Source organism: Peptoniphilus genitalis (assembly GCF_023614525.1).
In the GTDB taxonomy this organism is placed as follows: Bacteria; Bacillota; Clostridia; order Tissierellales; family Peptoniphilaceae; genus Peptoniphilus_A; species Peptoniphilus_A genitalis.
Genome location: NZ_CP097885.1, coordinates 893,302 through 1,008,644, shown reverse-complemented (window position 1 = coordinate 1,008,644; position 115,343 = coordinate 893,302). Strand labels below are relative to the sequence as shown.

Below are 115,343 nucleotides of genomic sequence, written 5' to 3'. Positions count from 1 at the left end.
CGGGAACTTCCTTAGTTTCACCATTTGGATAAGTTATTTTAATAGTTGTTTCCTTATCTTTTCCTGGTGTTTTAGTGTCAGGTTCTTTTCCTTTAACAAATTCAATTTTAGTTCCTGATGGCAAGTTATCTTTGTTATTAGGATCATCATCGTTATATGGATTTTCGATAAAATCTTTTGGTAATGGATTTGATCCTTGTGGTATCCATTGATTGTTCTTGCCTTTTGCTTCTACATTTTTACCAAATTCATAAGTTGCAATTATTTTAGATTCCTTGGCAGTGAACGTATCTTTAATTTCTTTGCCATAAGTTTTTTCCGGAGTTCCTTCTAATTGCCATTTAACAAAGTTGTTTTTCTTAGTTACTCCATCAATTATTTCTGTTTTTCCAGTAGGAGCAAGTATGTCTGGTATTGTAACTTCTACACCTGGTTTAACCCAGAATACTTTTGTAAACTTAGTATTGTCTGTTGCCTTATCTGTTGTGTCAACTGTTACCTTAACATAAGATTCAGGTACAAGTGGCTTGTCATTTCCTACTTGTGGAACTACATTGTCAACAACAGTAATTGGAACTTCAACAACAACAGTCTTACCATTAGGATATTTAACTTCAACTTTTGCAGTAGCCTTTCCAGGATTATTTACATCAGGTGTACCGTCATCAGTGTATTTGAAAGTTGTTCCTTCTGGTAATGGATCATTTTCACTTCCAGGAACGTTCTTAATCAAATCTTCTGGTTTTGGTGTATCGCCTTTTGCTATTACTAGGTCTCTCTTTGGCACTGGTGCAGGTATCAAGTCTCCCAAACCAACTTTTTTAAGATACTTAGCTGTAATTTCTGTATCTTGAGTAAATTTACCATTGATATTTTCATTAGCCCAAGAAGCTACTGTACCTTTTGTAACTGTCCAACCATTGAAAACGTAAGTGTATTCAATACCACCAACTGTTTCATTCTTACCTTCTGGTTTGTTTGTTATTGTAACATTTTTTGCCTTAGGATTTACAAAGTAAACTTTTTCTGTTGGATCTGTTGCCTTATCTGTTGGAATAAGTTTTACAGTTACATAGCCTTCTGGTTTTTTAGTGTTTTCGTCAATTTTTTCTACTATATCTTCTGTCTTTGTAAAGTTAAAAGTAAATTCAGTTTCTTTAGCAGTGAATGTTGCTTTTAATTTTTTAGTTTCGCTTGTGTCCCAATCTCCGCTAATATATCCAACATCTGGTTTCTTTGTAATATTACCAGCTGATTCTGTCATATCAACTTCAACTTCTGGTGATACATAGTAAACTAGGTCGCCTGATAAGCTTCCGCCTTCGCCTGCCTTAAAGATTATTTTTACATAATTATCAAGTGCTTTTTCAGGCTTTTCTCCATTTGGTCCAGCTGGAATGATATTTTCGTGTACTTCAACTGGTATTACAACTGGATCGTCATTTGTTCCTTGTGTAGTACCGTCTTTGTATTTAACGATAACTTTTGCTGGTGTATCGCCAACTGTATTGCCATCTGGTTTAGAAATAACTTCTATTGATGCAATTTCTTTACCTTCTTGTGGTGTGATTTGTTTAATTAAATCGTCATTAGTAATTTCTTTGCCTTGTGGTGTATCTAGTTTAGTAGTCTTTAATGGATTTTCAATTTTTCCTGGTTGAATTGATTTTTTATAAGCAGCTTCGATTACTGTTACTTTGTCCGTATATTTATGGCTAGCTAATTCAATTTTTTCTACTGGATTAACTTTAGTTAAACTATCGTCTGCTTCACCAGTTTGAACTTTTTGCCATTCTTTAAAGATATAGTTAACAGTTTTTTCTCCAAGGCCATCAATTGTAACTTTTTGATTTTCCTTACCTGTTGGTTCTGTAACTGGTATTGTTACTTCCTTAGTTGGGTTAACCCAGAATGTTTGTGTTGATTCACTTGTAGCCTTGTCTGTTGTCTTAACAATAACTTTTACGAAGTTGTCTGGAACTTTTGGTTTGTCTTCGCCTTGTTTTTGTTCTACTACGTCCTTGGCAAATTTTGGTGAAATTACTGTGTCTTCTGTAAACTTGTGACGTTTAGCGAAGTCATAAACTCCATTTTCATTTTGAGCATCTTTATCTGCTGTCCACTTTAAGAAGTCAGTCTTATCCTTGTCATCTTGTGACCACTCAATTTCAGGAATATTAACCCAAGCTTTTGGATTAACATAGTAAACCTTAACATCTTTATTTGTATTCTTTTCAGTAGGTTGAACTGTAACTTTTACATAGTTACCAGTTACGTCTTTCAATCCGCCGTCTTTAGCGTCTTTTCCTTCAGCTTCTGTTAAGAATAGTGGCTTGTCGCCTTCCTTGTTAAGGGCTTCGTAGACATTTTTGTAAACTGTAATCGGTATAGTTAGCTCTTGTGGCTCTTTGCCGTCTTTGAAAGTAACTTTAGCCTTGACATTCACTGTGCGAACAAGTTCATCCTTGTCGGCAGCTTTCTTTTCAGTTACTAAGTCATATACTTGATCATTGGTTGTTATTTCTTTTTCAATTCCATCTTCACCAGTGTAGAATAGTTTTATTTCAGTTCCTGCTGGAAGATCTTTGACTTGGTCTTTTTCTTTCCATACTAATTGTGCTTTTAATTGATCAATTGTTGGAGCAAAATTATTTGTCCAAGTACCCTTTGGATCTTTAAAGGCTTCTGTTCTTACTAGGCCTGTTGCGCTTAGGCCTGACCATTCAAAGTATGCAGTGAAAGTGTGGTTTTCGTTGATAATTGTGTTTTTATTTAATAGTGGATCCTTGTCCCACTTAGTAAATTTCTTGCCAGTATCTGGTGTGATATAGTACTTGTCAGCAGCTTTTTCTTCACCATCCTTAAGTTCTTGTGGAACTGGAAGTAGATCAGATTTAAGTCCTTCTATTACATCGTAGTGTAATTCTTTTACAGGTTTTCCGGCCTTGTCAGTGAACGATCCACCGTTTTCGGCTTTGAATGTCACTCTTACATAACCTTCTGGTGGTTCTTTATCTCCTGGAACTTCGATTACTCTTACGTCCTTATAATAGAAGGTAATTTCATCTGACTTTGTGCCGTTGATTCCTAAGAATTCATTTGTATCTTCATCTACATCAAAGAATAGTTGTTGTTGTGGAGCACTTACAAGTTTCCAGCCTGGTATTTGTCTATAGTTTCTTGCGTCAAAGTGACGGTTACCATTTTCAACTAATTCTTGGTCTATAATCTTTCCATTTGCTGGATCGTCTTTAAATCTTTCATCTATATAGTTAACCTTATACTCACGAGTTCTAAATGGCTTGTAGAAGAATTTAAAGACATTGTCTTTTACTTTAGGATTATCTTCTAGCTTATTAGTTTCTGTATTTAGAATCTGTGCAGGTTCAACACGGAATTGTTGGAAGAAGGTGTTATCAGCCTTTACTCGGTCGTTATAACCTTTGTAAATACTATAAACGTCTGAAGTATCCTTGTGAGCTTCAAGCTCTTCATTAGTTGCCAAGATATATTTGTCATCTTGCTTGTCACCTGTTGTAGCAACTAAATAGTTAGCACGTTTGTCTTCTAGTATATCTGGGTCTGGATTTTGGCTTATATTTGTATCTAGCTTAAAGTCCTTGTCCAAGAAATAATGTTCAACTTTAACGTCTACTCTATTGTTGGGAACCCAAATTGCCTTTAGATAGACTGGCGCAACTACATCGTTACCAAAGGAGTAAAGCTCTGGAACTTTATAAGTGTCTCTATAGCTTGTGTCTTGCTCGTTAGTATAGTCGCCTGTTGTGGCATCTTTCTTGTAACGAATGACTTCCCAACCCATAAAGTCGTAGCCCTTCCTTGTAGGCTTGTTCTTCGGCTCTACAAGTTTTTGTCTTTGAATAACTGTAAAGATTTGCTTATCGCCATCGTTTTTTTCTTTTTGCGCAAAAGTTTTAGTCTTTTCTTGACCAATGTCGCCTTCTTGTATTGTTTTGCGCTCTGTAGTTAAATTTTCTTCTTTAATATTTCTTAAGTTTCCACCGTTCGGATCGAAAGTTACCTTCCATTGATAATCAGGTTCGCCCCACTTAGCATATAGGTTTACTGGATGAGAAGGCATCTTCTCGCCTCCGTTATCCCTGATAAGCTTAGTGCCAGCAGGGTCTAATGCCCAGCCCTTGAAGACCATTTGATCTGAAAGGTTTTCCGGACGCTTAACTTTTAACTTGCCATCTTTAGGATCTGTAAAAACAAGGTCAGTAAGGTTTAATTCTTGTAACTTTTCCGGATTATCCAATATGTTTTTCGGATTTCCTGTTTTGTAGCTTTCTTCCGTATCCGCATCAGGGCTTAGAGCCTTTAGAGGAAACTCGTAGAAGGTATCTATTGAGTTAGTTGTTCCAAACTCACTATCGCCCTTAATCTTTGATGGGTCGTAGTTAAACCTTAGTGGATACTTATTACGAGTGTATTCAAATTTAAGGTAGCCATTTGTGCCAAATCCGTCCCATCCGTCAGGGTCGCCCCAGTCATCGGCATTATTAAAGAAGGCCTTAATAAATTTCATCTCACCTACAGGGCGTGCTCCATACATATCTGTATAGGTCTTATCAGGGAATGGTGTTACATCTGCACGCTCATCGTTTTTAGCATCTATGCCATCCGAATCAAGATATTCCGGTGTTTCATTTCCTCTCTTGCCAGTAAAGCCTTGAACCTTAGGGTAACTAGGCGAATAAGTTTTGGCATTTGTATCTGCCTTATACCTGTATAGGTCGTAGCGAATAATTGTTTCTCCGTCCTTAAAGCCGTCCATCCAAAAGTCCATGTGGTGAGGCATGGAGTCTTTAGCTTGTTTTATACCAAAGGATAGAATTTTATAATCGTACCACTTTAAATCTATGCTTGTTCCATCACCCTTATCTATCTTTTTCGTATAGCCTCCCAAGTTATCGTAGTTTGCCATGTCCAGGAATTCATCGGCATTTAATCTATAAGGAGGTGTGTCTAAGTGAGTAGGCCAACTTGGATTACTGTAGTTTGGTCCCCAGCCAAAGGATTGCATGCCTTCGCTAAAGCCTTTAGTTTGCATTGCGTCGTTTGGCCAGCCTAGCATTAGCTGGTTGAATCTTGCCTTGTAATGGTATGGATTGCCAGGGCCGCCTAATTTCACTTGCTCCTCTTTAGCTTTATCATATCCCCAAATTTCAGGATAAAAGGTGTTTTCAGCAGGTAGAGCATTCGACTTGGTGAAGTAGAGGTCGTATTCTTGTCTATCGTAGTAAATATTGTAGACAGTCTTACCTGTTGCATCCACAGACTTAACTAAGTTTACATTTGAAGGGTCCGTATTTTGTTCATGAGTTAAGGCTTGGTTGTATACATAGAATTTATTTAGATAAAGATCTTTGCCACGATTAAATGTTGCGTTAGCCCATATCTTGGCTAGACGAGCTTTGTCTAAATCCGGAAAGACTATGTCTTTTACAGACACGTTATCTAAGTTCGGTCTAAAGCCTGTTGGCTCGTCATTATAGACACGAGTGCCTATATAGTCGTACTTATCTAAAAGAGATGCATCATCAGCATGGTCTGCCTTTTCTGCCCAGAATTGTACTGCATAGTCAGCCTTTTCCTTGTCCTTCCACACAGCTGTGAAAGTAACTTTGCTTGCTGGCATAACCAAATTAGCATCAAGATTTTTGATAGGAGAGCCAGTGCCAACTGAAATTATTTCATTTGCCTTAAATGTTCTTTCAACACCATTTAAAGTGCCCTTTAAATCAACAGATGGTTTCCAGCCTTGGAACTCTCCGCCGACTTTTGTAGGAAAAGATTCATCGGCAATTTTAGGAATCACTTGTCCGTAGTAAAGGGTACGAGCCGGAAGTTCTGATCCGCCTGCAGTGTCGAAAACTACATCGTAGTGTGCACGGTTGTAACGGTATTCCAAGATAAAGTTCGTAGCGTTTTCTGGAACTTTCATTGTGATAGAGTCAGCTTCTGGAACAAAGCCTTTTCTTTGAGGATCATTTTCATTCAAGGGACTGACTTCCATGGTAGATCCAGTGTTGCCGTTTTGAGATGTGAAAAGTGCAGTTTTATCCCCAACGCTTCCATCTGGATTTGTGTATTTACTAAAGTCTTCTAGGTTTTGGAAGACGTGTTTGATTTTTATTTTGTTGGACTTGGCCTTGTATTTAAAGTCTTTGTTAGCTTGGTATCTTATGCCATTAGTATCATTACCTGTTTTATTATTACCATTTGCAGCGTTTTTTACTGTATCGTAGTCGATTTTATAATCGTCATCTGGCTTTTCGTAGCCTGTAAGATCTGGAAGTTTAACTGTTTGCTTGACCTTATCTTTTTCTGCTTGCGTAGCTCCTGCACCTACACTTGCAATGTATGGTTGGTAGTTAACCTCATACTTCTCACCTCTTTGGACCTTGTAGTCTGTCCTTAGGGTGTAGATAGCTGGCTGGTCGGGATTTTTTATTAAATCCGATGCCGTCTTACCTTTATCAGGCTTTGCAACCTTAAGCGGTGGGTCATCTTTGTTAATAATTTCTGGCTTATCCTTTGTTAAGTCATCAAAATTAACTTGGGCAAAGGCTTGTAGTGGGACTGACACTAGCATTAATATTGCTAAGAAAAATGTCGTTGTCCTCTTTAAATAATTTTTCATTTTTTTCTCCTTCCTATATTTTCTCAATGAAAAATTTTTTGTTTCTAATTTATTATAAAAACGTTTTATACCTGTATTATACAACAGAACTATACTTTTTGATATATATATAAGAATAAATTTAATTATATTTGCCAAAAGTATTGTTTTGTTATAAAAATAATCTTAATAAGCATAAAAAAAGAAGAAGCCTGTGCTTCTTCAAAATATTTTTTAAACGCCTAATAAAATTGTTGCCACTTCGAAATAGACGAATAGTACCAAGGTATCTACTATTGTTGTGATAAGTGGTCCCGCCATTATTGTTGGGTCTACGTGAGTTTTTTCCGCGATAAGAGGAAGGATTCCTCCAATAATTTTTGATAGGACTATTGTTGTAAGAAGGGTAACTGAAACTGTTAGTGTCACTCCTAGGCTAACGCTGTCGAGGATGGACATCCTAATAATATTTACTATTACAAGTATAAGACCAACTATTATTCCAATTCGAAGTTCCTTAAACATTACTTGGACAAATTCTTTGAATTCAATTTCGCCAGTATAAATTCCACGTATAACAGTTGTTGATGACTGTGTACCTGCGTTTCCGCCTGAGTCCATTAGCATAGGGATATAGGCTGCAAGGGCAACTGATGATGCCAAGAGGGTCTCATATCTTTTTATAATAAAGCTTGTGAAGGTTGCTGTTACAAGACAAATAATTAGCCACATTGTCCTGTCCTTTGCAAGTCTAAATACAGACTTATCCCAGTAGTGTTCTGGTGACGACTCGCTAATACCGTGGATGTTACCCAAGTCTTCTTCGTATTCTTCGTGCATAACGTCGATTGCCCATTCTGCTGGGACAATACCCACAAGTCTGCCTTCAGAATCTGTTACAGGGATTTCTGATAAGTCGTACTTAAAGGCCAGCTTAGCAACAACTTCTTGGTCATCTGTTGCATAAACGCTGGCGTTAATTGGGTGCATAAATTCTTCGATGTTCTTGTTTTTATTACGAAGAAGGTCGGCTAGATTTACATAGCCTATTAGGACTAGGGACTGGTTTGTAACCCAAACTTGTTCTAGTCTATCTGCATCTAGGTCTGAGTGAATAATTTTTTCCAAGGCTTGTGTTGGTGTAGCTGTTGATTTAACAAAGATGAATCCAACGGACATGATGGAACCAACAGAATCCTTAGGGAAGCCTAGTAGTTCGTTGATGATTGGTCTTCTGTCCTCTTCGATGTATTGGTTCATAAACTTTCTAACCATGTTGGCAGGAAGTTCTTGCAAGGTATCTACAACCTCGTCTTCTTCAAGTTCTTTCATAAGGCTCATAATCCTATCTTCGGATAATGAGCCTATCATTTCTATTTTCTTATCCCTTGGCAAGAGTGAAAAAGCGTCTGCCAAGAGGTCTTTTTTTAGAAGTTTTATCCAAATGGCTGTGTCTTCTTTGGATAGGTCTTCTAGTCTTTCTGCAATGTCAACAGGGTCCATCCTGTTGATCTTGCCTTGCAAGATTTTTAATCTTTCTCTATCTAAGTTGTTCATGTAACCTCCTAATTTCAGCAAATATCATAAATTTTTGCATAAAAATTCGCTGCCTAGCGGTAAAGATACATGCACTTAAGACTCTAAGTATAGATCACAAGACTTTCTTTATCGCATAGGCACATACATATTTTCCAGGGTCGACTGGTATCCATGTAAACACCTCCATATAAAATGATTTTAACATATATTGACTTATTAAACTATTTTTAATTTTCCTAAAGAAAAATCCACCTCCTGGGGTGGACTTATTTTTTATTTTTTATTATGTGATAGAAGACTATTAGGGGAGAGAAAAGGTAGACTAGGGGAAAGGCTACTTTGGAGAACAAGTTGTAATCAAAGTCATCTAATTTGTCGCTTATATCTTTGTAGGCTTGGGGGAAGGCTATTAGGGCCACTATCACGTAGATTGTAAAGACAAGGTAGGGCATTTCTTTTGGGTCCTTGCCCAGATAACTTTCTACAAAGAGGAAGTAGTAGACTGAGAAAAAGAATATTCCTAGACCACAAAGGCAGGCATAGATGAAGATGTCCCAGAGGCCCTCTCCAAGAACTTTTTTCTTGCTTCTTTTATCGTCACTTATTTCTTCAACTTTGTCTCTTGTTACTTCTTTCTTTTCTTCCACAGCTTGACCGATAAAGTATGCCATATCAAGACCAAAGACTTCAGAGAGTTCTCTCAAGTTAGTCATTGTTGGTGTGGCCTTATCATTTTCCCATTTTGAAATTGCCTGCCTTGTTACAAAAAGTTTGTCGGCTAGATCTTCTTGGGAGAGATTTAATTCTCGTCTCTTTGCTTTTATTTTTTCTCCGTACATAATTTTCACTCGCTTTTATTCTCTTAAAATTTCATTTTATGTAAGAAATGATAACAAAAATATACTTGTCTAACAAGCGAATGGGCAGCAACTTTTGGTTGCGGAGGCTTTTTCCCTAGTTTTTATAAAAAATTTATTTTGAAGAACCTTTTTCTTAAAATTTTTAATCTTTTTCTTGTTAAAGTGATAATATGTGATTGAAGATAGGAGGGTTGTTATGAGCATTTCTTATAAGGTTATAGCAGGTCTAGTAAGGGCACTTAGAATTAAAAAAATTTTTCTCTTGCCAAAGGATAAGATTTTAAATTATGCCAGAAGGCAAAATCAAAAGCCAAGCTTCAAGCTAAAAGATGAAGCTGATATTTATTATGAGGATAGGACTTTTTTGTCCCAAAGATTAATTTTAATACATTCAAAAAATAAAAATCCCGGGGCAATTTTGTACCTCTTTGGCGGCGGCTACATAACAAATCCAGACAAGAGGGACTTAAGTCTTGCTAAGAAAATTTGTCGCGAGACTGGAAAAGACGTCTGGTTTTATTTTTACCCCCTTTGCATCGACAAGACCATAGTGGAAACTTATGCTGCCACTGCAGGAGTCTATGAAGAAATGACAAAAACCTATGGGGAAGAGCCCCTTTCTATTTTGGGCTTTTCATCTGGAGCATCACTTGCCCTGGGTCTCGGCCTTTATATAAATGCAAATAAGTTGAGCTTGAATATGCCGAGAGAAATCATCGCATCATCTGCCGGCGGCTGTCTATCTCAGGACCTCGACATGGATAGGCTCAAGGAATTGAACAAGAAGGACATAATGGTTGACTACAAGTATTTTGACACTGCGCGAGAAATTATGACTAAGGGAGAAAGCATCCCTGACTACATGCTTTATCCCTACAGGGGAGACTTTAGCAACTTCCCTATGACCTACCTCTATTATGGGTCTTACGAAGTTATCTATGCCTTTGCACCACTTTTTGAAGAAGCCCTAAAAAAATATAATGTGGATTACAAGATAATAGTGGGAGAAGGACTTTGCCACTGCTATCCACTCTTGTCAATCTTCCCAGAAGGCAAAAAGGCCCAAGAGGAAATTATAAATATTTTAAAATAAAAGATGCCAGAGACTTAACCCTCTCTGGCATTTTCTATTTTTTTAACCGCAATAAAAAACCACAAAAAATGGACCTAAGCTTGGCTTAGGTCACTAATAAATTATTTTATTTTACAATTATTCTTATATTATTTATTTCCAGTAGTCTAATTTTGAAGTGTCGATGCCAATTGTTTCTGCTTTGAATACTGGGTTCTTGCCTTCTTCTCTTTGTTTCTTGTAGTCGTCAAGTGCCTTAAGTGCTGTTCCACCAAGGATAATGATTGTTGGGATGTTGATTAAGCACATAACTCCCATTAAGAAGTCTGCGATGTCCCATGCAAGTGACATTTCCATACCAGCGCCTACAAAGATTAGGATTGTTGCTATAATTCTGTAGCAAAGCATGAATGTCTTTGAAGGTGTTTTCTTGTTAAGGTATGTTAAGCAAGAGTCTACATAGTATAGGTTACCAAGTAGGGTTGTAAAGGCAAATAGTGCAAGGGAAACTGTGATAAATAGGTTTCCATATCTTCCAAATACTGTTGCTAGTGATGCTTGAACAAATGGTGCTCCTGCTAATTCTTCTGTTGGAGCAATGCCTGATGCAAGTGACATAAAAGCTGTTGCTGAACAGATAACAAGTGTATCTAGGAATACAGATATCATTTGTACTAGACCTTGTTTAACAGGGTGAGATACTGATGCTGATGCTGCTGCGTTTGGAGCAGAACCCATACCAGCTTCGTTAGAGTAAAGTCCTCTCTTAATACCTTGTACTAAAGCTGAACCTGCAACTCCACCAAAGATTGCCTTGAAGTTAAAGGCATCTTCAAAGATCATACCAAACATTGCTGGAATATTTTTTGCATTTATAAGGATCATTATAAGGGCCATAATTACGAAGATAACGCCCATTACTGGTACTAGTAAAGATGTGTATTTTATAATTCTCTTTCCACCACCAAGGATACAATATCCTGCTAATACTGCAAGAACTGCACCTATCATCCAAGAAGTTTTTCCTGGAACGTAGAAGTCATATACTCTAAAGGAGTCTTGAAGGTTGAAGGATGCAAGCATGTTAAATCCTACTGCGTATGTTGCAATAAGTGCTACTGCAAATAGAACGCCAATACCTCTTGAGCCAAGTGCGTTTTCAATGTAGTAAGATGGTCCACCGTAGGATACTCCATCGGAACCACGTTTTTTATAAATTTGTGCTAGTGTTGATTCTATAAAGGCTGATGCACCACCGATTAGGGCGATGATCCACATCCAGAATACTGCACCAGGTCCACCAAGGCAGATTGCGTTGGCAACACCAACGATATTACCTGTACCAACTCTTGATGCTGTTGATACCATTAGTGCTTGGAAGGAAGATACGTCGTCTTTTCCTTCTGGCTTTTCTGTTATAACTTTAAAGGCTTCTCCTAAAAGTCCAAATTGTATAAATTTTGTTCTAATTGTGAAATAAAATCCACAAGCAAGTAATACTATGATTAATATTGGATAATATAAAACGCCATTAACGGCAGATAATAATTCTCTCATATTTTACCTCTCTAATAAATTGATAAGTCTAATTCTTGTGATAAGTATTCTAACATCCTAACTCCAGAGTAGGAGTTGCCGTGAGTGTCAAGCCTTGGTGCATATACTGCAAGGCCAGTTTTGTTGTTGGATGCAGTTACAATGCCGCCACCAACTCCTGACTTGGCAGGAAGCCCAACTCTTATGGCAAAGTCGCCTGAGTAGTCATAGGTTCCACAAGTTGCCATCAAGGATCTTAGAACTCTAGCTTCGTTTGGACTTATTACTTTTTTACCTTCTATATCAAGTCCATTATTAGAAATAACATAGGACATGTGTGCTAGGTTTTCTGTGTTTACAAGGATTGAACAAGCCTTAAAATATGTATCTAATACTTCTTCTACCTTTGTATCACTTGGCAGGATTCCCTTAGCTAACATCAAGTAGATTAGGGTCCTGTTTGTAAAGGAAGATTCCTTTTCTGACTGGGCAATTTCTCTGCTGTAATCTACGTCTTCACCTAAAAATTGGCTGGCCTTTTCTAGTATTACATCAAAGGTTTTTTCTCTATAAACGTTATATAAAATAGCTACTATAATAATTGCGCCAGCATTGATAAAAGGGTTGACTGGTATTTTCTTTTCTGAAAGTTCCAACTCAATTACAGAGTTAAAAGGTTTAGCCGACGGTCTAACTCCAACGTATTTCTTTAGTTCTGAAACCTTGTAGTTCTCCATGGCAAGAGCATATAGAATTACCTTTACAATTGACTGAATAGAATATCTAACCTTAGAATCCCCAACACTATAAATGTTTCCATCTTCTATTGTAGAAATTGCAAGCTTATTTGCATCTACCTTTGCAAGTTCAGGAATATAATCTGCAACAGCTCCTTCGTGTATATATTTTCTACCTAAATTAAGAGCCTTCCCCAAAACTTCTTCTGAGTAAATCATCAATATCACCTCCTCTTTTTATTTTTGGAATTGTTTTCCCGTGTATTTAGATTATCACAATAAACCGTCTTTTTCAATTACTAATTTAACATTGTAGTGTGTCTTCCATTTAAACTGGCTTACGGGAAATCATTTTTACTTCTTTCATTTTTCAAATTTTTTATTTGTCTTTACTTTAGCCCTTATTTAATTTTTTAATTATTTTTTTCTTTTTGCAAAATAAAAGAACCTAATATTAAATTAGGTCCAAAAAATTTTTATTTAACAAATATCTTGTAGTCAGTATAACCTTTTTCATCCATGTCCTCATAGGGGATGAAGTCAAGAGCTGCGCCGTTGATGCAGTACCTAAGTCCACCCATGTCTATTGGTCCATCAGGAAAGACGTGGCCAAGGTGGGAGTCTGATGACTTAGACCTTACCTCTGTCCTAACCATTCCATAGGATGTGTCAACTTCTTCATCAAGATAGGTTGAGATGATTGGTCTTGAGAAGGATGGCCAGCCGCAACCTGCATCAAACTTATCTGATGAGACAAAGAGGGGCTTTCTTGAAAGCTTGTCTACATAGATTCCCTTCCTATATTCATGGTTTAAGTCACTTGTGAAGGGCCTTTCCGTTCCAGAATTTGCCATGACTTCATAGGAGATGTCATCAAGTACTTCTCTCTTGTTCTTGTTTAAAAATTCTCTCTTGTCATCAATTATTGGATCATCAGCTAAGCTCAAATTGACGTGACAATAGCCCAAGGGGTTCTTGTCGAGATAGTCTTGGTGGTAGTCCTCTGCCTTAACAAAGTTTTTAATAGGAGAGATTTCCACTGCCAGCTTGCCAAGCCTTTCTTCTTCATAGGCCATGAAGTCTCTGACAAGATTTTCTGACTCCTCGTCTCCCTCTTCCCAATAAATTCCTGTCCTGTATTGTCTTCCTACATCATTACCTTGTCTGTTAATAGACTTGGGATCAATAATTCTGAAGTAGTGGAATAGGATCTCTGTAAGGGAGATGCGGGATAAGTCGTAATAAATCTTTACTGTCTCTGCATGGTCTGTCCTTGCTACAGATTCATAATTTGTTTCGTCGCTAATTCCATTGGCATAACCAACCATGGTCTTCTTTATTCCCTTTATTCTTTTGAAGTAGCCTTCAGTCCCCCAGAAGCATCCACCTGCAAGATAAATAATTTTTATGTTTTTCATTTTATCACCTAAGCTACCTTTACCCAAAACTAATAAATAAATATAAGGTCTTCTTGGACTCCTTTTAGGGGAGAGCTTTGTCATTAATAATATTTCTATGCTTGGACTCATGCTTATTTCTTAATTTTTGTGAGTTGATTAAATATTTAGATCAAAATAATTTTTATAAACAATAATCTTTAGTGTTTATTAAATAAAACTGGATAAGTTCTTTAAAACAAAATTTTTCTACTTGTTATACTAGTTTTATAAAAATGATAACACTTATCATTTGCAAGTTATTAATGTTTTGTAAATCCTTCATATAAAAGAAATTTTTCCCTACAATTTCTTTAATTCTTCGCAAAATATTAGATAACTTATATTAAGGAGGAATTATGAATAAAAAATTTAGACTGTCACTAGGCCTATTGGCCCTATCTGCAACACTTCTTGTTGCTTGCAATAAGGAAGAAACTAAGAATGAGCCTAAAGAGAACAACACTAAGGTTGAACAAAATGTAGAGGCTAAGGCTGAAGATAAGGCTACTGATGAAGTTGCTCTTTCTGACTGGGACGGAGAATGGAATAATATTGCCAACTATCTTGATGATCCTGGACTAAAGGGAGCTTACGAGGAAGTTGCTAAGAGAGACAAGATCACAGAAGATCAAGCTAAAAAGAATTTTGCTGATCACGTTGCAGTTGATTTTGGAGCCCTAAAGGTTGATGGAGATAGCATAACTTTCTTAACTGGACCTGAAGGAGACGAAATTGACAAGGCTGACTACAAGCTTGTAGACAAACACCCAATGGAACACGGTGGAAAAACTCTTTATTGGTACGAGTTTACTTCTAATGGAAAATATCCAACAATTTTATTAATGCCAGTTCACGGCGAAGACCACATGCCACACTTCCACTTAAGAGTTGGAGGAAGTGCTGAAGAAATGTTAGCTAAGGATGACTGGTACCCAACATTTGTTAGTCCAACAGTAACTATCGATCAAGTTTACGAAGAAGTTGCTGAATAATATTTCTATTTTTTTCTATCCTCGATGTTTCATCTCTTGATGTTCATCGGGGATAAATTTTTTTAAGAGAAAGGAGACTTTATGTCAAAAATAATAAAAATTATGACTGTATTTCTCTTGGCTTTTTCTCTAGTTGCCTGTAAGGCAGAAAAGGATGACAAGGCAAAACCTGTCGTCTACACTTCCTTTTATCCAGTCTACAGCTTAACTAAAAGCGTAGTTGGTGACACTGTGGACCTAAGGATCCTCATGCCAAAAAACCAGGATCCCCACCTCTGGGAGCCAACTCCAAGAAGGATAAAGGATCTGTCAAAGTCTGACCTTTTGATTATAAATGGAGCAAATATGGAACACTGGGCAGACTCAATTGCAAATACCCTTCCAAATTTGGATATCCTAAATCTTGCCAGCGGGGTAAATTTAATTTCCTACAAGGGGGCTGCTGCCATTGGAGACTTCCAATACATGCTGGCTGGCGACTTTGACAAGGAAACCTACTCCTTTGACTTTGGTCACACTCACGAAGACAACATGAGGATTGCCTTCCTCTATTGCGACAAGGACTACTCTGAAAAGGACCTTGTTAAGATGGGACGAAAGATCATGGAGGACCCCGGAGAAGATATTCCACAAAAATCTTTAATTAAGGTTGAGGACAGAAAGACTTACAAGCTTGAGATGGGCCACGAGCATGGAGAAATTTATTACAAGCTTCCTAAGAAGGGAAGGTGGATTATGTTTAGCGACAGAATTTCCACAGACCTTCTTTCTTATAAGATGCTTGATGCCCATGGAGATCCTATGAAACTTGATGTCCTTCGTGATACTTCAACTACTAACGAGGACAAGATAACCTACGATCCTCACTCTTGGATGAGTATTAGAAATGCCAAGAGATATGTAAATGATATTGAATACAAGATGTCCAAGCTCTATCCAGAGAATAAAAGCCTCTACAGGAAGAATGCTTCAAAGACTTTGAGAAAGCTTACAGAGCTTGACTACAAGTACAGGGACCTCTTTAAGAAAACTAAGAGGAAGGAATTTATTGTGAGTCACTTTGCCTTTGCCTACCTTGCAAAGGACTTTGACCTCATCCAATATCCTCTCCAAGGTCTAACAAGTACAGATTCTCCAAGTATAAAGAAGATCACCAGCGCCATAGATGACGCAAGGGATAGAAAGATCAATACAATCTTTTACGAATATGGGATGCCAAAAAATGGGGCAGACATAATCGCAGAAGAAATTGGTGCTGACCTAAAAGGCCTAATATCCATGGAATATATTAACAGGGATATCGAAAGGGACGTTGGAGACGACTTTATAGACATGATGGAATACAATTTGAAAAATATATATGAATCATTGAGGTGATATATGAAGGCTATTGAAATAAAAAATGCCAACTTTGCCTACGATAGGGACCCAGTTCTCAGGGACTTAAACCTAACCCTGATGAACAAGGAGAAGATCACTATAATCGGTGGCAACGGAGTTGGCAAGACAACTTTAATAAAAATAATTATTGGGGAGCTCAAGCTAAGGTCTGGAGAAATAAAAATTTTTGAAGAAGACCTAAATATAGATTCACTGAAAAAAATCGGCTACGTTCCTCAATCACAAAAGGAAAACTTATATACTTTCCCAATTTCTGTCAAGGAGCTTGTAACCCTACAACTCTATGAGAGCATGGGGATGATAAAAATTCCAAGAAAGATTCACTACGACAAAACTATGGAGCTTTTAAAGAAGATGAATCTTGAGAAGTACGCAGACTATCCTATAAGGGACCTGTCTGGTGGTTTGAGACAAAGGGTTGTAATCACAAGGGCCCTTATGAACAATCCTGAAATTTTAATTTTTGACGAGCCAACATCTGGTGTCGACGAAAATTCAAAGAGGCAGTTTGCCAAAACCCTTGAAGACCTAAACAAAAATTTTGACGTTTCCATAATTTTAATAACCCACGAACTAGACTGGGTGAAAAATAATTTGCAAATGGATAAGTTTTATGAACTAAAGAAGGGAGGTCTTGAACTTGTTGCAGTATAGCTTTATGATTAGGACCATCTTAGTTTCCCTCATGATTTCCATAATAATTCCCCTAATTGGGATTGTAATAGTAAATCGTGGAACTTCTATGATGGGAGATGCCCTATCTCACGTTTCACTAGCTGGGGTTGCCTTGGGACTAATCCTTTCAATCAACCCCCTAATTGGTGCCATCTTTGCCTGTGTCATTGGAGCCTTTTCCATTGAAAAAATCAGGAAGAAGTTCCCACAGTTTGGTGACATGGCAACAGCCATAATAACCTCTATGGGGCTGGGACTTGCTGCCCTCTTGTCAGATTTTTCGCCAGGAGGAAGCAGCTTTGACGCCTATCTCTTTGGAAGTATTGCATCAGTATCAAAGGCTGACGTTATAATCGTCCTCATAACCTTTATACTTGTTGTTGCAATTTCTTTAATTTATTATTTTGGTCTCCTCTCCATTGCAGTTGATCCACAACTTGCCAAGATGAGTGGGGTAAATGTGGCGAGAATAAATTCAATCTTCACACTTTTATCTGCCCTTACCATTGCCCTTTCAGCCAAAATAATTGGTGCCCTCATGGTGACATCACTCATAGTTTTGCCAGTGGCATCATCACTATTAATAAGTAAATCCTACAAGGCAACCTTCCTAAACACCCTGGTCCTTGGACTTATTTACACCCTAAGTGGTGTCATTCTGTCCTACTACTTTGACCTAAAACCAGGTGGAGCAATAGTAGTTATTGCCTCCCTAGGAATGCTAGTTTGCCTCTTGATTTCAAAACTAAAAAACAAGAAATAAGTTAAGTCTGCAAGATAACTTGCAGACTTTTCTTTTGTGGTTTTAAGTGATATATCGACAAAATTTTGTACAAAATTAAAACATTGACTTATTATATTCTCAGGTGTTAATTTATATTTATAAAAACGCTCCCATCATCTTTATTTAGATAAAGAAAACATTTTTATAAAAGGGAGCAAGGAGGTATTTATGAAAAATAGCAAGAAGAGATTATTGATAGCAGGTCTTGCATCTAGCATGGTCTTATCCATGGCAGTTCCAACTTTTGCCTGCACAGGTATTATCGTTGGTAAAGACCTAACTACTGATGGTTCTTTTATCTTTGGAAGAACTGAAGACTACCAAAGAAATAGGACTATGAGACTTGTAACTCACCCACGTGGAGAAATCAAGAAAGGCGATAAGTTGGTTGATGTCAACAACGGATTTACATACATACACAAGGAAGACTCTTTGAAGTTTTTCTCAACTCCAGACTCTTCTAAGAAGCCAAAAGACATGGAACAAGGTGTCTACGATGCAGCTGGCTACAATGAAGCAGGTGTAGGTATCTTCTGTACAGTTTCTGCTGACCCATCAGACGAAGTCTTAAAGGCTGATCCTTTTGTAAAAGATGGTGTCAATGAAGCAAGTATGACAACTTTCTTACTTGCACACGCAAAATCAGCTAGGGGCGCAATAGAACTTTTGGCAAAAACTATTGATGAGCAAGGTGCGTCAATGGGTGACATTGTTGCCTTTGGCGACCAAGATGAAGTTTGGTACATGGAAATTTACACTGGCCACCAATATGTTGCCATTAAGTATCCTGCCGACAAATTTAGTATCTTCCCTAACGATTTTTGGTTAGGTGGCGTTGACCTTAAGGACAAGGAAAATGTAATTGCATCAAAAGACATAGTCGAAGTTGCAAAGAAGGCAAAGACTTATAAGGAAACTGCTGATGGTCTAATGGATATGGCTGGATCCTATGGCCCTAAGGAAATTAGAGATACATCTCGTTCAAGAGTTTGGTCTGGTATCCACGACCTTGACCCTAACTCAAAAGTTCCTTACGATGCAAAGAGATTTGACTTGTTAAATGACCTATCAGAAGGCAGTGAAAAAATAGATATAACTCATGCCCTAAATGTATTTAGAAATAGACTTGATGGAACTGAATTTACTCCATCAGACAACAAGGCTGAGAGAAAGGCAAACCCTAAGACTCACAAGAGACCAATTGGATCTATTAACACAATGCAAGCCCACATCTTCCAAATTAAGAAGGGTTATCCAAAGGAAGCTCCAGGTCTTATGTGGATGACTCTAGGAAGTCCACTTAACATTCCTTGGATTCCAATTTTCCCTGACATCAACGACTCTACTCCTGAAGCAAAAAATGATTCACCAGTTTATGATGCAAACTCTTACTACTGGGTTGGCTCATCTGTTAATGATTTAGTTTCTGGCAACAGAGAAGCACTTGGCGAATCAACAAGAAAAACTGTAACAGACTTTGAAGCTAAAATCATGAAGGACCTTCCTCAAGTTGAAAAGGAATGGATTGAACTTTATTCTAAGGACAAGGCAAAGGCTGCAGAATTCTCTACTGCTAAGACAATGGAATGGGAAAAAGAAGTTTTTGACCTAGAAAAGGGACTACAAAAAGAACTTTCACAAGTTTCTAAGGCCGACTTAATTGATCACTGGGCAAGAAAGCCTATTATCGATGCCATCAACAAGAAGTTAATGGTTGGTACAAGTGACCTTAAGTTCTCTCCAAATGAAAAAATCACTCGCGGAGAATTTATAACAATACTTGGAAGACTTGGCAAGCTTGACACAAAGAAATACGCTGAAGTTAAGGACAAGAACATCGAAGCTGGCAAGTTCTACACTGAATACATGAACTGGGCTGTTGAAAATAAACTTCTTCCAAAGACTTCTAAGCCAATGGCTAATGAAGACATCACTCGTGAAGAAATGGCTTACACTTTGGCAGCTTATCTAAAATTAATGGGCGACGACACTTCAACTCTTAAGATGGTAGTCTTTGATGACCAAAAGGAAATCTCTGACTGGGCTCTTGGCGAAATTGAATTCCTAGTTAACAAGGGAATCCTAAGTGGAACTACTAACAACAAGTTCTCACCTAAGGCAAACTTAACAAGGGCAGAAGTAGCACAAATAATTTCAAAACTTGATAAGTAAGTTTATAAAACTTGGTAAATTTAAAAATCCTAGGCCTGAAAACCTAGGATTTTTTTGTTTATTAAATTTTAAATTTTCAAGAGTTTTAGATTTCACATCTCTATTTAAAGTGAGAAGTCTATCTCTGGACCTATTGGAACTATTTTATTTGGATTTATTAGGTCGTGGGACATGTAGTAGTGGGTCTTGATGTGGTCTAAGTCTACTGTCTCTGGCACTCCCTCCATGTTGTAAATAACTCTTGTGTATCTCCAAATATTTTCATAAGAAGTGAGGGGTCTTAGGTTGCACTTGAAGTGACCAAAGTAAACTGAGTCAAATCGAACTAGAGTGGTAAAGAGTCTTATGTCTGCTTCAGTAAACCTATCGCCAACTAAAAACTTATTCTTTGATAAGATTTCTTCTATCTTATCTAGTGCATCAAATACATTTTTTGCCCCCTCTTGGTAAACTTCTTGTTTTGTTGCAAAGCCCGCCTTGTAAACTCCATTGTTAATCCTGTCATAGACAAAGTCGTTTATCTCATCTATCTCATCTCTAAGGTCTTCTGGATAGAAGTCTCCCTCTTTTGCTCCCAAGTCGTCAAAGGCGTGGTTGAAGATCCTAATTATTTCTGATGACTCATTATTTACGATTTTTTCTTCTTTTGTGTCGTAGAGAACTGGCACAGTTACCCTGCCAGTGTAGTCTGGCTTCACATGGGTGTAAAGCTCATGAAGGTACTTAAAGCCATGAACCTTATCCTCTGTTGCACCTGGATAGTCTCCAAAGGTCCAACCCTTGTCATACATTAGTGGACTTACAATTGAAAGACCAACTATGTCTTCAAGTCCTTTTAGCTTCCTAACCATTAGGGCCCTTGCTGCCCAAGGACAAGCTAGTGAAACATAAAGGTGGTATCTTCCCTTTTCTGCTGGGTAGGCCTTCCTGTCCTCATCATCAATCTTTCCGTCCTTTGTTATCCAGTCCCTAAAGGAGGAGTCCTTCCTAACAAACTTTCCTCCAGTTGATTCTGTGTCATACCACTCATCAACCCATTTACCTTCTACTAATAATCCCATGTTCATCTCCTTTTCTCTCTCTAAATTTTTCTAACTATATTTATACTTTACCCTTGCAAGATTTTTGCAATCAAAAAAGGCGGCCCAAGCCACCTTCTTCATAATTCTTATTCTTCTTCATCAAAGTTCTTGTACTTTGATAAAATTTCCATAAATTGTTTGCCAGTTATTGTTTCTTCTTCTAACAAGAATTCAGAGAGTTCCTTCATGGCATCCCTATTGTCTGCAATTAATTTTCTTGCATTGTCTTGGGCTGATTTCACAATCTTAACCATGAGGTCGTCAATTTCTTTTCTTGTTTCTTCAGAGCAGTTCATGTTTCCATTGTCGCCCATGTATCTTGAACCAGAGTCTTGGAACTTAACCATGCCAAATTCGTCAGCCATACCATATTGGGTGATCATGGACCTTGCAGTTTCTGTAGCTTTCTCTATATCGTTGGCAGCCCCAGTAGAAACTTCATTAAAGATAACTTCTTCTGCTGCACGTCCACCACAAAGTGTTGTGATGTGGTTAATTAAATCTTCTCTTGTGTAGAGATTTTTTTCGTCCTTAGGAACCTGCATAGTGTAACCTAGGGCTCCTGAAGTCCTTGGGATAATTGTAATTTTTTCCACAGGTTCAGACCCAGTTTGAAGAGCTGCAACAAGGGCATGACCAATTTCATGGTAGGCAACCCTCTTCTTTTCTTCTGGAGAAAGGATATCTTGCTTTCTTTGGGCACCTGCAATTACAACTTCAATGGACTCTTGGATGTCCTCTTGACGAACCTTATCGTGGCCCATCCTAACTGCACGAAGGGCTCCTTCATTTAAGATGTTTGCAAGTTGGGCACCTGATGCACCGGCAGTTGACCTTGCAATAAGTGAATAGTCAATGTCATATTCCATCTTGTAGGACCTAGCGTGAACCTTTAGGATTTCAATCCTGTCCTTTAAAGTTGGGAGCTCAACCCTAATTTGTCTGTCAAACCTTCCCGGTCTAAGTAGGGCTGGGTCAAGGATCTCGGGCCTATTAGTTGCAGCAAGCATTACAATTCCAATGTTGCCGTCAAATCCGTCCATTTCAGTCAAAAGTTGGTTAAGAGTTTGCTCTCTTTCATCATTGCCAGAAATTCCTGCTGAATCTCTCTTCTTACCAATAGTATCAATTTCGTCAATAAAAATAATACATGGGGCATTCTTTTTCGCTTCGTCAAAGAGTTCCCTAACCTTAGCTGCACCACGTCCAACAAACATTTCCACAAATTCAGATCCTGCAATGGAGAAGAAGGGAACGTGGCTTTCTCCAGCTACTGCCCTGGCAAGTAGGGTCTTACCAGTTCCTGGAGGGCCAACAAGTAGGGCGCCCTTAGGGCACTTGGCACCAATGGCTGTGTATTTTCTTGGATTTTTTAAGTAGTCCACGATTTCCACTAGGGACTCCTCTGCCTCTTCTTGACCTGCAACGTCATCAAAGTTTACAGTCTCGCCACTTGGTTCGTACTTTTCAATTTTCTTTCCGCCACCAAAGATGCCACCGCTACCAAGATTTTCCATTCTCTTAGTCATTGCCCTTTGTAGCAAGAAGAATAGTAGGATTGGGAAACCCCAAGTCATTACAAAGTTCATAAATAAACTTGGCTTTTCTGGAATTTCAGAAGAGTAGTCAACATTTTTCTCTTCAAGGTCCTTAACTATGTCTGGGTCTTCCATCCTTCCAGTCTTGTATATTTTTTTGTCGTCCTTAAGCTTGTAGAGGATTTGGTCTTGTTTAAAACTTACCTCTTCAATTTTATTCTGGCTCAAGTTCTTCCTAAAGTCTGAATAAGAAGAACCCTCTATACTGTTTTGTGTCACCATTGGCAATATTAACCAGTTTAGGGCAAAGACTGCCAAGATTGAAATCAAGTAATATCTAAGTAAATTATATCTGGGCCTCTTGTTGTTGTCCTTATCTTCCATCTTATAAACCTCCTTAAGGGATGAAATTTTTTAAAAATAAAAACCCGGATAAAAATCCGGCTTAAATCTCTTTCTTATTAAAGGTCATCTTCAATTACAGAAGATTTGGAATATGCAGATGGTCTTGCTTCAAAGAAGTCTGTCTTAATTTGATTTGGATCAGAATATTCGCTAACCCACTTCATTGATTCTGGCTCATCGATATTTTCATCAAAGAGGTTACCAAAACCAAGATTTCTGGAACGCAAGTTGCCAAGGTACATGATGTAATCTTCAATCATTTTTTCATTGAGACCCTTAATTTCATCGCCTATGACATACTTACCCCAAGCAATCTCTTCCTCAACACCCTTTTTAAGCATTTCTTTATATTTCTCTATATTTTCATCTGTAAATATTTCTGGCTCTTCCTTTTTCATCTCAAGGATTATGCTTCTGAATAACCAAAGGTGAGTGTTCTCGTCCCTGTTGATGTATCTGATTTCAGAAACTGTGCCAGGCATCTTGCCCATTCTTCCGAGATTGTAGAAGAAGGAGAAGCCTGAGTAGAAGTAAATCCCTTCAAGGATGTAGTTGGCAATTAGGGCCTTCATAAAGTTGTCCAAGTTTTCATTTTCGTAGAAGTCTTGGTATTGGTCCCCAATAAATTTGTTTCTCTTTAAGAGGACTTCGTCATCCTTGTATTGGTAGAGGATTTCTTCCCTCTCTTCTGGAGAACAAATTGTGTCCAAGATGTAGGAATAAGATTGAGAGTGAATGGACTCTTGGTAACCCTGGATTGAAAGGCAAAGGTTGATTTCATTTGCCGTTACATAGGATTGTAGCTTTGGTATTTGAGCAGTTTGCAGTGAATCAAGATAAATCAAAAAGGATAAAATCTTGTCGTAGGCAGTTTTTTCAGCCTTGTCGAGTTCCCTGTAGTCCTTCACGTCTTGGGAAAGATTAATTTCCTCTGGTATCCAAAAGTTGTTCATAGCTTGGCGGTACCAATCACTTGTCCAGCTGTACTTCAAGTTGTTGAAGTCATTTAGGTTAGTTGTGTTGCCATTGATGACCCTTCTCTTGGAAGTTTCAATGTCTCCTTTTTCATTAAAGAGACCTCTTTTTGAAAGTTGCATATTTCCTCCTTAATAATAATTTTTAACGCTTTTCTAAATATTTATGAACTTATAGGTATCTATGACCCTATAAAGTTTTATAACTTAATAAAAATTTACGACTCTGTAAGAATTTGTGACTTCATAAAAATCTACGACTCTGTAGATATTTACGACTTTATAACAAATTGTGACTTCATAAAAGTTTACAAGCCTATAGAAGTTTGTAATTTTGTAAAAAATTGTAGCTTTACAACAATTTATGAGGCGCAATAATCGCAGTCTTCAACCTCTAAAGACTTACTTCTCACATAATAAACGGACTTTAACTTTTCCTTGGCTGCCTTGATATAAAGGTTTAGGATCTTTCTCATTGTGAAGTCAGTTGTTATATAGAAGTTAATGGACTGAGCCTGGTCAATGTGTCTTTGCCTAATAGCTGCAGCCTCGATTACAAAGTTTTGGTCAAGCTCGTGGGCATTTTCATAGAGCCAGAAGCTTTGTGGTGTCAAGTCTGGTGCCACTCTTGGAAGGATTGATCCCTTCTTTTCTTCCAGGAAGTACCTATTCATAATTGGGTCAACACCTGCACTTGTCGCAGCTATAATTGAAGTAGAACCAGTTGGGGCAATTGCCATGATATAACCATTTCTAAGTCCGTTAGCCTTCACTTCTTCTCTTAATTTATTCCACTTTGCATCCTTGTAGTCACGAAGGTCGAAGTAGTTTCCATTTTCCCAATCAGAACCCTCAAAGAAGTCATAGGATCCCTTTTCCTTGGCAATTTCCATAGAAGCAGTAACTGCGTAGAAGTTTATCCTTTCATAAAGGTCGTCTGCCCACTTTAAGTGGTCTTCAATATCAGAAAAGGCCATGCCAGCCTTTACAAGGGCGTGGTGGTAACCAGAAGTTCCAAGACCTATGGACCTGTACTTCCTATTTGTCACCTTGGCGTAAGGGATTGGGTAGTAGTTAAGGTCAATAACATTGTCAAGAGCCCTTACAGTTGTGGCAACAATGTCCTTTAATTCCTTGTCATCTTCAAGGTCTATATTTCCAAGAACAAGAGAAGCAAGGTTACAAACTACAAAATCACCTGGTTTAGTCTTTGTCACAATGACTTCGTCCCCATCTTCAGTTTCTATTGTAGTATCTAGGGTCTCAATGGCAGACATGTTTTGCATGATTTCTGTACATAGGTTTGATGAGTAAATCATACCAACGTGCTTGTTTGGATTCATTTCGTTTACATTGTCCCTGTAGAAGGCAAAAGGTGTTCCTGTTTCAGTAAGTGACTTGATAATAAGTCTAACAAGGTCTTTTACTGACATTTCACGACGGGAGATAGATTCATCTTCAATACATTCTCTGTACTTTTCTTCCCATTCCTTGCCGTAAAAGTCCTCAAGAGAATAGCCCTTCTTTGCAAGAACTTCGTGGGGATCAAACATATACCAGGTCGCGTTGATGTCCTTCTCTGCTAATTCAAAGAATAAATTTGGGTAGGAAATAGCAGGGAAGATGTCGTGGGCCTTCATCCTGTCGTCCCCATTATTTGTACGAAGTTGTAAGAACTCTGGAATGTCCTTGTGCCATGCATCAAGATAGCAGGCAACAGAACCTTGACGAACTCCCAGTTGGTCAACAGCAACAGCAGTGTCATTGGCAAGTTTTATCCATCTTATAACACCACCTGCAACCCCCTTGAAGCCCCTGATGTCAGATCCAGTTGCACGAATCTTACCAAAGTAAAGTCCCATGCCGCCACCATGCTTAGAAATTTGGGCGAAGTTGTCAATAGAACGATAAATCCCCTTTAAAGTGTCTGGCACAGTGTCAATAAAGCAGGAAGAAAGTTGGTGGTAGGGCTTTCTCGCATTAGACATAGTTGGTGTGGCAACAGTAACCTTTAGGCTAGAGTAAATGTCATAGAACTTCTTAGCCCAGTAAATCCTGTTTTTCTCAGGGATAGCAAGATGCATAGCAATTCCCATAAACATCTCTTGGATAGATTCCACAAACCTGCCGTCGTGGCTCCTTATAACATACCTCTTAATTAAGAGGTCAAGGCCAGAATAGTTTAAAAGTCTGTTTCTTGAATTATCAATATAATCTTCCAGCTCAAGAATATCTTCCTTAGAATAATTTTCTAGGATGTATTCTCCATATAGTCCCTTTTCAGTTAAGAAGGCAATCTTTTCGTAGAAATTGTTAATCTTAAACTCTTCTAGGTTTGCCTTGATTTTCTTTTCAAGGTCATAATTTAAGAAAAGGGCTGCGATAAATTCCCACCTAGGGGCATCCTTGTCTGTAAGTTCACTTGCCGCCTTTATAATTTCAGAAAGATAGGCATCTTGACTTTGGTCCTTCTTCACAAAGGATTCAAACTTCTTAAACAAGTTTTCAAGCTCGTACTTCTTTGGGTCGTAAGTCTTTCTCACAAACTTCAAAATCTTTAGGACCTTGTCATCAGTGATGTAGTTGGCGAACTTATCAAAAATTTGCCTTTCTTCAGAATGTCTATTCCTGTAAAGGATGTAGGCCTTTACAACTTCGATTTCCTTCTCATCAATTAGCTTTAACTCAACTAAGTCCTGAATTTCTTCCACAGTAGGTGGCTTCTTTGGGTCATAGTTTTTTAATAGGCTATTTTTGATGTCAAGGGCATAGGCATTGATGACAGAATCAACATAGGGCTTTCCAACAGAGTCAAAGGCCTTTTCGATGGCATTCTTTATCTTTAAGTGATCGAAATCAACCTCTCTCTTATCTCTTTTTAATATCTTCATAAATCCTCCATATAGTAGAATTTTTATTTATACCTTTTTAAATACTACTATATACTACCATAAACAAAATTTTATAAATAGCTTAAAAGTAGATAAAAAACAATCTTAGTAATTTGTTTTTTATTATAAAGCTGTGACTTTTTTTATTTTACAACCTATCTTATATAAAAATTCACTTGAATCTAGACTCATAAAAAAAGAAGCCTGGCTTGGCTTCCTATTAAAATTAATATGCGTTTTGAATACAAAAAATCCCAAGAGGCTTGCTCTTGGGATAATTTTTTATCTTATTTTACAACTGAGAAAAGAACTTTTGCTGCTTTTTCAGCAGACTTTTCTGTCTTTTCAGCTACTTTTTCTTCTTTAACTTCTTTAGTTTCTTTCTTGTCAGCTTTTTCTTCCTTAACTTCTTCCTTGTCTTCTTTTAAGAATGCTTCCATTTCTTTTTTGTTTTCTTCTTTGTATTTCTTTAGAAGTTCAGGGTTTTTATCAAGGTCAGCCTTTGCTGCAAGTAGTTTTTCTAATTCTTCGCCTTCATAAAGTTCCTTTAAAGTTTTAACAACTTCTTCGTCTTTAAGGTCTGTTTTCATTGAAGCTATCATCTTGTAGTTATCTTCTTTTTCAATTTCTGCAAGCTTTGCTTCTAATTCTTTTTCAGTCATGTTGAAGATGTCAACTATTGGCATTCCATCGTTCTTGTCGTATTTAACCTTGTAACCAAAAGCTTCAGATACGAATCTTACTGGGATGTAAGTTTTATCTTTTACAATAACTGCTGGTGAGTCAAGTGCAACTTCTTTTCCATTTACAAGGGCCTTGTTAGAATCAATTTTAAGAACAATTTTATCCTTGTCCTTTGTAACTGTTACAGTCCTGTCTTTTCCATTCCAATCAACTTTTGCGCCGATTTTTTCATAGAAAGCACGAGCTGCTAGCATAGTTCTGTCATTCATGATCTTTGGAAGAGCTTCTGGGTCTTCAAAAGTGATGTCTTCACCATTTACTCTTACTGTTACAAGTGTTACATTTGGCATGATTAACTTCATGTACTCTTCTGTAGTTAATTTTTTAACTGAAGTTGGGAAGTTGATTTTTACATTTTCGTCTTTTACTGTGTTAACTTTTCCCTTAACAGAAACTTTTACAAATTCTGCAAAGTTAAATTGCATTGCTAGATCTTGAATAACTTTGTTTTCTTCAAAAGTTGTCTTTTGAGAAATATTTGAACCCTTAATCATTTCTTTTACGCCCTTAGCAGCTTCTTTTAAGTCTTCTGCCTTGTATTCTTTGTTAAGTTCTTTGAAGTCTTTTCTTTCTTCATCAGTCATTGGAAGTCCAGCCTTGTCAACAATTGCTAAAGCAGATGTTGAAACTGCATCCCAATTTTTCATAACGCCGTCAGCTGACTTGATGAACTGGTCAATTATAGCGTCACTATTTGCATTTAATGTGTATGTGTTGCCTTCAACCTTGAAGTCAATTTCTTGTTTAAGGTCCTTAGTTGCAAGGTCCATTAACTTGATTAGGTCTGTTTTAAATTCTTCAGAGTTAAAGTATTGTGCAGCCTTTGGTGAAAGACCATTTTCTTCATCTGCAATTGAGATATAGTCTTCCTTGATGTCCTTGAAGGATCCACTTCCAAGTGCAAAGATGTCTTTTGACATGATAACTTCATTGCCCTTTACATAAAGGTCCATCTTGATCTTATCTGGCACGTCCTTGTTAAGTCCTGCAATTTCTTCTTGGCTCTTAGAAACTTTTGCAATTTCCTTTTTCAAGTTTGTGAAGTCCAGGTTCATTAAAACATGTGCCTTGTCTTTTCCAACTTGTTCGCCAGTAAGGCTTACAGGGAATTTCATTTTTACAATTTCTTGAGTTTCAGGATTTTTTACTTCAACATTGTATTCAAGTTGTCCTGTAACCTTTGAGCCCTTCCAGTTTGCAACCTTTTGGGATGCATCTAGGTAAGCTGTTGTGTTTGCACTACAAGCGCCAAGAGTTATGGCTGCAATAAGTACAAGAAAAATAGTTAAAATTTTCTTTTTCATAGTATACCTCCTATTTGCTTTGATTTTATCAAACCCAGAGAAGCCTTTCAAATTAAAACAATATTACATAAAAAATTAAAACTTAACTTATTAATAAGAAATTTTTATAAATTTTCATAATATTTTATTAGCCTTGCTTGGATTTGATTTTGTTTTGGCTTACTTTTGCTTAGACCAGCCCTGCATAATCTATCCAGGACTTTTTTAGCTTACACATAAAATACTTGTACTTTTGTATCAACTCCTTAATACAATAATCATTATATCTGCTGTCTTTTTAATTTGCAAGATAAAATTAATGTTATAAAAATTTTAAACTGTATATACTTTATATTTACACTATAAGCCCAGCGATTTCTTTTGTCAAGAATTTTTATAAATTTTTTGATTTATCTTATTAAGCTATGAAAATTTCTTAACTTCTTTAATTCAATTTTTAAAATTTTATTTTTTATCCACAATTTTCTATTCTTATCTACATTTGTTAACTCTTAGGCTTGTATTAACTTTCAAAATTTTATTCTCTTCTAATAAATTAAAATCTAATAAAATCTTATCTTAATAAAACTTTTAATTTTTAATAATTATTAAGTAAATTCAAATTTCTAAAATCAATATAGCTAAATAAAAACTTCACAACAAGAAAATATGGCGCAACTTTTGGTTGCATCCTGCTTTTTTTGCAAAATTATTCGCAAAATATCTTGTCTATAAAATAAATGATCTTTTAAAATCACAAATACAAAAAAGAGACCCCTTGGATCTCTTGATTTTAATTGTCAACTTATTTTTTCTAAGAAGGTTAAGAAATTGTCATAAAAATTCAATACAGATTTTATATTGGCCCTTTCATCAGGTGAGTGTAATCCAGTATGAGCAGCTCCTACACATATTATATCTAACCCAGGTCTCTTTTCAATTAAATATCCACTTTCTAGTCCTCCTGGCGAAATCTCAACTTTGTATTCATGTCCAGTTAGGTCTTCGAAAATCGACTTAAATTGATCTCTTAATTTAGAATTTTCATCAAATTCCCATCCTAAATACCCAGCAAATCTTTCAACCTCTCCACCAACAAGCCTTGAAAGTGATTCTATCTTTGAATAAGTAGAATTTACCTGAGATACTCTCATTGCTCTTATTTCGGAAATGAAGGTAACTTCATCGTCTTTTGTGTGAATTTCTCCTAGGTTACATGATGACTCCACGATTAAGCTTTTTGCATTAACCTCAATAACACCATTTGGAGATAATTTTATAGTATCTAAAATTCTCACCATATCCTCTTGAGTAAATTTTTCTTCGGCGAAAGTTTCTTTTACTTCAATTTTAATACTTTCTTTAAATTTAGAATATTCATTGTGTATAGTTTTTAAAAATTCATTTGTTATTTCCTTCAATTTTTGGTCCATATCTTTATGAATTGAAATAACTATTTCTGAATTCCTTGGAAGTGCTAATCTAAAGGTTCCTCCAGATATTTCTACTAAAGAAATGTCAAAGTTTTTCTTATACTCTTCAAGAAGTCTTGCTATTATAAGATTTGAATTTCCTATACCTTTATTTATATCAGCACCAGAATGACCGCCAATTAAACCAGAAAATTTAATTTCAAATACTTTTTCATCTTCTTTAATTTTTTCACGTTTTACTTTTAGTGTTATCTTAGCACCAGAACCACCATTAGAACCCGCAATAATCACATAATCTTCTGAGTTATCTAGGTTAACTGCTCTATCAGCTCTTATCCAATTTTTGTTAAGGTTTAAAGCACCACTAAAATCATCTTCTTCTGCTGTTGTAAAAATAGCATTAATTGGTGGATGACTCATTTCTTTTGAATCAAGAATAGCCATTATTAGTCCGACACCTAGACCATTATCAGCTCCTAGAGTTGTTTCGCCACCAGTGGTGAGGTAATCATCTTCTATAATCCATGGTATTGGATCTTTTAAAAAGTCATGATCTGATCCCTCTCTTTTTTGACAAACCATATCTAAATGAGCTTGTAGTATTAATGGTTCTTTATTTTCTCCACCATTTTGACCATCTTTATTTATTACAATATTGCTATAATCATCTTGTTTTACTTCTAAATTTCTTTCTTTAGCCCAATTTAAAATCCAATCACTTAGTTCTTTTTCATTAAAACTACCATGAGGTATTTGACTTATTTTATAAAAATTATCAAATAGTGGATTTTCTCTTAAAGAATTTATTGTATTTTTAGTCATACTTCTCTCCTTTTTTAGAATGGTCCATAGTTAATAGTTATTGCAAATACACACGCTAAGCATCCTAGTATCATTAGATAGATAAAGAATTTCATAAAGAACTTCATCCAAGTAGTCCATGGTATATTTGCCATAGCTAATGCAGCCATTAGAGGAGCTCCCGCTGGTGTTACAAGATTAGTTATCGCATCTCCCATATGATATGCAAGTGCTACTGTTTGTCTTGTTATTCCTAAAACATCTGCCATTGGAACCATTATAGGCATCATTATAACTGCTTTTCCAGAGCCTGAAGGTATAAATAAATTTATAACAGAAACTACAATGAATGTCATTGGAGCACTTACTAATGCAGGTAGTCCATTAAGAACACTTGTAGCTCCATGAACTATTACGTCAAGTATATTACCTTCTGTCATTATAATTGTAAGTCCACGTGCAAATCCAACGCATATACAAGCATATAATAGATTCCCAGCTCCTTTTACAAAAGATGCTACGATATCATCAGGAGACATTTTTGCAACAATTCCCATTAGAATAACCATTACAACAAAAACAGCTGCCATTTCAGTTAAATAAAATCCATGATTAACTACGCCATAAATTATCCAAATTACAGATAATACAAATACTAAAAGAATAGCTTTGTGTCTTCCAGTTAACTCTATTTCCTCAATTTCTTCATGAATATCACGATTTTTTAAGTCTATTTCATAAGTTAGTGATGCTTGAGGATTTTTATGAATTTTATTTGCATAAGAATATAAAAATGCTATTCCGCCCAATAGTGCCAATAACCAAACTCCAATTCTTAGCCCCATACCAGAATAAATTGGTAAACCTGCTATATCTTGTGCAAGTCCTAAGGTAAATGGATTCATAATGCCACCCATATACCCTATACCTACACCCCATAGTCCAAGGGCAACACCTGTAATAGAATCAAATCCTAAGGCATAGCACAAGGCTATTTGCATTGGTATAAAGGCAAGACATTCCTCAAAGTTACCTAAAAAAGCACCTCCAAGAGCCCAAAATGTCAAGAAAAATACTATTACTAGTTTTTCTTTTCCTTTTAATTTAACCGATGTCCTATGTATTAGTGCGTCTAATGCTCCAGTGTCTGTTAATACTCCAAAAGCACCACCAATAATAAATAGAAAGTTAATAATTGGAGCAGATTCATTCATACCCTCATGAATTGCTTTTAGAACTTTCCAAGGACTAACCGGTGTGTTTTGTACTCTATGATATGATGCTGGATCAACCATCTCTCTCTGTGTCGCTGGGTCAGTAAATCTTTCATATGTACCAGCAGGTAAAATATAAGTTAGTACTGCACATAAAACCATTAAAATACAGATTAAAACTAAGGCATCAGGTGCTTTGAACTTAAATTTTCTCTTTTTTTCGTCCATAAACTTCCTCCATTTCAAAAAATTTATTATGTTTGCAATAATTATTATAAAACAATTTCCTATATATTATTATTCACAAACCATAATATAGCATATATTTTAATACATTTTTTTATTTTAGGCAAGCGTTAAACCTTTATTTTTTATATATGAACTATACTTATAAATATACAAATATAAAAAAGAGACCCACTTGGATCTCTTGATTTTAAAATTTTCAATTGTTATGTAACTATAGCTCTATACCTCGTAAATTAAGCATTCAACCTTTAGCAATAAGCTACTTTCAAATGAGGTACTTTGCTACCTTTCCCTTGCGGGATAAATTAAAACTTGTCATTGGAATCACCTTTTCTTAGTTACCAATTTGTTTTCTCTAGCTAGCTTACTTATAGTATAGAGCATTAAAGTTGTTTTGTCAATGTTTTCCTAAAAATTTTTTATCTTTTTTAAATTTATTTTTTTCTCGTCGATTTTTCCATTGTTAAGGGCCTTGTTAATCTCAATAATTGCTTGATTTGCTGAGTTTAGTGACCCAATATTTACTATATAGTTTTTAGAACCTTCCTTACCCTTTATAACAATTTCATTGTCCTTTGACTTGGAAATAGATTTCATATCTTCATATGGAAAGTGATTATTTCCAATTACAAGTCCCTTGCCATAAGATCCCACAACAGTACCAAGCTTGTCCCTACCATCTCTAAAGGATGATTTTAGGGGAATATTGTAGATTACTGTGTCCTTGTCCTCTCTAATTGGAAATTTTCCATTTTGTAGGTTGTATAAAAATAGGAGAAATAGTCCTATTAAAAATAAGGGATTTGCAAGAAGTTTAATGATCTTGTTATCTCTCATATACATTTGTTGGAAAAAGTAAATATTTACAAAGATCAAAAAGCCTATGTAGACAAAGATGTTTAAGTTGTAGGTTCTCTTTCTTATGTCTAAGTCTTCAAGTTTTAGGATTTCCTTGTACTTTGATATGAAGTCCACTGCTGTCATCATAAATAGGTAGTTTACAATAGCCCACATAATTGAGTAAATTATTGCCCCATTGCCAAGCTCTGATTTTATTCCAGAGAATTGAAGGCCAAAGGGAATTATTACTGATATCAGGAGGACTATGTTAGATGTTTTTTTGTTCATTTTTTCCTCTTTCTTATTTTTTCTTCTTTTTCTTTTTATTGGTTTTTATTTTTTGTATATTCTTCTTAGCTTCTTCTTTTTCTTTTTCTATTTCTTCTGCAACCTTGTCATTTTTAGTTAGCATGAGCATAGTTCCAAAGAAAGCAAACATGTAGATTCCAAAATTTATAAGCATCTTCTTAAGATCAGTTTCTATAACTAATAAATCGTGTTGGCTAAGTCCTGTCAGACTTTTGTACCTAAAATAGGATATACCAGAAAATAAAATTATTAGAATTATCATGTAAATAAAAACTGATTTTGTGTCCTTGTATCTTTTTTCATCTACAAAGAAGAAAACCGCCAGGGTTGACAGGGAAATTATTCCCAATAATATTGCCAAAGTCTTGTAATTAAAAACTTGGGCGAAGTTATTTGTATCTAGCTTATTGTACTTAAACACAAGAAAAGCTATGGAAAGAATAATAATTATTAGGCTGGTTTTCAGCCATTCTTTCTTATCTTTTGTCAATTTTACACCTCGTCGTACTTTTCTAAGCCATATTTTTCTATGACTGATATTATTTTTTCTGCGTAGGCAGGGTCTGTTGCGTAGCCGCCTTCTTTTATAAACTGGGCAGCTTCCTTATAATTCTTGGCAGTCTTTACCTTTTTATATCTCTTAGCTGTGGAAAGAAGCTTGCCATAGTGGTCAAAGGATTCCTTCTTAGAAGAGTACTTCTTGAAGTTCTCCATGTACCTTCCACTTTGACCCTCCACATATTCTTCAGTCTCAAAGACTATGCCCTTGTCTTTTTTTACTTCCTTTATGCCAAAGTAATTGTTGTATTCTTGTGAAAGCTCAGACCTTCCCCAATTGCTCTCAAGTATTGACTGGGCAATCATAACTGATGGTAGCAGGTCATATTTTTTCGCCACCCTCACTGCCAATTTTTCTGTCTCTGCAATATAGGCTTGTCTGTAGTTTAATTCTTCTTGGGCCCTTTTTTCTGATGCAGAACTTATCAAAAGTCCCATGAAAAAAACTATTCCCAAAAAAGCCAAAAAAATCACAAGACAACCGCAGCCCAGCTTTTTAGCTTTCATCTTTCACTTCTTTATAAAGGCTGCTAATTTTTTTATTTAAAATTGGATGAAAATAATTTGGCATAAGCTCGTTTAGGGATTCTAAGACAAATTCCCTCTCTGCAATATATGGGTGGGGCACAATTAATTCATCTGTGTAGTGGATTTCCCTATCTATAAAGAGGATATCCAAATCAATGGTTCTAGCTCCCCATTTTTCATGCCTAACCCTGTCTAGGTCAATTTCAATTTTTTGCAAGATGTGGAGGAGGTCGTGAGGATCTTCAAAGGAAGATACCTTTACAACTGTATTTAAAAAGTCTCCTTGGTCAGTCTTGCCCCAGGCCTTGGTTTCTATTATAGAAGCCTTTTCTAGGACCCTAAGTCCAGCTTCTTCCATCTTTTCTAGGGCTGATTTAATGTAGGCTTCCCTGTCTCCAAGATTTGTCCCAATCCCAATATAGTAGTTCCTTCTCTTTTTGTTGCAGCGAACTGATGCTGTATCTAGGGGAAGGTTAATTGGTGCCCAAGGTTTTTTAATTGTAAGATCCACAGTCTCTGCTATTTCATAATTGTCAAAGATGAATTTTGTCATCTTATAGGCAAGGGTCTCAATTAAGTCCTCTGTTTCATTTTTAAAAAGATCGTAGAGTTCATGGGACAATTTTCCATAGTCAATGGACCTGTCCAAGTTTTTTTCTATGGCACAGTCCCTAAAACTCATCCCAATTTCTGCGCTGATTAAAAATTTTTGTCCAAGTTTATTCTCTTCTTCAAAAAGCCCATGGTTGGCATAGACTTCTAGGTCTTTTATCTTGATAAAATCCATAATACTCCCATCAATAATTTATTGTGTGATTTTTCTTATTGAAGTCCCAATTGCATTCCTTGTAGGCAGGACACCTAAAGCAAGGCCTTGACAGTTTGTCTGCCCTGTAGAAGATGTTGAAAAACTCATCTTCTGCCAGGTCCTTACTCCTGTGGGCCCCAATGCAATTTAGGATTCTTTCTTTTTCTTCTTTAGAAAAATCTGTAAGCTTTAATATTTCTCTTGCAAGGTCAACTGAGGCAATTGCGTGGTTTATCCCTTCTTTTATCTCAAGGACCCTCCCCAAGTCGTGGAGGAGGGCAGTTGAATAAATCATGTCCTTGTCTACATCTACATCTTCTTCTAGTTTCAAGATGTAGCAAATCCTTGCAACAGACACAAAGTGCTCATAGTTGTGCCTGCAAAAGAACCTGTCTCTCTCAAGATATTCAAGTTCATTTAAATAGTCATTGTAGATTTTACTCTTAAGAATTATGTCTGTATTTTTCATTAAAATTCAATAAGTCTAAAGGCTTCTTGTTTTTGTTTTTCGTCAGTTTCTAAAACTCCTCTAGCTACTGATGTCACAGTCTTTGATCCAGGTTTTTTAACCCCTCTCATATTCATACACATGTGCTCTGCTTCTATGACTACAAGAACTCCCTTTGGTTCAAGATACTTCATCATAGCATCGGCGATTTCGATACTAAGTCTTTCTTGTAATTGTGGCTTTTTAGCATAAGTTTCCACTGTTCTTGCAAGTTTTGAAAGACCTGCTACCTTTTCATTTGGAATGTAGGCGATGTGGGCCTTTCCATAAAATGGTAGGAAGTGGTGTTCGCACATGGAGTAAAAGTCTATGTCCTTTACAACAACTATATTGTCTTCTGTTATTTCAAAAGTTTTTGAAAGGTGCTCTTCAGCTGTTTTTCCAAGTCCTGCAAAAATTTCTTCATACATCCTTGCAACTCTTGCTGGAGTTTCTAATAGACCTTCTCTATTTTTATCTTCTCCAATCGCTTCGATGATCATTTCTACAGCTTGTTCAATTTTTTGTTTATCCATTATAATCCCCTCATAGATTTATTTTTTTAATTTACAAATTTCATTATAACATATTGCCTTTACAATGGTAACAGTTTCCCATAAATTAGGACTTTTATCCAAGCTTATAGGCCTCTCTTAATTTACAATTTATTTATAATTTGATACAATATTTCCCGAGGTGCAAAATGAAGAAATTACTTCTATATTTATCTCTTGGACTTATGATTTTTTCTGCCCCAATGAATGTCTTGGCAGAAAGCACTAAGTTACAAGCTGATAATAAGCCGGCAGCTAGTACAAATGTCCTAGACGCCGCATCTACAAATGCTGAAGAAAAAGAAATTGATCCAAATACAATTAGAAATCAAGACTTTTTGGTCCCAACAAAACAAGGTGTCCAAAAGGCCAACCTTTATGAGGCAGAAAAGATTAAAAAGTTAGAAGATATTCCCCTAGAAGGGCTAACAAAGTCCTACTTATTGGGAGACTACAAGTCTGGTCAGATCTTAGAAGGCTACAACCTTGACGAGATTCGTGCCATGGCATCAACTTCTAAATTGGTTTCTATTTTTGTTGTCTTAGATAAAATTCAAGAGGGGAAAATCTCTCTTAATGACGAAGTTGAAATAGACAAGGAAGCCGCAGCCCTAACTGGATCTTCCTTTAAGTTAAAGGAAGGCGATAAGGTAACAGTGGAAAAACTAATTGAAGCCTCCATGGTTGTATCAGGCAACGATGCAATCACAGCCCTTGGCAAGCACGTGGCAGGCTCTACCGATGCCTTCGTCAAGATGATGAACGACAAGTGCCATGACCTGGGACTTAAAAATGCCCTAATGGTAAACCCAACTGGACTTACTAACTATGAAATTCTTGACTACAACAAGATGACAACTAGGGAAATGTTTATGTTAGCATCAGAACTTATTAAGTTTCATCCAGAAATTTTAAAATACACTACTATAGCTAAGTTAGAAGACCCTGGAAGGAACTTCATAGAATACAACACCAACCCAGTCCTCGGGATTGTCCCAGAAGTTGACGGCCTAAAGACAGGTTACACCAATGCAGCAGGTAGGTGCGTAATCTTAACTGGTCTCGAAAAGGGAGTAGATGAAAAATCTAAGGACATGAGGCTCATTGGGATAACAACAGGTTCCAACTCTGACTTTGAAAGATTTGTTGCCTGCAAAAGACTTATTACTAAGGGCTTTGAAGACTACGGCTACAATGCAATAGGAGACACAGAAAAGGAAGTAAGGACCATAGAAGTCCTACATTCTCAAGATGAAAACATACCTGTTTATCAAAAGGAAATTGGCTACATACTTTCCAAGTCAAATGATAAATACAGGGAAAGGGTGGAGATCAAGGATGACCTAAAGGCTCCCCTTGAGGCAGGTTCATCTGTTGGAAAAATTTCCTTCTACAAGGGTGATAAATTAGTTTTTGAAAGTGACTTAATTGTTAAGGACAAGGTTTATGAAAAGGGCATAATCAATAAATTCAAGAGAGTCTTTGAAGAAATTTTTGTAAATATTGAGAAGGCCGCCTAAGATTACAAGTTCAAAATAAAAGAAGTGTCATTAAATATTGACACTTCTTCCTTATTTATATACAATTGTTTTATAGGTCTACGTAGCTCAGTAGGATAGAGCACACGCCTCCTAAGCGTGGGGCCGGAGGTTCGACTCCTCTCGTGGACGCCAAATTATTAAACTCCAAAGTCTTTATATTAGAGGCTTTGGAGTTTTTTATTTTTTTAGAAATCTCTTTTATTAAATCATATAAGAACTTCTTTGGTTTCATATTAAATAAAAATTTTGTCGCAAAATACTTTAAATAAAATTCTTTGATATCTCACTTATCTCTAGTCTAAGTCTATAAGTTCAATTACATTAATAACAGGGACTTCATAGGGGTGATTTTCTTTTATTATCCTCATAGTCTCTTCAAGATCTTCCCTTCTTATCCTAAATTCCAACTTTGATTCTTGGACTTCTTCTATTTTATTTAGGCTTCCAATATAGGGATTTGCACCTTCAATTGGTCTAAAATGACCTAGTACATATGTTTCTGCGTAACAGTAATCATAGTTTTCTTCTTTTAAATATCCAGCTTCATTTATCTTGTCTATTAACTTTCTGCTGTCCTCTCTAGGGATAAATATCTCTATTTTTACGTGCTTCATACCTACCTCCTTCTTTATTTATACCACATATTTATTGCATAGGAGTAAAATTTGTTTAATTTTTTGCAATCTTGGTTATACATAAATTAAGGAGGAATAATATATGATTAAATTAGTTATTAAAGTATTGGTAAGTGGATTAGCTATTTTACTAACTTCTGCACTTTCCATTGGAATTCAAACAGACGGTTATTCTGCTGCTATTATGGCAGCAATTGTAATAGGAATTTTGGACTGGGCAATTAATAAGTTCACAGGAATTGACGCTTCACCATTCGGTAGAGGTGCAGTTGGATTTGTTGTTGCTGCAGTAATTTTATTTATCACAGGTAAGATTGTTGATGGATTTACTGTATCAGTTATTGGCGCTATCGTTGGTGCTCTTATACTTGGTATTGTGGATTCTTTCCTACCAGCTGACAAAAAGACTATGTAATATAAATTGGACTCGACTTCGGTCGGGTCCTTTTTTGTGGATAAGTCGGGTTTTAGTCATGTTTTTTATTGTTTTTTCGATTTTTTCTTGGTTTTTTATCCACAATTTCTCTATCTTATCTACATCTGTTGATATTATCTAGTTTTACAAACTTTTTTATTTATCCTATTTTTTTAATTTTTAATTTTATCAACATATGACTTTCTTAATTTAATTCTATCCACAGAAATTTTTTAATCTTTTATCGACAGTAAATGAACAAATAAAAAACCCAGTGAGCCTCTGCTCACCAGGTTTATCTTCCAAACTTTTCTATTATTTCATCAATCATCCTAGAATGTCTAGAATTTATATTGTAATAAATATTATTGACCCTAATTGTCAGTCCTGTCTTAACAAAGGAAATCTTGTTGCCACTTGTGAAGTAAACATTGATGTAGTTGGCAATTTCTCCATTTGTATCCTTGTTTGCTTGCTTACCCCTTAGGCTGTTTAAGTCCTTTGCGATCTTTGTAACTGTTTTTCTGTCCTTAATAGTCTTCATGTTATCAGTCTTAAAACCTATTATCTCAATATAATCAATATCTCTTGGATTTATATCTACAATCTTGTTCCTAGAAGATACTAGACTGCCTCCAAAAAAGACTAGGACTGCAAAAAATATTACCAGAACCAGCTTAGATCTATTTGATTTTTTCTGTCTTCTTCCCATTATAAATATATAACTCCATTCATAAATACATAGGCCCTGCCTCCGACCCTCACCTTATTTTCGCCTTCGCCTAGGCTAGTTAGAACCCTTGAAACTCTTCCAATATAATCTCCTTGGGTGGCGTAGATTGAGTCTGTGACAGCAATGTCATTTGCCTTTAAGTAGTGCATAGTGGCTGCAGTTGATGTTCCACTTCCAAATTCTTCATCAACACCAATAATTGGGGAGAAGGTCCTTTGTTTGACCTCTTTTCCATCTTCAGTCGTGAAGGCATGGATTGAAATTATTTCCTCTTCTCTTGAAATCCTTAAGGCCTCATCCCTGTTTAATTTTATAGAGGATAAAATCTTCTCATTTTTCACTGGAACAAGGATGTCACAAGTCCCCATGGATATTCTTTCCATATTGAGGTTTTCTTTTATATCTAGACCTATATCATCAAGGCTCAAGTTTAAAGCTCTTAAAACGCCTTCTGGAGCTTCGTATTTTTCCCTCAATTCAACATTTAAATTCATATGAACATTTTGAATCTTAGAATCCTTGTATTCGAGTTCCACTGGGATTTTTCCAATTTTTGTGTGTTGGATAATCTTTTTTATTCCTTCTTCCATGGACATAATGTATTCATTTTCTGCAAGGGCATAAAAAGTTGCAATTGTTGCATGACCACAAAGATTTATTTCTCCCTCAGGTGTGAAAAATCTTGTTAAGTACCTATCCCTATCAAGACTTCTAACAAAAACTACAACAGATTGATTTATATCCCTTGCAATATTTTTCATCTCAAGGTCTGTAAGTCTACCATCATCGATGACTACGCCTGTAGAATTTCCCATAAAGGCCCTATCTGAAAAGGCAGATACTAGGTAGGTTGTATAAAATCTCTTCATATTTAATCCAACTCTCTAGCTAATATTAAATCAAGGATCCTAGATAGGTCTTCTTCTCCATAGTATTCTATTTCGATTTTACCTACCTTGCCTCTCTTTTTGAAGTTTACCTTAGTTCCAAGGGTTCTTTCCACCTTGGTTCTCATATCTACTAGGAATATATCTTCTTTTTCTTGGACTCTAGGTGTTTTCACTGTCTTCTTATTGTCATTAACAGGTAAGGAGTCCTTGATTATCCTCATAGCTTCCTTATATTGTTTGTCGCCATCTTTTATAGAAAGAAGTTTCTTTCCATGAGATGTGGAAATTTTTTCTTCTTCAAGTAGTTTTAAAACTCTTGGATCAAGATTTAGGAGCCTAATTGTATTACCAATGTATTGTCTAGACTTTCCAATTTCATCTGCAAGTTCCTTTTGAGTTAGGTCTTGAGAATCCAGTAGATGTCTATAACTCATGGCTTCTTCAACTGGGTTTAGGTCCTTTCTTTGGATATTTTCTATAATTGCTATCCTTGAGGATTCGTCATCAGAAATATCTTTTACTATAGCAGGAACCCTCTCTAGGCCTGCAAGTCTTGCGGCTCTAAACCTTCTTTCACCAGCTATAATTTCATACTTATCCTCTTTTTTCTTTAATAGAAGTGGTTGTATAATTCCATACTTCTTTATAGACGATGCCAAGTCTTTTAATTCTTCTTGGTCAAAGTTCTTTCTTGGTTGACCCTCATTAGCAACAATATCTTCAATACTGATTTCCATCAGCTTGGAGCGTTCTTCTTCTATAACTTCTCTTATCTTTTCACTAGAGTTTAGGAAGTTACCAATTCCCCTTCCAAGCCCTTTTTTCTTAGTCATTTATCTCACCTATTACTTCCTTGGCAAGGTCTGAGTAAGCCTTAGCCCCCTTAGAACTGCTGTCGTAGTCATATATATTCATGCCATAGCTTGGAGCTTCTGCCAATCTTACATTTCTTGGTATAAAGGTCTTAAAGACCTTGTTGTCAAAGTGTTTTTGGATTTCTTCTACCACTTGATTTGACAGGTTGGTCCTTCCATCAAACATGCACATTACAACACCTAATAGACTTAGGTCTGGATTGAAGTTTTCCCTGACAAGGGTCATAGTATCCATAAGTTGAGTTACGCCTTCAAGTGCATAATATTCACATTGGACTGGAACCAAAATTTTGTCACTTGCTACAAGAGACATCATGGATAAAATCCCAAGAGATGGTGGCGAATCAATAATTACAAAATCATAATTATCCTTGACCTTATCTATCATCTTTTTTAGCTTAAACTGCCAGTCTTTGTGGGTTGCCAATTCGATCTCAACCCCTGCAAACTCAGAATTTGATGGGATTATATCAAGTTTTGAAAAACCAGTTGGATATATGGAGTCTTCCTCTTCATCTATAAGAAAGTCATATATCATGTTGTCAAATTCATATAGTCCAAGGCCCGATGTGGCATTTCCCTGTGGATCCATATCCACAATAAGAGTTTTTTTGCCTCTTAGTGCCAATGCTGAACTTAAATTTATTACTGTGGTGCTCTTTCCGACTCCACCTTTTTGATTAAAAACTGTAATTACAAGAGACATATTCTTACCTCATTTCTATACTATCAATAGTATCATGTTTAAGATTCAATTTAAAGATGTAGTAGTTATAAGATATAAATTTTTTGCTTAATTTTATTTTTTATTTTTTAGACTTACATGCTCTACGTGGAGCATTTATTATAAATAATTTTGTGCTCTACGTAGAGCATTTTTATTTTATCTATGCAAAAAATCTGCAAAGAAAAGAGGCTCCACGTGGAGCCTCTTAGTTTTTAATAGTTTTAAATCTTTAAAAATGTGTATATGACAAGCTTACAGAGGAGACTTCCTTGGTTTGCCTCCACCTCTTGGATACTTTTTGTCGGTAGTTTTAACCTTTTTTATCATTATTATATAGTGGTCGATGTCATTAGGAAGGGGAGTATGAATTACATCTTCGACCTCTCCACCCATGACCTCAATTGCCCTCTTGGCATTTTTAATTTCTTCCTTGTACTCTGGACCCTTTTGAGATATAAAGTATCCTCCAACTTTTACAAAGCCCATGGCATATTCTGCAAGAGTTGAAAGGTTGGCAACAGCCCTTGATACAGCAAGGTCGAATTGTTCTCTATACTCATCTGTTCTTGCAATTTCTTCTGCTCTTGCGTGGATTGCCCTAATATTTTCAAGTCCCAAGTCCTCAATAACTCCATCTAGGAAGTCAATCCTCTTTCTTAGAGAATCTAATAGGGTAACATCAAGTTCTTCGTTGTAGAGCTTTAAGGGAATTCCAGGGAATCCTGCTCCTGTTCCTATATCTATTATTTTTTCACATCCATTAAATTTTCCAGTTTTTAATAGGCTAAGGCAGTCCAAGAAGTGCTTTACGTTAAACTCATCATCTTCAGTAATCCTAGTTAGATTTGTGTGTTGGTTATAGTCCAGGATTAGCTTTTTGTATCTTTCATACTTGTCAATATTTTTTTTATCAAGGTCGTAGTCCTTGAAATAATCAACTAACATTTTTTCTCCTCATTTGTTCTAGGTGGATAAGAAGGACATTTATATCAGCTGGTGAAACTCCAGTAATTCTCAATGCTTGACCAATTGATTCTGGCCTAATGTCAGATAGCTTTTCTTTTGCTTCTATTCTTAGACCCTCTATAGACTTATAATCTATATTCTTGTCAAGCTTTTTGTTTTCAAGTTTCTTAAACTGTTTAATTTGGATTTCTTGCTTCTTGATATATCCTTCGTACTTTATTTCGATTTCAATATTTCTTATAACATCGTCACGGACAAGAGGCCTATCTGGGTCAAATACTGCTAGCTTCTTGTAATCAAGCTCAGGTCTCTTTATCATTTCATAAAGACTAAATGAGTTTTGAGTTTCAGTAGATCCAAGAGATTCCAAGATTTTGTTGTTCTCAGCTGTTGGATTGATTTGGATCTTCTTAATTCTCTTTATTTCATCCTCAATAGCCTTCTTCCTGTAAAGATATCCTTGGTATCTTTCATCATCAACAAGGCCAATTTGTCTTCCTTTTTCTGTCAATCTTAGGTCGGCATTATCTTGTCTAAGAGTTAGTCTGTACTCAGCCCTTGAAGTCATCATCCTATAAGGTTCACGAGTTCCCTTAGTTACAAGGTCATCAATTAGGACTCCAATGTAGGCTTCAGACCTATCTAGGATAAAAGGATCCTTCCCTTGAACCTTTAGGGCAGCGTTAATACCTGCAACAATACCTTGGGCTCCAGCTTCTTCATATCCACTAGACCCATTGATTTGGCCTGCAAAGAAGAGACCTTCATAGTCCATGTGTTCAAGACTTCTCTTTAGAAGAGTTGCATCAATAGCATCATATTCTATGGCATAAGCTGGTCTTAGAATCTTGCAGTTTTCCATCCCAATTATTTCCTTGTAAAATTCATGTTGAACTTCAACAGGTAGGGAGGATGAAACACCTTGGATGTACATCTCATCAGTTGTAAGTCCCTCTGGTTCAATGAATACTTGGTGAGAATCCCTGTCTGCAAATCTCATAACCTTGTCTTCAATTGAAGGACAGTATCTTGGTCCCTTTCCTTCAATATCTCCAAGAGCTAGGGCAGATCTTTCAATGTTGTTTCTTATAATTTCATGACACTTCTTAGTAGTATAAGTTAAATAACAAAGTTCTTGGTGAATATCATATTTCTTATCTATATTTAGGAAGGAGAAAGGTATTATTTCCTCATCTCCAGTTTGTTCTGTCATTACAGAAAAGTCTATAGACTTTCTTAAGACTCTTGCTGGTGTACCAGTTTTAAGTCTTTGAAGTTTCATTCCAAAGTCTTCTTCCAAGCTTGAAGAAAGGTGGTTGGCAGGTCCAAAACCTGAAGGCCCTGAAGAAAAGTTAACTTCTCCCATAAAAATTCTTGCCCTAAGGTAGGTTCCACTACAAATTACAACAGCTTTAGTGTTGTATTTTGAGCCATTTCTTGTGAGTACACCTGTTACCTTGTTACCTTCTTTTAAGATTCTTATGGCCTCATCTTCCACAAGATAAAGATTTTCTTCATTTTCAAGAACCCTCTTCATTTCATCGTGATATTTTCTCTTGTCAGCTTGAACCCTAAGTGAGTGAACTGCAGGTCCCTTGGAAGTGTTTAGCATCTTGGATTGGATAAAGGTCTTATCAATGTTTTTTGCCATTTCTCCACCAAGAGCGTCAATTTCACGAACTAAGTGTCCCTTTCCAGTACCCCCAATATTTGGGTTGCAGCTAAGTTGTGCAACTGAATCTAAATTTATACATAATAAGAGGGTCTTTGCACCAAGTCTTGCAGAGGCAAGGGCAGCTTCACTGCCGGCATGGCCTGCTCCAATAACTACTGTGTCAAAGTCTCCTGCTTCATAATATTTAACTTCTGACATCTTTACCTACTTTCCTATACAAAAATCAGAAAATACCCTGTCTAAAATATCTTCTGTTGTAATTGTTCCTGTTATTTCAGAAATGTGACTTATGACATTTTCTAGGTCAACTTCGATTAAGTCTAAAAAGACTTTTTCCTTTAGGCTCTCATTTACCTCGAGAAGAGCTTTTTTAGCTTCCTTTAAGGCATTTATATGTCTTATGTTGGAAAGTATTGAATCAGAAGAGATTTGAAGTTCTCCATCAAAGAAGAGGTCTATAATTAAGTTTTCTATCTTTTTAACTGACTCATTTTCCATTACTGAAAGTCTTAAATAATTATCTTTGAAATATTTTTCAATTTCTTCATCAGAAATCTTTTGGTCCAAGTCATCCTTGTTTAAAATAGTGATGTGCTTCTTGTCCTTTATTAGATTTAAGATTTCCTCATCGTCCTTATCAAAGTCACGAGAAATATCAAAGATTGCAATAACAAGATCAGCTTCCTTTAGCTTTTCCCTTGCTATGTTAACACCAATCTTTTCAACTTCATCATCAGTTTCCCTGATTCCAGCTGTATCTGTGATCTTTAATAGGACCCCATCAAGGTTAATATAGTCTTCTATAATGTCCCTAGTTGTTCCAGCAATATCTGTAACTATGGCCCTGTCGTATTTTAAAAGACCATTTAATAGGGAAGACTTGCCAACATTTGGCTTTCCAAGAATAACTGTGTTGATTCCATCTCTTAGGAGCCTTGAGTTCTTTGAATTGTCCAAGAGATTGTCCATCTTTTCTAGGATTTTGTCTGACCTTTCCATTAAGTCATGGTAGGCAGCATCCTCTATATCCTCATCTGGAAAGTCGATGTTTGCTACGATTAGGGCCTGCATAGACACAAGTTCATCCTTTAGCTTATTTAAAACTTCGCTTAAGGCACCACTCAATTGGTTTAGGCCCATATCAAAAGATATATCAGTCTTTGCCTTAATCATGTCGATTACAGCTTCAGCTTGAGTTAAGTCAATCCTTCCATTTAAGAAGCCCCTCTTAGTAAATTCACCCTTTTCTGCAAGTCTTGCACCCTTGGACAAGATTAGGTTTAAGATCCTTTTAACAGATACAACACCACCGTGGCAGTGTATCTCAACTATATCCTCTGCAGTATAGGAGTGAGGTCCCTTCATCTTAACAACTAAAACCTCGTCGATTAACTTGTCACCATCGGCTATATGACCGTATAAAAACTTCCTATTTTCTGCCTCTGCCATCTTTTTTCCACTGGCAGAAACAAAAATTTCATCTATTATATTAACTGAATCATCGCCACTCATTCTCACTATTGCAATTCCGGCCTCACCGATTGCAGTAGAAATCGCAGCTATTGTATCATTTAAATTTGCCATTTTATCATTCCTTTTAGATTATATTACTACAATTAGTTCAAATAAAAAAGAAGGCTTTTAAAATAAAGCCCTCTCTATCAGTATTTTCTCTCTTTTTGAATTACTACTTTTCTAAAAGGATCCTTTCCTTCTGAATGAGTAAGTACTCCTTCAAAATCTTGTAAAGCTGTGTGGATAATCTTTCTTTCGTAAGAATTCATAGGTTCAAGCTTAATGGACCTACCAGTCTTTATTACCTTGTTGGCCATTTTGCCAGCAAGACTTTCAAGAGTCTTCTTTCTCTTATCCCTGTAGCCACTAGAGTCAAGGTTGACCCTAATGTATCTTGAAGATTTTTTATTAACAATTAAGTTTAAAATATATTGGATGGAATCAAGAGTTACACCTCTTTTTCCAATTAAAATTCCAAGTCTATTTTCATCTCCATTGATATTTACATTTAGAGTATTATCTTCTAATTCCATTTCCACAATATTGTCAAGTTCAAGAGTTTCAAGGATTTTGCCTAAGAATTCTCTTGCAGCGCCAATGATTTCTTCATTTTCTTCATCAAGCGTCTTTACGGCTTCTTCCATACTAACTTCATCTGTGGAAACTTCTTCTTTTTCAAATTCAAGTTCATCATCAGTGTTATGAACTACTTCTTGGCTCGTCTCTGGTTCAATTTCTTCATTAAATATTTCATTTAAGATGCTTTTTGTTTCGTCCACCTTAGGCCAAACTTTAACAGTGGCATCCTTAGAACCAATAAGTCCTAAGAAACCCTTTTGACCTTCATCAAGGACTTCAATCTCAGCATTGTCTCTTGTAATATTTAATTCACTTAGAGCCTCTCTTACTGCTTCATCTACGGTTTTACACGTTTTAATTACATAATTCATTACTTGTCCTTAACCTCAACTTCTTCAATTTCATCTTCTACAATCTTATTAGTTATGAGCTGTTGAACTATTGAAAAAATATTGGAAACAATCCAATAAATTACAAGTCCTGCTGCATATTTTCTTGCCATTGAAAAAATTAAAATTGGCATTACAACCATCATAGTAGACATCATTGACTTAGCTTGATCAGCTCCTGCTCCTTGAGTTGCAGGGTTCTTAGTAGTAATAAAAGATACTAAGAAAGTCGAAACTGCCGCTATAACTGGCATAATTAAAGTTTTATCAGCATGATCAATATTCTTTATATAAAAGAAATTCTTGTTCATGGCTTCGTAAAAACCTGGATCTGTAAAAGCGAAGGTTTGTGGGTTCAAAAAGACCCTATAAAAGGCAATTAAGACAACCATAGTAAGTACCATTGGAAGACATCCTCCAACCATATTATAGTTGTTGTCCTTATAAAGTTTTTGTTGCTTTGCAGCCAAAGTTTGTGGGTCGTTTTTGTACTTCGTTTGAATTTTTTTAAGCTCTGGTTGAAGTTTTGCCATCTTCTTTTGATTTTTCATTTGAGAAATATTTAGTGGCAAAATCAAAAGCTTAATAATAACTGTTGCAATTATAATTGAAAGTGCAAAAAATGAAATTGCAGCTGGTTCTTGTGGCATAATTGCTGCTAGTCCATCATAGATGAACTTAACAAAAGTACCAAGTATAGTACTAATTAATCGCATTAATATTTTCCTCCAATTTAAATGAGAGGATCGTATCCGCCCTTGTGGAAGGGATTACATTTTAGGATTCTTCTTATAGTCAAATAAGTCCCCTTAAAAAATCCATACTTCTCATAGGCTTCATAGCTGTATTGTGAACAAGTTGGTTCAAACCTACAGTGTCTTCCTGGAAGAAGATAGGTTGAGATAAACCTTTGATAAAATCTTATTAAAAGCATACAAATTTTACTCATTTAACCATCTTCTTTTGTCTTTTTAAAACAGAAAAAAAAGAATTCTTAAAGTCCTTAAAGTCTGAATCACATGCATCCTTTTTTGCAACGAATACATAATCATATCCAGGCTTTATATTATGAGAATTCTCTCTTAAAAGGTGTTTTAATCTTCTTCTAATAAAATTTCTATTTACTGCATTGCCAACTTTTTTTGTGGCAGTTATACCAAACCTGGGATAGTCCCTATTGTTCTTAGCAGTAAAAAGAGTAATGTATCTAGATCCAGAAATCTTCTTATTAGAATAAACCCTTTGAAATTCACTATTCTTTTTTAAATAACAATCCTTCATTATAAAACCTAAGCTGAAAGTTTCTTTCTGCCCTTTCTTCTTCTTGCTTTAATTACGGCTCTACCTGCTCTAGTTCTCATTCTTGCACGAAAACCGTGTTCTCTTTTTCTTTGTTTGTTTTTTGGTTGATAAGTTCTCTTCAAAATTCTCACCTCTTTCTATCCTTATCATTTTATTTACAAATCCTAGTCTTGTCAAGTAATATAGTCAATTAAATGAAATTTTCAGCTTCAAAATATAAAATCCTATAAATTAATAAAAAGTCCTCCAAAGCCTTCTTGTTGATAAGTCCCCTGGTATTTGTTAAAATATATGTGGATAATTGTGACTTATATGTAGATAATAATAAACTTGTTTATAAATAAAGTTATTAACAATCTGTTGATAAGATGTTGATAGTTTTATTTTTATTTTCTAAAATTTAGTAATTAACACTTTTTTAATCCTAAGCTATCAACATTTTTACTAAAATTATAGTGTTTATATCTACTTATCCACAAACTTACTCACAATTGTAAATAAAATTATGAACTGTTATTTATCAACAATATAAAAATTGTTAATAAGGAGGAAATATGGACAAGGAACTTTCCACTATGTGGGAGTCTTTCTTAAAAGAACTTGAAAAGAAATCAATGTCTCAAGTTACATACTCCACTTGGTTTTCCAGAATGCTTCCAAAATCAATTGATTATGATGAAAAGAAAATCATCATAACAGTTCCTTCACCCTTTATTAGGGACTATCTCGTAAATAACAAGAGGCACTTCGATCTTGTAGGTGAAGCTCTAAGAGAAATTACGGGAATTGATTTTGATATAAGCATAATTTCAGAAGACGAGGCAACAGATCAGAACCCTGCAGGCCTTATAAATAAGAATTTTTTAAGCATCTCAAGGTTAAATCCAAAGTACACCTTTGAAACCTTTGTAGTGGGTAAAAGCAACGAATTTGCCCATGCAGCAGCTCTGGCAGTCTCTGAAAACTACGAAAATCCGCAAAATGCCTTTTCAAATCCCCTCTTCATCTATGGAGGAGTAGGACTTGGAAAAACCCATTTAATGCATGCAATTGGACATTTTGTACTAGAACAAGATCCTACTAAGAAGATTTTATACGTGACAAGTGAGCAATTTACCAACGAGCTCATAAATTCAATCCAAACTAATAAAAATGAAGAATTTAGAAACAAGTACAGGAAGGTTGACCTTCTACTAATTGACGATATCCAGTTTATAGCTGACAAGGACAGGACTCAGGAAGAATTTTTCCATACCTTTAATGAACTCCACGAGCAAAATAAGCAAATTGTCCTAACATCTGATAAACCACCTAAGGATATTAAGAGTCTCGAAGAAAGGCTTATTTCTAGGTTTGCCTGGGGTCTTGTAGTAGATATTGGACCACCAGACCTTGAAACTAGGATTGCAATTTTGAGAAAAAAGGCAGATTCTGAAGGTTTTGAGGTATCTCAAGAGGTAATGACCTTTATAGCAGAGAATGTAAGGAGTAACATTAGGGAGCTAGAAGGGGCATTATCCAGAGTTATGGCCTATTCTAAGCTTACAGATTCAGATATTTCCGTTGAATCTGCTGCCATAGTCCTTAGGGATATCTACGAAACTAAGGCAAAAAAACAAATTACTGCTGAATACATTAAGGCAGAAGTTGCTAAAAAATACGGACTAAATCTTGATGATTTTAATTCTAGAAAAAGGACCAAGGCCATAGCCTATCCAAGACAAATAGCCATGTATATAACAAGAGAACTAACTGATCTTAGTCTTCCTAAGATAGGTGATGTCTTTGGAGGCCGTGACCACTCTACTGTTATTCATGCCTACGATAAAATAAGCAAGGATTTGGAAGAGGATCCTATATTTAAAATTGAGATTACTAATTTAATAAAAGAGATTAAATCTTAGCTGTTGATAAGTTTTTATAAGTGTCAATCTTATCCACAACTTATCAAGAATAAATTTTATTGAAACTCATAAGTTTAGGGAACTTATTAACAAATCCACAGGCCCTACTACTATTACTAATTAATATACTATTTTCTAGGAGGAAAAAATGCTAATAAAGGTTAACAGAAAAGAACTGACAAAACATATTTCCATAGTTCAAAAAGCAATTTCTCAAAGAACGACTATGCAAATACTTGAAGGTATAAAAATATCAGCTAAAAATAATAGCTTAACTCTTACTGCAACTGATACAGAAATAAGCATAAAGACAGAACTTAATGCCATTGTTGAAAGAGAAGGCGATATAGTAATAAATTCAAGACTCTTTGGCGATATTATAAGAAAACTTGAAAATGACATTATAAATATAAATGTAGAAAATTACATGATGAACCTTAAATGTGGGGATTCAATATTTAACTTATCCACACAAAAGGCTGATGAATACCCTGACCTACCTAAGGTAGAAGAAAATATTTCTATAGATATATCTGCAAAGGACTTAAAAAATATTGTAAAGAAGACTACTTTTGCGGTTTCTAATGATGAATCTAGAATTGTCTTTACAGGTGTCCTAATGGATATAAAGAAAAGCTACATTAATTTTGTTGCATTAGATGGTTTTAGGATGGCAATTCAAAGACTTGAAAAGGAAACTGGAATAGAAAATTCTATTATTATCCCTTCAAGATCCTTAAATGAACTTGTAAAGATTATTGATGATGAAGAAGATCTTAAGTTAAATATTTCAAGAAATAATATTGTCTTTAAATTCAATAATACTGTATTTTATTCAACTTTATTAAGTGGAGACTTCTTTAGCTACAGTGCTCTTCTAAGAGATGAACACAAGATTTCTACATCTGTATCAAAAAGAGAATTCCAACTTGCAGTGGAAAGGGCATCTCTTCTTGCAAGAGAAGACAGGGCTAACCTAATAAAGTTAAATGTTAAGGAAAATTACATTGATATAAAGAGTAATTCCGAAATTGGAGATGTTTTTGAAAAGGTTAAGACATCAGAACACGATGAAAGTTTAGATATTGCTTTTAATTCAAGATATATTTTAGATGGAGTTAAGATTCTTGAATCAGAAGAAATTGTCCTTAATTTCACTGACTCAGTAAACCCACTAATAATTACAGAAGCAGAAAATGATTCCTATATATATCTTGTCCTACCAGTAAGACTTGCGGGGTAATTATGGAAACTATAAAAATAAACACTGAGTTTATAAAACTAGACTCCTTCCTTAAGTTAACAAACCTTTGTGAATCAGGTGGACTTGCCAAGACCCTAATTCAAGAAGGGGAAGTTATGGTTAATGGAGAAGTAGAAACTAGGAGAGGAAAAAAATTATACAAGGGAGATAAAATTTCTTTCCAAGGAAATGACTTTATAATTGGTGAAAAATGAAACTCAAGCATCTAAGACTTTTTAATTTTAGAAATTACAAGGGTTTAGATTTTGTTCCAGGTGAAAATATAAATGTCCTTTACGGCCTTAATGCTTCGGGAAAGACCAACTTATTGGAATCTATTTACATGTCTATAAGGGCGACTTCCTTTAGGAGCTTAAAGGATTTTGATCTTATTAATATAGATGAAAATTCCTCAAGCATCATTACAAGATATATGACAGAAGACTACAAGGACGATTATAGGATTGAAATTTCAAAGTTTGAAAACAAAAAACTTTTTATAAATGATGACAAGGTAAATACTAAAGAATACAGAAAATCAAGATTCGTGGTACTTTTCAATCCTGAAGATCTAAATATAATAAAATATTCACCCAAGGAAAGAAGAAAATTCTTAGACGATTTGCTTTCAAATATTGACCTGAATTACGATTTTTATATGTACAAGTACAGGAGGCTCCTCTTCGAGAGAAACAAACTTCTCAAGATAAACATGGACAGAAACCTATTAGATGTCTATGACAGAGAAATCGTAAGAAATGGGACAAAAATAATTATAATGAGGCTAAAGACTATTAAGAAGTTAAACGAAATTGCCAAAAAACATTATAAAAATTTATCGGGAGACGACTTAAATATAACCTACCTATCCACAGTTCCTGTCTTTGTTGATGAGGAAGAACTTATGGAAAATTATTTGAGGATATTAAAAGAATCTCTCCCAAAGGACCTTGAGAAAAGATATACAACAATTGGTCCCCACAGGGATGACTTGGACTTCAAGATAAATAAATTTTCATCTAAGTCCTATGGGTCTCAAGGAGAACAAAGATCTATAGTCTTGAGTTTAAAATTAGCTGAAGCAGATCTCATAAGAGATTTATATAAAACAAAGCCTCTACTTTTACTTGACGATGTATTTTCAGAAATTGACTCAAAGAGAAGTAGATACTTATTACATTCACTAAAAGATTTACAGACCTTTATCACCACTACTGAGGCAGACGAATTTTTAAAATCTGTTGATGCCAATTTTTATAGGGTGAGCCAAGGTAGAATTTTGTAAAAGAATAGGAGAAAAAATGGCAAAGGATAAAAGACACTATGACGCGTCAGATATACAGGTCTTAGAAGGATTAGATCCCGTTAGAAAAAGACCGGGTATGTATATTGGATCTACTGGACCAAGAGGTCTACACCACTTAGTTTATGAGATTGTAGATAACTCTATTGACGAGGCTCTTGCCGGTATATGTGATCATATTATTATTAAAATAAACAAGAATGGAAGCGTTGAAATAACTGATAATGGTTCAGGTATACCAGTTGATATCCATCCACAAACAGGAAAGTCTACAGTAGAAACTGTACTTACAATCCTTCACGCAGGTGGTAAGTTTGACAACTCTGCCTACAAGGTTTCTGGTGGACTTCACGGTGTTGGTGTATCTGTAGTTAACGCCCTTTCCAACAAATTAGTTGCAACTGTAAAAAGAAATGGAAAAATCTACAGACAAGAATTCGCAAGAGGAATTAGAAAAAGTGACCTTGAAGTTATTGGGGAAACTAACACAGATGAAACTGGTACAACAATTTACTTTGAACCAGATGATACAATCTTTGAAACAGTAGAATTTTCTGACGAAGTTTTAGCTAAGAGATTTAGGGAGATGGCCTTCCTAAATAAGGGAATAAAAATTGAATTTATAGATGAGAGAAAAGACCTAAATGAAGTCTTCCATTATGAAGGCGGAATCAAGTCCTTTGTTGAATTTATAAATGCAAAGAAAAAGCCAGTACATGATGAAATCATCTACATAGATGAAATTAGGGAAGAGACAGCAGTTGAAATTGCTATTCAATACACAGACTCCTATTCAGAAGTTGTGCTTTCTTTTGCAAACAATATTAATACTGAAGAGGGTGGAACCCACCTATCAGGTTTTAGGTCAGCCCTAACAAGAACTCTAAATGATTATGGTAGAAAAAATAACATTATAAAGGAAAAGGAAGAAAACCTATCTGGTGAAGACGTAAGAGAAGGTATTTCTGCAGTTATAAGTGTAAAACTACCTGATCCACAATTTGAAGGACAAACTAAGGGAAAACTTGGAAATTCAGAAACTAGAGGAATTGTAGACTCGGTTTTATCTGAAGACCTAGCAGTTTTCTTGGAAGAAAATCCAAGAGTTGGAAAACAAATCCTAGATAAGGCCCTATCTGCAAGACGTGCAAGAGAAGCAGCTAGAAAGGCAAGAGACTTAACAAGAAAGAAAAATAATCTTGAGTCTATGACTCTACCTGGTAAGCTTGCAGATTGTCAAAACGACGATCCAAAGAGAAATGAAATCTTCCTAGTCGAAGGTAATTCCGCTGGTGGTTCTGCCAAAGATGGCAGGGACTCAGCCTACCAAGCAATCCTACCTCTTAGGGGTAAGATTATGAACGTTGAAAAGGCAAGACTTGATAGGATGCTAAACTCTTCAGAAATTCGTGCCATGATAACAGCCTTTGGAACAGGTATTGGGGAAGAATTTGATTTAGAAAAATTAAGATATGACAAGATCATAATCATGACCGATGCCGACGTTGACGGTGCTCACATTATGACTCTTTTACTCACATTCTTCTTTAGATACATGAAGCCACTTATAGAAGAGGGTCATGTTTATGTTGCCCAAGCTCCACTTTATGGAATTGAAAAGGGAACTAAGATTTTAAGATATTGTCACAATGAAAAGGAACTTAGACTTGCCCTAAAGGAATACAAGGACTCTAAGGTAAACATAAAGAGGTACAAGGGTCTTGGAGAAATGGACCCAGAACAACTTTGGGAAACAACAATGAACCCAGACAATAGACTTCTTTTAAAGGTAAATATCGACGACTTAGCAGAAGCTGATGACACCTTCTCAATCCTAATGGGAACAGAAGTTGAACCAAGAAGAGACTTTATAACAGAAAATGCAGTTTACGCTGATTATATAGATGCATAGGAGTAAACCATGAGTGAAAATAATATTATAGAATCAGGAATACTTGATGTAGATATTAATAAAAAGATGAGGTCTTCTTATCTTGATTATTCAATGTCTGTAATTGTTGCAAGGGCACTTCCTGATGTACGTGATGGACTAAAACCAGTTCACAGAAGAATTTTATATGGAATGCAGGGACTTAATCTTGCATCCAATGGACCCTACAGAAAGTCAGCAAGACTTGTTGGGGATGTAATGGGTAAGTATCACCCTCATGGTGACTCATCTATTTACGAAGCAACAGTTAGACTTGCCCAAGACTTTAACACAAGATATACCCTAGTTGATGGCCAAGGTAACTTTGGTAACATTGACGGTGACGGGGCTGCGGCTATGCGTTATACAGAAGTTAGGATGACTAAGCTTGCAGAAGAAATGCTAAGGGATATAAATAAGGAAACTGTTGATTTTGTTCCAAACTTTGATGAAAATGAAAAGGAACCTACAATACTTCCAGCAAGATTTCCAAATCTCTTGGTAAATGGATCTTCTGGTATTGCCGTAGGTATGGCAACAAATATGGCTCCTCACAACATGAATGAGGCCATTGACGGAATCATAGCCTACATTGACAACGATGAAATTTCAATTTCTGAACTTAACCAAATAATCAAGGGACCAGACTTTCCTACAGGCGCTCAAATTATGGGAACTGAAGGGATAAAGGAAGCCTACGAAACTGGAAGAGGAAAGATAACTGTAAGGGCAGTTGCTGAAATCAAATCCTTTAAGAACAATCGTGAAAAAATTGTAATAACAGAGCTTCCTTACCAAGTGAACAAGTCTGCACTTATTATGAAGATTGCAGAACTTGCAAAGAACAAGGTTATTGATGGGATTTCAAATATTACTGATGCCTCAAATAGAAAGGGCATCAACATAATTGTTGAACTAAAAAGAGATGCTAACGCAGAAGTTGTTTTAAATAAACTTTACAAAAATACTCAAATGCAAACAACTTTTGGAATTATCAATCTTGCCTTAGTAAATGGAAGACCAGAAATCCTAAACCTAAAGCAAATTATTAGATATTATGTAGACCACCAAGTTGAAGTTGTAACTAGAAGAACAAAGTTTGACTTAGACAAGGCAGAAAAGAGAGCCCACATAGTTGAAGGTCTATTTATAGCTCTTGACAATATTGATAGGATTATAAAAATTGTTAGGGGATCTAAGGACGACAAGGAAGCAAAGGAAAAGTTCTACGAAGAATTTAAATTAACAGAAGAACAATCTCAAGCTATCTTGGATATGAGAATTAGAAGACTTACAGGACTTGAAAGAGATAGACTTGAAGCTGAATATGAAAAACTTCAAGCTGATATCAAGTGGTTTAAGGAAATCTTAGAAAATAATGATGTTCTTATGAACCTAATCAAGGAAGAACTTCTTGAAATAAAAGAAAAATATGGTGACTTAAGAAGAACTGTCATTTCACATGCTAGAACTGACATAGAGATCGAAGATATTATAAAGAAAGAGGATGTTGTTATAACTCTTACTCAATTTGGTTATATCAAGAGAATGAGTGAGGGAACTTATAAGCCACAAAAAAGAGGTGGCAGGGGAGTTTCTTCTGGCAATATGAGGGACAAGGACTTTGTCAAAGAATTATTTGTCACATCTACTCATGATATGATTTTATTCTTCACATCTCTTGGAAATGTCTTTAAGTTAAAGGCTTATGAAATTCCAGAAGACTCTAGGACATCAAGGGGTACAGCTATAATTAACCTACTTGACTTAGATGAAGATGAGAGGGTAACTTCCATAATACCTGTTAAGGAATATGACCCAGACCTTAACTTCTTAATGGTAACTGAAAAGGGACTTATTAAGAGGACACCATTTAAGGATTATAAAAATATTAGAAAATCTGGTATCATTGCTATAAAATTAAATGAAGGCGACAAATTAATCGACGTTCATTTGACTAAAGATGATGAAGATGTAATACTTGTAACTAAAAAGGGTCTATCAATTAGATTTAATGAAGAACAAGTTAGAAAATCTGGAAGAAACTCCATGGGAGTTAAGTCCATGGACCTTGATAAGGATGACATTGTAGTTTCATCTGATCTTGTAGTAGATGACAAGTACCTTCTTGTTATATCAGAAAATGGTTATGGAAAATTAACTGAAATAGATAAATACAGACCACAAAACAGGGGTGGAAAGGGACTTCTAACTTACAAGATTACTAAGAAAACTGGAGATGTTGCATCAGCTGCTGTTGTGGAAAAAGAAGACGACGTTATGATAATTGCAAATTCTGGAATTATTATAAGAATTTTAACTGAAGATATCTCAGTCCAAGGAAGAAACACATCTGGTGTTAAACTTATGAATTTGACAGATGCAAAAGTTGTAGCTGTTGCAAATTATATTGGAGACTAGGAGGCCTTATGGAATTTAAATTAGAGGCAAAAAATACTGATGAATTTTTAGTATTGTATCCAAAGGGAGAACTTGACGTTTATAATACAAAAAATTTCAAGGAAAAAACTATAAAGTTTTATGAAAAGGATAAAAAGGATATTTTATTTGACTGTAAAGAGCTAGAATACCTAGACTCAACAGGTCTTGGTTCCCTTATCTACATCCTAAAGGAAGTGGAAAAAGAAAACCATAAAATTGTAATTGAAAACCTAAATCCTTCAATAATGAAACTCTTTAAGATAACAAAACTTGAAGATATGTTTGAAATCAGGGGGTAATATGGATACTTTAAAATATCAAATACCCAATGACGCCAAATATTTTTCTACAGTTAGGCTTATGCTTTCTGGCATTTTAAATATCCTAAATAGGGATATTGAAGAAATAGAAGATATAAAAATGGCTGTGACAGAAAGTTTAAATATTTGTCACGAGTTAACTGAAGATGACCACATAGACTTGGTCTTTGAAATAGAAGAAGATAAAAATATAAAAATTTGTGTAAGTGAAATTAGCGAGGAAAAATTAGAAGCATCTGAAGACCTATCTCTTGCAAAGACTATTATAGACTGTCTTGTAGATGAATCTCATTTTGATGGAAGTAAATTTATTTTATCTAAAAAATTATAAGGGTCTGCTATGAATTTAAAAGAATACAACAATTTAGATAGAAGACTAACAAAGGAAGAGAGAAAGGACCTCTTTAAGGAATATCACGAGACAAAAGATCAAGAAATAAGAGATATCCTTATAGAGGAACACCTTTACATTGCAGAAATCCTATCTAAAAAATATACAGGCAGGGGAATAGATTATGACGACATCTACCAGGTGGCATCAATTGGTCTAATCTATGCCATTGAAAGATACGACCCTGAAAAGGGATTTGAATTTTCTTCCTTTGCCACTCCAACAATAATTGGAGAAATAAAAAAATATTTTAGGGACAATGGTTGGACTATTAGGGTCCCAAGGAGAATCCAAGAACTTTCAAAGAAAATTTCCAATGCAACTGTGAGCCTTGCACAAAAGTATCAAAAGACTCCTACTATAGACGAGATTGCAGAGTATTTGGACTCAACACCAGAAGAAGTCATGGAGGCAATGGAGGCATCCAAGGTTTATACACCACAATCTCTCGATGTAACTTATGAATCTGGAGATGAAAGTGAAGTCAACCTATCTGACTTAATTGGAGTGGAAGAAGCCTACTTTGACAAGATAGAATCCAATGACTTCTTTAAGAAGGCTATGGAGAACTTAGACGAAGTTGAGAGGACTATTCTAATTGACAGATACTTTAACAAGAAGACCCAAGTTGTAATTGCAAAGAAATTAAATATTTCTCAAATGACAGTTTCAAGGATTGAGAAGAAGGTCTTGGAAAAGATGAGAAAAGAAGTCGCTAAGACTATGGAGGTATAATGAATAGAAATAGATACCTGGTTACACTTTTGAAATTAGTGAATACCTTTGAAATAGTTGTATCAGTTCTGCTAATAGCTGGCGTAATAGTTTCAGTGCCAGATATTATGAAGTATTATTTCAAGATACTTACAAGTGATGCTGGTCTATCTTATGAAATATTTCAAAATTTTCTATCCCACGTCCTATTGCTAGTAATAGCCATAGAGTTTGTGGTACTTATGATTGCACATACAGACACCAACATCATTCACTTGATCTTGCTTGTAATTTCTAGAAAGATGTTAGTTTACTCTGACAACATGCTTGATTTACTTATAGCAACTATAGCCATAGCAGTACTCTTCGCTGTTAGGAAGTTCTTGTTGACAGGGGTAAATATGGACGCAGAAGGAGAAGATAATGAATACTCTGCATCAACTCCTGTGAAGATCCTAAACAAGAGGTATGGATTTGATATTGAGGCAGGCGAGACTACAACAATTGGTGGTTACGTAGCTGGTCTTCTTATTAAGAATGCAGAAGAAGCAGAAGTTGGAGTTATTGTCGACGATGGCGAATACATCTTCCAAATTGTCAAGATGGCAAGCGGTGGCGTTATAGAAACTGTTTCTGTTGAGAGAATCGACGAAAAAGCTAAAGAAGAAGACAAAGAAAAAGAAAATAAATAAAGAAAAAAAGTGTCGGCTAGTCCGGCACTTTTTTTCGTGATTTTAAAAATCAAAAAAAATAATAATTTATTAGTTAGTGCTTTGTCACTAATTAAAAATAAAAAATTGTAAATTAAAAATTGCAAGCTTATGATTCACACATAATTTGTAAAAAAAAAGAAAAAAATATTAAAAATGTTATAATTAAATTGGTGATAAGATGAAATACATAATGGCATTTGATGCAGGTACAACATCTGCTAGAACTATAATTTTTGATAAAAAGGGAAATCCAGTTTCTGTTGCCCAAAAGGACCTTATCAAGCACTTTCCAAAGCCTGGCTATGTAGAAGAAGAGCCAGACGACTTGTGGTCCAAGCAAATTGGTACAGCAGTGGAAGCCATGTCCAGGAAGGAAATTGACCCCAAGGACATAGCAGCAATTGGTATAACAAACCAAAGGGAAACAACAATTGTATGGAACAAGAAGACCATGGAGCCAGTTTACAATGCAATTGTCTGGCAGTGTAAGAGGACTTCAAAATATTGTGAAGAATTAAAGGAAAGAGGCCTGGAAGAAACTATAAGGGAAAAGACAGGTCTTGTTATTGACCCCTATTTTTCTGCCACAAAAATTAGGTGGATTTTGGAAAATGTGGAAGGAGCAAGGGAGATGGCAGAAAGGGGCGACCTCCTCTTTGGTACAGTTGAGACCTATCTCATTTATAAACTAACAGATGGAGAAGTCCACATAACAGACTACACCAATGCCTCAAGGACTATGCTCTTTAACATAAAAGAGAAGAAGTGGGACGATGAGCTTCTTGAGATTTTTGACATACCAAGGTCCATGCTTCCAGAGATAAAAAATTCTAGCCAAGTCTATGGAAAGTGCAAGTCAAAGTACCTTGGCTGTGAAATTCCTATAGCAGGGGCAATTGGCGACCAGCAGTCATCACTTTTTGGTACAGCATCCTTTGAAAAGGGGATGGCAAAGTCTACCTTTGGGACAGGTGCCTTTATCCTAATGAATACAGGAGATGAGCTAATTAGGTCACAAAATGGACTTGTGACAACTATAGCCTGGGCTATGAATGGGCAAATTAAGTATGCTCTTGAAGGATCTATATTTGAAGCAGGTTCATGTATAGACTTTATGCGTGATAACTTGAGGATAATTGACCAGGCAGATGACTCTGAATACATGGCGAATAAGGTGGAAGACACCAATGACTGCTATTTTATACCAGCCTTCACAGGTCTAGGTGCACCCTACTGGGATCAATATGCAAGGGGGTCTATAGTTGGGCTCACAGGGTCTGTAAATAAGTATCACATTGTAAGGGCTGCCTTAGAAGCAATTGCCTACTTATCTTGCGATGTAATAAGGGCAATGCAGGAGGATTCAAATACAAAAATCAGGTCCCTAACAGTTGACGGTGGAGTCAGCAAGAACAACTTCCTGATGAAATTTTTGTCTGACATAGTTGACGTCCACATTGAAAGGCCAAAGGTTGTAGAATTAACTGCCCTAGGAGCCTGCTACATGGCAGGACTTGCTGTGGGATTTTGGAAGGACATTGACGAAATAAGAGAAAACAATGCCATAGATAAGTGCTTCGACCCAGAAATGGATGAGTACGAGAGAAACAAAAAGATGGCAAGATGGCACGAAGCTGTAAAATATTCGATGAATTGGGCAAAATAGTTTTTCGATTTTAAAATTTATTATTTATAAGCCAGTTTTACCTTAAAAGTAGATCTGGCTTTTTGTTATTTAAATATAAATTTTTTGTATTTTTATTTATGAACTTATGAGTTTAAATTAATTTGAAGCAAATACTTTTATGATTTTAAAATTAAATTTATAAATTTTTTAGAAAATTAGCCTCTATACTTAGACCTTACAAAACAAAGATTTTACAACTTTCCAGCAATGTAAACTTGTATTTATTTTGAACAATAATTTATAATATTAAAAAATTTTTTAAAAATACTGTTGACTTTTTATTTTGTATTATTTAAAATACCATTTAAATTAAAAAATTCTTTTGAATCAAGAATTTAATTTTTATTTCAAATGTTTTGAAGTGGAAAAGTAGGTAGAGAAATTTTTTACAGAGAATTGCCATTAGCTGAGAGGCAAATTAAGGAATTTACTGAACACTAGCCACGGAACAGGAAGGCTGAACAGAAATAAGTAGGTTTTTTCGGGGTCTCCCGTTACAGAGAAGTTCATTATTGGATAAGTGCATCATTAAGATGAATTAGAGTGGTACCGCGAGTTTATTAACCTCGTCTCTTTGTATATAAAGAGACGGGGTTTTTTTATTAGGTGCCCAAGGAGGAAAAAAATGAAAAAGAAGTTAGTAAGAATGTCGCCTGCTATGTCAATAGCATTTGTACTTTTTGCATCACACGCTGGTGGTGGTTTTGCAACAGGTAACCAAGCAAATACATACTTTGTAAAGCTTGGTTGGTCTGGACTTGTGTCAGCTGTGGTTGCAATGGTCCTTTTGACTTGGACCCTTAAAGAAGCAATTGTAATGTACAACTCAAGAGGTTTAAAGTCCTACAAGGAACTTTTTGAAACCCTCTACCATCCCTTTGACAAGTTGGAACTTGTTTTTGAAGGATTTTACTACATCATGGTAGTGATGGTAATAGCAAGTACAATATCAGGATCTGCTTCAGCCCTAAAGGAATTTTTTAATTTCAACTACGGCTTGTCAGTCCTGGGGGTTAGTGTATTAACTCTTATGCTAGCAATATTTGGCGAAAGACTTGTAAGAAATGTGGGAACACTAATGGGAATGGTGATCCTTGTTACTTCAGTTTTAATCTATCTAGTTGGATCTTTTAAGGGAGACCTAGTAGGAGTTTTAACAAGTAACTTTTCAAAGACAGGTTTTTCAAACCTAGACAAGGCGATATTTAACGGATTTATCTATGCAGGATTTCAATGTGTGCAAATACCTTCCATGATTTCCTGTTCAAGAGTTTTAAATAGTGAGAGAGAAGTTTCAAAATCAATGAAACTATCTTGCCTAATAAACTCCTTGGCACTGGGACTTTCAGTTCTTATGCTCTTGGTTTGGAGAGGTTACTACACAGGCCTAGAAGGAGGAGAAGTTATACCAACCCTTACATCTACAAATGCCATGGGCTTTAAGTGGATGACTGCATTTTATGTGATATCCCTTGTACTTTGCCTATTGTCTTCTGGAGTTTCAATAATCTTTGGCTTTGTTTCAAGATTTGAAAATTCAAAGGCCCTAAGAAAAGTTGAATCCCTAGAACTTAGAAGATTTGGACTTGCAGTGGGAATACTTGTCCTATCAATGGCAATATCAATGGCAGGTCTTACAAATATAATAAAATACGGCTACGGTTATTGTGGCTATATAGCAATATTATTTATAGTCCTTCCTTTTACAACAGTAGGATATTACAAAAATAAAAAGTATTTACAACCAGAAGTTAGAAGAGAATTTGTATTAGATTAATCAGAGGAGAAAAAAGATGAGAACAGTTAAGATGACAAATTACAGCGTATCACAAAGGGGATATGAAGGACTAGGCAAGTTAGTAGAAGAATACGGATTCAAAAAAGTTGTCCTAGTTGGAGGCAAGAGAGCCCTTGGGGCAGTTTCACAAAAAATTAGAGATGGCTTAAAGGGTTCAAGCGTAGAAGTCCTTGGCGAATTCGTTTATGGACATGAATGTACCCTAAACAACATCAATGCCCTAATGGAAAAGGAAGAAGTCCAAAAGGCAGATGTAATTTTTGCAGTAGGAGGAGGAAAGGCACTAGACACAGGAAAAGTTCTAGCAGGTTTTTTAAATAAACCTTCCATGTCCTTCCCAACAATTTGCTCCAACTGTGCAGGGGGTACTGCCATTGCAGTAGTTTATAATGATGACGAATCCTTCCTAAGATATGAATTAATCCCAGCACCAGTTCACATGTTTGTTGAAGTTGAAACAATTGCTGAAGCGCCAGAAAAATACTTCTGGGCAGGCATTGGCGATGGACTTAGCAAACAGCCAGAAGTTCTCTTTGCGACAAAGGGACTAGAAGACCTAGACTTTGTGGCTAACATGGGAGTTAGCATTGCCAAGACTTGCCAAGAGCCCTTCCTAAAATATGGCGAAGAAGGACTTAAGGACGTAAGAGAAAACAAGGCATCAAAGGCAGTTGAAGAAGTTGCAACAGATATCCTAGTTAACACTGGCTATGTATCAAACTTAACAAATGGAGATAAGTATTATTACAACTCATCTCTTGCTCATGTATTTTACAATGTATCAACATCAGTAAAAAGAGAGGGAGAATACCTTCACGGAGTCCTAGTATCCTATGGAGTTTTAGTCCTTCATGCCTACGACAAAAACTATGAAGAGTTTGAAAAACTTGCAAGATTTAACAAGAAGTTAGGTCTACCAGTAACCCTTGAAGAAATTGGCTTAACAAGGGATGACGTAAGAGAAATGGCAAAGAAAGTTTATGAAACAACAGAATGGCAAAAATCAGAAAAAGCTCTAAGTGAAGAAAAATTTGTAGAAGCAGCCTTCTACGCGGATGATTTTGGAAAAAAATTATTAGCAGAATAATAATTTTTAAAAATTGAAAAAGATGATGAAAAAAGACCTAGATTATGTGAAGTCTAGGTCTAATTTTTTATTAACTTATAAATTAATTTGCATTTGCGTATTCCATATTGTAAGCCCTACAAATTGCATTTAAATTCTTAAAGAACAAGTACCAAGCGAAGAAGAAACCAATTCCACAAAGCAAGGAACCAACTATCATCCATAGCAAAAAACTTCCGCCATTATCAGGAATATTTCTTCCATATCTTGGGGCATTTGCTTGGGTCCTATTCATAAAATTAAATTCCCAGAATAGACAATAGATGCCACAAGTTAGGATTCCAAAGAAAAAGAATTTTAAAAGTCCACTTGTCTCTTCTCCATCTCCAGCACAGACAATATTTACACTTTCAGCTGCCTTGTATATCAAGTAATAGTGATAAAATCCGCAAGTTATAAAGGATAGTAGTACATATAATGGAAAAGACCAGTCGTCTTTTACATAGCCCCTAAAGGGAGCTGGACCAAGATTTCCTCCATAATTATTGTAAGCATTGTAGGAGCCTGCATTATTATAGTTGTTTGAATTATTATAATTGTTGTTATAGTTGCTATTATTGTTGTTATAAGTATTTTGATTTTTATAACTTTCAAACTTTTGAGCCTTTTTGGCTTCAGATTTTTCTTGGAAATCACTCTTGCTCTTGTCAAATATTGAAATAAAAACATTAATAGAGTCGTTAAGTTCTCTTTTTAAAAATTCTACATTAGAAATATTTGAAAAATAATTATCGGGATAAATTCTTTCCTTGCTGTTTCCAATAAAATAAATAAGACCTATAACTACAAGTGCAACAATAACTAGGTAAAAATTACCATAGAAGCCCCCGTAATAGAAAATCTTGGAAATTATGAATAAAAATACATTTGTAATTAATAAAAATATACCTGAAATTAAAAGGCCGTTAAATAATTCCTTGTTCCTGCCAGTGTTCCAATTTTTAAAAATTGAAAAGAGGGAGAAGGTCATAAAAACCAAGGATATAGCCATGCCTCCTAGGAAGGGTAGACTAAATAAAAAATATAAAAAATTTGAAAATCCCATCATAATAAACCTCCTATAAATGAGAAGAAAAATCCAAAGAAAGCAAGGATTGTTGTTACAGAGGCAATGCCTGTTACAATCATAAAGACTAGAGCAATTATTTTTACAGGACTTAAGCCTGCCTCTCCATTATAATTTTCTTTTTTATTATAAGTGAAGTCTTCTTTATAAGGTTTTTCTTCCTTTACTCTTTGTTTTTGTGAAGAATTTTCTTTTAAATCTTCACTTGGTCTTATTATCTCCTTATGAACTTCAAGCTTTGGAGGATTCTTATCCTCTTCTCTATCTAAGATCTCTGGAACTTTTACAGTTTCATCAAGAGGGGCATCTAAGATTTTTGGAGCCTCAACTATTTCTACTTTTTCTACTTTTTCTTCCTTAAATAAGTCTTCTTTTTGCGATTCTCTTGAAAGACTCAAGTCTTCCTTAATCTCTTCAGCAATTTCTTCTTTAACTTTCTCGCTTTCAGAAGGCTTTTCTTCAAATTCCTCAGGTACTAGGTCCATGGGATCCTCATCAATTATTGGAGGCTTAAACTCCTTTAAATTTTCCTTTTTGGCCTCAAGTTTGTCGGGATCTACTGGGACAGGAGCACCGCATTGGTCGCAGAACTTCATATGCTCGTCTAGCCTGTTGCCACACTTAATACAAAACATAAGTCACCTCATCAATTCTTTCAAAAAATTAAAAATCTTGTAGAAGATGGATTCATAGGGTCTAAAAACAACGATGGTGTCATTTGGGTCCATCATCCTAAAAACATAAACAATTAAAAACACAAGAACAAAGAAAATCTCTAGTCCTCTTAAAAATTTTTTTGAGAACTTGTCCCTAAATATATAAATAATAAGTCCAAGGGCTGGGAGAACAAATAGGGGATGATAATAATAGGCAGACTTGAAGTCCAATCTTAGGAGACTAAGATAGGCCCTAGTCATACCACAACCTGGGCAAGACACTCCAGTTATAAATTTAATTGGGCAAGTTATGCCAAAAACTTGTAAAATTCCATATATAAGAATTACCAGTATTATAAAAACAAGTAAGCTATTTTTATTTCTCTTCACTGCGATATTTCCTTTGTATAAAATGTTTTCCTAATTGATATTATACACAAATAAAATTATAAAATCTATTTCTTAGTATTATAGGTAAAAATTTAAAAGTATATATTTAATAATAGGAAAAGCTTATTTCATTTTGTTATAATGAATATAGAGAAAAAATAAGGAGATTTTTATGGACTATAATAAATATTTAAGGGAAAAAATGGTGCCAGCCTTTGGCTGTACTGAGCCCATAGCCTTGGCTTTTGCAGCAAGTCGTGCAAGATTCATCCTAGGAGAAGACCCAGAGAGAATCACAGCCAGGTTATCGGGCAATATTATAAAAAATGTAAATAGCGTTAAGGTACCAGGTACTGATGGGAGAAAGGGGATTGAAATTTCTCTTGCAGCTGGAGCCTTCTTAGGGGATTATACAAAAAAACTTGAAGTCTTATCTGATGTAGACAAGTCAAAGCTTGAATACTTAGACGATTTAATAAAAAAAGGACTATGCGACATAGAACTTCTTCATGAGAAGAAGGGTCTTTACATTGACGTATCCATGGAAAAGGGAGAAAAAACTTCTCGAGTAGTGATCAAGGACTTCCACACAAATATTATTTTTGAAAGTCTAAATGATGAAATTCTTTTTGAAAAGAAGGAAGAAGAGCTTGAGGAAGAAGATAAGATTGACCTATCTTTTGACAAGATTTATGATTTTGCAAAAAATGGAAATTATGATGACATTATTGATGTCTTGGACAAGGAAATTGAGTACAACTACGCCATTGCCAAGGAGGGAATCGAAAATCCTTGGGGAGCAAATATTGGCAAGATGGTCCTTGAAGAAGCAGGAGACAAGTATTCTGAAAAGCTTGTGGCTTACGCAGCTGCAGGGTCAGATGCCCGTATGTCTGGCTGTGAAAAGCCTGTTGTCATCAACTCTGGATCAGGCAACCAAGGTATTACAGTTTCTGTCCCAATAATTATTTATGCCAAAGACCACGACATTCCAAAAGACAAACTTTATAGGGCACTAATCTTTGCTAACCTAATTGGTCTTTATATAAAGGAAGGAATCGGCGAACTTTCAGCCTACTGCGGAGTTGTGTCTGCAGGCTGTGCTTCAGTTTGTGGTCTTGCCTTTATGAAAGATGAGGACAGGAATATAGTCAAGGCAACTTTAACCAATGCTCTTGCAACAAACTCTGGCCTAATTTGTGACGGAGCCAAAGAATCCTGTGCCATAAAAATTGCATCAAGCTTAAAGATGGGATTCTTGGCATATAAACAAGCCAAGGAGGGCAACTCTTTTAAGGCAGGCGACGGAATCGTCAAGGGCGACATAGACGAGATGATAAAAACTGTGGGCCACATTGCCATGGAAGGCATGAGGGAGACAGACGAAGTTATCTTGAGAGAAATGATAGGCAAATAAATTTTTATAAGATAATAAAAACTTATTTTCTTGTAAAGAAGGGATGACTAGGTTATGGCTACTGCCATTGATAATTTTTTAATGGAAATAGAAGAAGATTTAAAAAACTTTAGAAATGGTGATGCAGTTAGAAGTACAGGAAGAGCCGAGAATTTTCTTTTGGATCATGCTGATGAGATTGAAAAAGAAAGTGAGGAAATTTTCGATCTTGCTTTTGATGTTCAAACAGAATTTGCTGAACTAGAGTCAGGTGCAGATAATAGAAAAAGACTTGCTGAGATAAGAAGGCTCTATAAAAATATAAAAAGTATCCAAGAATCACTTGAAGATTAAGATTAAATTTTATAAAAATTCACATAAAAAGACGAAGTCTCATGACCTCGTCTTATTTTTTAGAAATTTTTTATTTTTCAATTACTTCATAGCCCATATTTTTCAAAATTCCTGTCACAGAATTTTCTGGTACAAGGTGGGCTGATCCAACTAGGATGAAGTAGGTGTTTTTGCCATCTTTCTTTAACATGGCGTCAATTTTTTGAGCCATCTTCTTGTCCCTTTCACTTAAGAGGGCCTCGTTAAACTTTTCTGAAGCTTCATCGCCAGGCCTTGAAAGGATTTTTTTCATCTTGTCCCTGTCGCCAGCTGACCAAGCAAGGAGCATCTTGTCCACTCCCTCATTTATATTCTTGTAGCCATTTCGCTCAATCTCGCTAGTCACAGACTCAATCATCTTTATATAGGCATCTTGGTCAAAATTTGCAAGGAGATTTGCTTGAAACTCCATGGACTCAAGCTCTCCAATTTCAATTTTATTTAAGAGACTCATGGCAACAAAGTAGGATTCAACTCCAAAGGAAGTCTTAGGAGCATCAAGCCTTGGGTCAAGAGATAGGGTGTTGTAAACTGCCCATGGCTTAAGCTTAATTAGCTTGTCTTCAGTTAAGCCAAAGCCCTTGAAGATTCTTAGGACTCTTGCGTAGAGTTCATCGCCTAGGTCATCTTTTAGGTTTTTTCCATCCTTGTAATAGAGTTTTTCTTCCATCTTCTTAGCTTCTTTTTTGTTTGTAGTGTCAATTTCCATAAAGAGCTTGTCGGAAGACTTTAGGGCATTTAAAATTTCCTCATCAATAGGATAAATCCAGTCTCTGCCCACGTGGATAGATCCCAGCATGTAAATTTTATTTCCCTTGTTGTTAACTTCATAGAAGAAGCCCTTAGAAGTCTTGCCTGCATCTTGGAGGACCTTATTAACAGCCCTCTTGTAGAGGCAAATCATCTCCTGGAAGGGGATTTTTTCCTTTAAGTATTTTTCGTCAGCTGAGCCCAAGAATATTTTAGAATCTCTCAGGTCCTTTATATCAAAGGTATTTTTGTTTAAAAGTTTTGAAATTGAATTTAAGACTTCAAGGCGACTTAAGTCCTTGAAGGCAAAGTCTCCACCAGTTTTTAGTCCACTTTTTTCAAGTTTATCTTTAGAAAGCTTGTAAGTTTCTCTTGCATCTTCAAGAGCCACAGCTTTTCTAAAGTCCCTTCCTTCATAAAAGCTCTTGGCAGGTAGGATTCCCATGAATTGGGCATCGCTAAGGTCCCTTACAGCCCATGCTGAGTAGGAAGGCGATGGATTTTTCTTGGAATCAGATTTTGATTTGACCTCGTGGGCCTCCTCAATTTTTTTGTCCAAGGTATTTTGTGGGTTTTTATCTTCTGCATTTGCCTTAACTTCTTCCACCTTTATCTCAACCACTTGAGGCGCAAGCTTCTCATCAGCTGCAAGGGTTGGACTTATTAAAAGTGGTATAAGACCAAGGCTTAAAAGTAGATTTTTTATTTTTTTCATTTATTTCACCTCTTGGTAAATTTCCCTTAGGTTTTCTATTAGTCTTTCATTGGAATCATCATCTAAGATGCAAAATCTAAAATAAGATTTATCTAAATTTTTAAAAGTTTCGCAGTTTCTTACAACAAGGCCCTTTTTCATGAGTTTATCACGAAGGATCCTTGCGTCAGGTCCACTTAAAATCTTTACCAAAACAAAGTTGCCATAGGACTCGAAGGCCCTTAGGTCTTTAATATCTGTAAGTTCTTTATAAAGACCTTCCCTGCGAGTCCTTATAAAGTCGTGGACTTCTCTCATATAGGCCTCATCAGAGAACATGACCTTGCCGCAGATTTCTGCCACAGAATTTATTTGCCAGAGGACTTCCTTGTCCTTAAAAAACTTCAAAAGTCCATGATTTGATGTGAGTCCATAGCCAAGTCTTATGCCAGGAAGGGCAAAGAACTTAGAAGTCCCCCTCACGACGATTAACTTGTCGTAGGACTTTGTCAAAGATGATGAGGAGAAAGTAGCCATGTCTGTGAACTCAATATAAGTTTCGTCCACCAAGACTTTTGCAGCAGTTTCCTTTAAAATTCTTTCAATTTCAGATCTTTTTAAAATTGTTCCAGTAGGGTTGTTGGGATTTGCAAAAATTAAAAACTCAACATCTTTTTCATTTATAGTTTTTATAAGCTCATCAAGATTTATCTTAAAATCATTTTTTTCTTCTAAATTGTATTCGATTATGTAGGAAGAAATTTTCCTTAATTCCCTCTCATACTCAGAGTAACAAGGCGATAAGATCATAGAAGTTTTTGGGGCAAAATAGTGAATTGCATCCTTTAAAATTTCTGTAGACCCAAGTCCAAGTACAATATTTTTATCATCACAAGATGCGTAAGAAGATATAGCTCTTCTTAAGTCCACGTAGTCCACGTCGGGATAAGTTGAAAGTAAATTTAGGTTTTCTTTAAGACTTTCAAGAGCCCTCTTAGATGGTCCCAGTGGATTTATATTGGAAGAAAAATCCCTAATATCTTCAATTTTTATGCCTTCGACCTTTGCAATTTCAAAAACATTTGCGCCGTGACTGTTCATTATAACACCTCATCTCCTATTGTACCCTATTTGGTAAAATTTTACATATATTATATAATAAGGGGTAATAAGAGGGTGGGGTGGCTTATGAATAATTTTAGAAATGACTACAGTGATTTTGGATCCAAAGAAATCTATCAAGAGATAGAGAGGATTTTTGATAAAAAGCTTTCTGGCTATGGGACTGATGAAATTTCCAAGGAAGCTAAAGATTTAATTTTAAGAGAAATTGAAAGAGAAGCAGACATTGAGTTTGTGTCTGGAGGGACTGCTACAAATATTTTGGCAACGACCTTTGGTCTAAGACCCTATGAGGCAGTTTTATCTGCATCGACTGGCCACATAACCCACCACGAGACTGGGTCTATCGAAGCCACAGGACACAAGGTTGTGACGCTAGAGACATCTGATGGCAAGTTAAGGGCTGATGAAATTAGACAAATTATCGATGGCCAGCCAGGAGAAATTGATGTAAAGATAAAAGTTGTCTACATTTCTCAAACTACTGAAGTGGGAACAGTTTATACAATAGATGAGATTAAAGAAATTTATGAAGTCTGCCAGGAAAAAAACTTGTATCTTTATATTGATGGGGCAAGAATTGCCCACGCCATGGCTGCAAATTCTAGTAGCTTATCTGACTACGCCAAGTATTCTCACATCTTTTCCCTTGGTGGAACAAAAAATGGGGCAATCTTTGGTGAAGCCCTAGTGATTTTAGATGAAAACTTGAAAAAAGATTTTAGGTATTACTTGAAACAAAGGGGAGCCATGATGGCAAAGTCCTTCTTAATTGGCTTGTCCTTCAAGGTTTTATTCCAAGATGGACTTTATTATGAAAATGCCAAGAGGGCCTATGACAAGTCAAGAATGCTTGTTGAAGGTCTAAAGGACCTGGGAAGGGACCCAGTCTTTTCTGAATCCAACCAAGTTTTTATAAAATCTAGCCCAGAAGAAATTGAAAAATTGAAAAAAGAAAATATTTTTGAAATAGAAAATGCCAAGGAGTCTATTATTAGACTTGTGACAAATTACAGGACAAGTGAAGAGGAAGTAAGAGGATTTTTAAATTCTATAAATAATTAGGAGGAATTATGTTAGAAAGAAATATGACAGTTGAAGCTGCAGTAATGGAAAACCCAAAAGTCTTAAAGGAAATCCAAAAGCTTGGAGGAGAATACGACTTTATAGCTATGGAAAGCCTTGAAGAAGCCCTAAAGTCTCTAGGAGAAAACTATGACCTATTTATCAAAAAAGTTGAAGGTCAAGCTGACTTCAAGGACATGGACAGGGTTAGGGAGATGTCTAAGGAAGAATTAATCAACTACATTGTAGAAGAAATTCATCCACAAGAACTTGCTACAACAGAAAAAATTGACGAAATCTTTAGGGGAGCAATTAAAAAATATTACAGGGAAAGAGGAGAGCAACTTTTTGTAATATATGAAGTCCTCCTTCTTATCAAGGCAGAACTCGTTTCACACTTTTCCAGCGAAGAAGAGTATGAATTCAAAGATGCCCTTGCAGGCAAGAAGGTTGACTTTGAAAACCTACTTGCAGAACACGAAAAAACTATTGGCCTCTTTGACAGGCTCAAGTACCTAACTCGTGACTACAAGATGAACGCAGAAGAGCCAGAAATCAAGGAGCTTAACAAGCTTATGGGAGAACTTGACGAGGACATGAGAAGACACATCTATATAGAAAACGAAATTCTATTTAAGATGTAAGTCTTGGGAAGTATAACATTTTAAAAAATAAATAGGAGTAGCACTGGGGAGTGTAAAAATATTTAAAAGTAAAATGGTTTAGCTTTGGCTAGACCATTTTTTATTGTTCCGATAGAGGGTTTATATTATTTCGCAGGATAAAATTTACCCATAAAAATATTTTTTTTCGCATAAAATATGGTATAATTTATGCGAAAAGAGAGGTTTTTATGCGTAAATTTGATTATAGCTTATTGAAAGAAAAAAAATGGGATGCTGAAATCTTAAATTATATTTCACAAATTAGCGAGTATAAGGGAAGGCAAGAATTATACTTAAGTCAGAAGCCGACAGTTCTCGATAATCTAGTAGAACTTGCTATTATACAGAGTACCCAAAGTTCTAATGAAATTGAGGGGATAAGAACTACTGATTCCAGAATAAAGGACTTAGTTAAGAAAAAAGTTGCTCCCAAAAATAGAGATGAAGAAGAAATACTAGGTTACAAGGAAGTTCTCTCTACAATTCATGAATCTTTCGAATATATCCCAATAAATTCAAAAATAATTTTACAACTTCATAGAGACCTCTACAAATTTTCAAATAAATCAATTGGTGGAAAATATAAAAATTCGCAAAATTATATTTCAGAAACAAAAAAAGATGGGGAGACTATAGTTAGGTTTAAGCCTCTTGACCCTTTTGAAACTCCACAAGCAATTGAAAAAATTTGCCAAGAGTACAATAGAGAAATTGACAAGGGAGAAGTAAGCCCCCTAATACTTATTCCAATTTTTATCCACGACTTCTTGTGCATTCACCCCTTCAACGATGGGAATGGAAGGATGTCAAGGCTTTTAACAACTTTGTTGTTATACAAGTTAGGGTATGTTGTAGGGAGATATATAAGTCTTGAAGAAAAAATAGAAAAAACTAAGACAAATTACTATCTTGCCCTGGAAAAAAGTGGTGTAAATTGGCATGATAATAGTGAAGATTCAACATATTTTATAAAATATATTTTGGCTATTATACTTGCTGCCTATAGAGATTTTGAAGACAGAGTAAATATTTTCGACACAAAGTTATCAGCACTTGATCAAGTTTTAAATGCTATTGATAAAAAAATTGGAAAATTTACCAAGAGTGAAATAATGGAGCTTACTCCAGAAATTAGTAAGTCCTCTGTGGAAAAATCTCTAAAAGAATTATTAGAAAAAGATATAATTGAGAGACATGGTATTGGAAAGGCAACCTATTATACAAAGAAATAATTTATATAAGAGACTTAGGATAAGATTAATATCTTGTCCTTTTTTATTTGCAAGAAATCTTATCCCGTAAAAATTATTCTTTCCCGTAAAAACAAGAAAAATTATGCGATTTTTAAATATTTTAAGAAGTCTTATCAAAAACTTGTAAAAAAATTCTCTTAGTGTTAAGATAAAAATAGAGAACACCCCTAGGGGGGTATGGGAGGTAGTATGGAAAAGAAATTTGATGTCAGGGGGATGACTTGTTCGGCCTGTGTCGCCAATGTAACCAAGGCTGTAGAAAAGCTTGATGGCGTAAGCAATGCCAACGTCAACCTCATGACCAACTCAATGAAGGTTAATTTTGATGAAAATAAAATAAATGATGAAGAAATTATAAGAGCTGTGGAAAAAATTGGCTATGGGGCAAGTCCAGCTGGTGAAAAAACAAAAAGTGAAGATAGACCAGTGGACGACAGGGAGAAGGCCCTTAAGAATAGGTTAATCTCTTCTAGCATCTTTATGCTGATCCTCATGTATATTGCCATGGGTCACATGGTCCACTTGCCAACTCCAAGCGTCTTTCATGGAAGAGAAGGTGCAGTAATTTTTGCCTTCTCGCAATTTCTCTTGGCCCTTCCAGTTGTCTATATCAACAGAGACTTTTACATCTCTGGCTTCAAGGGGCTTAAGAACAGGGCGCCCAACATGGACAGCCTTGTTGCCATTGGGTCTTTGGCAGCCCTTGTCTATGGAATCTTTGCCATTTACATGATGGCTTATGGATTTGGCCAAGGAGACATGGAGCTTGTAGATGCCTACAGGCACAATCTCTACTTTGAGTCATCAGCCATGATCTTGACCCTTATAACTGTTGGGAAATACTTGGAAGAAAAATCTAAGAACAAGACAAGGTCATCTCTTGAAAAGTTAATGGACCTTGCCCCAAAGATGGCAACAGTTATAGAAGATGGCAAGGAAGTCGTAAAAAATATTGAAGATGTAAGGGTTGGAGATATTTTACTAGTAAGGCCTGGAGAATCTGTGGCAGTTGATGGCAAGGTTATTGAAGGTGCATCGTCCCTTGATGAATCAGCAGTTACTGGAGAGTCAATCCCAGTTCAAAAGTCTGTGGGCGATAGGGTAATCTCGGCTTCAATTAACACAACAGGGTCCTTTAAGTTTCAAGCAGAAAAAGTCGGCGAGGACACAACAATATCTCAAATTATAAAGTTGGTGGACGAGGCCAACCAGTCCAAGGCTCCTATTGCAAAACTGGCAGATGAAATTGCAGGAGTTTTTGTGCCAGCAGTCCTACTTATAGCTGCTGCAACTTTTGGAGTTTGGATGGCACTTGGCTACGGATTTGAAAATGCCCTTAACTTTGCAATTTCAGTCCTAGTTATTTCTTGTCCTTGTGCCTTAGGACTTGCAACACCAGTTTCAATAATGGTGGCAACAGGCAAGTCCGCCGACTTTGGACTTCTCTTTAAGAATGCAGAAGTCTTAGAAAATCTCCACAAGATCGATGTCATTGTAATGGATAAGACTGGTACTATTACAGAAGGCAAGCCAATCTTAACAGATATTGTGACAGACCTAGACCAAGATGAATTTTTAAAAATTGCTGGGTCCCTAGAAAAAAATTCTCAACATCCACTGGCTTCTGCAATTTTAAATTATGCTGAAGAAAAAAATATAGGCTTAGAAGAAATCACTAACTTCAATTCAGTTAGTGGCAGGGGCCTAAATGGAGAAGTGGCAGGAAATAAGTATCTTGCTGGAAACCTTGAATACATGCTTGAAGAAAAAATTGACCTAAAGGACTTTAAGGCCAAGGCAGAGGACCTTGCAGGTCAAGGCAAGACTTCCATGTACTTTGCCAATGAAAATGAAGTCATGGGGATAATTTCTGTCAAGGACCTACCTAAGAAGTCATCAAGGGATGCAATTAAGCTCCTAAGAGACATGGGCAAGAAAATTATTATGCTAACTGGAGACAATGAAAAAACTGCAGAGGCAATTGCTGAGGAAATTGGAGTTGACGAGACACTTGCAGGTCTTCTTCCACAAGATAAGAACAAGGAAATCGACAAAATCCAAAAATCTGGAAAGAAAGTCCTAATGATTGGTGACGGAATCAACGATACCCCATCCCTTGCCAAGGCAGACATAGGAATGGCAATAGGTCATGGGACAGATGTGGCAATTGAATCATCTGACGTTGTCCTTATGAGGTCCGACCTCTTAGATGTTGTTTCAGCTCTTGAACTTTCCAAGGCTACAATAAAGAACATAAAGGAAAATTTATTCTGGGCCTTTTTCTACAACACAATTGGAATTCCTCTTGCTGCAGGACTCTTGTTCCCAGCCTTTGGAATTAAACTTTCCCCAATGTTTGCTGCCTTTGCCATGAGTATGTCATCGGTATTTGTTGTCAACAACGCCTTGAGGTTAAGAAGATTTAAACCAAGGGGAGTGAAAAGATCCTTGGAAGAATCAAAGTCTTCAAGGGAAAAAGAAAATGTAGATAAGCAAAAAGATTTGGAAAAAAGTGAAAAAATTACTAGAATAGAAGTAGAAGGCATGATGTGTGGCCACTGTGAAAAAAGAGTTGCTGATGCCCTAGAAAAAACTGGCAAGGCAAAAAATATTGTGGCAAGCCACGAAAACTCTTCTGTAGAATTTATGGACCAAGGTCTAAGTTCAGAAGAAATAAAAAATGCCATTGAAGATGCAGGTTATAAAATTATTAAAAATAAAGGAGAAGATAGTATGGAAAAAATTTTAAATGTTGAAGGAATGTCTTGCAAACACTGTGTAGCATCAGTAAGGAAAGCTCTTGAAGGTCTTGATGGAGTAAGAGAAGCTGACGTAAACCTTGATGACAAGAAGGCAAGGGTAGAACTTGACAAGGACCTTGCAGATGAAGTCCTTGTTAAGGCAGTTGAAGATGCTGGTTTTTCTGCAAAAATAGAAAAATGAGAGCAGACAAGGAAGTCCAACTTAGAAAATTAAAGACTGTCAGGGGACAAATTGATGGCTTGATAAAAATGGTTGAAGAGGACAGGTACTGCCTTGACGTTTCCAACCAGCTCATGGCATCAATCTCCATCCTAAAAAACATCAACAAGGATGTCCTGACAGCCCACCTAAGGGGGTGTGTCAAGGATTCCTACTCCAAGAGCCAGGAAGAAATTGACGAGAAAATCGAAGAGATTAATACAATAATAAACAAGTTGTCAAAGTAGGTTTTTATGAAATTTAAAAAATTATTTTATTTGTTTGTGATCTTAATCTTTCTCACATCTTGCAAGAAGGATGAAAGTCATGAGATAAAATTTTCCACTGGAGAAGTTTATAAATTTGAGTCTTTAAGCGTGGAAGTAATTGCAGATGAAGAAAAAATGACTACGAGAGAAATTTTTTCTTCTAAGGATAATGAAGAAAAGTTAGGAGAAATAATAAGTCTCTTGGGAAACTGTAAAGTTGTGGATCAGAGATATTCCTATGCTTCAATCCCAGGTTATAAAAGTTTATTAATCAATTTTCACAATAAAGATGAGGAAGATACAATTTATATGTACGACTCAGAAAGAGATAGAGATACCAATAAATTTCACTATTCTTTCTATGGAAAGCTTGGCAACCAAGAAGGTCCTACACTCTTATCAGATAAGGATTTAATTTCGGAGATAAAGTATATAATAGACAAATAAAAAAATCACGGTAGAAATATTTTACCGTGATTTTTTAATGCTTAAAATTTTACCAGGTGCAAAGGCCTGTCTTTTCTTGGATTTTCCAGAGGATTCTCAACAAGAATCCTTTTTCATAAAAGTCCTCAAGAGGCAAAGTGTAATCTCCGCCCTTATTATTCCAAATTCTTGCGTAGTAGTTCTTCATCTCTTTTGCCATAGGAGAATCTTTTTCCATTTCTACTGCAAGGTTTGTCTCAAGGTTAAAGTTATCCAAGTTTCTCCTTGTGTAGTTGGCTGATCCAAGTATGGTAAGGGGGTTCCTGTCCTTAAAGTCGAAGTAAATAAATTTTGTGTGGAACTGCTCGCCAGATGTTTGGTACCAGCGAATATTTATGTCAGGATAGTCTTCCTTTAATTCGCTTAGGGCAGGTCTATTGGGTGATCCATTTTTCTCAAGACCAAAGGCATCCTTGTTGAGGTCTGCGATGATTTTTACATCAACACCACGCTTTGAAGCTTCGCCTAGCTCTCTTAAAATCCTAAATTCTGAAAGATAAAAGATTCCAAGATTTATCTCGTCGCCCTTCTTTGTTTCCTTAATATTTTTTGAAATTTCATCATAAATTTTGCCTTCAGTGATGACCTTTAACTTGTAGGGAGAAGTGACTTCTTCTGCCTTGAAGTTTTCTATTACATTAGGAAGTTTGTCAAAAAATATGGACTCAGACCTTATAAGGTCCTCCATAGACTTGCCATGAAAGGCCATTGCCACGTTGGAGTGGTGGGCTGAAGGGTCGTGGGGGTTTGCCGATGCAACTAGGGCTTCCTTTTCTGAAATCAAGACCTTCCTGTGGTTGCCCTTGAAGTTGGCAAGTTTTAAAATGGACCTAATATTTACCTTGTCGGCATCCTTGTCAAAAAAGTTTTTGATCCAGCCGCCACCAGATGTCCCAAACCATTGGAGATAGGCCCTGTAAAAGCCAGAGACTAGGGCATTGGAGTCACGCATCTTATTTAAGTCAGTAACCACCACATCAATTCCATTTTCACGAAGCCTCTTTAGATTATCTTCTTCATAAGCTCCGTAAAAATTATTTATGGGGTCTGTGACAAATAAAATTGGCATGTCAGGATTTTCCTTCTTCTTTGCAATTAAGAGGTCAGTCATCTCTTCCACTTGATTTGGGAAATTCATTGTATCAGGGTACTCGTCGTTAAAGAGGAAGAAGTCCACCATTAGAAAGTCCTTGGCATTTTTAATAAGGTCCATCTCACGCTTAAAGATCCTCTTCTCGTGAAGCCTCTTTCCATCCTTTAAGTAGGTCAAGTCATATAAAAATTCGCAGTCGGCATCCATAAAGTCAGATGACAGGTTGGTGCCAGGCGGATTTTTTGTATTCAAGCTGTATATAATTGGAATAATAATAAGTAATAATACAAGTATCATAATTTTCTTTTTCTTTTTCAAAGCCTTCTCCAAAATTCAAATTAGTTTGTGGGAATCAGGTCTTGGACCCTTGTCCCAGTACTTCCATATTCTCTATCAAATTTAATATTATATTTTCCTGTGTCTGGATATCTAAGATAATAAAAAATTTCCTCACCGTTTCTCAAATTTTCATTTTTGCTCCACTCAATGCTTGGATTATGAAGAATTTTTTCTATATTTTCCCTGTCCTTCTCATTTTTTAAACTTACAATTTTTGGATATTCAAGGATTTCTATCTCAGCCTTTCCAGAACCATCGTAGCCTGTGAAGTGAAACTGAATTGTGAGAGGATCCATGTTCACATAGGCGTCAGGCTTTCGCATCTTTACATAATAAAAGCAAGTGGAAAATATTATTAAGATTGAAAAAATTATAAAAGCCACATTCTTTTTATTTCTTAAGTCCTTCTTAGCCATCAAGAGTCCCTCCTTTTCCCCTATTATATCAAAAATATTTATAAAAAATTAAAATAATTGACAAGTGTTATGGACTGTTATATAGTGTTATATAACAAGGAGGCAAAATGAAAATTATTTTAATAAATGGATCCTCAGTTCCTCTTTATGAACAGATAAAGAATGCCATAAAAGAAAATATCTTAAAAAACAAGGTTGAAGAAGGGCAACAACTTCCTTCTGTAAGGACTCTTTCCAAGGACTTAAAGGTCAGCATCTTGACAGTGAAAAAGGCCTACGACGAATTGGAAGAAGAGGGCTTTGTTGAGTCTAGGCAGGGACTTGGGACCTTTGTGGCCAGCAAGGACTCAGAGGCCAAGAGAGAAGAAATGCAAAAGGAATTGGAAAATCACTTGCAAGAAGCCATAAAATTATCAGTTGATTTAGATTTAGACAAGGAAACAATTTTAGAATTATTTGAATTTTTATACAAGGAGGGCTTGGACTATGACGAATAAAATTGAAGTTAAAAATTTGAAAAAGACCTACGAAAATTTTGTCCTAGGAGAAGAATCCTTTGAAATAAAAAAGGGATATATCACTGGATTTATTGGAAAAAATGGAATGGGAAAGACAACTACAATAAAGTCCCTCTTGTCCCTAATAAATTATGAGGGAGAAGTTTTTGTCGACGGAGAAGATTCAAGAAATCTAAATTATTTGCAAGATGTGGGAATAATCATGGACGACTCCTTCTTGTCCAAGGATTGGAAAATTTCTCTTGTAAATGATGCTATGAAGTGTGGCTACGAAAATTGGAAGGAAGAAAAGTTTTTTGACTATATTAAAAAATTTGGAATAGAAAAAGATAAAAAAGTTAAGGAACTATCTCGTGGAATGAAAATAAAGCTTATGCTTTCTATAGCCCTTTCTCACCAGGCAAATCTCTTGATTTTAGATGAGCCAACAAGTGGACTTGATCCAAGTATGAGAGATGAACTCACAGATATTTTGAAGGAATTTGTGGAAGACGAAAATAACACAGTGCTTTTTTCCACCCACATAACTGAAGACCTGGACAGGATTGCCGATTATATAATTTTTATCGACCAAGGAAAGATTGTCGAAAATTCTAGTAAAGAAGATTTTCTGGAAAAATATTTGGTTTTAAAGGGAGGGGAAGAAGATAGAGAACTTTTAAAAGATTTTGATCTTCTTGGCATAAAATCTTCAGACACTTCCTTTGAAGCCCTTGTAAAAAATATAGATATAGAAAAAATTCCAGATGAATTAATTCTTGAAAATCCAGATATAAATAAAATTTTAGTTTTATATGGGAGGAAGAAATGAAGGACATTAAAAAAATTATGAGGCTGGATTATATTTCAATTAAGCCCTATTTCACAATAAAAAATCTTTTAATAATGCTTATACTCTATTTAGTTTACTTTTTTATGACGAAAAATCCACTAATAGCAATATCAATGCCCCTATTGTTTGCCATGATGTATTCCTCTTATCCTTTTCTTGTGGGAGACGAAGCTGGTATAGATTCACTTTACAAAATTTTTGGCATAAAGGGAGATAAAGTTGTGAAAGGAAGATATGCCTTTGCCTTAATTTTATTTATAGCAGCTATAATTATAGGACTAATATTTTCAATTGTAGCATCATTTTTTGTGAAATTTGATATAAAAATTGTCCTTCCAATTGTCGGGTCTTTCTTTATAGTTTTTGTTTTTTTGATTTCTATGCAGTATCCCCTTTACTTTAAGTATGGATACAAAAAGGCAAAGACACTTTCAGCTATTAGTTTTGTGGTAATTGCTCTAATTTCTTTGTTAAGTACGACCTTCAGAGATTATTTAAAAGACCTACTTAATTTAATGACAAATAATAAATTAATAAGCCTTTTAATTATCCTATTTATAATTTTTACAATAATTTCTATTTCGATAAAGCTTTCAGAAAAATTTTATAAAAATAGAGATTTCTAAAAAAAATAAGGTGTTGGAAAAAATCCAGCACCTTTTTGTTTTGTAAAACTTTATTTGTCGAAGCCACCTGTGTAGAGTTTGTAATAAATTCCCTTTTGTTCAAGTAGGTCAGCATGATTGCCTCTTTCGACTATCTCACCATTTTCCAATACGATAATTACGTCTGAGTTCATAATTGTTGAGAGCCTGTGGGCAATTACAAAGCTTGTTCTCCCCTTCATGATTTGGTCCATGCCCTCTTGGACGATTTTTTCTGTACGAGAGTCAATTGATGATGTTGCCTCATCTAGGATCATAACTGGTGGATTGTAGATTTCAGCTCTTGCAATAGAAAGAAGCTGCATTTGTCCTTCAGATAGTTCGCCACCTGAGCCATTTATTATGGTGTCGTAGCCATCCTTTAGGTTATTGATAAAGTCATGGGCCTTGGTCCTTTTTGCTACTGCGAGGGTTTTATCCATGTCCACATCTTCCACAGAGTAATTTATATTTTCAGCAATTGTTCCTGTAAAGAGGTGGGTGTCTTGGAGGACCATGCCAAGGGATGAACGAAGGTGGTCCTTCCTAATCCTTCTAATGTCTATGCCATCAAAGGTAATTTCTCCACTGTCGATTTCATAAAACCTATTTATGAGGTTGGTAATAGTTGTCTTGCCGGCACCTGTTGCCCCAACAAAGGCAACCTTTTGACCAGGTTTTGCATAGAGATTTATATTTTTTAGGATTTTATTTTTTCCATCGTAGGAGAAGTCAACATCCTTAAAGCGAATGTCTCCCAAGAGTTCTCTGTACTCATCAGTCTTTAGGTCATGCCAATAATATTTTTCTTTTCCATCAACAACTTTTATAACTTTTTCAACTTGACCAGAGTAGTCTTCTGGCTCAACTTCAAGGAAGTCAAAAATTCTTCTGGCACCTGCTATGGCAAGGACCACAGAGTTTATGTTGCCACCAATTTGTCCCATGGGACCTGTAAGAGTCCTTGAAAGTTGTAGGAAGGAAGCCACAACTCCAACTGTTATCCCAAAGCCACCGTGGACTGCCATGAGGCCACCAATAAGGGCAAAGAGAATATATTGGAAGTTTCCAATTCCAAAAATTATTGGGAAGAGGAAGAGGCCCAGCCTGTTGGCTATCATGGTGTTTTCCATGAGTTCTTCGTTAATTAGCCTAAAGTCTTCTCTTGCAGCTTCCTCGTGGTTGAAGACCTTTACAACTCTTAGGCCGTCAATCATCTCTTCGATGTAGCCGTTAGTCTTGGCAAGAGATTTTTGCTGGTTCAAGAAGAAGTGAGAGGACTTGCCCCCAATTGTATTCATGGTAAAAATCATAAGTCCAACTGTCAAAATTATTATAAGTGACAAGAAGAAGGATTGTGAAAACATGGCGATTAGGACCATGATAATTGTCATGGCAGAGGACACAAAGGATGGGAAGGATTGGGCTATCATTTCCCCAAGGGCCCTGACATCATTTGTGTAGTAGGACATTATGTCTCCGTGACTATTTTGGTCGAAGTAGGATACAGGTAGGGCCTGCATCTTCTTAAACATAGTCTTTCTCATTTCTCCAAGAGTTGTTTCAGATATTGCAACCATTAGCCTTGAGTAGGTGAAGGAGCAGATAACTCCAATTGCCAAAAATATTCCCATCTTAATTAGCATGGATAACAAGTTAGAAAAATCCGGATTTGAACTATTTACCAAGGGCATAATGTAGTCGTCAATTAAAAACCTCATAAAAAGTGACACAGAAATTGTGGCAAGAGATGAGATTATTACCATAAGAGCAACTCCTAGGAGCTTAAACTTATGCCTTTTAAAGATAAAGGAGAATAATTTTTTTGCTGCCTCCTTGTTTTCTGGAGATGTAATTTTTGTCTTATTCTTCTGCATCAAAATCACCGTCACTTTCTTGAGTTTCGTTAATTTCTCTATAGATTGGACTCTTTTCTATGAGTTCTTCATGTCTACCAATAGATTCAATCTCTCCAAGGTCAAGGACTAGGGTGTAGTCAGTGTTCTTTAGGGACTTGATCTTTTGTGAAATCAAAATCTTTGTCATATCTGGTCTTAATTTGTTAAGAGAAGAAATTATTTTCTCTTCAGTCTTATTGTCAAGGGCAGAAGTTGAGTCGTCCATAATCAAAATCTTTGGATTCTTTAGGATTGACCTTGCAATAGAAATTCTTTGCCTTTGACCACCAGAGAAGTTAGTCCCACCCCTTTGGACCTTCATGTCCAGGTCTTTTTCAGGGTCAATGAAGTCATCACAAGAAGCAATGTAGAGGGCTTCTTTTAGTTCTTCATCAGTAAGGTCATCGCCAGCCCACTTTAGATTTTCACGTAGGGTACCTGTGAAGAGTTGGTTTTTTTGTAGGACCACAGAGACTTGGTCACGAAGGGCAGGAAGGTCATAGTCGCGAAGGTCTTCTCCTCCTACATAGACAGTCCCACTTGTGGGGTCAAAGAGCCTTGCGATGAGGCTAATAAGAGTTGACTTACCAGATCCTGTTGGGCCAATCATACCCACATAGTCGCCAGAATTTATCTTAAGATTAATATTTTTTAGGACAGACTTGTCTAGGTCGCCAGAGTAGGAGAAAAAGACATCGTCAAAGACAATTTCTCCATTCTTTACTTCCTTAATAGGGTCATCTGGGCTAACAATAGAAGGTCTAGTTGCAATAACTTCATTGATACGTCTTATGGAGTTTCTCGCAATTGTAATCTGAACGAGAATCATTGACAACATAAGAAGTGAAATTTGAATTTGAATTGCGTAAGTCACAAGACCTGTCAAGGCTCCAGTTGTCATCTTGCCAGCCACAATGAAGTGACTTCCCAACCAGGCAATTAAAATTGCCATGAGGTAGGTTGAAAAATTCATAAGTGGGTTTGCAAAGGCAAGGAGCTTGGAAGCCTTGATGTAATTATTTTGAAGGTCGTCAGAGACCTCATTAAACTTTTTGATTTCCTTACCTTCTTTTACAAAGGACTTAACCACACGGATGGCAGATAAGTTTTCTGATACATCGGTGTTAAGCCTGTCTGTAATCTTAAAAACTTTTTCAAAGATTGGATAGGCTCCCTTTATAATTAGTCCCATCCCAATGCCAATGAGGGGAATAATAATTACAAAAGTTGGAGCCAGGTCCCTTGAGAGTCTAAAGGACATGATAAAGCAAAAGATGAGGGTAAGGGGCGAACGAATTGCCATCCTTATAGTCATTTGGAAGGCCATTTGCACAGCTTGGACATCAGTTGTCATACGGGTGATAAGGGACCCCGACTTAAACTTTTCCATGTTCTCAAAGGAAAAGTCTGTTATGTTTTTAAACATAGATGCCCTCATGTTTTTGGCAAGGCCACTTGATGCCTTTGTGGCAAGATAGCCCGAGATCACTCCTGTGGCAAGGGAGATTCCTGCTGCTATAAATAAAATTATTCCGTATCTAATTATATTGCGAGAGGAATTAACCAAGATCCCCTGGTCTATTATCTTTGTCATGAAGAAGGGGATTGATGCATTCATCAAGACCTCTAGCAAAACAAAAAAAGGCGAGAGCACTGCATACTTTTTATACTCGCCTAGGTTATCGAAAACTACTTTTAACATATAACACTTCCTAATACATATTTAACATTAAACACTTACCCAAAATTTAAAAGCTAAAGCTAAATTAAAAATCTAAACTTAAAATTTTTAAGAAACTCTTATTAATTTGTAATTATTAGAAATTTGTAATACTATATAAGTATCAAACAAATGGAGGGATAACATGACAGACAATAAAAAAGAAAAAGATTTAATTGAAAACTCAAAAACTCTTTCTGATGCAAAGAAGAAAGAAATGAAAGCTAACATGGACCAACAAAAAGAAATCAAACCTGAAGATAGACCAGATTCTGACCTATATGCAAAGACTGAAGGACAAGATCCTGAAACAGGAATTGAAATTCCAACAGAAGAAGCAGTTGAAGAAGCTAAAGAATGGGTTGACAACGAAAACAGAATGTAATTTCAAGGCCTAGTCATAGGCCTTTTTTTGTAAAGACATTTATAGGAGTTTTAATGGATAGCAAATTTTTAAACTGGCTCCTTGGCATAAGGAACGAAGTCTTAAATAGGTATATGATTGCCATAACCCACCTGGGAACTGGAGGAGCAATTTGGCTTTTTACAGTTTACATCCTCTTCTACCTGGGCTTTAGGATTGAGAGCATAAATGTAATACTTGCCCTAATCTTTAACGGCATAGTTTGCAATCTTTTATTAAAAAATATTTTAAAGAGAAAGAGACCCTCTTGGATAACAAAGGTGGAACTCCTTATAAAGGATCCCACAGACTTTTCTTTTCCATCAGGTCACGCATCATCATCCTTTGCTGCAGCAGTAACAATTTACTTCTACTTCAGGGGGATGGGGATCTTCTTCCTTGTGATAGCAGCCCTAATTGCCTTTTCAAGGATCTACCACTTCGTTCACTATCCCAGCGACGTAATCATAGGGGCGATTATTGGAATACTTATCGCCCTTGCCACAAAGAACTATTACGACAAATTTTTATTAGACTTTATGCAAGTAAATCTACCCTTCTTATTTGGACCTCTTCCTAAGGTCTGAGAAAAAGCCAGTGATTAAGCTTGCACATTCTCTTTCCAAGATACCATACTCATAATTAATCCTGTGATTAGTTATGAGTTTTTCTATTTTTTGGTGAGAAACCACAGCGCCAAACCTCTTGTTGCGAGCTCCAAAATATAAATTTTTTATGCGAGCATTTAAAATTGCACCTACACACATTAGGCAGGGCTCAAGAGTGACGTAGATGTCGCAGCCTTCAAGATGATAAGAATTTAGGTGCCTTGCTGCCATAGATATTGCCATTATCTCTGCGTGGGCTGTGGGATTCTTTAAGTCCTCTTTTTTATTGTAACCATATCCAATTATTTTATTATTTTTAACAACGACACAACCAATGGGCACGTCATCTGATAAGAGAGACCTGCGACCATAGCGGAGGGCCTCTTTCATAAATTTAATTTCCATAAAATTATTATATCAAATTAAAGAAAAATTTAAGTCGCTTGTAGTTAGATTTATTCCAATAAAATAATATATGAAAAATTAAGCCTATGTTATAATATTAAAAGTAATAATATTTTCTTAAAAATAAAGATATAAAGGAAATTATATTTAAAAACTTAGCAAAAAAAGATTTAGAATATTTATTCGAAATAAAATTATTTTTGAAATATAAGAGCTGGAAACCAGCAGGAGGGACAAATGACTTTTAAAATAATATCCGACTCCTCATGTGATTTAGATAAAGAAACTTTAAAAAACTTAGACGTAAAAGTTTTGAGAATAAAGGGAACTGATGAAAAGGGAGAAGACCTTCCAGAGGACCTTACTAACAAAGAAATCTATAAGAGGATGAGAGAGGGCGCATTTTTTAAGACAAGCCAGTTAACTTATTACGACTACTTCAAAGAGTTTGAAGAATCTGCAAAGGAAGGCAAAGACATCATTGCCCTAACCCTATCTTCAGGCCTAAGTGGTACCTATCAAAATGCCTGCATGGCAAAAAGAGAAATTGAAGAAAAGTATGACATTAGAGTTGAAGTAGTGGATTCACTTGCAGCTTCAGTTGGCTTCGGACAAATTACTTACTTTGCTGGACTAGCTGCCAAAAATGGAGCGACTTATGAAGAAGTCCTAGACCTACTTAAATTTTTGGTGGAAAAAACCAAGCACATCTTCACAGTTTACGACCTAAAATATCTTTACGAGGGTGGAAGGGTTTCAAAGACCAAGGCAAAAATCTCAAGCGTCTTAAATATTCTTCCAATACTAGAAGTAGACCAAGAGGGAAAACTCTTTGTATCAGAAATGGTTCGTGGCAAGAACAAGTCCTACAAGAAGATGATGGAAATGATAGAAGAAAGAACCACATCAGATGGATCTGATACTGTCTTTCCAGTATATGCTGACGACAAAAAAGTCCTTGATCCACTTATAAAAAAATTAGAAGAGAGGGGACACCACAAGTTTCTGTCTCTTGAAATAGGACAAACTATAGCAGCCCACGTTGGACCGGACATCTTTGGCCTAGCCTATCTTTCTGAAAACATACCAGAGGAATTTAAAAAGTATTTAGATTGATTATTTTTAAAATATAAAAATAAAAAAAGACGAGGAAAATATTTAGAAATCCTCGTCTTTAAATTTTAAAATTTTATTGAATCGACATTATCCTCTCCACCTGAGGCCTTAATATCTTATTTTCCATGACATTGCAACTTTTTTTATAAAAACTCTTGGGGGACTTTTCTTCCAACCATAACACCTATAGGCGAGAAGCCTCCATATACTAATTTCATTTCAACTAGTGAAAAACCATATCCTTCAATAAAATCTTCAAAATCTTTTTTATCCCATTCCTGGTAGACCTTAAATCCTGAAAAAGCCGTGAGGGTTTTTAAAATTTGTTTTTTCATTCCCTCCTTCCACAAAAAGGTAGGAGCCAACAAAATGCCATTAGGCTTTAAGACCCTGGATATTTCTTCCATTACCTGGCCTGGATTAGGCATGATATGGAGGGCATTGGCGATTAGGACACAATCAAAACTTTCATTTTCATAAGATAGTGATGATGCATCAGCCCTTGCAAATTTAAGGTTTTTTCTTCTCCCCGCTTTTTTACTTCCCTAATCATTTGCTGGGAAAAGTCTGTTCCAAGCCAAGATTAACTATACTTAAAAAGGCTAAAGGACATTTGCCCCGACCCATAAGCAAGTTCAAGGACATCCATGTTTTTATCCAAGTAGGGAATAAGGTCTTTGGAAACTTGGTCATAAACTTTTTATCCTTTTTCATAAAGGGTCCATATAGTTTGGCAAACCTATCCCAAAATTTTTTATTGGTCTTATCACTCATTTTTAACAGCTCTTTAATTAAGTTCAATGCTTATAATTTGTCTTTGTCTCATTATTATACAAAAAAATGGACACACTTACTGCATCCATTTTCTGTAAAGTTTTAACTTTTTACTCTTTTTTCTTCTTTAAAGGGCTTTCATTTCCAGAAAATTATTTGCCGCCAAGAGGGCAATCATGGAGACTGGTCCAACTCTGATAATACTTCCTTCTGGGCTGGAGCCCTTGTCCCCATGTGTCTAAATATTTTTCCTGCCTTTCTTTCAGGATTATTTTAAGATATCTCTTTTAATTATTACTTCTTTTGTAGTTCCATCCCAGATGATGTCCTTGCCATCTACTAGTCCTAGTGCTCTTGCAATGTTTGCAATTGGAAGCATTGTTCTATCGTTTTTAAGGATTGGTTTTACATCACTTTCGAAGACTGAACCATTTACGATTATTTGATTTGTATCAACAGGTATTTTAACTAGGGTGTCCTTATCTTTTAAGACTACTGTCCTATTTGCCTTATCCCAGTCTACTTCAAATCCTAATGCTTCTGCTACAAACCTAATAGGTAGCATAGTTCTATTATTTGATATAAATGGTTCTACATCCATTAACGCTTCTTTTTGAACACCATTTACTGTAACTACAAGTTTTTTTGAACCGATAACTAGTTTAGAATCCATCTTTATTTTTGTTGGAACCTTTGTTTCGGTAGCTGGCTTAAATGGTTTAGTCTTCTCAGACCCACTATAGGCAAAAAAGATCGGATAGCTAGGCCTATATCTTCTATAGGAATTATTGTCAACACTTGGTTTATCAGGACTTTCTCCACCAGGAGTAGCCGGATTTTCTCCAGGACTTTCTCCACCGGGAGTCACTGGATTTTCATTTTGACTCACAAATACTAAGGTTCCATTCTCAAAATAAGTGTTGTTTGCCAATTTAGCAAGGACAATAGGCTTAATAATTTTCACACCTGATGGTAGCTTATTTATTTTTATTTCATAGCCACCTTCTACAGACTTAACCTCATAGTCCTCCTTGGGCATTTCTTGTTTTTTGTATTTTGGAGTAGGGGTGCTGGTAGCATCTAGGCCTGTAGCTTGGTTTGCAGGCTTAAAGTCTTCTTCTTTAACATAATTTAGCTTAAAGAAAAACTTGTCATTATCTCCAATTTTACCTGCACCTTGTAAACTGCTTGCAATTTTAATTGTATTGTCTTTCAATGCAGTATATTTTTTCCCATTGTGGGGATTTACTTGGTCTTTTATTCCTAAAACTTCAAAGTTTACTAGGGCCTTCTTAGTAAAATCTCTAAATAAACCTGATTTTTTACCATTTACTTTTTTATATGGAATTTTTTCCATTTCCTCTAGTTCTTTTTGATTTATTTCTTCTTTTGCTAATAAATCCTTTGCCCTTTTAATGGCTTTTTTAATATCGTCCTTTACATTTTCATCTTGATATTCAATAGCAGGATTATCGACTACGTCTTCATTAAAAGACTTCATATAGGCAGCTAATGCTTCTTTAGCCTTCTTTAGTCTTTCAGAATCTACCTTGTTTTTACCGGCCTCAGTATTTTTTTCTTCTGCTTTCTTTACTATTTGATCTATAGCATCCTTGTTTTCTGCTTGATCGATTTGTTTCTTAGCTTCTGCTTTTTCAGTATCACTTAATTCATCAAGTAAATCAATTTTAGCCTTGGCATCTTCTTTTTCTTGGAGTAAAGCTTTTTTTGCTTCTTCGCGGTTTGCATTTTCTCCTTGAGCTGCGGAAAGAATTGCATCTATAGCATCTTTATTTTCAGCACCATCAATACTAGCCTTATAAGCATTTTTTTCATCTTGATTTAGCTTGTCAAGTGCATCTACTTTAGCTTTTGCATCAGTTTTATAGTTTTCTAGTTCTTTTCTTCTGCCATCATCAGCTTTTTTGTCTTTTAATGGATTTAGACGATCTGATAAATCTTTTTTCCATTCATCTTTTACAGCATTAACTAAAGCTTCAGCATTATCTAATTCAGCCTTTGTTATATCTGCAATCTTTTTTCCTTCAAGTGCATCTATTGCTTTGTCAGCTTGGATATATTTATCAAGCTCTGCTAAACGTGCTTTTAGTTTTGTTTTTCCTTCACTTGCATTTAAAGCTTCTACTTTTTCCTTAGCTTCGTTGTATGCATCTTCGGTTTTTTCTGCTTCTGCTTTTTCTACAAGTTTTGTTGCTTCGTCAATAGCTGCTTTTTGCGTATCTTCGATTTCTCTTAGTTTTGCTCCTATCATGTAGCTACCTTGTGTTTGTGGTTCAATCCAAGCATTATTAAACATCTTTACAGAATCTATATCTGTTGTGTTATTGTCTATTCCAAAGGCAAGTTCTCCTGATAGTTTTGTAAATGCTATATAAAATTCTCCATCAACTTGGACGTTTGAAATGTTTAAGCTATTCCATCCTTCTTTTTCAAAGTTCAAATCTTTAGAATAAAGAATCTTTCCAGGTAGACCATCTATGTCATTTTTGTCATAGATTGAAATTCTGTATCTACTGTTTTGTAAATCTACATCTTTAGTCTTTGTAATATAGTAAGTTACTTCTTCAACTTGTACATCTTTGTTATTTGATATCTTGTTTGCAAAAGTTATATTCTTTTCGTCTTGTCCTGCAAGTTGTAATGGCTCTTTTTTTGTGTATCCAACATTTTTTTCCTCTTGGAAACTAATTTTTTCCAGCTTAATTTCAATTTCCTTGCTTTCTGAAATTGTAATCTCTTCTCTATAAGTTTTATATCCATCTGCACTTACAGCGATATTATATTTACCTGGAAGAATCTTATCCAAGCTTATATCTGACCCGTCTTTTTCTTTTAATACTTCTAGGTCATCTTGTTTATATATTTTTACATTTGCATTAACAGGATTTGAATCTTCATCTGAAACTTTCACATTTAATGTAGTTTCTTGTGCCTTATCAAGATAAATATCTTCTTTTAATTCAGAATTATTTGTAATAGTTACTGGTATTTCTTTACTTGCATATCCTTCTGATTCTGCTATTGCTGTATATGAACCCACAGGATGTTTGATTGAAAATTTACCTGTTCCTGCTTCTGATGTTACTGATACACCTGTTTCTTTTATTCTTATTTTCCCAACTAATGGTATAAGTCCATTGTTGCTAGAACTATTTTCAGAAGCCCTTGTCATATTTTGAAGTTTAAAAGGACTCTTGTTTTCAAATACATTTTCTGTTTGTAGGCTATTTTCTGTGTTCTTATTAAGATTTGTATTTATACTTATATCGTCAATGTACCAGCCACCACATTGTTCAGGGCTAGATGCTCCCATATCATCACCAGTATCAAGTAAAAATTTTATTTTGATTTTATCTGTTAAATATTCCTTAGGAATTTCTACACCATCAGTAAACCAAGTGTGTCTATTGCCTTTCTTATCCAACATTTCTTCATTAAGTGTGTATATCTTTTCCCAGCTATTTCCATCATCTTTAGAAATATATATTTCTCCTAAATCCTGGTTATAACTACCGTAATCATCAAAGCCTCTTTTACCAGAAGATCCAAACCAATTTTGGTAATAAAGTTTTGCATCACTTAGAGTTGATAAATTCATTGTAGGTGAAATCAAACTATATTTTGACTTAGGTAACCTGTGGTCATCCATATTAGTAGCCCACATATTCATACCAGGGTTTTTCCCTAAAGATTGACTTTCTGTCGGCTTCTTAAAGTTAGCATTATATTTATCTCCATACTCTAGCTTGCCAAAATCCCAAGCTAATTCTCCTAAACCACTAACACTGGTCCATCCTTGTTTTCCGTTTTCAAAATTATAGCTTAAAAATTCTTTCCCTTCAGTAAATGTTATTGATTCAATTTTAGAAGGTTCACTTGAATTTTTTCCTATTTTTGATACTGCATAATAATAGTAACTACCCTTTTGAGGAAGTGGTGTATCAGATAAGGTTATTGAATATTTCCCAAAACCTCCATTGCTATCTCCTTTTTCAACCGTCTTTATACATTCAAAAGGTCCTTCTGGCTTGTCTGACCTATATAGTTCATAGGCTGTTATCTTATCATTATTAACTGGAGAAAAGCTAAAATTGTATCTACCATTTTTTTGGTTTCTTAAACTTAAATATTTACTTGGTTTTTCAGGTACTTCTTTTACTGCTTCTTCAATTTTTATATCGTCTATATACCAGCCTTGTCCTTTAGTCTTCCAGTTTCCATTTGCTCTAAGTCCAAACATTAAGCAAATTTTCTTACCCTTATATTCTGAAAGATCTATAAACTCATCGACCCATTTATTCTGTGATGAATTTTTATAGGTTCTTTTTAATTTCCAATCTAAGTTATCAGCACTACTGTTAGCATCAACTTCTGCAATCCAAACTTCGGCTTGGTCAAAGAAAGCATATTCTGAATTTCCAAGATCGTACCAATGTCTAAAACTAAGAACTGCATCTTTATCTGTTTTGCTAAGATCAATTGGTGGCATTACTGCTATTGTATCCTTTTTCAAATTATCTGAATATGGGCCAGTTCCTATAAGTTTCTTGTCTGGCTCGTCTGATTTTATGTTTCCCCATTTCCAAAGACTTGATTCTCCTCCAAATTCAAACCCAGAAATATCTGTTTCAAAATCTTGAACATATCCTATATTCACACCATCTTTTACAACGAAACTGTATTCTTCCGTTCTAGTTACTGAGCCATTTATATCTGAACATTCAATATAATAACTGCCTGATGAAATTCCATTAAAAGTTGAAACAGGTATATCGACATTATAGTATCCATCAAGTCTAGTTCCTCGTTTTAGTTTCATTTCATATTCTTTAAAACCTTCTCCACAATTTAAGAATAGCTTTACAGAGTCTATACCAGTATTATCTTTTACATTCGCATCAAAGCTAGTTTTATATATGGTATAAACTGCGCTAATAGCCTTATGGTCTAGGCTAGGTTTTTCATGGTCTTCTCCTCTTGCTAGAAGTCTTCCAGAAAAATTTCCCATCTTATCTTTATTTACTTCTTTGCCTTTAGTCTGACCCATTGAAAGTTCAACTGCATTATAGGCATCTACTTTTCCATAGCCATAGCCATGGTTTGGACTTTCAACATAGTAATCATCTTTTAAAGGACTTGCTGTTTCGTTTAAAATTTTTTCAATTTGCTCCACACTCAAATCTTTGTTAGCTTGTAGCATTAGAGCAACAACTCCTGAAACATGGGGACTTGCCATAGATGTGCCTGTATATAATTCATACCTATTGCCTGGAACAGATGATAAGATATTTACACCAGGTGCCACAATATCAGGTTTCCATTTATTTGTATAATCAGATTTTCCTCTTAGCGAGAATTTAGCTACCTTTTCATCTTTTCTAATGGCACCAACTGCATAAGCTTCTGGATATGAACCTGGTGTCCCAATTGAATTATCTCCACCATTATTGGTTTCACTAACATTACCTGCTGAAAATACAGGAAATATCCCTGCTTCTCTCCATTTTTTTACCATATCTTGATAAAAACCATCACTAGAATTGCCTCCCCAAGAGTTATTTACAATTCTTGGTGCAAGTTCAGGATGTTTATTTCCCTTTGCATCAGTAGGTGCAAGAATCCATTCACCTGCTGCAAGTAATTTTGTATTATCAGTGTCTCCATTTTTATCAAAAACCTTTACTGCTATCCATTTTGTCTTTGGAGCAACTCCCAAAAGACTTCCTTCTTTTGAACCTAAAATTGTTCCACACACATGTGTCCCATGCCCTCTGTCATCAAATGGTTTTTCTTCAGCCCCATTTTTTCCATCAATTGTGTTATACCAAGAAGAGGCGGAAAGATTTGAATCATTTCCCCTATAGTTTTTGGAAATAGCAGGATGGGAAGAGTCTACTCCTGAATCAATTATTGCAACAACAACCTCATTGCTAGAGTCCTTTGTAAGCTCTTGAGCTTTATCTGCTCCAATTGCCTTTAAGTTCCATGGCACATGCTTGGATGAATAGCTTAAGCTTGCCTCCCTTGCTTCTGGAAAATTTTTTTCGGGTCTTTCTATTTTTATTTTTTTATTCTCTATAATTTCTTCTACATCTGGCCTTTTGGCTAGTTCTATAACTATAGATTTTTTAGCAACTATGTTTACACAATTTACTATAAAAAAAGATTTGTATGACTTAACTGAACCTTCTTTTTTATTTTTGTCTAAAAATTTCAAAATTGACTTTTGACTATTTTCAGCTAGTGATACTGACTCATCTACAATCTCTTTTCTTATTTGTTTTTGCAATTGATCTTTATTTATATTTGGATTTGATTTTTTTACTTCTGTCTTAATCTTTTCAGAATCTATCTCCTTTTTTAGTTTGACAATTACATCAACAAATTCATCATCCTTTACACTTATTATCTCTTTACTAATTTTTTCTTCGTAAGTTTTAGTGCTTGTAGCAGCATAAACCTCAATGAAATTACTAAAAATAATAGTAAATAATAAAGTAAAGGCTATATATCTTTTAAAATTTTTCATAAAAGCCTCCTTATTTTTATTAATTTTTTAAATACTATAACTATTCCGCCGAGGTCTGAATAGTTACAATGTCTTTAAAGTTATGTAGTATTGCTACTTTTCCCTTAAATTCATTTGCTTTTCTTCCTATCATATTCGATATCCATGTCTTCTCCATAACTTTAGCTTACTTATAAACGGCATCTGCTTTAAGGGCCATCTTATGGTGGTCTATTACCTGGATGCTTTTCCCATCTATGCGGGGTCCCTGGTTTTTTTCTTTCAATCTTCCTCCTTTATATTTAAGGTATAGTGACTCCTTTGATAATTATCAGAGATCTATGTGAAATTTTTCTAACTGATATATACAAGGTTGTCACTGATAACAATTCTCATTTATATATGATAGCATATTGGTCCTTCTTGTAAAGCCTTTTTTGGGGGATACAGGTAATATCTTATAAATTATTTATATTTTGAAAGGTTGATTTTCTAATTTTACTTGTCGCCATTTTTTAGCTTTTTGAAAATTTTTAGATCACAGGGGCTTTTATATATTTTCATGCTTTTGCTAATATAAGTATAAAAAGTTTTTGGATGTTTAAGTTTTATTGGAACTTTTCTCCTGCTATTTTAGGTAAATTTATTTGACTCATTTTTTGAAATGATAGGTTGTAAAATTCAATGCGACAAAAATAAAAAAAGACGAGGAAAACATTTAGAAATCCTCGTCTTTTCTCTTATACTGTTTTATAAAAATTTAAAAACAAACACAAATAATATTATTTAACATTAATAGTTACTGTTCTTTCTACTGCATTCCATTCAATATCTTGAGCTATTCCGTCAGTAGTGTTTCCATTTGTCATATTGAATACCCTTGAAATATTAGTAATAGGAAGTAGTATTCTATTATTAATATTAAGAGGTTTAGAATCCATAACTATAGTTTCACCATTTGATAAAACAATTTTATTTCCATCAATTTGAATTTTTGCAACAATTCCATCTTTTGTAAAGGTTGCAGTTCTTGTTGCCTTATCCCATTCAACTTTAGTTCCTATTGATTCAGCAACGAATCTCATAGGAAGCATTGTTCTGCTGTTTTGGATAATTGGAGCAACATCAAGACTAAGTCTTGTAGATTGTCCGTTAACAATTCTTTCATAAATCTTACTGTCAATTTTTAGAACATATTGAATTGGTTCAGAAATAGTTTTTGTAACCTTATTCTTAATATTATTATTTGTAGTTACACCTGTACTTAGGTTTTGATAATCCCAATAATATCTTGGTCTATAATTTGGATAAATCCAATCATAACTAGGATTTGGGCTTGGAGCTGGACTTTCACTTTCCTTTGTGCCTACTTCTATTATTTTAGGAGTAGCTTCTTTAATTACTTTTTCAGATTTTTTAGTCTTAGAAAGTACTTCGTTTCCACGAGTTTTAACAGTGTAAGTTATTTCTTTTTCACCGTCTATACCTTCTTGTACTACTTTTTCTTGTCCTTTTTCAAGATTTGGATTATTTTTCCTTTCAGTTTCAAAAGGAATCTTTACTTTTTCTGTAACATCCTTTTCCTCTACGTCTACAGTAACTTCTTTAGTTCCAATTGTTATCTTTTAATTTTGAGCCGGTGTTACATCAACTTTCGGTTGACCATCAGGAATATACTGATTTCCCTCAAGCTTATATTTTTGAATAGTAACTTTTTTGCCGTCTACGCCATTTTGAGTAACTTCTTTAGTTCCAACATCTTTTGTGGCGTCTTTTGTTATTTCAGTTTCAAAAGGTATAGTTTCTGTTGTTGTAACAGTAAATTCTTTAGGAAGATTTTCAGGTAATTCTTGTGTAGGTTTCTTTTTAATTACAAGGTCTTGTGCTGGAGAAAGTGGTTCTTCACTAACTTGGGCACCTTTTTGACCATTATTATTTTTATAAGTTACTTTTTTCTTTCCAAGAACTCCACCAGAAACTTCTGGCTTTTCACCTTTAAAGTTTTCGTCATTTATGACTTGAATGTTGAAAGGAATGTCTTCTTCAACTGTGATAAATTTTTCTTCTGCCTCTGCTAGCTTAGTACCCACCTTAATAATTTTATCTTTTGCTGCAGTTTTAACTTTTCTAGATAGCTCTTCCCTAGTAGTTTCTTTTGTACCCTTATATGTTACCTTATACTTAACTTCTGCACTTCCATTTACACCTTCTTGTTCAGTTTTTTCTTCGCCAAGAAGAAGTGTATCGTCTGATTTTTTAATAACTTTAAAAGGTATTGTTTCAGTAACTGTTTCTTCTTTTGTTGAAATTCTTTCTTCAGGTTTAATATAAGTTACCTTTAATGGTTCTGTTTCTGTAGATATTTTTCCATTAAATGTAATTTTTATCTTACCCTTTTGATTTTCAATAAGAGTTCCATTTTCTGGTGATGTAGTAAGTTTATTATTTGCAAATTCATTGAAAGGAACCTCTTTTGTAGCTTCATTTTCATCTTTTAGAACTACAACAAGTCCGGATAAGTCTAATTTATCTCCAGAAGAATAATCTAGCTTTGGTTGTGTTTTAACAGAAATAGATTTAACCGTAGAAGAATTAAATTCTACAACGGAAATTTTTAGTTCAGCAGGAGTGTTATTTCCAGCTAAAGTAAGAGATAACTTTTTGCCATTATTTTCTTTAGTTAAGGCTTTATCCAAATCACCAGTTTCAAATTTAGGTGTGATTTTGTTATTTGCAAAATCTGAATAAGGAACTTCCTTAGTATTTCCATTTTCATCTGTAAGGACTGCTTTTAAGCTATCAAGATCAAGCTTTTGATCTACAATATAATTAGTCTTTATATCTTTTGCAAAAGCGATTGAAGCAACTTTTTTAGTATCAAATATAGAAGTGGTTACTTTTAAAGGTTTTGTTTCAGCAAACTTACTATCGTCAGATTTAAGACTAACTTTTACAGGTTGGTCGTTATCTTCTTTAGTTAAAACTTTTCCATTTGTAGGGTTTGTAGTTAAACCATAATAGTCAAAATCTTTAAATTCAACAGTTCTAGTTTTGCCTTCTGAATCTTTTAATTCGACACTTAAAGCTGACAAATCTAATGTCTTTGCCTTTTCATCGTCGCCATCATACTTGTAATCAAGCTTTGGTTGACTTGCTATCTTTATAGATGCAATAGAATCTTTCTTAAATCCGTCATCCTTTACTTTAAAGGTTTCTCTAGAGTATGCGAAGTTGTCTCCCTTTGTAACTTTTATTGACTTACCGTCAAGGGTTTCAACAGGGTCCCCTTGCTCTGGTTCTGTAGTAATTCCTTGGGCTTTAAGATTTTCGTAAGGGATATATTTAATCTCGTCGCCCTTTTTTATACCAACAACAAGTCCAGTCAAATCTACTGTCTTTTCTCCTTCTTTAGAAATGTCGTAATCCTTTTTAGGGAATGTGGAAACAAAAAGTGTTAAATCTTTATTCCTACGAGAAAAACTATAAACTTCTACAATATTATAGTCTCGTTTTATTGGAGTATCCAAGTCAAACTCTTTGCTTTTGTTATAAGTAGGTGGAATCCATCTACCATTACTATTGTCAAAGTAACCTAGATTTGTGATTTCATAATACTTATTGTAATTACTCTTACTTCTACTTTTTATTTTTTCTTCATTTTTTACAAGTTCTAAATCAGGCCAATCACCATATTCTTGGTAAAATTTAACTTGATGGTCTTTTGACCAAATTTCTCTAAAAATTTTTGGACCATCTATAGGCCAATAACTTGATTGGTTGAAGTCAAGCAAGCGGCCCTTTTCTTCTTTTCCATTGACAATGGAGTATTCTTGCCAGCCTATAAACTTAGATCCGTCACCTGGGCTAGATGATTTGGCTTTAGCTGCTGTTATTTTTAAGTCGCCATATAGAGATTGAGCAGGAAGAGTTTTTGTAATCTCTTTATTATTAATTTTAATAAACTTATGTGTAAAGTTTTTTTCTTCATATTGAGCATTAAAGCTAGTATCACTTGTAAAGGTTCCCTTAAGGTTTTTGTTAAAGGAACCTTCTTTTGAAGGCTTATCATAGCCCTTATCAACCCAACCCTTGTCAATATCAACAAAATAAACAGCATGACTTAAATCCACTTCTTTAAATTTTGGAACATAGAACTTTCTTTCTGATACAGAACCTGAACCCTTGTAACCAACAAATTTTCCATGTTCACCAGAGTTAAATGTAGCAACTACATAGCCCTCAGGTTTTTTAGCGAATTCTTCTACAGGGTAATAATTTTTCACCCAACCGCTGACACCTACATAGACACTTGTATTATTTGTAGGATTAATTCCATCTACTTCCTTACCGTCAATGTAGTAACTTAGCTCATAATCTTGGTTTTTAAAACGATAGTACTGCCCACCTTCTACACTGACACTTTCTTTATCATCGATATCCTCGATACCATAATCTCTATTGCCCACATCCTTTGATGCTATAAAAGTGATTGTATATTTTTGCGTTCCTGTTTCAGCAAAAATACTTATAGGAATCACTCCTAAGATCATTATTAATGCGAGAAATAAAGATAAAAATTTTTTCTTCATTTTTACCTCCTTTTATTTATAACTTGGTACCAATTAATCCCTTACATGTACCTAAGTCCATTCTATATATATAGTCAAGCCATTCTTAGATACTTTAATAAAAACAATCATTTTCAAAGTATAAATAAATTCAAATAAAAACGAGCAAGCCTTTGTAAATATAAAAAAAGGAAGTCACGTGACTTCCTTTTTTTATATTTACAAATTTTATCCTTCTTTAAGTCTTAAAGCAGACTTATCTAGCATCTTCTTTAGGGAGTAGAGGGCAATTACAAATACCACTAGCTCTGATACTCCTGCTCCAAAGAAGAGGAATCTCACTCCAAAGAGGTGGACCATTAAATAAATGGAGATGAATAGGGATACTGATCCCCTCAAAATATTTATGATAATGGAATACTGAGGCTCTCCAATGGCTGATGACAAGGATGCAATAAATAAGTTTTGACCTGCTAATAAATACATAAGGGCGTAGATCCTCATTGGCCTAATAGAAGATGAAATCATACTCTTGTTCTCCAAGAACATATTGAAGAGGCTTTCTGCCCCAAAGTAGGCAATGGAATACATAATTACAGAAATTATAAAGACGAAGATAAAGCTCATCCTAATAATTTTTATAGACTTATCCCTTTCCCTGGATCCGTGATAGTAGGATAGAAGGGGTAGGGTCCCGTGGCAAACTCCTTGGAAGGTTGAGTTGGCAAATAGGGACATGTAATTTATAACTGCGTAGGCAGAAAGGTATTCAGGTGAAAGATATTTTATTATAAAGAGGTTAAAGATAAAGACAAAAGTTGCTGTGTTTAGCTCAGAGATAAATTCTCCAAAGCCATAGATAACAGTCGTCTTTAGATAATGAGCAACTTCTTTAAATTCCATTTTTATCTTTACAAAACGAAGGTAACCCTTGGCAGCCCTGAAGTGGATAAAAAATATGAAGCATGACAAGAATTGTGCAATACCTGTGGCAAGGGCAGCTCCCCTTACACCCAATTGAAACTTATCTATTAAAACATAGTCTAGAATTATATTTGTAAGGCAGGCTGAAAGGGCGCCAATAATTGCAGTCTTAGGAAAGCCGTCTACCTTTACCAAGACCTCAAAGGCATAGGCGATAATGTAGAAGGGCGAAAAGAATACAATGACAGATAAGTAATCATGAGAAAGCTGAAACAAAGTTGAGTCTGCTCCCAAAAAACTTATTATTTGGTTCATAAAAATTATTCCAATAAGGGCAAGTATTATTGAAAAGCTAAGGATAAACAAAATTATAAAGGTAAAGACCTTGTTGGCCTCGTCCCTGTTGCCCTTGCCCAGCTCTATTCCTATAATGGTTTGTGATCCCACACCAGTTATAATTGCAATTGCAAACAAGAAGTTCACGTAGGGAACAACTATTGTTACAGCCGATAACTCCAACTCACCGGCGAAGTTTGCAACAAAAAATCCGTCTACGATTGTGTAGATAGAAAAGACCCACATGGCAATAATTGATGGGATTACAAACTTAAAAAATTGTTTATTTAAACTCATAAAACACCTCTAACGTATTGATTATATATTAATATATTTTTTTAGGCAACGAAGCTAGACTATAAGTTATTCTATTACAATTTTTATAAGTCTTTGTTATAATGAGTTTAATAAATAGAGGGAGGAAGATTATGAAACCAATTATAGGAATTTCTGTTAACTCACTAAGAGATATTTCTCAAAATGACGTTGGACAAATTGGAGTAGAAGGCCAAGACTGGCAACTTATAGCAGCAGACTATATTAGAGCAGTTGAAAGAAACGGCGGGATTCCAATTTTAATTCCAAACATAAAGACTATGGAAGACATGAGAACAGTTTTAGATAAGATTGACGGCCTACTTTTATCAGGTGGTCACGATGTAAATCCAAGGACTTACAACGAGAGAAACTCTGGCAAGGCTGGTAAGTTCGACAACATAAGAGACCACGAAGAAATCTTTATGACAGAATATGCCCTTGAAAAGGACATACCCTTCTTGGGAATTTGTAGGGGACTTCAAATCTTAAACGTGACACTTGGAGGAACTATCCACCAAGACCTACCATCAGCAGGTTTCCCAGCTCACTCAATGAGTAATTCGCTAAGAAACGAACCATCACATGAGCTTAAGGTCTTAGAAGACACTCCACTTTTTGATATTTTTAAAAGAGAAGAAATCTGGACTAACTCCTACCACCACCAAGGAATAAACGAACTTGGTAGGGGACTAAAGAAGGCAGCCCTATCAGAAGAAGGACTAATAGAAGCAGTTTACTTAGAGGACAAAAAATTTGCCCTTGCAGTCCAATGGCACCCAGAAATGATGTACGACGACAAGGAAATGAATATGATTTTCCAAAAGTTTATTGAAGCTTGCAAGTAAATTTATAAATTTTTGAGAAAAAATTAAGAAAGACCTAGTTTGTTAAAAACCAGGTCTTTTTGTTTCATTCAAAATAATCAATTATGCCTTTTACAGCAATGCCAGTGGCCTTGTGATAAACTACTCCCTCACAATAGGTCCAGTTTTCTTTTCCTACTTTCTCCTTTGCTTCTTCGTAGTCTTTTTTCTTGGCTATTTCTATTGTACCTGGAATATGGTTTGGTCCCTTTTCGATGTAGACTACATCTTTTTCATAGCCTGGAATATCTTCAAGCTTGTGGGTGAAGTCCTTTAGTCCACTTTCCTGAGCCTTGTAAAATAATTCTTCCATTAAGCTATCATAATTTTCTTTTACTTCACCAGCAAACATCAACTTGCCAGAGATGTCATCGTCACCCCTAGCCATTTTTTGAATAGAAGGTCCGTATCCTGCTCCATCCATAGCTTCGATCTTTTCATCAAGGACAAAATTTTTATCTTGATCTAAAACATAGCGAAGTTCCATAGGACTAGTGTAGCCAGATTCGCTATTAAAAATTCCATTCTTGTAGGAATAATTTTGATTAACTACAGTCGCAAGAAAAATTAATTTCCCATCTTCAAAGAAGTCCTTAACGAGATGAGTGTAATAAACTTGGTAGTCACCAGGATTCTTCATAGTTTCAATATCTCGAACTTGATTTGAAAGCAAAAGGCCTAGGGCCTTGTCCCTTAAATTTTCTTCTGAATTTATAATTACTGAAGAGATTTTTTTGATTTCTTCATTTTTATATATTCCATCTTCTTTTTTTCTGGAGAGCTTTATCTCCCTTGAAGGATTAGAAATTATTATATCTCCCGAGATATTTTCACTTTTATTCACACTTTCATCTGTAAGTTCAGAATTTTTTAAAACTCTCATATAGTCGAAAGTGCTGAATTCTCCCACAATCTCTGAAGCTTGAGTTTTTTCCTTTTTATTTTCCCTATATATGTATAATTTTGAAATTTTATCCCTGGCTAACTCTTCCTTATATCTCAAATCTTTTCTAAATTTTTCTGACTCTTCTATTTTCTTTTTTTCAGCTATTTTTTCTTCATTGGAAATTTTATTTTTATTACATCCTGTAAAAAATATAATTGCAATTAATGAAATAACAATAAATTTAAATTTCTTCATGTCTACCTCCTTTAAGTAGATATTATAATAAAGTTAGGTTAAATACAACAAGAAATGGGGTCTTAGAGTCTTAAATTATGGTATAATAGTTGTAATTTTATTTAAGGGGGAAATTATGAGAGCCGTTATAACTGTAATAGGTAGTGACAAGATAGGTATTGTATATGAAGTAGTAAAGAAGATGGTGGAATTTGATTTAAACATTGTTGATATCACTCAAACAATTTTAGATGATTACTTCACAATGATTGTTATTGTTGATTTAACTAAGATGAACGTTGAATTCCAAGAAGTTGTTGACGCTTATGAAGAACTTGGCAAGGAACTAGACCTTTCTATAAGAGTTCAACACCAAGGTATCTTTGACAAGATGCACCAAATTTAAGGAGCAGACATGGATAGACAAAGAATTTTAGAAACTGTAAGAATGTTGGACCAAGAGAACCTAGACATTAGGACAGTTACTCTTGGGATTTCGCTACTAGATTGCATAGACAAAGACGGGGATGCTGCCCGCAAGAAGATCTACGACAAGATAACAAAGTATGGCAAGCACCTTGTTGAATATGCAAACGAAGTTGGTCACAAGTATGGTGTTGAAATTGTAAATAAGAGGGTTTCTGTTACACCAATTGCCCTAATCGCTGGTGCAACTGATGATAAAGACTACATAGAATTTGCAAAGACTCTTGATGCTGCTGCAAAGGAAATTGGCGTAGACTTCATCGGTGGTTACTCTGCCCTAGTTCATGGAGAAATGACTCCTGCTGATGAAATTTTAATAAACTCAATTCCTGCTGCCCTTGCTGAAACAGAAAAAGTTTGCTCTTCAGTAAATGTTGGTACAACAAAAAATGGTCTCAACATGGATGCAGTTAAGCTAATGGGAGAAAAAATTGTAGAAGCTGCAAACTTAACTAAAGACGCAGACTCCATTGGTTGTGCTAAGCTTGTTGTTTTTGCCAACGCAGTTGAGGACAATCCCTTTATGGCAGGTGCCTTCCACGGAGTTGGAATGGGCGATGTAGTCCTTCACGTTGGAGTTTCTGGTCCTGGTGTTGTTAAGTATGCCCTAGAAAAGGTTAGGGGAGAAAGCTTCCACGTTGTTTCAGAAACTATAAAGAAGACAGCCTTTAAGATAACAAGACTTGGAGAATTAATTGGTACTGAAGTTGCCCAAAAAATTGGAGTTCCCTTTGGAACAATCGACCTATCCCTTGCTCCAACTCCAGCAATAGGAGATTCCGTTGCAAGAATCCTAGAAGAAATTGGAGTTGAATTTGCAGGTGGTCACGGAACTACTGCAGCCCTTGCCATGTTAAATGACGCTGTCAAAAAGGGTGGCATCATGGCATCTGACCACGTTGGTGGCTTATCTGGTGCCTTCATACCAGTGAGTGAAGACGAAGGAATGATTGAAGCTGCAAGAAATGGTCACATAGGTCTTGATAAGCTTGAAGCTATGACTTGCGTTTGCTCTGTTGGACTTGACATGATTGCAATCCCAGGAGACACAAAGGCAACTACTATTGCTGCAATTATTGCTGACGAAGCCATGATTGGAATTATTAACCAAAAGACTACAGCTGCTAGACTTATACCTGTTATTGGCAAAGGTGTTGGCGACGAGGCAACCTTTGGTGGCCTATTAGGATCTGCTCCTATTGTCCCAGTTCATCCAGGTAGTGCTGACAGGTTTGCCAACCGTGGTGGATATATACCAGCTCCAGTTCACAGCTTTAAAAACTAAAAATTAATAAGAGAAGAAAAAAGAAAGAGGTGTGTTATGAATAATAATTCAAAGGACATTGAAAAATTAACCACAGAGACTACTGAGTTTAAGAGAGAAATTGGTGTCTTTGGCGGCGTAAGCATTATTGGCGGGATCATGATAGGATCAGGTATCTTCTATCTTGGCTCCTATGTTCTACAAAGGACGGGCATGAACTCTGGCCTTGCCCTTGTCTGTTGGATTATTGGAGGACTTATCACCCTATTTGGTGGTCTTTGCTATGCAGAACTTGGTACTGCCATGCCAAAGGCTGGGGGAAGAATTGTCTACTTAAACGAAGCCTACCACCCAATAGTTGGATTTATTTCTGGCTTTACTGACTGGTTAGTTGGTGGACCAGGTTCCGTTGCCGCAGTTGCTATTGCCTTGATGTCAGTTTTCAAAAGTTTCTTTGAAATTTCTGACTTTGGAATTAAGATGGCAGCCATAACTTTGATAATTGTTTTAACTATCTACAACATGCTTGGAGTTAAGGCTTCAGCAATTTTACAAAACCTCTCCATGGTGGCAAAGCTTGTTCCCATTGGATTAGTAATGATAGCAGCCCTCTTTGTAGGTAAGGTTAGCCCAGACTTAAGTCTTAGAACAGCTTTTGAATACTCAAGGACAAGTGGAACAAATATTTTTGGCATGATAGCCATAGCTGTTGTTGCAACTCTTTGGGCCTATGAAGGTTGGACTAACTTGAACACAGTTGCAGAAGAGATAAAGGAGCCTCACAAGAACCTACCTCTTGCTCTAATAGTTGGTATTGGTGGTATCACAGTTCTTTATACTTTATTTAACTTTGCAATAATGAAGGTTATACCTCACGAAGAAATCGTATCAATGATAGATTCTGGCGACTTATATCTTGGAACAGAAGTTGCCAAGAGAGTATTTGGTCACGCAGGAGTAATAATTGTTAGTGCCGGCATGATTCTTGCCATGTTTGGAACTCTTAACGGACTTATTCTTGCTCAACCAAGAATGTACTATGCCATGGCAGTTGAAGGTCACTTCTTCAAGTCCTTTGCAAAACTTCATCCAAAGTATAAGGTTCCAACTGCCCCAATGATTGTACAATGTGTATTCTCTTGTCTACTTGTGCTTTCATCAAACCTTGACCAACTTACTAACATGGTTGTAATCACTGGAATGATTTTCTCGGTTCTTACAATTTTATGTGTGCCAATCCTTAGGAAAAAATATCCAAAGATTGAAAGGCCTTACAAGGTTTGGTTCTACCCTGTGTCTGTAGTTATTACAGCCCTAATCTTTGCAGGACTTGTTGTCCAAGGTGCAATTGAAGATCCAATCACAGGACTTACTGGACTTATAGTTCCAATCCTTGGTGCAATCACTTATATGATTTTTGATGCGAAACTTAAAAGAGAGAAAAACGAGGGATAAGATGAAAAAATTATTTTACAACGGAAAAGTTTATGTCAATAGGGATGAATTTCAAGAGGCAATCTATCTTGAAGGAGAATTTATAAAAGAAGTTGGAAAAACAGAAGACCTTGTAAAAAAATATGACCAAGATGATGTAGAAAAAGTTGACCTTGAGGGCAGGACAGTTATACCTGGCCTCAATGACTCCCACCTTCACTTTATGCAATTTGGCGAAAGCATGAACCAAGTTGACATTGAGGGAGTTGAGTCCATTGAAGAAATGATTGAAAGATGTAAACTTTTCATGGAGAAAAATCCAAAGAGATGCAAAAAGGGGATCCATGCCCTTGGTTGGAACCAAGACTTTTTTAAGGGAGACAAGAGGATACCAAATAGATTTGACTTGGATAAGATTTCTACAGAAATTCCAATAGTTCTTGAAAGAGTTTGCGGTCACATAGTTTCATCAAACACCAAGGTCATAGAAATCCTTGGACTAACAAAGGATAGCCCACAATATCCTGATGGTGAATTTTTAATTGGCGATGACGGTTACCCATCTGGGGTCTACACAGCCAATGCCTGCAACTTTGCCAAGGATGTAATACCAGACTTCACCCTTGAAGAAAGACGTGAAATGCTTTTAGAAACTATGGACTACGCAGTGTCTTGTGGACTTACATCAGTCCAATCAAATGACGTTGGTACAACTTTTATGAATGGACCTGTAGCCTTTAAACTTTTAAAGGATATCTACAAGGAAAATAAAAAAATCAGATACAGACACCAAGTTTGCTTTAACGACTTTGGTGAATTTGAAAAATATTTGTCTGACGGAGAGTACTCTAATAAGGACAAGGAATATGACACAAATTATTTAAAGCTTGGACCTTTGAAATTATTTAAGGATGGATCCCTTGGTGCAAGGACTGCCCTAATGCGTAATGGCTACAATGATGACAGGGACAATCACGGACTTCCTTGGATCAAGGACGAAGAGATGAGAAAGTATGTCAAGCTTGCATCAGAAAACGACCTTCAAGTTATAACTCACGTTATTGGGGACAAGGCCATTGAAGACACAGTTAAGTGCTATGAAGATTCCTTTGTCGATGGAGAAAACAAACTTCGCCACACTCTCGTTCACTGCCAAATCACTGATAGAGAATTAGTTGAAAGAATTGCAAGAGATGACATCTGCGTAATGGCACAACCAATCTTCTTAGACTACGATATGAAGGTTGTGGAAGATAGGTGTGGCAAAGAACTTGCCTCCACATCCTATGCCTTCAAGAGCCTAAAGGACCTTGGTGCTCACGTAGCCTATGGAACTGATGCCCCAGTTGAAAATCTAAATCCCTTCCCAAATATTTACATGGCAGTAACTCGTAAGGACAAGAAGGGAAATCCTGAAGGAGGATTTTATCCTAAGGAGTGCGTGGACATCTACGAGGCCATTTATGCCTACACAGTAGAATCTGCTTACGTAGAATTCCAAGAAGACATCAAGGGAAGGATCAAAAAAGATTTCTTGGCTGACTTTGTAGTCCTAGACGAAGACATCTTTACAATTGACCCAATGGAAATTAAAGACATTAAACCAAGGATGACAATCGTTGGTGGAAATGTAGTTTACAAAAGATGAGGAAATATGACTTTAGAACTTAAGGGAATAGAAAACTTAGACAATAAGGAAAGACTTGACTACATGGTGGACTTTGGCAAAGCCACAATAAAAACTGAGGCTGACATGATCGCCATGATGGCAAATATCTCTTCTATAATATTCAATGTGGTGGAAGACTTAAACTGGGCAGGCTTTTATCTTGTAAGAGGAAATGAATTAATCCTAGGACCCTTCCAAGGTCTACCTGCTTGCACAAGACTTGCTGAAGAAGGAGTTTGCGTGGCAGCCTGGAAGGATAAAAAAGTTATGAGGATAGAAAATGTTCATGACTTTAAAGGGCACGTTGCCTGCGACTCGGCATCTAATTCAGAATTAGTCTTGCCAATCCTTGTTAAGAATGAAGTTATAGGAGTCTTGGATCTAGACTCACCAAGCCTAGGTCGCTTTACAAGTCTTGAAGAAGAAAAATTCAGAGAACTTGTGAAGGCTATGGAGGAAGAATTATCTAAATAAATTTGAGGAGCTTAGCCTCCTCTTTTTTATTATAAAATTGTAAGTCTTTTTTTGATTTCTTGTATGAATTATTTAGAAGATTTGTAATTTTTACTTGCTATACTTAGGGCATAAAAATTATTAAAGATAAGGAGTAAAAAAATGAAAAGAAATCTTAAAAGAAAAATAAGTTCAATTGTTCTAGTAGGAGTATTAGCTTTAGGCTTAGCTGCTTGCAGTAAAGCAAATGCAGCAGACTATTCAACTGGAATGGTATCCTATGAAGAAATTCAAAATGAATTTGCCCAAACTTGCAAAAATCTTACTTGGCCAGAAGGCTACGAAGTGCCAAAAGAAATCGACGAAAAGAAAGACGGCTCAGTCTACCAAAAAGGATTTGGAAACACAAGAGCAAGTATGTATTGGGAAGCTGCTTGGGAAAAGGAATGGTTAAATACCTACAAAACTGATCCGGAAAGAGCAGAGAAAGCCTTAAGAGAATTAGAAAAAGCAAAGAAAATGCCTTATATGTCAGAAGCATCTTGTGATGATGCCACAAGAGAATATTTCACTAAAATGTTAGAAAAAGCTAAGAAGGGCGACCCAACAGGTATTGAAGAAAACATTAAATTAAATGCACCTGAATAAGGCCTATCTTTACTCGTCAATTGAATCATTAGAAATCTAACCCCCAAAAAATTCTTTTGGGGGTTTAATTTTACAAGCAAATATAAAAACAGTATAATCGAAAATAAATAAAGTTTGCAGTTATTACTCATGAACTTATGACCATAAAAAATTAGAATGGAGTTAGAAATGAAATACTTTACACTTTCAAATATTATTATATTTGTTGGAATTTATATTTTTGCAAGTTTTCTCCTGGAGAAAGATAGGAAAAAGAAAAAATACTTGGGCATCATCCTAATATTTTTGGGATCCATCTTAAAGTTTTTGAATTATTAAAATTAAAAAATAAAGCTTAATAAAAAAATAAAATCACAGGAGACTTGCAAGCTAAGGAGGCAATATGAAAGACATAATACTTGTTGAAAATATTGAGAAGGCCTTTAAGGACAAGGAAGTCTTTTGTGATTTTTCTTTGTCTATAAGGGAAAAGACAGTCCACGCTCTTGTGGGTCCCAATGGGTCTGGCAAGACAAGTCTCTTGAGGATCTTGACAGGAATTTACAAGTGCAAGGGCCATGTGGAAGTCAAGGGATCCTATGCCATGCTCCTTGAAAATGACTACCTCTACGAGGACAAGACTGGGATTGAAAATATAAATATTTACTCTCTCTACTTTAATTTTAGGAAGGAGGGCTACAAGACTTATGCCGACATCTTGGGAATCACTGATGACCTAGACAGGAAGGTGTCAACGTACTCCAAGGGTATGAAGAGGAAGCTATCACTTCTCATCATTGTCCTAATGGATCGGGACATAATCTTCCTTGACGAAGTGACTTCGGGAGTAGACCCCCTATCTCGAGTGGAAATTAGAAAAATTATAAAAATTTTAAAGGACCAGGGCAAGACCATAGTCATAACTTCCCACGACTTGTCAGAGATTGAAAAAGTTGCAGACCTTGTGACTATGATTAAGGATGGAAAAATTTTATTCACCAAGGAAGTTTCTCAGCTTGGAGAAAATCTTGAGGACTTATTTATAGAGGAGGGATCAAAATGAAGGACAAGGCTTTAAACAAGACAGCCAGATACCTAATCTTTAGGGACAGGGAAGTTATCATCAACACAGTTTTATTTCTTGTCATCACCTTTGCCTACCTTCTCGGTCTTTACAAATTTCTTTTTGCGAACAAGGGAGAGGATTTTATTATCCTCATGACCTACGCCCTCATACTTGGTTTTGGGATAATTGGGTCCAACACCATCCTTGTAAACTTAAGTCTCAAGGACAAGCTAAGTGGAAGGTTGGAGTTTTTGCTTGGGACTGGACTTGACGTTAGAGAAATCATCAAGGCTTACTCCATAGAAAATTGGAGGATTTCATCTCTTCCGTCCTTTGTAATTTTTTTTGGAACTTATGTTATTTGTGACTTGGGAAAATCCTTTGTCGCTCTCTACCTTTCATGCATAGGCCTTCATTATTTTTTGATCTTGACCCTTAACGTCATGGCAATGTATAGGAAGAATTTTAAATTTTTCAAAAATCTAATTTATTTCTCAACAAGTCTTTTGATTTATCTCTTTGGTGTATTTTCTAAAAAGATTATATTGATTTTTGAAAGACAAAACTTAGATGTGAATATTTTTATACTTGGAATAAATATTTTTGCAACTATTGTTTTAGCTGCCTATTCCTTTTACCAAATTAAAAAAATGGACAATGAAAGTGTCATGGAGGTGAAATCAGTTTGGTCATAAAATTAATTGGACTAGATCTTAAAAAAACTTTAGACAAAAATGCCCTTTTAATGGCCTTTTTTGGACTTGTATTTACCTACCTTTCCAGCTTCTCCCTTGAAGAGGGATTAAGCATATCTAGGCTCATGGGTATAGAAGGTCTTGCCTTCTTGTTTTTAATTTTTGCCCTAGAGTTTTCTAAGGCTAGCTTGCAAGAAGACAAGGCCAAGAAAAAAATTGAGTTTGTCCTTGCTAATGGTCTTGGGATAAAGTTCCTAGTCATAAAATATTTTGGGGCTATTTACTTATCTAGCCTCATTACACTTTTGCCAGCTATCCTACTTTTTTCCTTTAAGACAAGAATCAGTGTCCTTGAAATTTTTAACTTCTTACTTACATCAGGACTTTACACAAATTTTTTAATTCTAAAAATTTTAAACACAGTAAACATGAACAAGATGGCGGGGATCCAAAACAAGATAATTCTTCTTGGCATCCTCATCTTAATGGTCTCAATCAATATTTATATTTTTACTTCTATGATAAAATTGTACTTGATAAGCAAGTTTTTAATTTTAATTACTATAAATATTTTTGTTGCCCTTAGGACGAATAAGGAGAGAATTGGAGTGACCTACTTTTGATGGGGAAGAGAATTTTAAAAATTATAATTTGCCAATTTGCCCTAATTTTTTATTGGGCTTGGCTTTATAAAGCTGGGGACCTAATAGACAACCAGGCCCTAATGAACTTAATGAGTTTTTCAATAATAGGGACTATTTACGGATTTATTCACACAGAGATAAGCAAGGAAGAAGATAAGAAAAGCCACGGAGCCTTTATTTTTCTTTCATTTTTCCTTTTTGCCCTGGCCCTAAATAAAAATTTAAGTCCAATAATTTTTATGGGCCTGGGACTTGGAACCAGTCTATTTTATATTAAGAAGAATCTAAGAACTAATAGAGCCAGACACATTAGCGTCCTTCCAGTTTCAAGGAAGATGACCCAGGTGGCAAGTCTTGTCCTCCTCCTTGTCTTCACAGCCATAATTTATCTACTTGACCTTGAGGGTCCTGTGATTCACATCTTCTACCAAATAATATTTTTTGCTTACTGCCTCCTCTTTTACCTTTTCTTAAGGGACAGGGAAGACGTCTATGAAGAAGTCTTTAAACTTTTTTATATGTCTGAATATCTTGGCGAAGAACGTGAGAACTTTGCAAGACTTATCCATGATGAAGTCCTCCAAGATATTTTCGCTGCAAAAAATTATTTAAGTTTGTCAGAACCGAGAGTGGACCTGGCAAGAGATATTCTTACCAACTTAAACGGAAGGCTTAGGAAGATAATGAAGTTCTATCAAACAAGGCTCTTCGAGGACTTTGGCATAGAAGAAAACATTCAGGGAGTTTTTGAAAATCTTGCCAGCCTTTATCCAGAGAAGAAAACTAAGATAGACCAAAAAATTTCTGATGACCTAAGAGATAGTGCAAGCAAGGAAGAAGTTAGACTTATCTCAACTATTACCAAGGAGCTTGTCAACAACATCTACAAGCACTCAGAGGCCACCTATATTTTTTATAGGCTCTATGAAGATGAGGACTTTATACTTATGGAAGTTGAAAGCGACGGTATGAGAGAAGAAGACTTTAAAAACATCCAAGACTCCAAGAGGGGAGTCCTTCTTTTGAAGATGCTAATTAGGACAAAGGAAGGAGAAATTGCCTACGAGGACAGGAAGGGAAGTCTTTACACGAGAATAAAAATAAGAAGGTACAGAGATGAAAATTCTTTTATTAGATGACCACAAAATTTTTGGTGAGAGCCTGAAGGTCCTCTTGGAAGAGAGAGGAATTTCTTGCACCTACACCAGTAGCATAAAAAATTTTTACGAAGAAGTGGAAAAAGACTACGACCTCATCCTCTTGGACATAAACCTCAAGGAAGAGGAGACGGGCTTTGACATCTTAGATAAAATCCACGATAAAAACAAAAAAATTGTGATTTTAACTTCCTACGACATGATAAATTACAAGAGACTTGCCCTTGAGAAGGGTGCCAGAGACTTTATAAACAAGTCCCTTGATGTGGATGAGGTCATAGAAAGACTAGAGAAGGTCTACAAAGATGAAAAAATTTCTTTTGATGAGGATGAAAAAATAATTGAGCCTCTTACAAAAAGAGAAGAAGAGATTTTGATAGAAGTTCTGAGTGGCTTGACCAAAAAAGAAATTGCAGACAAGCTTTACATCAGCGAGAGGACCATCTACAACCACTTAGCAAATATTTACGCAAAGCTAGGTGCCAAGAACGCTATTGAAGCCTACAAGATTGCTCTTGAGCTTGGCTACATCAGGCCCCTTATGTAAAAATAAAAAAACTAGGCCATAAGACCTAGTCATAAATTTACTTATCTTCTGATATAATTTTATAAATTGCGTCAGAAGATTTTCTTTTTTTATCGCGAATTTTGTCGTCCTTGGCGTAACCTATGGCAATGACAAGTCTAATCCTCGACCTAGTGCCAAGGTATTTTTTGAGCTTGTCTTCGTCGAACCAACCCATGATGCAAGTTGATAGTCCAAGAGTAGTTGCTTCTGCTGTGAAGTAGGCTGCAGAGATTCCAATGTCAATGGACTTGTAGTCTTGGTCCTTGACGGATGATCCGATCTTTGCAGTGAGGTTGTAATTTTCTTCTGTCACTATGGCAAAGGCATTTACATCCTTGGCAAAAGAATTCATTGTCCCTAGTTGCAAGTGGTCTCTAATGTTTTTTGCCTCATCTCCATGGACGAGGTAATAAAAATAAGGTTGAGCATTGCAAGCAGAAGGAGCGAGCTTCATACTTTCAAGGCAGGCTTCGAGTTTTTCAACTTCAACTTCTCTGTCAGGGTCATAGGACCTGCAGGATTGTCTGACTTTTGCTAAATCTATAAAATCTTTAAACTCCATTTCATCCTCCTAAAAATTCATCCAAGTCTCCATCAAAGAAGAAAAATTCATCATCACGCATAAGGCAAGGGACCCCAACGCGATTTTCTTCTACAATCTCATCAAAGGCATCTGAGAAGTCTCTTTCCTTTAAAAACCTTTTGAGACTTGCCATAGAAGAAGTTATATCCACAATTTCACATTTGATTTCCTTCTTATTAATTTCCTCTATTGCCGGTGGACAGTCTGGGCAAAGACTTGAAACAAAAAGTGTTAACATACTTATTCCCTCCAAAAATTTATCTAGCGACCTATAAAAATCTTGGTCTAGCGATTTTTCCCTCTTAGGAATATTAGAGTAAATATTCCTGTCTCTCATTTTCTTGTTGAAGTGACGGCTGGCAAGTAGGCTCATGATGTTGTCGTCATCTACAAAGTCGCCCTGGAAGTCCAGGACCCTGGCACCCTTAGAAAGTCCAAGAGAGGCAAGTCCCCTGTCGTTAGTAATGACAAGATCACCCTGTCGTGCGTGGTTGGCTATATAGATGTCGGCTGCCTCCTTGGAGATGTCTACGTCCACGACTTGACCATAGGATGGCGTGAAGTCCTGGCTATAATTTTTTACAGTGACCAGCCTTGCTCCATATTTTTTTGAGAGATCTTCAACTATTTTTCTTATGGGCGAACCATCTGCATCTAATAATATTTTCATACCTATATTTTACCCCAAAGTGCAACTTTAACCAGCACAATAATAAAAGTATTGAAATATTGTCTTATTTTATATAGACTTAGTTTAGGAGGTTAATATGAAATATATTTACAGAATATTTGTATTCCTTACTGTTGTACTCCTCCTTGGGGCTTTGGGACTTACCTTTATATTTGCACCAAGAGGACAAAAATTAGCTAACGAAAACAAACTTAATAATAAAGATCAAGTGCAAGAACCAGAAAAAATTTCTATCTTTAACGAGAACGAAGACATTGTAAACATCCTTCTAGTTGGAATTGATTCAAGTGAAGTTACTTATGAAAAGGACGAGGACTCCAAGAGGGCAGACACCATTATGCTCCTATCAATTGATCCAAAATACGACAGGGTTAGACTCCTATCCATACCTAGAGATACATACTACAAGTTAAAGGGTTATGACAACTACAGGATGAATGCAGCCTACTCTCGTGGTGGAATTGATCTACAAGTTTCCAGTGTCGAAGACTTTTTGGGTATAAAAATTTCTCACTACGTCACAGTTAACTACGAGGCAGTAAAGGAACTTGTTGATGCCATTGGTGGTGTGGAAGTTTACACTCCAGCCTACAAGTACACAGATCCTTCAACTATACCGCCTCTTGTAATTAATTTTGAAGAGGGTCTTCACCTATTAAATGGAGAAGATGCAGTTAAATATCTTAGAATTAGAAAAATTTACAAGGACCAAGACCTTGACAGGATTAAGGCCCAACAAGGCTTTATAATGAAGATCTTCGACAAGATGAAGTCACCAAGGATGCTTCTTAAGCTTCCGAAATTAGTTTCCATTGCCAACAAGCATATTGAAACTGATATGAACTACGGACAACTTTCCTACCTTGCCTACTATGGTGTAACCCTTGATAGGGAAAATATAGGGATGTCAACAGCACCAGGTCGCACAAAGAAGGGGTCTCCTCTTTACTTTGTTGACAAGAAGGACGCTATGTATGTTGCATCTGAACTAGAAAGACTTAGAAATAGTTCTGAGGTCCAAGGAGAAGAGCCAAGGGACTACACAGAAGAAG

Annotated in this window: 99 protein-coding genes, 1 tRNA gene, 1 pseudogene and 1 other annotated feature (2 of these 102 only partly in view); of the genes and pseudogenes, 51 read left to right on the top strand and 50 right to left on the bottom strand. The window is 35.7% G+C overall.

Features of this window, described 5'->3' with window-relative positions; all coding sequences use genetic code 11:
* The 3 genes from M9426_RS04800 to M9426_RS04790 all read right to left on the bottom strand — a co-directional run.
* Positions 1 to 6,667: the 5' portion of a Rib/alpha-like domain-containing protein gene (locus tag M9426_RS04800; protein ID WP_250341488.1), read on the bottom strand. The gene continues 1,394 nt to the left of window position 1, outside the view; the window shows 6,667 of its 8,061 coding nt (coding positions 1-6,667); its start codon is at positions 6,665 to 6,667; its stop codon lies off the left edge, out of view.
* Between the two features lie 213 nt (positions 6,668 to 6,880).
* Positions 6,881 to 8,203, bottom strand: coding sequence for a magnesium transporter (mgtE, locus tag M9426_RS04795; RefSeq protein WP_250341487.1), 1,323 nt, complete (start codon positions 8,201 to 8,203; stop codon positions 6,881 to 6,883).
* A 248-nt stretch (positions 8,204 to 8,451) separates the two neighbouring features.
* Complete coding sequence (locus M9426_RS04790) at positions 8,452 to 9,024, bottom strand: helix-turn-helix domain-containing protein (RefSeq protein WP_250341486.1); 573 nt, start codon at positions 9,022 to 9,024, stop codon at positions 8,452 to 8,454.
* Positions 9,025 to 9,241: 217 nt separating this feature from the next.
* Between M9426_RS04790 and M9426_RS04785 the strand changes: the two genes are divergently transcribed.
* A complete protein-coding gene (locus tag M9426_RS04785; RefSeq protein ID WP_250341485.1) occupies positions 9,242 to 10,138 on the top strand; it encodes an alpha/beta hydrolase in 897 nt (298 codons plus the stop codon).
* A 132-nt stretch (positions 10,139 to 10,270) separates the two neighbouring features.
* Here M9426_RS04785 and M9426_RS04780 read toward each other — a convergent pair whose 3' ends face one another.
* The 3 genes from M9426_RS04780 to msrB all read right to left on the bottom strand — a co-directional run bounded on the left by M9426_RS04780 (position 10,271) and on the right by msrB (position 13,808).
* Positions 10,271 to 11,674, bottom strand: coding sequence for an alanine/glycine:cation symporter family protein (locus M9426_RS04780; protein WP_250341484.1), 1,404 nt, complete (start codon positions 11,672 to 11,674; stop codon positions 10,271 to 10,273).
* An 11-nt stretch (positions 11,675 to 11,685) separates the two neighbouring features.
* Positions 11,686 to 12,609, bottom strand: a complete 924-nt coding sequence (glsA, locus tag M9426_RS04775) for a glutaminase A (protein ID WP_005955224.1) — start codon at positions 12,607 to 12,609, stop codon at positions 11,686 to 11,688.
* A 257-nt stretch (positions 12,610 to 12,866) separates the two neighbouring features.
* Complete coding sequence (msrB, locus tag M9426_RS04770) at positions 12,867 to 13,808, bottom strand: peptide-methionine (R)-S-oxide reductase MsrB (RefSeq protein WP_250341483.1); 942 nt, start codon at positions 13,806 to 13,808, stop codon at positions 12,867 to 12,869.
* Positions 13,809 to 14,185: 377 nt separating this feature from the next.
* On the opposite strand from msrB, the gene M9426_RS04765 reads away from it, so the two are divergent.
* The 5 genes from M9426_RS04765 (at position 14,186) to M9426_RS04745 (ending at position 19,853) form a co-directional block, all read left to right on the top strand.
* Positions 14,186 to 14,821 (top strand): ZinT/AdcA family metal-binding protein, encoded by a 636-nt coding sequence (locus M9426_RS04765; protein WP_250341482.1) that lies wholly within the window; start codon positions 14,186 to 14,188, stop codon positions 14,819 to 14,821.
* An 81-nt stretch (positions 14,822 to 14,902) separates the two neighbouring features.
* On the top strand, positions 14,903 to 16,198 hold the full coding sequence (locus M9426_RS04760; RefSeq protein ID WP_250341481.1) for a metal ABC transporter substrate-binding protein: 1,296 nt from the start codon (positions 14,903 to 14,905) through the stop codon (positions 16,196 to 16,198).
* 3 nt (positions 16,199 to 16,201) lie between these two features.
* Positions 16,202 to 16,876 carry a metal ABC transporter ATP-binding protein gene (locus M9426_RS04755; protein ID WP_250341480.1) on the top strand — a complete coding sequence of 225 codons (675 nt, stop codon included), beginning with the start codon at positions 16,202 to 16,204 and terminating at the stop codon, positions 16,874 to 16,876.
* The gene (locus M9426_RS04750) at positions 16,863 to 17,660 is read left to right on the top strand and encodes a metal ABC transporter permease (protein ID WP_250341479.1); all 798 of its coding nucleotides are present in this window, start codon (positions 16,863 to 16,865) and stop codon (positions 17,658 to 17,660) included. The genes M9426_RS04755 and M9426_RS04750 overlap by 14 nt, the downstream gene beginning before the upstream one ends.
* Before the next feature lie 189 nt (positions 17,661 to 17,849).
* The gene (locus M9426_RS04745; protein ID WP_250341478.1) at positions 17,850 to 19,853 is read left to right on the top strand and encodes a C69 family dipeptidase; all 2,004 of its coding nucleotides are present in this window, start codon (positions 17,850 to 17,852) and stop codon (positions 19,851 to 19,853) included.
* A gap of 104 nt (positions 19,854 to 19,957) precedes the next feature.
* Here M9426_RS04745 and M9426_RS04740 read toward each other — a convergent pair whose 3' ends face one another.
* From M9426_RS04740 to M9426_RS04730, 3 genes are all read right to left on the bottom strand, one after another.
* Positions 19,958 to 20,914 (bottom strand): glutathione S-transferase family protein, encoded by a 957-nt coding sequence (locus M9426_RS04740; RefSeq protein ID WP_250341477.1) that lies wholly within the window; start codon positions 20,912 to 20,914, stop codon positions 19,958 to 19,960.
* Positions 20,915 to 21,021: 107 nt separating this feature from the next.
* Positions 21,022 to 22,857 (bottom strand): ATP-dependent zinc metalloprotease FtsH, encoded by a 1,836-nt coding sequence (ftsH, locus tag M9426_RS04735; RefSeq protein ID WP_250341476.1) that lies wholly within the window; start codon positions 22,855 to 22,857, stop codon positions 21,022 to 21,024.
* A 77-nt stretch (positions 22,858 to 22,934) separates the two neighbouring features.
* Positions 22,935 to 23,975, bottom strand: a complete 1,041-nt coding sequence (locus M9426_RS04730) for a ribonucleotide-diphosphate reductase subunit beta (RefSeq protein WP_005955234.1) — start codon at positions 23,973 to 23,975, stop codon at positions 22,935 to 22,937.
* Here M9426_RS04730 and M9426_RS04725 point away from each other — a divergent pair.
* Positions 23,970 to 24,230, top strand: a complete 261-nt coding sequence (locus tag M9426_RS04725) for a hypothetical protein (protein ID WP_250341475.1) — start codon at positions 23,970 to 23,972, stop codon at positions 24,228 to 24,230. The genes M9426_RS04730 and M9426_RS04725 overlap by 6 nt on opposite strands.
* On the opposite strand, the gene M9426_RS04720 is transcribed toward M9426_RS04725, so the two are convergent.
* From M9426_RS04720 to folE, 10 genes are all read right to left on the bottom strand, one after another.
* Positions 24,215 to 26,743, bottom strand: coding sequence for a ribonucleoside-diphosphate reductase subunit alpha (locus M9426_RS04720; protein ID WP_250341474.1), 2,529 nt, complete (start codon positions 26,741 to 26,743; stop codon positions 24,215 to 24,217). The two genes, M9426_RS04725 and M9426_RS04720, sit on opposite strands and share 16 nt — an antisense overlap.
* A 287-nt stretch (positions 26,744 to 27,030) precedes the next feature.
* Complete coding sequence (locus M9426_RS04715; RefSeq protein ID WP_250341473.1) at positions 27,031 to 28,791, bottom strand: copper amine oxidase N-terminal domain-containing protein; 1,761 nt, start codon at positions 28,789 to 28,791, stop codon at positions 27,031 to 27,033.
* A 779-nt stretch (positions 28,792 to 29,570) separates the two neighbouring features.
* Positions 29,571 to 31,025, bottom strand: a complete 1,455-nt coding sequence (gene pepD, locus M9426_RS04710; protein ID WP_250341472.1) for a beta-Ala-His dipeptidase — start codon at positions 31,023 to 31,025, stop codon at positions 29,571 to 29,573.
* 14 nt (positions 31,026 to 31,039) lie between these two features.
* The gene (locus M9426_RS04705; protein WP_250341471.1) at positions 31,040 to 32,446 is read right to left on the bottom strand and encodes a YfcC family protein; all 1,407 of its coding nucleotides are present in this window, start codon (positions 32,444 to 32,446) and stop codon (positions 31,040 to 31,042) included.
* Between the two features lie 429 nt (positions 32,447 to 32,875).
* Positions 32,876 to 33,595, bottom strand: a complete 720-nt coding sequence (locus M9426_RS04700) for a hypothetical protein (RefSeq protein WP_060799951.1) — start codon at positions 33,593 to 33,595, stop codon at positions 32,876 to 32,878.
* Between the two features lie 13 nt (positions 33,596 to 33,608).
* Positions 33,609 to 34,106, bottom strand: coding sequence for a hypothetical protein (locus M9426_RS04695; RefSeq protein WP_250341470.1), 498 nt, complete (start codon positions 34,104 to 34,106; stop codon positions 33,609 to 33,611).
* Positions 34,107 to 34,108: 2 nt separating this feature from the next.
* Complete coding sequence (locus tag M9426_RS04690) at positions 34,109 to 34,681, bottom strand: glycoside hydrolase family 73 protein (protein WP_195445208.1); 573 nt, start codon at positions 34,679 to 34,681, stop codon at positions 34,109 to 34,111.
* Positions 34,671 to 35,489, bottom strand: coding sequence for a 2-amino-4-hydroxy-6-hydroxymethyldihydropteridine diphosphokinase (folK, locus tag M9426_RS04685; protein ID WP_250341469.1), 819 nt, complete (start codon positions 35,487 to 35,489; stop codon positions 34,671 to 34,673). Before folK ends, M9426_RS04690 begins: the two co-directional genes overlap by 11 nt.
* Before the next feature lie 10 nt (positions 35,490 to 35,499).
* A complete protein-coding gene (locus M9426_RS04680) occupies positions 35,500 to 35,979 on the bottom strand; it encodes an HD domain-containing protein (RefSeq protein ID WP_148464949.1) in 480 nt (159 codons plus the stop codon).
* Positions 35,979 to 36,533: a GTP cyclohydrolase I FolE gene (gene folE, locus M9426_RS04675; RefSeq protein WP_005955071.1), complete on the bottom strand. Its 555-nt coding sequence runs from the start codon at positions 36,531 to 36,533 to the stop codon at positions 35,979 to 35,981. Before folE ends, M9426_RS04680 begins: the two co-directional genes overlap by 1 nt.
* Positions 36,534 to 36,700: 167 nt before the next feature.
* On the opposite strand from folE, the gene M9426_RS04670 reads away from it, so the two are divergent.
* Both M9426_RS04670 and M9426_RS04665 read left to right on the top strand, forming a co-directional pair.
* A complete protein-coding gene (locus M9426_RS04670) occupies positions 36,701 to 38,071 on the top strand; it encodes a D-alanyl-D-alanine carboxypeptidase family protein (RefSeq protein ID WP_250341468.1) in 1,371 nt (456 codons plus the stop codon).
* A gap of 76 nt (positions 38,072 to 38,147) precedes the next feature.
* Positions 38,148 to 38,224, top strand: a tRNA-Arg gene (locus tag M9426_RS04665).
* A 161-nt stretch (positions 38,225 to 38,385) separates the two neighbouring features.
* Here the strand turns inward: M9426_RS04665 and cutA are convergent.
* Positions 38,386 to 38,706 carry a divalent cation tolerance protein CutA gene (cutA, locus tag M9426_RS04660; protein WP_195445214.1) on the bottom strand — a complete coding sequence of 107 codons (321 nt, stop codon included), beginning with the start codon at positions 38,704 to 38,706 and terminating at the stop codon, positions 38,386 to 38,388.
* 103 nt (positions 38,707 to 38,809) lie between these two features.
* Here cutA and M9426_RS04655 point away from each other — a divergent pair, with 103 nt between their 5' ends.
* Positions 38,810 to 39,142 carry a phage holin family protein gene (locus M9426_RS04655; protein ID WP_195445215.1) on the top strand — a complete coding sequence of 111 codons (333 nt, stop codon included), beginning with the start codon at positions 38,810 to 38,812 and terminating at the stop codon, positions 39,140 to 39,142.
* Positions 39,143 to 39,437: 295 nt separating this feature from the next.
* On the opposite strand, the gene M9426_RS04650 is transcribed toward M9426_RS04655, so the two are convergent.
* The 12 genes from M9426_RS04650 to rpmH form a co-directional block, all read right to left on the bottom strand.
* Positions 39,438 to 39,854, bottom strand: a complete 417-nt coding sequence (locus tag M9426_RS04650) for a hypothetical protein (protein WP_005955222.1) — start codon at positions 39,852 to 39,854, stop codon at positions 39,438 to 39,440.
* Positions 39,854 to 40,744, bottom strand: a complete 891-nt coding sequence (locus M9426_RS04645) for a PhzF family protein (protein ID WP_250341467.1) — start codon at positions 40,742 to 40,744, stop codon at positions 39,854 to 39,856. Before M9426_RS04645 ends, M9426_RS04650 begins: the two co-directional genes overlap by 1 nt.
* 2 nt (positions 40,745 to 40,746) lie before the next feature.
* Complete coding sequence (locus M9426_RS04640) at positions 40,747 to 41,598, bottom strand: ParB/RepB/Spo0J family partition protein (RefSeq protein WP_005955308.1); 852 nt, start codon at positions 41,596 to 41,598, stop codon at positions 40,747 to 40,749.
* Positions 41,591 to 42,346 carry a ParA family protein gene (locus M9426_RS04635; protein ID WP_005955187.1) on the bottom strand — a complete coding sequence of 252 codons (756 nt, stop codon included), beginning with the start codon at positions 42,344 to 42,346 and terminating at the stop codon, positions 41,591 to 41,593. Before M9426_RS04635 ends, M9426_RS04640 begins: the two co-directional genes overlap by 8 nt.
* A gap of 273 nt (positions 42,347 to 42,619) precedes the next feature.
* On the bottom strand, positions 42,620 to 43,312 hold the full coding sequence (gene rsmG, locus M9426_RS04630; RefSeq protein WP_250341466.1) for a 16S rRNA (guanine(527)-N(7))-methyltransferase RsmG: 693 nt from the start codon (positions 43,310 to 43,312) through the stop codon (positions 42,620 to 42,622).
* Positions 43,302 to 45,206: a tRNA uridine-5-carboxymethylaminomethyl(34) synthesis enzyme MnmG gene (mnmG, locus tag M9426_RS04625; protein ID WP_250341465.1), complete on the bottom strand. Its 1,905-nt coding sequence runs from the start codon at positions 45,204 to 45,206 to the stop codon at positions 43,302 to 43,304. Before mnmG ends, rsmG begins: the two co-directional genes overlap by 11 nt.
* Positions 45,207 to 45,212: 6 nt before the next feature.
* The gene (mnmE, locus tag M9426_RS04620) at positions 45,213 to 46,592 is read right to left on the bottom strand and encodes a tRNA uridine-5-carboxymethylaminomethyl(34) synthesis GTPase MnmE (protein WP_250341464.1); all 1,380 of its coding nucleotides are present in this window, start codon (positions 46,590 to 46,592) and stop codon (positions 45,213 to 45,215) included.
* Positions 46,593 to 46,669: 77 nt separating this feature from the next.
* Positions 46,670 to 47,473 (bottom strand): RNA-binding cell elongation regulator Jag/EloR, encoded by an 804-nt coding sequence (gene jag / locus M9426_RS04615; RefSeq protein ID WP_250341463.1) that lies wholly within the window; start codon positions 47,471 to 47,473, stop codon positions 46,670 to 46,672.
* On the bottom strand, positions 47,473 to 48,207 hold the full coding sequence (locus M9426_RS04610; RefSeq protein ID WP_005955167.1) for a YidC/Oxa1 family membrane protein insertase: 735 nt from the start codon (positions 48,205 to 48,207) through the stop codon (positions 47,473 to 47,475). Before M9426_RS04610 ends, jag begins: the two co-directional genes overlap by 1 nt.
* A 17-nt stretch (positions 48,208 to 48,224) precedes the next feature.
* Positions 48,225 to 48,440, bottom strand: coding sequence for a membrane protein insertion efficiency factor YidD (gene yidD / locus M9426_RS04605; RefSeq protein ID WP_005955401.1), 216 nt, complete (start codon positions 48,438 to 48,440; stop codon positions 48,225 to 48,227).
* On the bottom strand, positions 48,437 to 48,772 hold the full coding sequence (rnpA, locus tag M9426_RS04600; RefSeq protein WP_005955125.1) for a ribonuclease P protein component: 336 nt from the start codon (positions 48,770 to 48,772) through the stop codon (positions 48,437 to 48,439). The genes yidD and rnpA overlap by 4 nt, the downstream gene beginning before the upstream one ends.
* An 8-nt stretch (positions 48,773 to 48,780) precedes the next feature.
* Positions 48,781 to 48,915, bottom strand: a complete 135-nt coding sequence (rpmH, locus tag M9426_RS04595) for a 50S ribosomal protein L34 (RefSeq protein ID WP_005955298.1) — start codon at positions 48,913 to 48,915, stop codon at positions 48,781 to 48,783.
* Between the two features lie 432 nt (positions 48,916 to 49,347).
* Here rpmH and dnaA point away from each other — a divergent pair, with 432 nt between their 5' ends.
* From dnaA to M9426_RS04530, 13 genes are all read left to right on the top strand, one after another.
* A complete protein-coding gene (gene dnaA / locus M9426_RS04590; protein ID WP_005955332.1) occupies positions 49,348 to 50,697 on the top strand; it encodes a chromosomal replication initiator protein DnaA in 1,350 nt (449 codons plus the stop codon).
* A 148-nt stretch (positions 50,698 to 50,845) separates the two neighbouring features.
* Positions 50,846 to 51,940, top strand: a complete 1,095-nt coding sequence (dnaN, locus tag M9426_RS04585) for a DNA polymerase III subunit beta (RefSeq protein ID WP_005955101.1) — start codon at positions 50,846 to 50,848, stop codon at positions 51,938 to 51,940.
* A gap of 2 nt (positions 51,941 to 51,942) precedes the next feature.
* The gene (gene yaaA, locus M9426_RS04580; RefSeq protein WP_005955359.1) at positions 51,943 to 52,155 is read left to right on the top strand and encodes a S4 domain-containing protein YaaA; all 213 of its coding nucleotides are present in this window, start codon (positions 51,943 to 51,945) and stop codon (positions 52,153 to 52,155) included.
* A complete protein-coding gene (gene recF / locus M9426_RS04575) occupies positions 52,152 to 53,225 on the top strand; it encodes a DNA replication/repair protein RecF (protein ID WP_005955176.1) in 1,074 nt (357 codons plus the stop codon). Before yaaA ends, recF begins: the two co-directional genes overlap by 4 nt.
* Before the next feature lie 16 nt (positions 53,226 to 53,241).
* Positions 53,242 to 55,155 (top strand): DNA topoisomerase (ATP-hydrolyzing) subunit B, encoded by a 1,914-nt coding sequence (gene gyrB / locus M9426_RS04570; RefSeq protein ID WP_005955350.1) that lies wholly within the window; start codon positions 53,242 to 53,244, stop codon positions 55,153 to 55,155.
* 9 nt (positions 55,156 to 55,164) lie between these two features.
* Positions 55,165 to 57,594 carry a DNA gyrase subunit A gene (gyrA, locus tag M9426_RS04565; protein WP_250342616.1) on the top strand — a complete coding sequence of 810 codons (2,430 nt, stop codon included), beginning with the start codon at positions 55,165 to 55,167 and terminating at the stop codon, positions 57,592 to 57,594.
* 8 nt (positions 57,595 to 57,602) lie between these two features.
* Positions 57,603 to 57,914, top strand: a complete 312-nt coding sequence (locus M9426_RS04560) for an STAS domain-containing protein (protein WP_250342615.1) — start codon at positions 57,603 to 57,605, stop codon at positions 57,912 to 57,914.
* A gap of 1 nt (position 57,915) precedes the next feature.
* Positions 57,916 to 58,266 (top strand): ATP-binding protein, encoded by a 351-nt coding sequence (locus M9426_RS04555; RefSeq protein WP_060799931.1) that lies wholly within the window; start codon positions 57,916 to 57,918, stop codon positions 58,264 to 58,266.
* Between the two features lie 9 nt (positions 58,267 to 58,275).
* Complete coding sequence (locus M9426_RS04550; RefSeq protein ID WP_148464934.1) at positions 58,276 to 59,061, top strand: SigB/SigF/SigG family RNA polymerase sigma factor; 786 nt, start codon at positions 58,276 to 58,278, stop codon at positions 59,059 to 59,061.
* A complete protein-coding gene (locus M9426_RS04545; protein WP_250342614.1) occupies positions 59,061 to 59,732 on the top strand; it encodes an HlyC/CorC family transporter associated domain-containing protein in 672 nt (223 codons plus the stop codon). The genes M9426_RS04550 and M9426_RS04545 overlap by 1 nt, the downstream gene beginning before the upstream one ends.
* A gap of 199 nt (positions 59,733 to 59,931) precedes the next feature.
* Positions 59,932 to 61,419 (top strand): glycerol kinase GlpK, encoded by a 1,488-nt coding sequence (gene glpK / locus M9426_RS04540; RefSeq protein WP_250342613.1) that lies wholly within the window; start codon positions 59,932 to 59,934, stop codon positions 61,417 to 61,419.
* A 368-nt stretch (positions 61,420 to 61,787) separates the two neighbouring features.
* Positions 61,788 to 62,017 (top strand) — a binding site (T-box leader).
* Between the two features lie 48 nt (positions 62,018 to 62,065).
* Complete coding sequence (locus M9426_RS04535) at positions 62,066 to 63,217, top strand: YkvI family membrane protein (RefSeq protein WP_250342612.1); 1,152 nt, start codon at positions 62,066 to 62,068, stop codon at positions 63,215 to 63,217.
* A gap of 16 nt (positions 63,218 to 63,233) precedes the next feature.
* Positions 63,234 to 64,325 carry an iron-containing alcohol dehydrogenase family protein gene (locus M9426_RS04530; protein ID WP_250342611.1) on the top strand — a complete coding sequence of 364 codons (1,092 nt, stop codon included), beginning with the start codon at positions 63,234 to 63,236 and terminating at the stop codon, positions 64,323 to 64,325.
* A gap of 82 nt (positions 64,326 to 64,407) precedes the next feature.
* Here the strand turns inward: M9426_RS04530 and M9426_RS04525 are convergent, their stop codons facing one another.
* From M9426_RS04525 to M9426_RS04515, 3 genes are read right to left on the bottom strand one after another with little or no spacing between them, the layout of a single operon-like run.
* Entirely contained in the window at positions 64,408 to 65,412 is a 1,005-nt protein-coding gene (locus tag M9426_RS04525) for a DUF4234 domain-containing protein (RefSeq protein WP_250342610.1), read from the bottom strand.
* Complete coding sequence (locus M9426_RS04520) at positions 65,409 to 66,065, bottom strand: zinc ribbon domain-containing protein (RefSeq protein ID WP_250342609.1); 657 nt, start codon at positions 66,063 to 66,065, stop codon at positions 65,409 to 65,411. Before M9426_RS04520 ends, M9426_RS04525 begins: the two co-directional genes overlap by 4 nt.
* A gap of 3 nt (positions 66,066 to 66,068) precedes the next feature.
* A complete protein-coding gene (locus tag M9426_RS04515; RefSeq protein WP_005955180.1) occupies positions 66,069 to 66,476 on the bottom strand; it encodes a DUF2752 domain-containing protein in 408 nt (135 codons plus the stop codon).
* A 172-nt stretch (positions 66,477 to 66,648) separates the two neighbouring features.
* Here M9426_RS04515 and M9426_RS04510 point away from each other — a divergent pair, with 172 nt between their 5' ends.
* Both M9426_RS04510 and M9426_RS04505 read left to right on the top strand, forming a co-directional pair.
* Positions 66,649 to 67,893: an L-cysteine desulfidase family protein gene (locus tag M9426_RS04510; RefSeq protein WP_250342608.1), complete on the top strand. Its 1,245-nt coding sequence runs from the start codon at positions 66,649 to 66,651 to the stop codon at positions 67,891 to 67,893.
* A 54-nt stretch (positions 67,894 to 67,947) separates the two neighbouring features.
* Positions 67,948 to 68,226, top strand: a complete 279-nt coding sequence (locus tag M9426_RS04505; RefSeq protein ID WP_250342607.1) for a hypothetical protein — start codon at positions 67,948 to 67,950, stop codon at positions 68,224 to 68,226.
* A gap of 70 nt (positions 68,227 to 68,296) precedes the next feature.
* Here M9426_RS04505 and M9426_RS04500 read toward each other — a convergent pair whose 3' ends face one another.
* Both M9426_RS04500 and M9426_RS04495 read right to left on the bottom strand, forming a co-directional pair.
* On the bottom strand, positions 68,297 to 69,730 hold the full coding sequence (locus tag M9426_RS04500; protein ID WP_250342606.1) for a TraB/GumN family protein: 1,434 nt from the start codon (positions 69,728 to 69,730) through the stop codon (positions 68,297 to 68,299).
* Positions 69,731 to 70,810 (bottom strand): pyridoxal phosphate-dependent aminotransferase, encoded by a 1,080-nt coding sequence (locus tag M9426_RS04495; RefSeq protein WP_250342605.1) that lies wholly within the window; start codon positions 70,808 to 70,810, stop codon positions 69,731 to 69,733.
* Between the two features lie 87 nt (positions 70,811 to 70,897).
* On the opposite strand from M9426_RS04495, the gene M9426_RS04490 reads away from it, so the two are divergent.
* The 6 genes from M9426_RS04490 (at position 70,898) to M9426_RS04465 (ending at position 77,491) form a co-directional block, all read left to right on the top strand.
* Entirely contained in the window at positions 70,898 to 71,896 is a 999-nt protein-coding gene (locus M9426_RS04490; protein WP_250342604.1) for a threonine aldolase family protein, read from the top strand.
* 8 nt (positions 71,897 to 71,904) lie between these two features.
* A complete protein-coding gene (locus M9426_RS04485) occupies positions 71,905 to 72,540 on the top strand; it encodes a hemerythrin domain-containing protein (RefSeq protein WP_250342603.1) in 636 nt (211 codons plus the stop codon).
* Between the two features lie 209 nt (positions 72,541 to 72,749).
* Positions 72,750 to 73,793 carry a Fic family protein gene (locus M9426_RS04480; RefSeq protein ID WP_250342602.1) on the top strand — a complete coding sequence of 348 codons (1,044 nt, stop codon included), beginning with the start codon at positions 72,750 to 72,752 and terminating at the stop codon, positions 73,791 to 73,793.
* Positions 73,794 to 74,003: 210 nt separating this feature from the next.
* Entirely contained in the window at positions 74,004 to 76,757 is a 2,754-nt protein-coding gene (locus M9426_RS04475) for a heavy metal translocating P-type ATPase (RefSeq protein ID WP_250342601.1), read from the top strand.
* Positions 76,754 to 77,023, top strand: a complete 270-nt coding sequence (locus M9426_RS04470) for a metal-sensing transcriptional repressor (RefSeq protein ID WP_005955077.1) — start codon at positions 76,754 to 76,756, stop codon at positions 77,021 to 77,023. Before M9426_RS04475 ends, M9426_RS04470 begins: the two co-directional genes overlap by 4 nt.
* A 6-nt stretch (positions 77,024 to 77,029) precedes the next feature.
* On the top strand, positions 77,030 to 77,491 hold the full coding sequence (locus tag M9426_RS04465) for a hypothetical protein (protein ID WP_250342600.1): 462 nt from the start codon (positions 77,030 to 77,032) through the stop codon (positions 77,489 to 77,491).
* A gap of 49 nt (positions 77,492 to 77,540) precedes the next feature.
* Here M9426_RS04465 and M9426_RS04460 read toward each other — a convergent pair whose 3' ends face one another.
* Together M9426_RS04460 and M9426_RS04455 are read right to left on the bottom strand one after the other, a co-directional pair.
* A complete protein-coding gene (locus M9426_RS04460; RefSeq protein ID WP_250342599.1) occupies positions 77,541 to 78,941 on the bottom strand; it encodes a phospholipase D family protein in 1,401 nt (466 codons plus the stop codon).
* Positions 78,942 to 78,961: 20 nt separating this feature from the next.
* A complete protein-coding gene (locus M9426_RS04455; protein ID WP_250342598.1) occupies positions 78,962 to 79,378 on the bottom strand; it encodes a hypothetical protein in 417 nt (138 codons plus the stop codon).
* Between the two features lie 107 nt (positions 79,379 to 79,485).
* Here M9426_RS04455 and M9426_RS04450 point away from each other — a divergent pair, with 107 nt between their 5' ends.
* Genes M9426_RS04450 through M9426_RS04440 form a run of 3 tightly spaced genes read left to right on the top strand, consistent with a single transcriptional unit; the run spans position 79,486 to position 81,354 of the window.
* Complete coding sequence (locus M9426_RS04450) at positions 79,486 to 79,875, top strand: GntR family transcriptional regulator (RefSeq protein WP_250342597.1); 390 nt, start codon at positions 79,486 to 79,488, stop codon at positions 79,873 to 79,875.
* Positions 79,865 to 80,707 carry an ABC transporter ATP-binding protein gene (locus tag M9426_RS04445; protein ID WP_250342596.1) on the top strand — a complete coding sequence of 281 codons (843 nt, stop codon included), beginning with the start codon at positions 79,865 to 79,867 and terminating at the stop codon, positions 80,705 to 80,707. The genes M9426_RS04450 and M9426_RS04445 overlap by 11 nt, the downstream gene beginning before the upstream one ends.
* Entirely contained in the window at positions 80,704 to 81,354 is a 651-nt protein-coding gene (locus M9426_RS04440; protein ID WP_250342595.1) for an ABC-2 transporter permease, read from the top strand. Before M9426_RS04445 ends, M9426_RS04440 begins: the two co-directional genes overlap by 4 nt.
* Positions 81,355 to 81,404: 50 nt before the next feature.
* Here M9426_RS04440 and M9426_RS04435 read toward each other — a convergent pair whose 3' ends face one another.
* Both M9426_RS04435 and M9426_RS04430 read right to left on the bottom strand, forming a co-directional pair.
* Positions 81,405 to 83,249: an ABC transporter ATP-binding protein gene (locus M9426_RS04435; RefSeq protein ID WP_250342594.1), complete on the bottom strand. Its 1,845-nt coding sequence runs from the start codon at positions 83,247 to 83,249 to the stop codon at positions 81,405 to 81,407.
* The gene (locus tag M9426_RS04430) at positions 83,236 to 84,972 is read right to left on the bottom strand and encodes an ABC transporter ATP-binding protein (RefSeq protein WP_250342593.1); all 1,737 of its coding nucleotides are present in this window, start codon (positions 84,970 to 84,972) and stop codon (positions 83,236 to 83,238) included. The genes M9426_RS04435 and M9426_RS04430 overlap by 14 nt, the downstream gene beginning before the upstream one ends.
* 163 nt (positions 84,973 to 85,135) lie before the next feature.
* Between M9426_RS04430 and M9426_RS04425 the strand changes: the two genes are divergently transcribed.
* Both M9426_RS04425 and M9426_RS04420 read left to right on the top strand, forming a co-directional pair.
* On the top strand, positions 85,136 to 85,375 hold the full coding sequence (locus M9426_RS04425) for a CDIF630_02480 family spore surface protein (protein ID WP_005955059.1): 240 nt from the start codon (positions 85,136 to 85,138) through the stop codon (positions 85,373 to 85,375).
* A 53-nt stretch (positions 85,376 to 85,428) separates the two neighbouring features.
* Positions 85,429 to 85,980, top strand: a complete 552-nt coding sequence (locus tag M9426_RS04420) for a phosphatase PAP2 family protein (RefSeq protein ID WP_250342592.1) — start codon at positions 85,429 to 85,431, stop codon at positions 85,978 to 85,980.
* Here M9426_RS04420 and M9426_RS04415 read toward each other — a convergent pair.
* Complete coding sequence (locus M9426_RS04415; protein ID WP_100069175.1) at positions 85,954 to 86,391, bottom strand: nucleoside deaminase; 438 nt, start codon at positions 86,389 to 86,391, stop codon at positions 85,954 to 85,956. The genes M9426_RS04420 and M9426_RS04415 overlap by 27 nt on opposite strands.
* A 252-nt stretch (positions 86,392 to 86,643) precedes the next feature.
* Here M9426_RS04415 and M9426_RS04410 point away from each other — a divergent pair, with 252 nt between their 5' ends.
* On the top strand, positions 86,644 to 87,522 hold the full coding sequence (locus M9426_RS04410) for a DegV family protein (RefSeq protein WP_250342591.1): 879 nt from the start codon (positions 86,644 to 86,646) through the stop codon (positions 87,520 to 87,522).
* Positions 87,523 to 87,665: 143 nt separating this feature from the next.
* Here M9426_RS04410 and M9426_RS09345 read toward each other — a convergent pair.
* The 5 genes and pseudogenes from M9426_RS09345 to M9426_RS04380 form a co-directional block, all read right to left on the bottom strand.
* Positions 87,666 to 87,998: pseudogene (locus tag M9426_RS09345) on the bottom strand (class I SAM-dependent methyltransferase); the annotation flags it as partial.
* A gap of 566 nt (positions 87,999 to 88,564) precedes the next feature.
* Positions 88,565 to 94,846: a S8 family serine peptidase gene (locus tag M9426_RS04400; RefSeq protein WP_250342590.1), complete on the bottom strand. Its 6,282-nt coding sequence runs from the start codon at positions 94,844 to 94,846 to the stop codon at positions 88,565 to 88,567.
* Positions 94,847 to 95,607: 761 nt separating this feature from the next.
* Positions 95,608 to 96,441, bottom strand: coding sequence for a stalk domain-containing protein (locus tag M9426_RS09330; RefSeq protein WP_353961336.1), 834 nt, complete (start codon positions 96,439 to 96,441; stop codon positions 95,608 to 95,610).
* A 9-nt stretch (positions 96,442 to 96,450) separates the two neighbouring features.
* A complete protein-coding gene (locus M9426_RS04385) occupies positions 96,451 to 99,414 on the bottom strand; it encodes a G5 domain-containing protein (protein WP_250342588.1) in 2,964 nt (987 codons plus the stop codon).
* A gap of 207 nt (positions 99,415 to 99,621) precedes the next feature.
* Complete coding sequence (locus M9426_RS04380; RefSeq protein WP_250342587.1) at positions 99,622 to 100,950, bottom strand: MATE family efflux transporter; 1,329 nt, start codon at positions 100,948 to 100,950, stop codon at positions 99,622 to 99,624.
* Positions 100,951 to 101,081: 131 nt separating this feature from the next.
* Between M9426_RS04380 and M9426_RS04375 the strand changes: the two genes are divergently transcribed.
* Positions 101,082 to 101,816, top strand: a complete 735-nt coding sequence (locus tag M9426_RS04375) for a gamma-glutamyl-gamma-aminobutyrate hydrolase family protein (RefSeq protein ID WP_195444549.1) — start codon at positions 101,082 to 101,084, stop codon at positions 101,814 to 101,816.
* A 64-nt stretch (positions 101,817 to 101,880) separates the two neighbouring features.
* Here M9426_RS04375 and M9426_RS04370 read toward each other — a convergent pair whose 3' ends face one another.
* On the bottom strand, positions 101,881 to 102,975 hold the full coding sequence (locus M9426_RS04370) for a hypothetical protein (protein ID WP_250342586.1): 1,095 nt from the start codon (positions 102,973 to 102,975) through the stop codon (positions 101,881 to 101,883).
* A 115-nt stretch (positions 102,976 to 103,090) separates the two neighbouring features.
* Here M9426_RS04370 and M9426_RS04365 point away from each other — a divergent pair, with 115 nt between their 5' ends.
* From M9426_RS04365 to M9426_RS04310, 12 genes are all read left to right on the top strand, one after another.
* Positions 103,091 to 103,360 (top strand): ACT domain-containing protein, encoded by a 270-nt coding sequence (locus tag M9426_RS04365; RefSeq protein ID WP_060799906.1) that lies wholly within the window; start codon positions 103,091 to 103,093, stop codon positions 103,358 to 103,360.
* Between the two features lie 9 nt (positions 103,361 to 103,369).
* Positions 103,370 to 104,725 (top strand): PFL family protein, encoded by a 1,356-nt coding sequence (locus tag M9426_RS04360; protein WP_250342585.1) that lies wholly within the window; start codon positions 103,370 to 103,372, stop codon positions 104,723 to 104,725.
* Between the two features lie 36 nt (positions 104,726 to 104,761).
* Positions 104,762 to 106,159, top strand: a complete 1,398-nt coding sequence (locus M9426_RS04355) for an APC family permease (protein WP_250342584.1) — start codon at positions 104,762 to 104,764, stop codon at positions 106,157 to 106,159.
* Between the two features lies 1 nt (position 106,160).
* The gene (locus tag M9426_RS04350; protein ID WP_250342583.1) at positions 106,161 to 107,786 is read left to right on the top strand and encodes an amidohydrolase; all 1,626 of its coding nucleotides are present in this window, start codon (positions 106,161 to 106,163) and stop codon (positions 107,784 to 107,786) included.
* A gap of 6 nt (positions 107,787 to 107,792) precedes the next feature.
* Entirely contained in the window at positions 107,793 to 108,281 is a 489-nt protein-coding gene (locus M9426_RS04345) for a free L-methionine (R)-S-oxide reductase MsrC (RefSeq protein WP_250342582.1), read from the top strand.
* A gap of 141 nt (positions 108,282 to 108,422) precedes the next feature.
* Positions 108,423 to 108,908, top strand: coding sequence for a hypothetical protein (locus M9426_RS04340; RefSeq protein WP_250342581.1), 486 nt, complete (start codon positions 108,423 to 108,425; stop codon positions 108,906 to 108,908).
* 168 nt (positions 108,909 to 109,076) lie between these two features.
* Positions 109,077 to 109,226: a hypothetical protein gene (locus M9426_RS04335; RefSeq protein ID WP_195444556.1), complete on the top strand. Its 150-nt coding sequence runs from the start codon at positions 109,077 to 109,079 to the stop codon at positions 109,224 to 109,226.
* A 64-nt stretch (positions 109,227 to 109,290) separates the two neighbouring features.
* Positions 109,291 to 109,950 carry an ABC transporter ATP-binding protein gene (locus M9426_RS04330; RefSeq protein ID WP_195444558.1) on the top strand — a complete coding sequence of 220 codons (660 nt, stop codon included), beginning with the start codon at positions 109,291 to 109,293 and terminating at the stop codon, positions 109,948 to 109,950.
* The gene (locus tag M9426_RS04325) at positions 109,947 to 110,648 is read left to right on the top strand and encodes a hypothetical protein (protein WP_250342580.1); all 702 of its coding nucleotides are present in this window, start codon (positions 109,947 to 109,949) and stop codon (positions 110,646 to 110,648) included. Before M9426_RS04330 ends, M9426_RS04325 begins: the two co-directional genes overlap by 4 nt.
* Positions 110,639 to 111,271, top strand: a complete 633-nt coding sequence (locus M9426_RS04320) for a hypothetical protein (protein ID WP_250342579.1) — start codon at positions 110,639 to 110,641, stop codon at positions 111,269 to 111,271. Before M9426_RS04325 ends, M9426_RS04320 begins: the two co-directional genes overlap by 10 nt.
* Complete coding sequence (locus tag M9426_RS04315) at positions 111,271 to 112,431, top strand: sensor histidine kinase (protein ID WP_250342578.1); 1,161 nt, start codon at positions 111,271 to 111,273, stop codon at positions 112,429 to 112,431. The genes M9426_RS04320 and M9426_RS04315 overlap by 1 nt, the downstream gene beginning before the upstream one ends.
* Entirely contained in the window at positions 112,409 to 112,996 is a 588-nt protein-coding gene (locus tag M9426_RS04310; RefSeq protein WP_250342577.1) for a response regulator transcription factor, read from the top strand. Before M9426_RS04315 ends, M9426_RS04310 begins: the two co-directional genes overlap by 23 nt.
* 37 nt (positions 112,997 to 113,033) lie before the next feature.
* Here M9426_RS04310 and M9426_RS04305 read toward each other — a convergent pair whose 3' ends face one another.
* Together M9426_RS04305 and M9426_RS04300 are read right to left on the bottom strand one after the other, a co-directional pair.
* The gene (locus tag M9426_RS04305) at positions 113,034 to 113,579 is read right to left on the bottom strand and encodes a nitroreductase family protein (protein ID WP_060799893.1); all 546 of its coding nucleotides are present in this window, start codon (positions 113,577 to 113,579) and stop codon (positions 113,034 to 113,036) included.
* A 1-nt stretch (position 113,580) separates the two neighbouring features.
* Positions 113,581 to 114,270 carry a DUF188 domain-containing protein gene (locus M9426_RS04300; RefSeq protein ID WP_250342576.1) on the bottom strand — a complete coding sequence of 230 codons (690 nt, stop codon included), beginning with the start codon at positions 114,268 to 114,270 and terminating at the stop codon, positions 113,581 to 113,583.
* A 97-nt stretch (positions 114,271 to 114,367) separates the two neighbouring features.
* Here M9426_RS04300 and M9426_RS04295 point away from each other — a divergent pair, with 97 nt between their 5' ends.
* Positions 114,368 to 115,343, top strand: the 5' portion of a protein-coding gene (locus M9426_RS04295; RefSeq protein WP_250342575.1) for an LCP family protein. 176 nt of this gene lie beyond the right edge of the window; only the first 976 of its 1,152 coding nucleotides appear in the window; its start codon is at positions 114,368 to 114,370; the stop codon falls past the right edge of the window.

What these genes read in the sequence shown, in the direction of transcription:
- mgtE (WP_250341487.1), bottom strand. Translation starts at nt 8,203, where the DNA reads ATGAACAACTTAGATAGAGAAAGATTAAAAATCTTGCAAGGCAAGATC.
- M9426_RS04790 (WP_250341486.1), bottom strand. Translation starts at nt 9,024, where the DNA reads ATGTACGGAGAAAAAATAAAAGCAAAGAGACGAGAATTAAATCTCTCC.
- M9426_RS04785 (WP_250341485.1), top strand. Translation starts at nt 9,242, where the DNA reads ATGAGCATTTCTTATAAGGTTATAGCAGGTCTAGTAAGGGCACTTAGA.
- M9426_RS04780 (WP_250341484.1), bottom strand. Translation starts at nt 11,674, where the DNA reads ATGAGAGAATTATTATCTGCCGTTAATGGCGTTTTATATTATCCAATA.
- glsA (WP_005955224.1), bottom strand. Translation starts at nt 12,609, where the DNA reads ATGATTTACTCAGAAGAAGTTTTGGGGAAGGCTCTTAATTTAGGTAGA.
- msrB (WP_250341483.1), bottom strand. Translation starts at nt 13,808, where the DNA reads ATGAAAAACATAAAAATTATTTATCTTGCAGGTGGATGCTTCTGGGGG.
- M9426_RS04765 (WP_250341482.1), top strand. Translation starts at nt 14,186, where the DNA reads ATGAATAAAAAATTTAGACTGTCACTAGGCCTATTGGCCCTATCTGCA.
- M9426_RS04760 (WP_250341481.1), top strand. Translation starts at nt 14,903, where the DNA reads ATGTCAAAAATAATAAAAATTATGACTGTATTTCTCTTGGCTTTTTCT.
- M9426_RS04755 (WP_250341480.1), top strand. Translation starts at nt 16,202, where the DNA reads ATGAAGGCTATTGAAATAAAAAATGCCAACTTTGCCTACGATAGGGAC.
- M9426_RS04745 (WP_250341478.1), top strand. Translation starts at nt 17,850, where the DNA reads ATGAAAAATAGCAAGAAGAGATTATTGATAGCAGGTCTTGCATCTAGC.
- M9426_RS04740 (WP_250341477.1), bottom strand. Translation starts at nt 20,914, where the DNA reads ATGGGATTATTAGTAGAAGGTAAATGGGTTGATGAGTGGTATGACACA.
- ftsH (WP_250341476.1), bottom strand. Translation starts at nt 22,857, where the DNA reads ATGGAAGATAAGGACAACAACAAGAGGCCCAGATATAATTTACTTAGA.
- M9426_RS04730 (WP_005955234.1), bottom strand. Translation starts at nt 23,975, where the DNA reads ATGCAACTTTCAAAAAGAGGTCTCTTTAATGAAAAAGGAGACATTGAA.
- M9426_RS04720 (WP_250341474.1), bottom strand. Translation starts at nt 26,743, where the DNA reads ATGAAGATATTAAAAAGAGATAAGAGAGAGGTTGATTTCGATCACTTA.
- M9426_RS04715 (WP_250341473.1), bottom strand. Translation starts at nt 28,791, where the DNA reads ATGAAAAAGAAAATTTTAACTATTTTTCTTGTACTTATTGCAGCCATA.
- pepD (WP_250341472.1), bottom strand. Translation starts at nt 31,025, where the DNA reads ATGACTAAAAATACAATAAATTCTTTAAGAGAAAATCCACTATTTGAT.
- M9426_RS04705 (WP_250341471.1), bottom strand. Translation starts at nt 32,446, where the DNA reads ATGGACGAAAAAAAGAGAAAATTTAAGTTCAAAGCACCTGATGCCTTA.
- M9426_RS04700 (WP_060799951.1), bottom strand. Translation starts at nt 33,595, where the DNA reads ATGAACAAAAAAACATCTAACATAGTCCTCCTGATATCAGTAATAATT.
- M9426_RS04690 (WP_195445208.1), bottom strand. Translation starts at nt 34,681, where the DNA reads ATGAAAGCTAAAAAGCTGGGCTGCGGTTGTCTTGTGATTTTTTTGGCT.
- folK (WP_250341469.1), bottom strand. Translation starts at nt 35,489, where the DNA reads ATGGATTTTATCAAGATAAAAGACCTAGAAGTCTATGCCAACCATGGG.
- M9426_RS04680 (WP_148464949.1), bottom strand. Translation starts at nt 35,979, where the DNA reads ATGAAAAATACAGACATAATTCTTAAGAGTAAAATCTACAATGACTAT.
- folE (WP_005955071.1), bottom strand. Translation starts at nt 36,533, where the DNA reads ATGGATAAACAAAAAATTGAACAAGCTGTAGAAATGATCATCGAAGCG.
- M9426_RS04670 (WP_250341468.1), top strand. Translation starts at nt 36,701, where the DNA reads ATGAAGAAATTACTTCTATATTTATCTCTTGGACTTATGATTTTTTCT.
- cutA (WP_195445214.1), bottom strand. Translation starts at nt 38,706, where the DNA reads ATGAAGCACGTAAAAATAGAGATATTTATCCCTAGAGAGGACAGCAGA.
- M9426_RS04655 (WP_195445215.1), top strand. Translation starts at nt 38,810, where the DNA reads ATGATTAAATTAGTTATTAAAGTATTGGTAAGTGGATTAGCTATTTTA.
- M9426_RS04650 (WP_005955222.1), bottom strand. Translation starts at nt 39,854, where the DNA reads ATGGGAAGAAGACAGAAAAAATCAAATAGATCTAAGCTGGTTCTGGTA.
- M9426_RS04645 (WP_250341467.1), bottom strand. Translation starts at nt 40,744, where the DNA reads ATGAAGAGATTTTATACAACCTACCTAGTATCTGCCTTTTCAGATAGG.
- M9426_RS04640 (WP_005955308.1), bottom strand. Translation starts at nt 41,598, where the DNA reads ATGACTAAGAAAAAAGGGCTTGGAAGGGGAATTGGTAACTTCCTAAAC.
- M9426_RS04635 (WP_005955187.1), bottom strand. Translation starts at nt 42,346, where the DNA reads ATGTCTCTTGTAATTACAGTTTTTAATCAAAAAGGTGGAGTCGGAAAG.
- rsmG (WP_250341466.1), bottom strand. Translation starts at nt 43,312, where the DNA reads ATGTTAGTTGATTATTTCAAGGACTACGACCTTGATAAAAAAAATATT.
- mnmG (WP_250341465.1), bottom strand. Translation starts at nt 45,206, where the DNA reads ATGTCAGAAGTTAAATATTATGAAGCAGGAGACTTTGACACAGTAGTT.
- mnmE (WP_250341464.1), bottom strand. Translation starts at nt 46,592, where the DNA reads ATGGCAAATTTAAATGATACAATAGCTGCGATTTCTACTGCAATCGGT.
- jag (WP_250341463.1), bottom strand. Translation starts at nt 47,473, where the DNA reads ATGAATTATGTAATTAAAACGTGTAAAACCGTAGATGAAGCAGTAAGA.
- M9426_RS04610 (WP_005955167.1), bottom strand. Translation starts at nt 48,207, where the DNA reads ATGCGATTAATTAGTACTATACTTGGTACTTTTGTTAAGTTCATCTAT.
- yidD (WP_005955401.1), bottom strand. Translation starts at nt 48,440, where the DNA reads ATGAGTAAAATTTGTATGCTTTTAATAAGATTTTATCAAAGGTTTATC.
- rnpA (WP_005955125.1), bottom strand. Translation starts at nt 48,772, where the DNA reads ATGAAGGATTGTTATTTAAAAAAGAATAGTGAATTTCAAAGGGTTTAT.
- dnaA (WP_005955332.1), top strand. Translation starts at nt 49,348, where the DNA reads ATGGACAAGGAACTTTCCACTATGTGGGAGTCTTTCTTAAAAGAACTT.
- dnaN (WP_005955101.1), top strand. Translation starts at nt 50,846, where the DNA reads ATGCTAATAAAGGTTAACAGAAAAGAACTGACAAAACATATTTCCATA.
- yaaA (WP_005955359.1), top strand. Translation starts at nt 51,943, where the DNA reads ATGGAAACTATAAAAATAAACACTGAGTTTATAAAACTAGACTCCTTC.
- recF (WP_005955176.1), top strand. Translation starts at nt 52,152, where the DNA reads ATGAAACTCAAGCATCTAAGACTTTTTAATTTTAGAAATTACAAGGGT.
- gyrB (WP_005955350.1), top strand. Translation starts at nt 53,242, where the DNA reads ATGGCAAAGGATAAAAGACACTATGACGCGTCAGATATACAGGTCTTA.
- gyrA (WP_250342616.1), top strand. Translation starts at nt 55,165, where the DNA reads ATGAGTGAAAATAATATTATAGAATCAGGAATACTTGATGTAGATATT.
- M9426_RS04560 (WP_250342615.1), top strand. Translation starts at nt 57,603, where the DNA reads ATGGAATTTAAATTAGAGGCAAAAAATACTGATGAATTTTTAGTATTG.
- M9426_RS04555 (WP_060799931.1), top strand. Translation starts at nt 57,916, where the DNA reads ATGGATACTTTAAAATATCAAATACCCAATGACGCCAAATATTTTTCT.
- M9426_RS04550 (WP_148464934.1), top strand. Translation starts at nt 58,276, where the DNA reads ATGAATTTAAAAGAATACAACAATTTAGATAGAAGACTAACAAAGGAA.
- M9426_RS04545 (WP_250342614.1), top strand. Translation starts at nt 59,061, where the DNA reads ATGAATAGAAATAGATACCTGGTTACACTTTTGAAATTAGTGAATACC.
- glpK (WP_250342613.1), top strand. Translation starts at nt 59,932, where the DNA reads ATGAAATACATAATGGCATTTGATGCAGGTACAACATCTGCTAGAACT.
- M9426_RS04535 (WP_250342612.1), top strand. Translation starts at nt 62,066, where the DNA reads ATGAAAAAGAAGTTAGTAAGAATGTCGCCTGCTATGTCAATAGCATTT.
- M9426_RS04530 (WP_250342611.1), top strand. Translation starts at nt 63,234, where the DNA reads ATGAGAACAGTTAAGATGACAAATTACAGCGTATCACAAAGGGGATAT.
- M9426_RS04525 (WP_250342610.1), bottom strand. Translation starts at nt 65,412, where the DNA reads ATGATGGGATTTTCAAATTTTTTATATTTTTTATTTAGTCTACCCTTC.
- M9426_RS04520 (WP_250342609.1), bottom strand. Translation starts at nt 66,065, where the DNA reads ATGTTTTGTATTAAGTGTGGCAACAGGCTAGACGAGCATATGAAGTTC.
- M9426_RS04510 (WP_250342608.1), top strand. Translation starts at nt 66,649, where the DNA reads ATGGACTATAATAAATATTTAAGGGAAAAAATGGTGCCAGCCTTTGGC.
- M9426_RS04505 (WP_250342607.1), top strand. Translation starts at nt 67,948, where the DNA reads ATGGCTACTGCCATTGATAATTTTTTAATGGAAATAGAAGAAGATTTA.
- M9426_RS04500 (WP_250342606.1), bottom strand. Translation starts at nt 69,730, where the DNA reads ATGAAAAAAATAAAAAATCTACTTTTAAGCCTTGGTCTTATACCACTT.
- M9426_RS04495 (WP_250342605.1), bottom strand. Translation starts at nt 70,810, where the DNA reads ATGAACAGTCACGGCGCAAATGTTTTTGAAATTGCAAAGGTCGAAGGC.
- M9426_RS04490 (WP_250342604.1), top strand. Translation starts at nt 70,898, where the DNA reads ATGAATAATTTTAGAAATGACTACAGTGATTTTGGATCCAAAGAAATC.
- M9426_RS04485 (WP_250342603.1), top strand. Translation starts at nt 71,905, where the DNA reads ATGTTAGAAAGAAATATGACAGTTGAAGCTGCAGTAATGGAAAACCCA.
- M9426_RS04480 (WP_250342602.1), top strand. Translation starts at nt 72,750, where the DNA reads ATGCGTAAATTTGATTATAGCTTATTGAAAGAAAAAAAATGGGATGCT.
- M9426_RS04475 (WP_250342601.1), top strand. Translation starts at nt 74,004, where the DNA reads ATGGAAAAGAAATTTGATGTCAGGGGGATGACTTGTTCGGCCTGTGTC.
- M9426_RS04470 (WP_005955077.1), top strand. Translation starts at nt 76,754, where the DNA reads ATGAGAGCAGACAAGGAAGTCCAACTTAGAAAATTAAAGACTGTCAGG.
- M9426_RS04465 (WP_250342600.1), top strand. Translation starts at nt 77,030, where the DNA reads ATGAAATTTAAAAAATTATTTTATTTGTTTGTGATCTTAATCTTTCTC.
- M9426_RS04455 (WP_250342598.1), bottom strand. Translation starts at nt 79,378, where the DNA reads ATGGCTAAGAAGGACTTAAGAAATAAAAAGAATGTGGCTTTTATAATT.
- M9426_RS04450 (WP_250342597.1), top strand. Translation starts at nt 79,486, where the DNA reads ATGAAAATTATTTTAATAAATGGATCCTCAGTTCCTCTTTATGAACAG.
- M9426_RS04445 (WP_250342596.1), top strand. Translation starts at nt 79,865, where the DNA reads ATGACGAATAAAATTGAAGTTAAAAATTTGAAAAAGACCTACGAAAAT.
- M9426_RS04440 (WP_250342595.1), top strand. Translation starts at nt 80,704, where the DNA reads ATGAAGGACATTAAAAAAATTATGAGGCTGGATTATATTTCAATTAAG.
- M9426_RS04435 (WP_250342594.1), bottom strand. Translation starts at nt 83,249, where the DNA reads ATGCAGAAGAATAAGACAAAAATTACATCTCCAGAAAACAAGGAGGCA.
- M9426_RS04430 (WP_250342593.1), bottom strand. Translation starts at nt 84,972, where the DNA reads ATGTTAAAAGTAGTTTTCGATAACCTAGGCGAGTATAAAAAGTATGCA.
- M9426_RS04425 (WP_005955059.1), top strand. Translation starts at nt 85,136, where the DNA reads ATGACAGACAATAAAAAAGAAAAAGATTTAATTGAAAACTCAAAAACT.
- M9426_RS04420 (WP_250342592.1), top strand. Translation starts at nt 85,429, where the DNA reads ATGGATAGCAAATTTTTAAACTGGCTCCTTGGCATAAGGAACGAAGTC.
- M9426_RS04415 (WP_100069175.1), bottom strand. Translation starts at nt 86,391, where the DNA reads ATGAAAGAGGCCCTCCGCTATGGTCGCAGGTCTCTCTTATCAGATGAC.
- M9426_RS04410 (WP_250342591.1), top strand. Translation starts at nt 86,644, where the DNA reads ATGACTTTTAAAATAATATCCGACTCCTCATGTGATTTAGATAAAGAA.
- M9426_RS04400 (WP_250342590.1), bottom strand. Translation starts at nt 94,846, where the DNA reads ATGAAAAATTTTAAAAGATATATAGCCTTTACTTTATTATTTACTATT.
- M9426_RS04385 (WP_250342588.1), bottom strand. Translation starts at nt 99,414, where the DNA reads ATGAAGAAAAAATTTTTATCTTTATTTCTCGCATTAATAATGATCTTA.
- M9426_RS04380 (WP_250342587.1), bottom strand. Translation starts at nt 100,950, where the DNA reads ATGAGTTTAAATAAACAATTTTTTAAGTTTGTAATCCCATCAATTATT.
- M9426_RS04375 (WP_195444549.1), top strand. Translation starts at nt 101,082, where the DNA reads ATGAAACCAATTATAGGAATTTCTGTTAACTCACTAAGAGATATTTCT.
- M9426_RS04370 (WP_250342586.1), bottom strand. Translation starts at nt 102,975, where the DNA reads ATGAAGAAATTTAAATTTATTGTTATTTCATTAATTGCAATTATATTT.
- M9426_RS04365 (WP_060799906.1), top strand. Translation starts at nt 103,091, where the DNA reads ATGAGAGCCGTTATAACTGTAATAGGTAGTGACAAGATAGGTATTGTA.
- M9426_RS04360 (WP_250342585.1), top strand. Translation starts at nt 103,370, where the DNA reads ATGGATAGACAAAGAATTTTAGAAACTGTAAGAATGTTGGACCAAGAG.
- M9426_RS04355 (WP_250342584.1), top strand. Translation starts at nt 104,762, where the DNA reads ATGAATAATAATTCAAAGGACATTGAAAAATTAACCACAGAGACTACT.
- M9426_RS04350 (WP_250342583.1), top strand. Translation starts at nt 106,161, where the DNA reads ATGAAAAAATTATTTTACAACGGAAAAGTTTATGTCAATAGGGATGAA.
- M9426_RS04345 (WP_250342582.1), top strand. Translation starts at nt 107,793, where the DNA reads ATGACTTTAGAACTTAAGGGAATAGAAAACTTAGACAATAAGGAAAGA.
- M9426_RS04340 (WP_250342581.1), top strand. Translation starts at nt 108,423, where the DNA reads ATGAAAAGAAATCTTAAAAGAAAAATAAGTTCAATTGTTCTAGTAGGA.
- M9426_RS04335 (WP_195444556.1), top strand. Translation starts at nt 109,077, where the DNA reads ATGAAATACTTTACACTTTCAAATATTATTATATTTGTTGGAATTTAT.
- M9426_RS04330 (WP_195444558.1), top strand. Translation starts at nt 109,291, where the DNA reads ATGAAAGACATAATACTTGTTGAAAATATTGAGAAGGCCTTTAAGGAC.
- M9426_RS04325 (WP_250342580.1), top strand. Translation starts at nt 109,947, where the DNA reads ATGAAGGACAAGGCTTTAAACAAGACAGCCAGATACCTAATCTTTAGG.
- M9426_RS04315 (WP_250342578.1), top strand. Translation starts at nt 111,271, where the DNA reads ATGGGGAAGAGAATTTTAAAAATTATAATTTGCCAATTTGCCCTAATT.
- M9426_RS04310 (WP_250342577.1), top strand. Translation starts at nt 112,409, where the DNA reads ATGAAAATTCTTTTATTAGATGACCACAAAATTTTTGGTGAGAGCCTG.
- M9426_RS04305 (WP_060799893.1), bottom strand. Translation starts at nt 113,579, where the DNA reads ATGGAGTTTAAAGATTTTATAGATTTAGCAAAAGTCAGACAATCCTGC.
- M9426_RS04300 (WP_250342576.1), bottom strand. Translation starts at nt 114,270, where the DNA reads ATGAAAATATTATTAGATGCAGATGGTTCGCCCATAAGAAAAATAGTT.